This is a genomic window from Pseudomonas sp. CVAP#3 (genome assembly GCF_018986375.1).
GTDB classification, from domain to species: domain Bacteria; phylum Pseudomonadota; class Gammaproteobacteria; order Pseudomonadales; family Pseudomonadaceae; genus Aquipseudomonas; species Aquipseudomonas helvetica.
Genome location: NZ_JAHMSC010000006.1, coordinates 168,811 through 283,914 on the forward strand (window position 1 = coordinate 168,811; position 115,104 = coordinate 283,914).

Sequence of the window (115,104 nt, forward strand, 5' to 3'; positions counted from 1 at the left end):
CATGCTATTGTTTTTTATATCTTTATAGCTCTTCTCCCCAATGAGCTCTGACATTTCCTCTCGGTAGGCAATAATTTTAGCGATTTGTTCTGGAGTCAGTTCTTCAGAGGCGACTCTACTTTCCAAGTCAGAAACTAGTTCGTCCGGGATTTCAAGGTTGAGTGCGTTATCTGTCTCTTTTGGTGGTTCTTCAAGAATATAAATTTTCCCAACAAAGTGGCGAAGCATTCGCCCACCTCGGCCTATAATGTTTTTATAGGTGAAGTCGGTTATTCGCGCTCTGCCTTTTCCACTTAAGTTGCTCCATAGTATTACGTTTTGGGCGGATGTATTAACTCCTTCTATAATTGATGAGGTGGAAATTATGGTTTGAAGTGCATCCGGCTCTTCAAAAAGCTTTATCTGGATTTGGCTTAGGGATCTGTGTAGCTGGCCATTGTGAATTCCAGTTCCCCGCAAAACCATGTTGGTGAGTCCCCAGTTAGGGTCATAATTCTTAGCAAGCCATTTACTGAAATTACTAAGTAGCTTGGTGTTTTGTTTGTTTCGATTGCTTAATATGAGAGTGGATAATTTTTCAATATTTGTATAGGTGCCCGCGTAGATTAAAGTTTTGCCAGTAGTGGAGTCCAATATTCGTAGGAGCTCCTGGCTTTTTTTGGTTTCGTCTTTTCCTATTTCTTTGTATAAATCTTGTTTTTCTAAGAAACGGTATTGAAATCAAGGCTGCAAAACTCCATACCCTTTGTAAAGATATTGTCTTTCAACTTGTTTATGTTGGGGGCTAAAAAATATCGCTGCGTTGCCTTGTCGCCGAGCTTCAAAATAGCCTTTAGCAGGGATGGAGACCTTTCTTTATCAAAAACAGAACTTGCTTTATAAAATTCATCAATAACAAGCATATCCAACACATCAATTTTATCTACGTAAGATATTGATCTTTCTTGAGGGAATATGAAAATGTTTTGATCGGAAAGCTCTTGGTCTGATGTGGTAATTATTTTATAGTCAAGTCCGAACTTTTTTTGTAGTCTACGCCTTGTTTCATCGGTTAGGGCAATTGTTGGAACGATTATCGCAATATTTCTAGGCTTTTTTATTGAAATAAAAGAGTCAATTACAAAACTCTTTCCGAAACTTGTTGGTGCGCTTACCGCTACACTTTTTCCCGAGAGTAATTTGCTAAGAAGTAATGACTGCTCACGGTGCAAGGTGACTAGCTCTGGTGCTCCTGTGTCTACCTTAAAAGATTCGTGCACATACCTATCTTGCCAAATTGAGCTGCCAAGTTCTAGGTATGGGTACAGACCAGTTTGTCTAATCAAGTTGTTTAGAAGTGGAGTGTATTCTAGCTTCTGGCGTTGGAAGTAATCGAGTAGTTTTATAAGTTCATTGCGTGCTGAAAATTCATTACCCTCGGTGATCAGGTTGTTTATTCTTCCACATTCTTCAAAGATTTCCATTTCTTAGTCCTGCTTTTTTTTCGGTTTTTTATAATGTTCTGCGTCGCTTACGAATGCCTCTATTATGGGCTCCTTCTCAGGTACAGGAAAAAGAATTATGTGGAATTTTATTTTTTCGTAGAAGTGTATATTGGCCAGGCTTTTTATTTGTTTCTTGAAATAAGAGTTTGCTCGCTCTGAGTGGAATGCGATTATTTTTTCTTTGTAGTCGTCAGAGATCTCTGTTGACGCACTTGTGATGCCGCACTCGTGTAGCAGTAGTATGGGTATGTTGATCTTCGGTTTTAATGTGTCAATTGAGGCTTGATGTGATAGCGAGTCTTTTATTTTTTTCTTCAGCTGATCATTTATTTCTAAGAGATCAATATCAGCGATATTGGTGATTATGCTGTTTTCTTTCTTTAGTTTATCTGTTTTTAATGAGTTCCCTACGGAGGTAATAATACTTGGTAATCTTGAATCCTCAATACTGTTGAAAAATTTAGCTTCCCCGAACCATAAAGAAAAATCGTCGTCCCCTTCCAGAACAATATGGACGCTATCCGCTCCCTTGGCATTGTCTTGAGCATTTTGTTTGTAGAATATTTTTGGAACAACAGGTAGGGCATTGTATTTATGCTTCATGATGGCATATAGGACAATTTCTGCTAGCTCACTACCCTTGCTTATATCTTGTTCCTTATCTGTAAGTCTTAGGTTCTCTGCCGCACGCTTTAGGGTTGACTGTGATTTGTGTTCAAGATTTTTACGTTCTTGATGAGATAGCGCGGTTTGTGCGATGTTGTCCCAAATGAAATTACTAAATTTTTCGTAACGCCAATCACCGTCTTCAAAGTCATTTATTATGCTAAGTACATGTTTGTTTTCTATTGGGATTAGTTTAGGGTCTATATTTAAATTAATAAAACTGCTGTCAATTAGAACTTCAAAATCCATTTCTCAATCCCTGTTAGCGAACTACTTTCGTCGCTACTTACGCGAGCTGCGGTAGCTCTTGGTGATGTCGTATGGCCATGGTGCGATTTTTTCGTGCTGCCGTCGAGCTTTGTATTCGACATGGGTAGACGAGTCTTAACCCTCCGAGGTATCTGCTCTCCTTGAGATACCTAGGCTTGGGTTATCCAACCGCCAGGGTCTACCCATACGCATCACGATGTACCTGCTTGTTAGATAGTAAGAGTAAACAGTTGCGGCTTTCCGATTTCGAAGGTAACTGTTCAAGAACCATTTCAGATGCTTTTCTTTCCACTTCCATGGATTCTCTAGCTGCCAACGTTCCAGAATTGCTGCTTGGATATTTTTTGCCTGATGAAAGTGCCTTGCTCGTGTTGTCGAGGAGCCATGAACGATCCCGGAAATCAAGAGTTCCATGCTGAATGGTTTACTCATATCCGACCGCCGATGTACGCCGATACCACGTCGATTCGACCGTGTCCCAGCTCATAACTGATTTGTAAACGTGCCTCTCGATCAAGGCGTGGATCGAGGCGTCTGCACCTGCCACCGTTGATGGGCGCTAGGTGATGGGTGATCTGCTCATAGCGTTCGCACGCATAAGCCGCGCGCAGTTCGTGGAAGCCTTTGAGGTTGTGCGTATGGAGGATATCTCGGGCGGGGCGGACGATTTCCCGTTGGAAATCGAGGTAGCTCTCGTTCGGTGCCAGCAGGTTGCGGCTACCGTCGGGAGAGACCTGTTCGGCGTACCTGAGCGCTTCGTGAATATGGTCATCCACCGTGATCCAACGAGGCGCGGTTGCGCCGCCGCGGCCACCTTTGGTGCCGTCCTGGATGTTGATCTTGTCGTAGTGTTCGGCCTCTCTTCGCAGGCGCGGAAGGTCGGCCAAGATGGCCTCGCGCAAGCGCATGCCGGTGGCTCGCGCCAACTGGGTGATGGCCGCCGCGCGCGGCATTTGGTGTTCGCAGAGCTCGTCGACGATCCGCTTCACGTGTTCACGGTATTGGCCTTGCGGCACCGATTGACGAACACTGGTGCGCCGCATTCCCAACGCCTTGCTTGGACTCGGCACTTTCACATACTGATCACCGCGAAGCGCCGCCATGGTCCGGTTCACGCTAGACAATCGGTTTTGCGCGGTGGCGATGCCTATAGCGCTTTGTTCAACTTGCTGACGCAGATATCCGGCGTATTCCAGCAAGGTCTGCCGATCAATTTGCCGTGCATCGTTAAATCCTGGTCCATCCTCCGAGCGACACCACCGAACAAACGCCTGCCAGCGATCACTGTGCGCTTTGACCGTGCCGTAATGTCCGCCGCCAAACAGATCGCGCAATGCCTGCGGCCCGGCATAGCTCAACTGCCGACCATAGCCAAAATTGCGCCCATCTCGTTTACCGACCAACGCCATGATCAAACTCCTCTCGAAGCCAAAATCTTTCAAACCTTCCCCACGTCATCCCGCCTAGGATGTTGAGTGTTATCAGGGATCAAGGCCCCTGCGACCTGTGAGGGTTGTCCACTCACGCGGGACTGGCGGCTCTTTACGACCGGGAGCTTGGGCATCTCATGATCTGGCCTCCTGAACACTTCCGAAGAAGTGGGCGGGTAGAGGCTGCATTGGCTGACGAGACCAATGCCACGAGATCCTGAGTCGGGTGAAGGCAGTGATGCGATGACAGGGGCATGCCTGACTGTCAGTCAGGTGCAGTCCATTCCCTGGTCTGCGGCACCATCATCTGCATCGCTGTTGCTGGTGACTTCGGTGTTTGTCACGCCGATTGTCACGAGGGGGAATGCCGCAAAGCCTTGTACGAGTTGGGCTGCAGCAGCGGTAGGAGCGCCCGTCTCTTTCCGGGAGAAAGAGACGGGCGCAGGTTGGCGCACGGGAATGGCCAAGCGGATAGGTTGCTGCAGGGCAGCTGGGGAGGGGGATGTATTTGCCGCAATGGCAAAGATCTGAAGTAGGCATCCATCACTCGGTGAGTGACCGTGCGAGCCGCCGGACGCTAATCGCACTTTGGGAGAACCACCACCGTGTGGCGTAGCCTTAAAGGTTTCTGGCTACCTGGGTTGCTGTCGGCGACAGCGCTTTGCCCGATCTTTTCTACGCCTGTGGATAATTCGGGTCAAGACTCCAATTTTCGGGAGTTCTGCGGCTGTGGATGAAATTATCCACCGGTGGAAATCAGTGGTTTTCCACAGACAGTTGTGTGGGCTTTAGATTTTTTAAGTGAGGTCCATCCAAGCAGGGCGGCTTTGCAGCCCTGTTTGGATGGACCCGCGTGGACAAACGGATCACTGAGATATGAAGACCGAGCGCTTACTCGGTTGCGCCACGTTTTGCTTTTAGGCGAGTGACGTTCGCTCCGGTCTGGTTCGCGAATTCGTGTGGAGTGACATGCTCCTGCTGGTTGGCCTCCAGATACCGGCTCCACCAGTTCATGATCAGCCTGCGTTCCTCGATGAACTCGGCCTTGTGGATGTATGCGGCGCGGACGTTGTTGCGCTCCTTGTGGCTCATCTGCCGTTCAATGGCTGTCTCCGACCACAATCCTGACTCGATCAGTGCGCTGCAGGCCATCGAACGAAACCCATGTCCGCAGATATCAGTTTTGGTGTCGTATCCCATCGTCCGTAGCGCGTTGTTCACGGTATTTTCGGACATGGGCTTCCAGGGTTTGGCGTCACCTGCGAAGACCAATTCGAATTTGCCTGTGAGTGCATGGATTTTTTCGAGTAGCGCCACTGCTTGCGGCGATAAGGGTACTAAATGGATATCCCCTGCCATCTTCGTACCCCTTGTGGAAAAGGGTACTCCCTCCAACGCGGGTCGAGTGTCCGGTATCTCCCAGGTGCCGCGCTTGAGGTCGAACTCGCTCCAGCGTGCAAAACGCAGCTCGCTGGATCTTACAAACACATGCAGCGACAGCATCACCGTCAGACGGGTAAGTGCCCGGCCTTTATAGGTGTCGATCCGCTCTTGCAGTTCCGGCAGTCGCGATAAGGGTAGAGCGGGGCGATGTACCACCCGCGGGGCTTTGATCGAGCCTTCGAGATCGTAAGCAGGGTTTATGGTGATAAGCCGGAGGCGCTTTGCCTCGCGCATGATGCTCTGCAGGTAGTTTTGTACCCTTAAAGCAACGTCTATCGTTCCGCGCTTCTTGATCGCTTCCAAGGGCTGCATAAGGTCATGGGTGTCGAGATCAACAATGGCGCTTGCGCCGATCAGCGGGAATACGTGGGTTTTGAGGCGGCTCATCACTGTCTTGGAATGGCCTGGTGCCCACTTGGCCGACATTTCCGTATGCCAGTCGAGCGCAACGCTTTCAAAGGTTCTGCCTTTGATTACGGCTTCCGCCTTAGCTTGGTGCTTGGTCTCTATAGGATCAACGCCATCTGCCAGCATTCGCTTGACCTCCAAGCGCTTGCGGCGCGCGTCGGCGAGGCCAATGACGGGGTAGTTGCCGAACGAGGTCAGTCCTTCCCGTCCGTCAGGTTTGACGTAACGGAGCCGCCAACCTTTGCGGCCATTGGGTTGGACTAGGAGATAGAGGCCATCGCCGTCGAAAAGCTTGTAGGCGCGGTCTGTAGGTTTTGCCAAGCGGCAAGCTGCGTCGGAGAGCGGAGCTGTGGTGCGCGACATAAGGGTACTCCCTTTTATCGAAGTGACCTGTATCCCAAACTCTACCCTTAAAACGGTTGGAATCCACCAGTTTCTGACGGAAACCGATGGAACGCCAAAACGAAAAAACCCGCCAGAAGGCGGGTTTTTCGGGGGTTCCAGAGATTTTGAAAGCCTTCTCTGGAACCTTGTATGGTGCCGGCACCAGGAGTCGAACCCGGGACCTACTGATTACAAGTCAGTTGCTCTACCAACTGAGCTATACCGGCGTGTTGGGCGACGATTATAGCGATTGGCGTGGTTCTGTAAACCCCTGATTACTGACTATTTTTCAGCAGGACTCTGACAAGGTTCGCGCCCTTGTGTGTGCTTGAGCGCTCCGGGGCTGGTTTCGATCAGCCTGTGGTTATCGTGCATTGTAAAAAGTGCTGTCCGCCGGGATGCTTTTGTTGACGAATGACATGGCTCCGATCGTGACGTTGTCACCGATCGAGAGGCTGTCGGCGATGATGCAGCTGTTCGCCCCGACGCTGACGTTGTCGCCAATTACCAGGTCGTACTCGTCCAGGCCCATGGTTTTGATGCCGATCGTTGTGTTTTGGCGAATGAAGAAATTCCGCCCGATTTTGACGTAACCGGTGATGACGACGCCAGGCAGGTGGCCGATGCGAAAACCTTGCCCTATCTCGGCATCAATGCTGATGTCGACCCCGTACTTGAGGTTGATTTTCCTCTCCATGCGCTTGGCATAGAGCCGCGCGAAAGCATTTCCGCTATTCAGGTACTGGGCAAGCCTGAACCAGAATAAATACCTGAGAGTGTTGTTCCTTCTGATTCTTCTGAGGATGTTGCTGATCAGCCCGATGCGGCTTCCGGGCTTTTTCTTGTTCGAGACTTCTGAGCGCCAGTGCAGGATCAAGGTGTCGAGAGTCATTGCGTTGTTTCCGCCCGATGTGAGGTCTGAAGCGTCAGGTGCGAACCAGCACATTCTTGAGTGTCTGAATTGCCCGCCACGAGCGGCTGTTGCGCAGAGTGTGCTGCTCGGCCTCGGTGCGTGGGTTGTTTGTCGCAGCGTGCCAGATGCCGGAGTGTAGCGATCTTCAATCAGAAAGTGTGTGGGCATAGCAGCCAAATACGGGAGGGCGTGGCAGGCCCGTCGAGGGTTCGATGGGTAGCTTTGCGGCACAGGGCCTTCCATGATCGAGCCGTACGCGCCAGAGATTTCTGGCGCCTGGCAACGATAGTTCAGATAGTGGAGGTTGGTTATGACCTTTCGGATTAATGCTTATGCACAGCGGGGAGTGGTTTCGCTGCGTTGACGGCTTATTTTGTGGAGCAGTTCTCAATAAATCGCAACTGGCTGTTTTTTCGCCTGTTTTTCAATGTGAACAAAAAATGACCAAGTGCTTTTGTCACCTAAAAGCCATGGATCCAAAGGCTTTCACCAAATTTCATCAACAGACTTATCCACAGGCTGTTGATCAAGATGGAGGGGGTTATCGACGCTCGGCGAGCAGCATCAGATTGCGCGGTGTCAGTGGGGTTTCGCAGAACAATCCCAGGCGCACCGAGTAACCCTGTTCTTCGAGAAACAGCGCTCGGTCGAGTACCAGCCACAGCTCCAGCGGACGGCGGAACAGGCCGCGCAGCAGCTCCAGATTGCGCACCTGGGCCAGGCGTTCCCAGCCAGCGGCTTCCAGTGCCGACCAATCCTGCGCCGGGACTGTGGATAAGTCTTTCAGCGCCGCGAGGTCGCGGCAGTAATCGGCGAAGGGTTTATCCAGCCAGGCGCTGGGTAACGACGGCGTTGGCAGGTAGTCGTCACAACCGCGCAGTTGCCGTTGCAGCAGGTCGAATGCCAGTCGGCGGGCCATGGACATGTCGCGTTGACGTCGGACGCGGGCGCCGGCGGTGACGGTCTCGCTCAGTGGCAGCGCGAGATCGTCGAGGGACAGCTGTAGGCCGGAGCCTTTAGCTGCGTCGGACAGCGGCTGGTACTGGCGAGCGCTGATGCGGTTATAACAGCAGGGCGCAATGGCCAGTTGTTTGCAGCCGGCCGCGCTGGCCAGCTGCATCAGTCGTACATGCAGATCGCCGCAGGCGTGCAGGGCGACCGGTGTCTGATCGGTGCTCAGACGCGCCGCCGCATTGGCTGCCATCACATCTTGTTGAAGATGATTGACCGCAAGGTGATGGTGTTGACTCAGCGCCTGACCGCTGGCGATCAGCGCCGGGTCATATTCCAGGCAGGTCAGTTGTTGGTCGGCTTGCAGCAGGCGTCGTCCCAAATGACCTTTGCCCGAGCACCAGTCCAGCCAGTGTCGGGGTTTTGCGGCAAATTGCAGGCAACCGGCGAAGGCTTCAATCTGCTGCCATTTGCGCCCGGGCACGTCGACGTTGAGCCGTCGGGTCGCAGGCTCGGTCGAATGAACGGGAAGGTTGCCTACAGCGCTGAGGGCAATGGCCCGCGCGGCCAGTCCTGGAAAAGGTGCGGGCGCCAGAAGGTGCTCAGGATGGTTATGGCTGTTTTCCGCGTCTTCCAGCGAACGCTGGCGTAGCCAATCTGCCAGTTCGGGATAGGCCGTTTCCCACGGCAGTTGCCGATGGGTAAACGGCCGCGGTCGCCAGAGCGCCTGGTGTTCGCTCAGGAACTCGTCCAGCGCTTTGAAGCGGGCGAGCAACTGCTCGCCCGCAAGCACCGGCCGATCAGCGTCCCTGGCAGGCATCGACGCGCAACCAGCGCTCCAGCAGCTTGAAGCCACGCACCAGAATGTAGGCCATCAACAGGTAGAACATGCCAGCCGCGAAGAAGATCTCCACGGGCAGGTAGGTCCGGGCAATGATGGTGCGGGCCATGCCGGTCAGTTCCAGCAAGGTCACGGTGCTGGCCAGGGCGCTGGCCTTGAGCATCAGGATCACTTCGTTGCTGTAGGCCGGCAGGCCGATGCGCGCGGCACGTGGCAGGACGATGTAGAACAGCGCCGTGGGGCGCGACATGCCCAGTGCCCGTGCGGCTTCGATCTCGCCCTTCGGGATGGCCTGAATCGCCCCGCGCAGGATCTCGGCGATGTAGGCCGCAGTGTGCAGGGTCATGGTGGCGGTGGCGCACCAGAACGGGTCGCGCAGGTATGGCCACATCGCGCTCGCGCGGACCGCATCGAACTGCGCCAGGCCGTAATAGACCAGAAACAGCTGCACCAGCAACGGCGTGCCACGGAAGAAGAAAATGTACGCGTAAGGCAGTGCGCGCACGTACCACAGGCGCGACGAGCGGGCGATGCCCAGCGGAATCGCCAGCAGCAAACCGAGGACGACGGCGATGGCCACCAGTTCCAGGGTCAGGGTCGCGCCCTGCGCCAGTTTCGGCAGCCACTTGATGATGACTTCCCAGTTCATTGCGTGCTCCTCGCGAAGCCGCGAGCGGCGCGTTTTTCCAGCAGGTGCATGCCGGTCATGGCCAGAATCGTCAGGCCCAGGTACATAAAGGCCGCGACCATGTAGAAGGTGAACGGCTGCTTGGTCATGGTCACGCCGTTTTGCGCATGACGCATGATTTCTTCCAGACCGATCACCGACACCAGTGCGGTGTCCTTCATCAGGATCATGAACAGGTTGCCCAGGCCCGGCAGGGCGATGCGCCACATCTGCGGCATGATCAGCCTGGTAAAGATCCGGAACTTCGAAAGCCCCAGCGCAACACCGGCTTCACGGTGACCCTTGGGGATCGCCAGAATCGCCCCGCGAAAGACTTCGGTGGCATAGGCGCCGAAGCACAGGCCCAAGGCAATCACGCCAGCGGTAAAGGCATTGAGCGCGAGATCGGGGTTGCCGAAAAACTCGCCCAAGGCACGCATCAGGTTGACCGTGCCAAAGTAGATCAACAGTACCCAGAGCAATTCCGGGATACCGCGAACCAGGGTCGAGTAGGTGCCGCCAAGCCATTGCAACGGCTTGTACGGGGAAGTCTTGGCCAAGGCGCCGAGCAGGCCGAGCACCAGTCCCAGGCATAACGCGCAGAGGGCCAGTTTGACGGTCATCAGCGCACCAGCGGCGAGCGCCGGGCCGAATCCGTAGAGGTCGATAGTCATGGATTTCTATTCAAGTTGCCGCAGGCATTGCCAAGGACCGGCACCGTCAGAAAGCGGCGCCGGTCAGGCCAGTCAGAATCAATAGATGCTGAACGGGAAGTACTTGTCGTTGATCTTTTTGTAGGTGCCGTCAGAGACGATTTCTTTCAATGCGGCATTCAGCTTGTTACGCAGCTCGTCCTGACCCTTGCGCACGGCGATGCCGATTTTGTCGCTGGCTACCACCGGTTCGCCTTTGAACTCGTAGTTTTTGCCTGCGTCGCTTTTCAGCCAATCGTAGTTGGCGTATTTGTCGGCGAGGATCGCATCGACGCGACCGGAGGTCAGGTCCAGGTAGGCGTTTTCCTGAGTGTCATACAGCTTGATGGTGACGTCGTTGCCGTAATTGTCCTCAAGCCAGGTGCCGGCCAGTGTGGCGCGCTGGGTGCCGATGATCTTGCCTTTGAGCGAGTCCTTGTCGGTTTTCAGGTCGACGTTTTTCGGTGCGATGAACTGCAGTTTGTTCGAGTAGTACGGGTCGGTGAAATCAACGGCCTGCTTGCGATCGTCTGTGATCGACAGCGAGGAAATCAGGAAATCGAACTTCTTGGCGTTCAGTGCCGGAATGATGCCGTCCCAGTCAGAGGTAACGACTTCGCATTCGACTCGCATCTTGGCGCACAGGGCGTCGCCGATGTCTTTGTCGAAACCGACCACCTGGCCGCTGGCATCTTTATTGTTGAACGGTGGGTAAGCCGCTTCGATGCCCATCTTCAGTTTTTCGGCAGCCATTGCATTGGCCGAAAACACCAGTGTGGCGGCCGCAGCCAGGAGGAGTTTTTTGTAAGTCTGCATGTAGGTAGCTCCGTTAGCGGTTGCTGGACATGAATTGTTTGCAGCGCGCCGAAAGCGGGTTTTCGAACACCTGCTGGGGCGATCCTTGCTCTTCGATGAGCCCCTGGTGAAGGAACACCACTTCACTGGACACCTGACGGGCGAAGCCCATTTCGTGGGTGACCAACAGCATGGTGCGACCTTCTTCGGCCAGGGCGCGGATCACGTTTAGTACTTCCTGAACCATTTCCGGGTCAAGCGCGGAAGTCGGCTCGTCAAACAGAATGACTTTGGGTTGCATCGCCAACGTGCGGGCGATTGCGGCGCGTTGCTGCTGGCCACCGGAAAGTTCTGCAGGGTAGGCGTGACGTTTGTCGGCGATGCCGACCTTGGCCAGCAAGGCTTCTGCCACTTCGATGGCGTCGCGCTTGCTTTGCCCGAGGACGCGGCGCGGCGCTTCGATGATGTTGTCGAGCACGCTCATATGCGGCCACAGGTTAAAGTTTTGAAATACAAAACCGATTTCGCTGCGCAGTCGATTGATCTGCTTGCCGTCGGCGGCGACCAGTTCGCCGTTTTTCGAAGGCTTGAGCTTGAGCTCCTCGCCAGCCACCAGAATCTGGCCCTGGTGCGGGTTTTCGAGCAGGTTGATGCAGCGCAGGAAAGTGGACTTGCCGGAACCAGAGGAACCCAGGATCGAGATCACATCGCCGTCGCGTGCGGTCAGCGAGACGCCCTTGAGCACCTCAAGCGTCCCGTAGCGTTTGTGCAAGTTGCGGATTTCAAGCGCGGGCGTGGCCTCAGCCATGTGCGGTCCTCATTGAGTTCTGTTGTGCTCCTGCTGTTGGGTGGGCTTTTCTATCGAGGCGCCAAGCTAGCATAGCGGTCGAATGGCGGCCAACAGCCCCACGGGGCGTAGACGGGCAGTGCGTGACCGGTTGTCGCCTCAGCGCAGCTGTCTGTCGCGCCATCAACAACCCATCCCCCGTTTGAAGCCATGTCTGCGCGGGTGTCGCGTAAAAAAAGGCGCGATGGTGCCAGCTTTGGCCGGGTGTTGGAAGCGCTAACCGGACAAACGTTCCTGATCCGCACTTTTATTGTGCGTGAGCCGTTTTTCCGGTGCGTTTCTGGTGCGTGAATTCGTTTGTGAAGTGGGTGGCAGGGTAACGTTCTGGCGAAGTGCCATTAATTTCAATGGCTTGCGATGACTGCTCAGTCGCCGTACAGCCCGCGTAAACCGGTGGAGTGAAACATTTTGGCGCAATTATTGCGTGCAGAATAAGGAACGCCCCGTTGGATTCTTTTTACGAGAAGGAACATCAGACGGACGTGCACGCACGCATTCCTCACAAAGGTAGATTCAATGAGCAGTATGCAAAGCTCTAATGGCCTCGAACAGGGGCTCAAACCGCGCCATGTGACCATGTTGTCGATTGCCGGTGTTATCGGCGCCGGTCTGTTCGTTGGCTCGGGTCACGCCATCGCCGCCGCCGGCCCGGCCGTGCTGTTGGCCTACGCTGCCGCCGGTATGCTGGTAGTGCTGGTCATGCGCATGCTTGGCGAAATGGCCGTTGCTTCTCCGGACACAGGCTCTTTCTCGACCTACGCCGATCGCGCCATCGGTCATTGGGCCGGTTTCACCATCGGCTGGCTTTACTGGTGGTTCTGGGTTCTGGTAATCCCGCTGGAGGCCAACGCCGCCGCGACTATCCTGCATGCCTGGTTCCCTAACGTGGCCATCTGGGCATTTACCCTGATCATCACGTTACTGCTGACAGTGACGAACCTGTTCAGCGTGAAGAACTACGGTGAGTTCGAATTCTGGTTCGCTCTGATCAAAGTCCTGGCGATCATCGGCTTCATTGTCCTCGGTGTTATGGCGATCTTCGGCTTCCTGCCAGGCAGCCAGGTCAGCGGCGTTTCGCACCTGTTCGACACTCAGGGCTTCTTGCCAAACGGCATGGGCGCCGTACTGGGCGCGATCCTGACCACCATGTTTTCCTTCATGGGCACCGAGATCGTGACCATCGCGGCCGCGGAGTCGAAGAACCCTGGCCAGCAAATCTCCAAGGCCACCAATTCGGTGATCTGGCGGATTGGCTTGTTCTACCTCGTATCGATCTTCATCGTTGTGGCGCTGGTGCCATGGAATGACCCGGTTCTGGCCAGCGTCGGTTCCTATCAGACCGTGCTTGAGCGCATGGGCATTCCGAATGCCAAGCTGATCGTCGACCTCGTGGTGCTGGTTGCTGTGACCAGTTGCCTGAACTCGGCGCTGTACACCGCATCCCGCATGATGTTCTCCCTGGGCAAGCGTGGCGATGCACCGGCCGTTTCCCAGCGTACCAACAAGAGCGGCACGCCGTACTGGGCCGTCATGTTGTCTACCTGCGCGGCGTTCCTCGCGGTGTTCGCCAACTACGTGGCCCCGGCTGCGGTGTTCGAATTCCTGCTGGCCAGCTCCGGCGCTATTGCGCTGTTGGTGTACCTGGTGATCGCGATTTCGCAACTGCGCATGCGCAAACAGCGCATGGCACGCGGTGAAAAAATCGCCTTCAGCATGTGGCTGTTCCCGGGCCTGACCTACGCGGTGATCGTATTCATCGTGGCGGCCCTGACCATCATGCTGTTTCAGGATGCCCATCGTGTGGAAATCCTTGCCACGGGGCTGTTGAGCCTTTTGGTGGTGGCTGCCGGCTTGTTTGTGGCTCGCCGTCGCAAACTGGAACAGCGTGGCGCGGTAGCGTTGAGCTGATTTTCCCCGCGTAATGCAAAACGGCCGCTGTCAGGAATGACAAGCGGCCGTTTTTGTTTTCGCAAGCTTCAGGGGCGGGTTATTCGGCTTTTGCCTCAGGCTCTTCCAGCGACTCGCGGTAGCTGTCCAGTGCATTGCCGAAGTCGGTGATGAACTGCGGCTCTGTGAGCCAGGCCTGGGCGGCCTCGCGGTCCACGCCGTCGGTCCACATGCGATAGTCGATCAGCATGTCGGCGGCCAGGTGAGTGGCGGCCATGGCTTCGTTCTCGGCGTTTTCCATGTCCAGCAGCTCTGGATGGTCGCTGATGATCTCGCTGAGGTTCGACAGCAGGGTCAGCAGCATGTCGTTGCGGCTGATGGTCTCGGCCTCACGCATTTTGCTGAACATCGCCAGGGTGTACTCGGGAATCGGCGCGCCGACTTCGCCCAGGTCATCGTCGAGCGCGGCGGGCTTTCTGCCGTGAATATTGATTTGCCTGGCTTTGAGCTTGGCGCGTTTGGCGCGTTTCTGTTGCTTGTTCAGGGATGCCATGGGAACTCAGTTCGGTTTCTGTTGGGGTTGGGCCGCGATGGCGTCGGACGCCGCCACGTAGTCTGCCTGGAAGGCTGGTGATTCGATCCACGCCAGGGCGCCGGCTTCGTCCGTCTCGGTGGACCATTGGCGATACTCGATCAGCGCGGCGAGGATGAAGTCCATCGCGCCTTCCTCGCCTTCCTGTTCGTACACCAGCTCCAGCAACGGGTCTTCCAGGAAGGCCGCGCACATCGCTTGCTGGCTGGTTTTTTCGGCGTCGATCATTTTTTTGAACAGTTCGGTCAGGTCCACCGATTCGAAGTCGATGCGATCGTCGTTCGGGTCCAGCTCGACCGGCGCGGCGGCCCGTTGAGTGCGGTTCTGCTTGGCTTTCGCTTTAGCGCGGGTAGCGCGTTTGTGCTGTTTGTTCGCGGATGCCATGGGCGTCGTTCCGTGTTTCGTTGAGAGGGCAGGCCACTCAGCTGCGTGGCACTCGCCGCCCGGGGGTGTCGGGTGTCAGCTCGCCGTTTTGCAGCCATGACAATGCAATGGGCCATAGTGTGGCTTGGTATGGGCTGCGAAAAAAGGCGAAATGTCCGACTTCTTCTTCGCCGATGTCTTGTGGGGCGATTCGCAGGTGGGTGTTTGTACTGCTGGTGAAGTAGCCGAGCAGGCGTTCGATGGCAGCAATTGTGCCGTAGGGATCGTCGCTGAGGCTGATGGCCAGGGTTTGTGCGGTGACGCTGGCGAAGGGCAGTCGGCCGTTTCTGGCGTGGATGGCGCGACCGCTGGGGCGCTTCTCGTAGCGGGCGGTGGGCGTGCTCCAGTCGCGAACCACGCCGGCGGGTGTGTCTTCCAGCCAGCCGAGGCGCTTGCCGGGGAAGTAACCGAAGACCCGCGTCACCAGCGGCATCAGCAGGTGCCACTTGCCGAACATCCGCCAGCGATGGGCTGGCGCATAGTCGCGCCAGTAGGCGAACTGCGCGCCGACGGTCACCAGACGGCGGATCATGTGCCCTGAAGCGCCCAACCCCGCTGCACAGCCGCCGAAGCTGTGGCCGACCACGTCGATGGGTTGGCCGGGAAACTCCCGCTGGGCGCGTTTGAGGATCGCTTCGAAATCCAGCGCGCCCCAGTCGGTCCATGAAGCCTGAAGTCCTTTCAGCGATGCCGGACGAGACTCGCCGATGCCGCGGTAGTCATAGGTGATGACGTCGAAGCCATTGGCGAACAGGTAATCGGCGAAGCGCGAGTATTGCCGGCAGCGGACTGAGGTGGCGGCGTTGATGATGACGACCGGGCGCATTGCGTCTATGAGGGTGTGTTGCCAGGTGAAGCCGCCAAGGATGAAGCCGTCGGCGGCGGGTTCCTTGAAGGGCTCGCTTTGCGCTTCTGCGGCTGACGATTCTGGCCTGAGCGTGGTAGGTACGCTTTGTTGGTTCATGGGGCTGAGCCCTGACGATGACGAGCCCAAGAATGAACTTCAACGTTAGCGTTGTGCAACGTTTTGGAGTCGACGGTCACGCGCGATGCCGTACGTCACGTACGGAGAATCTGATTCGGGTGTACTGAGTGTTTGGTCCGTTTTGCACTGAGCTCAAGTCCGAATCGATCTAAAACCCTGATCCTCGGTCGGTAATCAAAAAAGGTGTAACAGATAGGGTTCTGTGGAGCCCGGGAGTCGTCATCATGAGGTACGTTCATTCACTTATGCTGCCCCTTGCGGCTGCCGGCTTGCTGATGCTTCCCGTCATGTTGCGGGCCGCCAGTGTCGAGCCGATCGATAGTTCAGCCGTGCAAGTCCAGCAGCAACAGCAAAACGGGATCACCTACCTGTCCGGTGGTATCGGCGAGGATGAGTCAAAAGCCATTCAGCAAACCAAGGGCTACAACCTGCACATGACCTTCTCCACCGGGGCGGAGAATAAATATGTTCCCGACGTAGATCTGGTCATTCAGAGCGCCCCAGGGAAAACCGTGCTGACCCTGACTCAGGCCGGCCCTCTGGTTTACGTTCAGCTACCCGCTGGCAAGTACACCGTAGTCGCGACACGAAATGGTGAAGTGCTACGTGATACCGCCGACGTCGGCAACGGTGCTGCACGCAATCTGGTCTTCCACTGGAAGGGCAATAGTAATAGTTAGGGATGACGTCTTTTGCGCGGCGCCATTAAATTGCGGGCATAAAAAAACCCTGAATCTTGCGATTCAGGGTTTTCGGTATTTGGTGCCCAGAGACGGAATCGAACCGCCGACACGGGGATTTTCAATCCCCTGCTCTACCGACTGAGCTATCTGGGCAACGGGGCGCATTAAACGGGTTTTTCAGGGGGGCGTCAAGCAAGTTTTCAAAAAATATTTAATTATTACCGTCGCTTACGATCCAACCCCCGTTTTTACGGGATTACTCGGCAGGCGGAACGTAGCCTTCGGCCTTGGCGTATTCCTCGCCGGAGAAGTACTTGTCCATCTCGCCCTGAAGATATTTGCGGTCTTCGGCGTTCATCATGTTCAGGCGTTTTTCGTTGATCAGCAGGGTCTGGTGTTTTTGCCAGTCGGCCCAGGCCTTGGCCGAGACGTGGTCAAAAATGTCCTGACCTTTGGCGCCCGGGAACGGGGCGCGCTCCAGGCCTGGCAATTGTTCTTTGTACTTGCGGCACATGATGGTGCGGGTCATGACGACTCTCCTGCGTTCAATACATCGGCCGCGCGCTTCAGCAGTTTTTTCACCGGGGCGGCAAGGCCCAGGCGCGGCGGGGTGGCGAGGTTATACCAGAGCCAGTCGGCCTCGGCCACGTGATGGCCGGCCTCCTGGACCTGGACCAGCCAGGGTTCGATAGCCAGTTGGAAATGGCTGAAGGTGTGGACCAGGCTCGGCAGTTCAACGTGCTTGCCCAGTTCCAGCGAATGTTGCAGTGCCAGATGTTCCAGATCGCCGAGGTCGTCGAGTTCCGGCAGGCTCCACAAACCGCCCCACAAGCCCGTGGAAGGGCGCCGGTAAAGCAGAATGGCGCCATCGCGGTTGGCGAGCATCGGCATCAGCGTGCGCTTCTGTGGCACGGTTTTACGCGGTTTGGGGATCGGGTAGCGGGTCTCCAGGCCGAGCATGTGCGCTTCGCAGCCCTTTTCCAGTGGACACAGCAGGCAACTTGGCTTGCTGCGGGTGCAGAGCGTAGCGCCCAGGTCCATCATCGCCTGGGTGTAGGCGTTGACTCGATCATAAGGTGTGAAGCGCTCAGCGTTGGCCCACAGCTGCTTGGCAACCTTCGGTTCGCCGGGGTAGCCCTCTTGCGCGGTAAAGCGCGCCAGCACCCGTTTGACGTTGCCGTCGAGGATCGGCGCGCGCAGGCCCATGCTCAGGCTGGCGATGGCGCCCGCGGTGGACAGGCCGATGCCCGGCAAGTCAGTGAGTTTTTCGACATCCCGGGGAAACTCGCCGCCGTACTCGGCAACGATGATCTTCGCGGTTTTTTGCAGGTTGCGCGCACGGGTGTAGTAACCCAGTCCGGTCCACAGGTGCAGCACTTCATCTTCCGGCGCGGCGGCCAGGGCTTCGACCGTTGGCAGCGACGCCATGAACCGGTCGAAGTAGTTCAGCACCGTGCTGACCTGGGTCTGCTGCAGCATGATTTCGGAGACCCACACCCGATACGGGGTGATGCCCTGCTGCCAGGGCAGGTCGTGGCGGCCGTGGCGGTCATACCAGTCCAGCACTGCGGTTGAGAACTGCTCGGCTTTCATCGCTTGAACAACCCCTTGAGGGCGTTTTTCAGTTCCGGACTGACTTTGTCGCCGAGTTTCTCATCGATTTTTTCGCCGAGCTTGTCGCCCGCCAGCTTGCCCGCGACCTGTCCGAGACGCTCACTGTCGAGGCGGCAGGCTTTGGCACCGAGTTCCAGCGGGCCACGGCAGCGCAACGGCCACTCGATACTGGCATAGCGTTCGTTGACCTGGCAGGCCGGGTCCGGCATGTCGCTCTTGTCGCCTTCGACGATGATGCCAATGCGGTAATCCATGCCCAGCACACGCAGGTCGACGTCACCGTTGCCGTTGACGGTCATGCCCGGGATGCGCACTTTCAGGTCCGGATTGCTGGCCACGCCATTGCGCAACGTCAGGTTGCCCTTGAGTTCCTGAAAGGGGGTGTCCTTGCCATGCGGTTCGCCGCTGAGGGTTTTGTGGTTCAGCGTGGCGATGCCTTTGCACAGTTGTTGCTCAAGGTTGGCGTTGAGCAGCACGCCGTTATTGAGCACGAAACTGGCCGTGCCGTTGAGGCTGTCGATCAGGGCTTTCTGGCTGTTGCCGCTGGCGGTCAGGTTGCTGTTGAGCGTGACCAGGCCTTTGACTGGCGGTTTTTTCCCTTGGCTTTCGAGAATGTTCTCCACCGGGACTTTGCTGATCTGCGTTTGCATGCTCAGCAACGGCACGGGCTGACGAACATCGAGCGTGCCCTTGGCAGCGAAGTTGCCGTTGTAGAGGTCGCCACGCAGGTTTTCCAGGGTCAGCAGGCCGCCCTGGCCAGTGGCTTTCAGCGCGGCGTTCTGGATCGACAGCTTGTCGAGGGTCAGTTGGCCGAAGGTCAGGTCGGCGTCCAAATCAAGCTTGCTCAGGCGTTCCGACGGAATCAGTTTGTCGCTGCTCCAGGCGCCTTTGGTCGGGGCGTTCGGCAATGGTGTGCTGCCAGCGCCGGCCAGTGCGTTGGTCTCGGTGCTGCTGACTTCCGACTGACGAGCCACTGCAGCACTGTTGGCTTCGGCGGATTTTGGCGGCAGGTAGCGATCAGCGTTGAAGGTGTCGCCCTTGAGTTGCACGCGCAGTGATTGCTTGGCGAAATCCTCGACGGCGATGCGCCCGCTGAAGCTGCTGTCGTCGACTTTCAGGTTGATATCGTCCAGCACCACGCTGCTCGGGGTGCCCGCGAGACGACTGACCAGTTCGACTTTGCTCAGGCTACCCTCGGCCATGGCCGGGAGTTTCTGGCCGATGCTGTCGACAAACTTCGCCAGGTCGAATTGCGCAATCGACACTCCGCCGCTGATTTGCGGGGTTTTGTCCAGGTTGTTGACTTTCAGCTCGCCAAGCGCACGCAACTGGTTGGCAGAGATCTTTATGCCGGTCCATTCGGCGACGTTCGCTGCTCTATCCAGCAACAGTTGGCCTTGAGCGGCATAGGTCACGATCTTGCCTTGCAGCGGTTCGCCGGAGATTTCACCCGCAAGTTTCATGTCTTCGAACTGGTAGCGCTGGAGGGCGCGTTCGAAACGCAGCTCGCCATTGAGCTCGGTGCGCACCCGCACGTCCGGCTGGTTACTGGCCAGGAATGCCGTCAGCTTGACCTGAATGTTGGTCGCGTCGTGCACCGGGCCGGTGCTCAGCTGGATGCTTTCGGCGCTGAACTGCTTGCCGGTTTGCTCGTCGTTGTATTCAACCCGAGCGTTGTTCACGGTCAGGCTGTCGATGTCGAGACGAATCGGTTGGGTCGGTTTTTCCGTGGTGGCGGGTATTTCGCCGGCTGGTTCGCTGGTGCTGCCGGTCGCCGATGCATCCGCCTTGGCGGCAACGGGCGGGACCTTGCCGATGTCTTCCCAGTTACCGTGGCCATTTTTGTCACGGTTGAGGCGCAGGTTCAGGCCCTCGACGCGGACATCGCTCATTTGCACTTCACGGCGCAGCAACGGCAGCACCCGCACGGACAGGCCAAGCATTTGCAGGTCGGCAAACGGCTGGGTCGGGTTGGCCAGGGTCGCGACGCCGGCGTCGTGCAGTTCAAGGCCGAGCCAGGGGAACAGGCTCCAGCCGATATCGCCATTGAGCGTCAGCTCGATGTGGGCCTTGTCGCGGGCAATTTGGCGGATCTCGTCTTTGTAGTCGTTGGGATCGAAGAAGTGGGTCAGGGCAAAGCCCAGCGCCACAATGATCAGCAACAGCCCGAGAAGTACCAGACCCAGGATTTTGCCGAACGCTTTCATGGGCGAGTCCTTGTAGTTAGTCGAATTCAAATTTAGCCCGGGAGTATAGCCTCCCGAAACCGACGACTGGTCAGTGATCGCTCTAGAGCTGGTCCAGCGGCAGTTTGAGCTTGGCAGCCAGTGCCTGGGCTTCGAGGTGCCCGGCCGGGGCCTGCAAGTGCAATTTGGCCCCCGCGAGCTCGGCCATTTTTTGCGCTTCGCTGACCAGGCGTTCAGCCACGCCACGGCGACGGGTGATTTTTCGCACGCACAAATGGGATAGCTGCCAGATGTCCTGCTGTCGGTGCAGGCGTGCTGCGCCAAGCAGTCGGTCATTGAAGCGTCCAGCGATCAGCGAGCCGTCGCGCAGGCTGTGTTCAATCAATTGCAGTTCATCGTTGAACGGAGCAATCAGCCAGCGCGGAGCATCGTGGTAGATCTTCTGCAGATCCTGCTGATCCTGATAGCTGGGTTCGTTCAGCGATTCGACGACGATGGGCATAAGGTTTCCTGTGAAAGGGTTGTCCAGGCGTTACCCGTCAGCGGGTGAAACGGTTTTTTAGTGCGTGATCGGAACAGATGTCACATAAAAGGTGATATCAGTTTGGTTTTTCTGTCACGGGCAAATGGTAATCTTCGCCCGTTCGTCGGTCCTTCTGCGACCTGTCGTCGCGCCCGAACGGAGCTCTACTCGATAAAACGGTCATGCCGGCGTGCAACAAGGCCGAGAGTGAAGAGTGTCTGGCGAACCATACTAATAATTGGGGGAAACACAAATGAGCACGAGTACCGAGGCGGGGATTATTCCCGCCCAGTCAGCGTTCCTGTCCAAGGAGCGGATTATCGCCAAGCCCGGTTTCAACCGTTGGCTGGTTCCACCGGCCGCGTTGGCCATTCACCTGTGCATCGGCATGGCCTATGGTTTTTCGGTGTTTTGGCTGCCGTTGTCCAAAGCCCTCGGCGTGACCGCGCCGGTGGCCTGCGCGCCAGGCATGAGTTTCATTGCACAGATTTTCTCGTCCCAGTGTGATTGGCCGATCTCGATGCTCGGCTGGATCTACACCTTGTTCTTCATCTTCCTCGGCTGCTCGGCAGCGATCTGGGGTGGCTGGCTGGAACATGCCGGACCACGCAAGGCTGGTGTCGTGTCGGCGCTGTGCTGGTGCGGCGGTCTGCTGATTTCCGCGTTGGGGGTGTATACCCACCAGATCTGGCTGATGTGGATCGGCTCCGGCGTCATCGGGGGGATAGGCCTGGGGCTGGGTTATATCTCGCCGGTTTCGACCTTGATCAAGTGGTTCCCGGACAAGCGTGGCATGGCGACTGGCATGGCGATCATGGGCTTCGGTGGCGGTGCGATGGTTGGTGCTCCGCTGGCGGCTGCGCTGATGGGCCATTTCGCTTCGCCGGCTGGCGTCGGCGTGTGGCAGAGCTTTCTGGTGATGGCTGCGATCTACTTTGTGTTCATGATCGGCGGTGCGCTGTCGTACCGCGTTCCGCCGACTGGCTGGAAGCCTGAGGGCTGGACCGCCCCGGCGAAAAAAGCCGCGAACGCGATGATCACTCACCGTCATGTGCACGTTAACGTTGCGTGGCAAACCCCGCAGTTCCGTCTGGTATGGCTGGTGCTGTGCCTGAATGTGTCGGCGGGTATCGGTATCCTCGGCATGGCGTCGCCGCTCTTGCAGGAAGTATTCGCCGGTAAATTACTCGGCAACGATCTGACCTTTGGTCAGCTGGACGCTTCGCAATTGGCATCGATCGCGGCAATCGCTGCCGGTTTCACTGGCTTGCTGAGTCTGTTCAATATCGGTGGGCGGTTCTTCTGGGCGTCGTTCTCCGACTACCTGGGCCGCAAAAACACCTACTTCGTGTTCTTCGCCCTGGGGTTTGCCCTGTACGCGTTGATCCCAAACCTCGGCCATCTGGGCAACATCGCGCTGTTCGTGGCGGCGTTCTGCATCATTCTGTCGATGTACGGCGGTGGTTTTGCGACGGTTCCGGCGTACCTGGCGGACCTGTTCGGTACGCAGATGGTTGGTGCGATCCACGGTCGCCTGCTGACTGCCTGGGCTGCTGCCGGCGTGCTTGGTCCGGTGTTGGTGAACTACCTGCGTGAGTATCAGTTGAGCATCGGCGTCGAGCGCGCGGCTGCGTATGACATCACCCTGTACATCCTGGCGGGCCTGCTGGTGTTGGGTTTCCTCTGCAACCTGCTGGTGCGCCCGGTGGCGGACAAGTACTTCATGACCGATGCCGAGCTGGCCGCCGAGCAGGCGCTGGGTCACGACAAAGGCGCGAACAGCACCACCGTGCTGGAGTGGAAAGCTTCCTCGGGCAGCGTGCCGTTGGCCGTTGCTGCATGGCTGGTGGTGGGTATACCGCTGGCGTGGGGTGTTTGGGTGACGTTGCAGAAAACAGCGGTTTTGTTCCACTAAACACATGGCTCCCCTTGTAGGAGCAGAGCTTGCTCGCGATGAACGATAACGCGGTGTGCCAGACATACCGCCATCGCGGGCAAGCCTTGCTCCTACATGTCATGACAGGTATGTCCCCGGCGGCATTGGGTTCAGCCCGTCAGGGATATCACCTCGCGTGTTTCTGTTTGGCGTCCGCGCCCCTATAATGGTTGCCTTTTTCGCCCAATGATTTTGCGGAGCTGGTGATGGCCGAACGTAAGGCGTCAGTCGAGCGCGACACTCTGGAAACCCAGATCAAAGCCTCGATCAACCTGGATGGCACCGGAAAGGCCCGATTTGATATCGGTGTTCCCTTCCTTGAGCACATGCTGGACCAGATCGCCCGTCACGGGCTGATCGACCTGGATATCGAGTGCAAGGGTGACCTGCATATCGACGACCACCACACGGTGGAAGACGTCGGTATCACGCTGGGTCAGGCCTTCACCAAAGCCATCGGCGACAAAAAAGGCATCCGTCGTTACGGTCACGCCTATGTGCCGCTCGATGAAGCGCTGTCGCGCGTGGTGATCGACTTCTCCGGCCGTCCTGGCCTGCAGATGCACGTGCCGTATACCCGCGCCACTGTCGGCGGCTTCGATGTCGACCTGTTCCAGGAATTTTTCCAGGGCTTCGTCAATCACGCCAACGTCAGCTTGCACATCGACAATCTGCGTGGGCACAACACCCACCACCAGATCGAAACCGTGTTCAAGGCTTTCGGTCGCGCATTGCGCATGGCCGTCGAGCTGGATGAGCGCATGGCCGGGCAAATGCCGTCGACCAAGGGCGTTCTGTAATGCAGACGGTCGCGGTTATCGATTATGGCATGGGCAACCTGCACTCGGTGGCCAAGGCCCTCGAGCACGTCGGTGCCGGCAAGGTGCTGATCACCAGCGATGCCAACGTGATTCGCGAAGCCGACCGGGTGGTTTTCCCCGGCGTGGGCGCGATTCGCGATTGCATGGCGGAGATCCGTCGCCTGGGCTTCGATTCGCTGGTGCGTGAAGTCAGCCAGGACCGTCCGTTCCTCGGCATCTGCGTGGGCATGCAAGCCTTGCTCGAGCGCAGTGAAGAAAACGATGGCGTCGACTGCATCGGCCTGTTTCCCGGCCAGGTGAAGTTCTTCGGCAAAGGTCTGCATGAAGACGGCGAACACCTGAAAGTCCCGCATATGGGCTGGAACGAAGTGAAACAGACGGTGAGTCATCCGTTGTGGCACAACATTCCGGACCTGGCGCGTTTCTACTTCGTGCACAGCTACTACATCGCCGCCGGTAACCCGCGGCAGGTGGTGGGCGGTGGTCACTACGGTGTCGATTTCGCTGCGGCGCTGGCTGATGGCTCGCGCTTCGCTGTGCAGTTCCACCCGGAGAAGAGCCATACCCATGGCCTGCAATTGCTGCAGAACTTCGCTGCGTGGGACGGTCGCTGGTAATGGCCGTCAAGAAAAAGCCGCCGATCCTCACGCTCACACCCGAGCAAGAGAACGAGGCCAACAGCAAGATCAAGCGTTTCATGGAAGACCGCTTCGAACTCGACCTTGGCTCGTTCGAGGCGGCTGAAATTCTTGAGTTGTTTACCCGCGAAATTGCTCCGCACTATTACAACAGGGCGATTTTCGATGTGCAGACGCACCTCAAGGAGAGGTTCGAAAGCATCGAAAGCGACTTGTGGGCGCTCGAGAAAAACTGATTTCCGAGCAACGCTGAAAAATCGAATTTAAAGGTTTGCCAGATGCTGATTATTCCCGCTATCGATCTCAAAGACGGTGCCTGTGTACGTCTGCGCCAGGGCCGCATGGAAGATTCCACAGTGTTCTCCGATGACCCGGTGAGCATGGCTGCCAAGTGGGTGGAGGGCGGTTGCCGTCGTCTGCATCTGGTCGACCTGAACGGCGCCTTCGAAGGCCAGCCAGTCAATGGCGAAGTGGTCACTGCGATCGCCAAGCGCTACCCGAACCTGCCGATTCAGATCGGTGGCGGTATCCGTTCTCTGGAAACCATTGAACACTACGTGAAAGCGGGTGTGAGCTACGTGATCATCGGCACCAAAGCCGTGAAAGATCCGGCCTTCGTCGCTGAGGCTTGCCGCGCCTTCCCAGGCAAGGTGATCGTCGGCCTGGACGCCAAAGACGGCTTCGTTGCCACCGATGGCTGGGCTGAAATCAGCACTGTGCAGGTCATCGACCTAGCGAAGCAGTTTGAAGCCGACGGCGTGTCTGCGATCGTTTATACCGACATCGCCAAAGACGGCATGATGCAGGGCTGCAACGTGTCGTACACCGCAGCACTGGCCGCCGCCACGCGGATTCCGGTGATTGCGTCCGGCGGTATTCACAACCTGGGTGACATCAAGTCGCTGCTCGACGCCAAGGCGCCGGGGATCATCGGCGCCATCACCGGCCGGGCGATTTACGAAGGCACCCTCGACGTCGCTGAAGCGCAAGCTTTCTGCGATTCGTACAAAGGCTGAGGACTTACCATGGCGCTGGCCAAACGCATCATTCCTTGCCTGGACGTGGATAACGGCCGGGTCGTCAAAGGTGTGAAGTTCGAGAACATCCGAGACGCCGGTGATCCGGTGGAAATCGCCCGTCGCTACGACGAACAGGGTGCCGACGAGATTACCTTTCTCGACATCACCGCCAGCGTCGATGGCCGCGATACCACGTTGCATACCGTCGAGCGCATGGCCAGCCAGGTGTTCATCCCGCTGACCGTTGGCGGTGGCGTGCGCACCGTGCAAGACATCCGCAACCTGCTCAATGCCGGTGCCGACAAGGTCTCGATCAACACTGCGGCGGTGTTCAATCCAGAGTTTGTCGGCGAAGCGGCGCAGCATTTCGGCTCGCAATGCATCGTCGTTGCCATCGACGCCAAGAAGGTTTCCTTGCCGGGCGAAACCCCGCGCTGGGAGATCTTCACCCACGGCGGTCGCAAACCTACCGGGCTGGATGCAGTGGAGTGGGCGAAGAAGATGGAAGGTCTGGGAGCCGGCGAAATCCTGCTGACCAGCATGGACCAGGATGGCATGAAAAACGGCTTTGACCTGGGCGTCACGCGTGCCATCAGTGATGCGCTGGGGATCCCGGTGATCGCCTCTGGCGGCGTCGGCAATTTACAGCATCTGGCTGACGGCATTCTTGAAGGCCACGCGAGTGCGGTGCTGGCAGCGAGTATTTTCCACTTCGGCGAATACACCGTGCCGGAAGCCAAGGCCTACATGGCGCAACGCGGTATCTGCGTTCGATAAAGGCCAGTGGACAGTATGGCGGGCTCAGGGCAAGCTTGGGCACGCCATGGATTCCGGTAAACCGTCATGCTCAAACGTCTTCTCCTGGTACTCGCCGGCACCTCGTTATTACTGGCTGGCGCTGCGCATGCTGCAGAAAAAAACGGCACCGATCTGGTGCTGCTGACGGAAAACTTCCCGCCTTACAACATGGCGAAGAACGGCAAGAACTTCGCTCAGGAAGACAACATCGATGGCATCGCCGTGGACATCGTCCGCGAGATGTTCAAGCGCGCCGAAATCACCTACAGCCTGACCCTGCGTTTTCCTTGGGAGCGGATCTACAAACTCGCCCTGGAGAAACCCGGGTATGGCGTGTTCGTCATGGCGCGACTGCCGGACCGCGAGAAACTCTTCAAATGGGTCGGCCCGATTGGTCCGGACGACTGGATCATGCTGGCCAAGGCTGACAGCAAGATCACCCTCGAGTCGCTAGCGCAGGCGCGCAAATACAAGATCGGGGCCTACAAAGGTGATGCGATCGCCGAAACGTTGGCCAAGCAGGGTCTGAAACCGATCGTGGTGCTGCGCGATCAGGACAACGCGAAGAAGCTGGTCAATGGCCAGATCGACCTTTGGGCGACGGGAGATCCTGCTGGCCGTTACCTCGCTCGGCAGGATGGCGTGACTGGCCTCAAGACCGTGCTGCGTTTCAACAGTGCCCAGCTTTATCTGGCGCTGAACAAAGACGTGTCCGACGAAATCGTCGCCAGGCTTCAGGCCGCCCTGGATCAGTTGCGCAAGGAAGGCGTGGTGGACGACATCATGGCGCGGTATCTGTAAGGTCCTGTGGCGAGGGGGCTTGCCCCCGTTGGGGCGCAAAGCGGCCCTAAAACCAAGCACCGCAGTGATTCAGACAGAACGAGTGGGTATCTTTTACGACTGCTTCGCCCGAGCGCGGACCGGCCGACGGGGGCAAGCCCCCTCGCCACAAGAGCGAATCCTTTTCAGCGGTAAACCCCATCCTTCCCGTGCCCAACCATCGCCTTGTTGCTGCGCACGCTGATCATCAACTTGATATCGATCCAGTCGATGCCCTGGGCCTTGAGCTTGGGCAGTTCGCGTTCAAGCACCGCCAGGGTTTGTGGATAAGGGTGGCCGATCATCACCGCAGAGCCTTGCTTGTGGGCCAGGCTGATGGCGGTCTGTAGCTGAGTGAAGATTGCGCCCTCGGTGCGCTCGTCATCGAGAAACACATCTCGCGAAACGCTCGCCAAACCGATCTTCTGCGCCTCCGCGGCAGCGACTGTCTGAGCGCTGGTACGGCTGTCGACAAAGAACTTGTGCCGACGTTGCAGCTCGGCCATCAGCCACGTCATGGCGGGTTGCTGGGCGGTCATGCGACTGCCCATGTGGTTGTTGATGCCGCTGGTATAGGGCACGGCGTTGAACGCCGCATTCAGGCGTTTTTCCAGCTCTTCGATGGGGAGTTCGGGGTGCCAGGCGAACGGGCCGGTAGCCGGATCCATGGGCATGTGCAGCATGACAATCTTGCCGGCGCGGTGGGCCTCGCGGGCAAATTCGGCAGCGTGGGGAGTGTCGGGCATGATTGCCGTGGTCACCGGCCCGGGCAGTGCCAGCACGCGGCGGTCGCGTGGCAGGTTCTGCCCGAGGTCATCGATGATCAGGCTCAGGTAGGCCTTGTGTGGCGCCGCCGTCTCGGCAGGCGCCGCATGAGCAGCGCCTGCCAGACAGCACATCAGGCTGAGGATGACCCGCAAACGCATCTCAGTGGCCGCGGGTGATGCTCAGGCCCTTGAGCAGGCTCAGGGCCTGGGCCAATTGGTAATCGTCGTCCTGTGGCATCGGTTTAGCTTTGCCGCTGGACTTGGTTGGCTTGTCGGCGCCACCGTTGCCATTGCCCAGGTGACCTTGCAGGTCGGCTTCCTTGAAGTATTCGCCGTCCTGCTCATTGGTGATCTTGGCCTTGCGCACTTCGATGTCCGGAACGATGCCCTGGGCCTGGATCGAGCGCCCGTTCGGCGTGAAGTACAACGCGGTGGTGATCTTCAGCGCACGGTCGTTGTTCAGTGGCAGCACGGTTTGCACCGAGCCTTTACCGAAGCTGGTGGTGCCCATGACCACTGCGCGTTTTTGATCTTGCAGGGCACCGGCGACAATTTCCGAAGCCGAGGCGCTACCGCCGTTGATCAGCACGACCATTGGCACCGCTTCGCTTTCGTCCTTGCCGGTGGCAGAGAAGCGCAGTTCGGAGTTGGCGATGCGGCCCTTGGTGTAAACGATCAGGCCTTTGGTGATGAAGTGGTCGACCACTTCGACCGCTGCTTGCAGCACGCCGCCCGGGTTGTTACGCAGGTCAAGCACGATGCCGCTGAGCTTCTTGCCGTTGTCCTTGCGCAACTTGGCCAGCGCCTTGGAGACCTCTTCGCCGGTCTTGACCTGGAACTGGGTGATGCGGATGTAGGCGTAGCCCGAATCCAGCAACTGGCTCTTCACGCTCTTGACCTGGATGGTCGCGCGGGTCAGCGTCACGTCGAACGGCGCACCGCCGTCGCGCACCAGAGTCAGAGTGATCTTCTCGCCGATCTTGCCGCGCATCTTGTCCACGGCTTCGGTCATGCTCTGGCCGCGGGTTGGCTGGCCGTTGATCTTGACGATGAAGTCGCCCGCCTGGATGCCGGCCTTGGAGGCAGGGGTGTCATCGATCGGCGAAACGACTTTGATGAAACCGTCTTCGGCGCCGACTTCGATGCCCAGGCCGCCGAATTCGCCGCTGGTGCTTTCCTGCAACTCGGCAAAGTCTTCCGGGCCGAGGTAGGCGGAGTGCGGGTCAAGGTTGCTGAGCATGCCCTTGATGGCATTCTCCAGCAGGGTCTTGTCGTCAACCGGTTCGACATAGGCAGCCTTGATCCGGTCCATGACCTCGGCAAAGGTGCGCAGCTCTTCCAGCGGCAATGGCGCCTTGGTGGTCGCAGCAGTGCCCGCAGGCGCAACCGCCGGGGCCGGTTGAGCGGCAAACGCCAACGGCGCACCGATCACCAGAGCGATCGTCAGGGCCAGCGAATTGAGGCGGGACAAATGCAGCATGTCGAACGAACTCCTAATGTAGGTGACTCAACGCCTATCCTTGCGCGCGGCACCATTGTGCTGGATCACTCGGGTGACCCTGCTGACGAATAGCGAAATACAGTCCAGGTGTGTCCTGGCCACCACTGTTACCGACAGTGGAGATGGATTCACCGGCCTTGACCACGTCACCGGCCGCTTTAAGCAGCGTCTGGTTGTGGCCGTACAAACTCAAAAAACCATTGCCGTGGTCGAGGATCACCAACAAACCTGCACCGCGCAACCAGTCGGCAAACACCACGCGACCGCCGTGTACGGCATGCACCTGGCTGCCTGCAGAGGCGCTGATCATCACGCCGTCCCACTTGGTTCGGGCATCGTCACCGCGGGTTTCACCAAAACGCGCAAGCAATCGACCATCGACAGGCCACGGAAGTTTTCCGCGGGCTGAAGCAAAGGGCCCGCCGAAGGACTCGCCGGCACTTGAAACCAGTGCGCCGGGTGTCGACTTGACGGGCTTGCGTGGGGCATCAGTAGGGGTCTCAGCCCGGGCCTGAGCCTCACGTAAACGCTTTTTTTCGGCTTCCTGCTGGGCGATCAGCGCTTTTTGTCGCGCTTCTTCTGCCTCACGGGCCTGGCGGGCCAGGGTTTCCTCGATGGTTTTGAGTACTTTAGACAGATCGGCCTGATCCTGCTCGCGGGCTTGCAGCTTCTGGTCGCGGGCTTTCACGTCGTCGTTGAGCTTGGCCAGGACTTGCTGACGCTCCTTGCGGACTTTCTCGAGTTCGTCGCGCTGGCTGTCGAGGCTGCTTTTCTGCACCAGCAACTGGGCTTGTTGCAGGGCGATATCCTGCTCGACGTTGGCCAGCTGGCGCAGGGTTTCGTTGAAATTCTTCAACTGCTCCAGGCGTGCCTGGCTCAGGTAGTCGTAATAGGTGAGGGTGCGAGCGAATTTTTCCGGGTTCTGCTGGTTGAGCAGCAGCTTCAGGTACTCCTGGCGGCCGTTCTGATAGGCCGCGCGGGCCTGAATGGCGATCAGTCGTTGCTGTTCAATGCGCGCGCTCTGGAGTTTTTTTTTCTCACCATCGAGTCGCTGTATCTCGGATTCGCTTTTCTTCAGCTCTTTTTGCAGTGCGTCGACCTGCTTTTCGAGCTTGCCCATCTCGGTCTCGGTGCCTTTGAGGTCCTTTTGCACGCCGGATTTTTCTTCCTGCAACTTGCCCAGCAGCTTTTTGAGCTCGGCAATATCCTGACGCGTGGCGTCCAACTGTTGCTGGGTTTGCGCGCGTTCATCGGCAAACGCCGGATGGAGCAGGCAGGTCAGGGCAAGGGCAATCAGGGCGCGAAGCATAAAGGCGGGCGACACCAGGGGAAAAAGGACAGCCTAGTATGCCCGGCCAAGGCTGTAAAAAAAACGTCCAATTCGGGCTGTGTGATAACTGGACTGAAAAACACCGAAAACCAATGTGGGAGCAGCCGGGCGACGTTCGTTTGCTCGCGATGGCGCCTTAACATTCAACTGTGAAGTTGGTGTCAGATTGCTATCGCGACCAGGCGAACGTCGCCCGGCAGCTCCCACAGGGTTTAGCAGCGTTTGAAAGCCTTGATCACACCAGAATCGACGTCCCCGTCATCTCGGCAGGCTTCGCAAGGCCCAGCAGCATGAGCATGGTCGGTGCCACATCCGCCAGTACACCGCCTTCGCGAACCTTGAGGTTGCGTTTACCGACGTAGATGAACGGTACTGGTTCTGTGGTGTGAGCGGTGTGCGCCTGGCCGGTGGATTCGTCGGACATTTGCTCGACATTGCCATGGTCGGCGGTAATCAGTGCTTCGCCGCCAACCTTTTCCAGGGCATCGACGATGCGGCCGACGCACAGGTCCAGGCACTCGACGGCTTTCACCGCGGCATCGAACACGCCGCTGTGGCCGACCATGTCGCCGTTGGCGTAGTTGACCACGATCACGTCGTAGCGCTGGTTTTCGATCGCGTCGACGATCCTGTCGGTGACTTCCGGTGCGCTCATTTCTGGCTGCAAATCATAGGTGGCGACTTTCGGCGACGGGATCAGGATGCGTTCTTCGCCCGGGAACGGCTCTTCGCGACCACCGGAGAAAAAGAAGGTTACGTGAGCGTATTTTTCGGTTTCGGCGATGCGCAGCTGGGTTTTGCCGTTTTTAGCCAAATAGTCGCCCAGCACGTTTTCCAGGCTGCCCGGCGCAAAGGCCGACGGTGCAGGAATGCTGGCGGCGTATTGGGTCAGCATGACGAAGCCGGCCAGTTTCGGCTGGCGCGCGCGCTCGAAATCCTTGAAATCGTCTTCGACGAATACCCGGGTCAGCTCGCGGGCGCGGTCGGCACGGAAGTTCATGAATACCACGGCGTCGCCGTCTTCAACCTTGACTGGCTCGCCAATGGTGGTGGCTTTGACGAATTCGTCGCTCTCGCCACGTTCGTATGCGGCTTGCAGACCCTGTTGGGCGGTGGTGGCGTTGAATTCGCCGTTACCGTCAACGATCAGGTTGTAGGCCTGAGACACGCGATCCCAGCGGTTGTCGCGGTCCATGGCGAAGTAACGGCCAATGATGCTGGCGATCCGGCCTTTGCCCAGCGTCTTGAAGGCTTCATCCAGCAGTTCGATCGACGACTGTGCGCTTTTTGGCGGCGTGTCGCGGCCGTCGAGGAAGGCGTGCAGGTAGATCTTCTCGGCGCCGCGCTTGAAGGCCAGTTCGGCCATGGCGATCAGGTGATCCTGGTGGCTGTGCACGCCGCCTTCGGACAACAGGCCCATGAAGTGCACGGCTTTGCCGGCAGCAACGGCTTTATCTACGGCGGCGCAGATGGTCGGGTTTTCGAAGAACTCGCCATCGCGGATCGCTTTGGTCACGCGGGTGAAGTCCTGATACACCACGCGGCCTGCGCCAAGGTTCATGTGGCCGACTTCCGAGTTGCCCATTTGCCCGTCCGGCAGGCCGACGTCCATGCCCGAACCCGAGATCAGGCCGTTCGGTACGGTGGCGTACAAACGGTCGAGGACCGGCTTTTTGGCCGCGAACACGGCGTTGGATTCCTGGCTTTCACTGTGACCGAAGCCGTCGAGAATAATCAGGACCAAAGGTTTAGGCGTGGTAGTCATGGATTCCACTCTGGCTTAAGTTAAAGGTGCGATGGAAAAAGGGAGTGGCAGTTTAAAGCGAAGTTCAGACCGCGTCACCGCCGGACGGGGTTTGGCCCACCATAGTGGCTGTGTATACTGGCCGACATTTTAACGCCCTGGAACCTCCTTGATGGTTGCTCACCTGATTGAATTTGCCACTAACCACTATCTGCTCGTCGGTATCTTCGTCGTACTGCTGGCGTTGTTGATCGCTCGCGAGATGAGCCGTGGCGGCCGTAGCCTCAGCACCGCTGAGCTGACTGCGCTGGTCAACAAGGACCAGGGCGTTGTTGTCGATATCCGTACCACCAAGGATTTCGCCGCCGGTCACATTGTTGGCGCGCTGAACATTCCGCAGGACAAACTGACCGCTCGCGTTGGCGAACTGGAAAAACACAAGGCCAAGACCATCATTCTGGTCGATGCCCTGGGCCAGCACTCCGGTACTCACGCTCGCGAGCTATTGAAGTCCGGTTTTACCGCAGCCAAGCTGTCCGGCGGGATCTCCAGCTGGAAAGCCGACAATCTGCCGCTGGTGAAGTGATATGAAAAACGTCGTCGTCTATTCCAGCGATTACTGCCCCTACTGCTCCCGAGCCAAGTACCTGCTCGAGAACAAGGGCGTAGCCTTCGAAGAGATCAAGGTCGATGGCAAGCCGCAGGTGCGTGCCGAGATGGCCCAGAAAGCCGGACGTACGTCCGTGCCGCAGATCTGGATCGGCAGCACCCACGTTGGTGGTTGTGATGATTTGTTTGCCCTGGACCGCGCCGGCAAGCTCGACGCGATGCTCACGGCCTGACTGAACCCTTAAGATCAGCAAACCCTACAAGACCCCAAGATCAGAAAGGATCTGAGATGACTGACCAACAGAACACTGCTGCTACTGAAGAAGAAACTGCACCGCAATTCTCCTTGCAGCGCATTTATGTGCGTGACCTGTCCTTTGAAGCTCCGAAAAGCCCGGCGATTTTCCGCCAGCAGTGGGAGCCGAGCGTTGGTCTGGACCTGAACACCCGTCAGAAAGCGCTGGAAGCCGACTTCCACGAAGTGGTGCTGACCCTGTCGGTTACCGTGAAAAACGGTGACGAAGTGGCGTTCATCGCTGAAGTCCAGCAGGCTGGTATCTTCCTGATCAAGAACCTCGACGAAGCCTCGATGAGCCACACCCTCGGTGCTTTCTGCCCGAACATCCTGTTCCCGTACGCTCGCGAAGCCCTGGACAGCCTGGTGACCCGCGGTTCGTTCCCGGCCCTGATGCTGGCTCCGGTGAACTTCGACGCCCTGTACGCGCAAGAAATGCAACGCATGCAGCAAGATGGCGTACAGACCGTTCAGTAAGCGTTCGAAGCCACAACGAAAAAAAGCGCCGTAACAGGCGCTTTTTTTATGGTTGTCGAGTATTGATCGTTCCCACGCTCTGCGTGGGAATGCCTCAAGAGACGCTCTGCGTCCAGTGACGCGGAGCGTCACGGCTGCATTCCCACGCGGGAGCGTGGGAACGATCATGTACGGGGGCTCGAGGGTTATTTGAAGCCGAGCTGGCGCCAGCCTTCATATACGGCCACCGCCACGGTGTTGGACAGATTCAGGCTGCGGCACCCTTCGCGCATCGGCAGGCGCAGGCGCTGTTCGGCAGGCAGGGCGTCCAGCACCTCGGCTGGCAGGCCACGGCTTTCCGGTCCGAACAGAAAGGCATCACCCTCGGCGAAGCTGGCGTCGTGGAACGGCCGCGAGCCCTTGGTGGTGAAGGCGAACACGCGCGGATGGCCGAGGCTTTCCAGGCAGCTTGGGAGATCAGCATGGCGCTGCAAAGTGGCATACTCGTGGTAATCGAGGCCGGCCCGGCGCAGGCGCTTGTCGTCCATCTCGAAGCCCAGCGGTTCGATCAAATGCAGGTGGCAGCCACTGTTGGCGCACAGCCTGATAACGTTGCCGGTATTCGGCGGAATTTCTGGTTGAAAAAGGATGACGTGAAACATGCACGGCTCCGAAGGTAAAGATGGACAGCATTCTACGCCGGAAGTGGACCCGCGACCGAAGCTATTCCCTCGGGTGATGGCCTCATTGGCGATCGTCGGCGTCATGGTCGGGATGATGATCGGTCGCCTGACCGAGCCCGACCCTACAGTACTGCAACAGGTTGAGGTCGAACCCGATGGCTTGGTGGTGTGGTTCAACAATGAACCGAAGACCCACGGCGAGTTCATCGACGGTAGCGTCGCGTTGCTGTTCGAGGCTGAGGGCAAGGCGCAAAACGGCCAGTTGAAGCTCAACGGCAAGGACGTGAACTGGCGGGTGCGATTGAGTGATAAGGGCTTGTTGCTGACGCTGGTGGCGGCCCGCCCCTTGAAGGGGGAGTGGGCTGGTAGCGAGGTCAATGACCGCTGGCGGTTGGAGGTCCATCTCCAGGAGCAATAAAAGAGGGAATCCCCGGCCTGCCTGTACCAAGGTTCCCCAAAACGGGAGGGGGTTCGTCGCGGTCTGCGTGATGAACCCCGGGTGTAAAGAGGGGAATCCCCGGCCTGCCTGTACCAAGGCCCCCGAAACTGGGTAGTGAATCGAATCGCTGATTGGGCTATTGCAGGGGGCGTGCCAGGTTTAGAGATGTTGCAGAAAATAGCTTGTATGCAGCGCTGAAAGCCCCGTTATTCGGGGCTTCTGCGTTTTTGTTGAGTGGTTTTTCGTATGGGCAGAGGCGGGATTTTGCTTCCCGTGGAATGCGCGATTGCGGTTCACGGTGCATTGAGGCGGTGCACGAGTCGTTAGGATCGTTCCTACGCTCTGCGTGGGAATGCCTCAATGGACGCTCTGCGTCCGCTGTTGGGACGCGGAGCGTCCCGGGCTGCATTCCCACGCGGGAGCGTGGGAACGATCAGGCTTCTGCTTAACCCTCATCCCCTTCATCGTCATCGCCGCTATCGACCTTCATCCCCAGCTCCTTGATCTTGCGGGTCAAGGTGTTGCGGCCCCAGCCGAGTAATACGGCGGCGTCGCGACGGCGTCCGGCGGTGTGTTTGAGGGCGGTTTCGATCATGATCCGCTCGAAGCTCGGTACGGCGCTGTCGAGCAGGCTCGACTGACCACGCGCCAACGCCTGATCGGCCCACTGACGCAGCGCTTGCTCCCAGTTGGTCACCGGTGCCGAATCCTGCGGCAAGCTCAGCAGCTCTGGCGGCAGGTCACTGATGTGCACTTCGCGACCCGACGCCATCACGGTGATCCAGCGGCAGGTGTTTTCCAGCTGCCGTACGTTGCCTGGCCACGGCAGGTTCTTCAGGTATTCCTCGGTTTCGCTTTTCAGTAGCTTCGGCTCCACCGCCAGTTCTTGTGCGGCGCGGGCGAGGAAATGCTTGGCCAGGGTCGGAATGTCTTCGCGACGGTCTGACAGGCGCGGAATGTGGATACGGATCACGTTCAGGCGGTGGAACAGGTCTTCACGGAATTTCCCGGCGTGCACCAGGGTTTCCAGATTCTGGTGAGTCGCAGCAATGATGCGCACATCGACCTTGACTGGCACATGACCGCCGACGCGATAGAACTCGCCATCGGCCAGTACCCGCAACAAGCGCGTCTGGGTGTCGGCCGGCATGTCGCCGATTTCATCGAGGAACAGTGTGCCGCCATCCGCTTGTTCAAACCGTCCGCGCCGCAGGTTGGCTGCGCCGGTGAACGCGCCTTTTTCGTGACCAAACAGCTCGGACTCCATCAGGTCCTTGGGGATTGCCGCCATGTTCAGCGCAATAAACGGCGACGCCGCGCGCGGGCTGTGGCGGTGCAGGGCGTGGGCCACCAGTTCTTTACCGGTACCGGATTCGCCGTTGATCAGCACGGTGATGTTGGAGTGGCTCAAACGCCCGATGGCGCGAAACACTTCCTGCATCGCCGGCGCTTCACCGATGATTTCCGGGGTGCGGGCCAGGATTGGCGCCACTTCCAGGCCTTGCTGTTCCTGGGCATGCTGGTTGGCACGCTTGACCAGCGACACCGCTTCATCGACGTCGAACGGCTTTGGCAGGTACTCGAACGCACCGCCCTGATAGGACGCGACAGCGCTGTCCAGGTCGGAGTGCGCGGTCATGATGATCACTGGCAGCCTTGGGTGTTGCTCGCGAATCCGTGCCAGCAGGTCCAGGCCGCTGGTGCCGGGCATGCGGATGTCGGAGATGATCACGTCCGGTTGTTGGCGCGCCAGGCGGCTCATCACGCCATCGGCGCTGTCGAAGCTTTGTGTGGTCATGCCTTCCTGTTGCAAGGCTTTTTCCAGGACCCAACGGATAGAACGGTCGTCATCGACGATCCACACGGTTTCACTACGGCTCATGTCGATGTGGCTCCTTGTTCCAGTGGCAGAAAGATCGAGAATGTGGTGTGGCCTGGATGGCTGTCACATTCGATCAGGCCCTGGTGCTGGCTGATGATGTTCTGGGTAATGGCCAGGCCGAGCCCGGTACCGTCCGGGCGGCCGCTGACCATGGGGAAGAAGATGGTTTCCTGCAGGTCTGCTGGAATCCCCGGGCCGTTGTCGATGATTTCGAGCTTGGTCACCAGGCGATGGCGCACGTGGCCGATGGTGAACTGGCGCATGGCACGCGAACGCAGGGTGATGCGGCCCAGACGCAACTCGTTCTGGGTGCTGATGGCCTGCATCGCATTGCGCACGATATTCAGCACGGCCTGAATCATTTGCTCGCGGTCGATCAACACGTCCGGAATGCTCGGGTCGTAGTCGCGCACCAAAGTGATGCAACCTTGGCTTTCGGCTTCCACCAGATGACAGACGCGCTCCAGCACTTCGTGGACGTTGCACAGGGCAAGCGACGGCAGTTTGTTCGAGCCGAGCATGCGATCAACCAGATTACGCAGGCGATCCGCTTCCTCGATGATGACGTTGGTATAGTCCTTGAGGCTTTCTTCCGGCAGCTCGCGGGCCAGCAATTGAGCGGCGCCGCGAATCCCGCCGAGCGGGTTCTTGATCTCGTGAGCGAGGCCGCGCACCAGCATCTTGCTGGTTTCCTGCTTGGAGAGCTGCGCTTCTTCTTTAGTGATGCGCAGCAAGCGATCACGCGGGTGGACTTCGAGCAGCAGCAGCGTGTCGCCGTTGCTAAGGATCGGCGTCACCGCATAGTCGACGGTCAGGGTCTGGCCGGTCAGCGCGGTGAGCATCGCTTCGCGCTTGGTAAACGGGTGCGCTTGTTCGACCGCTTGGCGCAGGGAGTTAAGGGCTTCGGTCGACTCGGTGAACAGCTCGCTGATGAATTGCCCATGGCTGCGTTGGCCGCTGATGGCCAGGAGCATTTCCGCCGCGGGGTTCATGTACTCAAGGCGCAGTTCGGCGTTGAGCAGAATGGTGGCGGTCGTCAGGTTGTCGAGTAGTAAGCGGTGCAGTGCGTCGCTGATGGTCATTAGGACCTCTTTTGGAGCGTGGCGGCTCAGAGACTGGTCTGAATCGCGCGCGTGAACTGGGCGCTGATACGAGGAAAATGCAAAAACCAAACCAAGGCTCCGAAAAGAAGCGTTCAGGCCCTGAAACAGGCGTTTTAAGCGCGATTGCGTGGCGTTCTGCCGGCCTTTGCGGGTATTTTCGAACCAAAATGGGTTGAAATATGGGTAGGGTGCAGCCAGTTGCACCAATATAGTGCGCAAACCTGAACAAGGTTCAGAAGAAAGAAAAAATCCCGACTTTTTCTTCTTCGGGCTTATCCGCGAGCGGACATTCCGGGCGTTGGCCGTAATCGGTCAGGGTGCAGGGCTTGATCTGGCGCTTCTGCGCCAGGGAGATACGCAGCATGTGGAATGGCTGATTGGCTGTGCGTTCGACAATCCGCCCGTGTTCGTCGAGGATTTCCACTGCCAGTTGATGGGTGCCGCGATCAATATTGCTTAAGGTGAACACCGGGCTGGGGCCGGGATCGGCAGTCGGTTGGCCGTCCAGTAACAATCGATAGCGATGGCCGCGTTGCAAGGTGGGTTCGTTGGTGACACTGACGATCACTTCCCCCGCGCTGCTGCGCACCGAAGCGTCCGGTTCCGGTACGAGTACGCGAAGCATGTCGTAGTGAAACAGTGGTTTTTCCTCAGGCTTCTTTGGGGCTGCTTGCGATATTGCCCCGCCGGGATTGGCCGACATACGATTACCTGGCGCCAGTGTGACTCGCTTGGCGTTTCCGGGGCGGGGTTGATCGGTGAAGACCCGATTGCCTTGGGCGTCGATGTAGGTGTAGACCTCGGCCTGCGCCGGCAGAGCGATCAGCCACAGGCACATGGTGATTATCCAGCACCTCACGGGAGGTGTACCCGCTGCACGGTGAAGGTGAGGGTCGGGCTTTGCTGCACCAGGCTTTCTCCGGCGAGCACCTGCACCGCGAGATGGTGTTCGCCGCGATCGATGTTCACCAGTTGCAAGCGCGGCACATTGCTCGGCTGGCCGTAGGGTTGACCGTCCAGCAGCAATCTAAATACATGTGATCCTTGCAGTCGTGGCTGAATCTGCACGCCGACGGTGAAGGTGCCGTTATTGGCGCGCAGGGCTTCATCGCTGGGCAGGCCGGTCAGTTCCAGCACTGAATACACGGCGTTTTTGTCTGCGTGCGGGGTTGGTTGTTCGGGCGTCATCGGTGGTTGGTGTTCGATGCTGTTGAGTGGCGGCAACTCGACGGCCTGGCTCTTCACGCCATCGGGCGGCTGATTGCTGTAGGCGGTATTGCCGCTGGCGTCGGTGTAGCGGTAGATCTGCGCGGAGGCGGGCAGGGCAATCAGCAAGAAGATGAACAGAAAACCACGACCCATAAAAAACGCCCAATAATCGAAAACGTTGGTTTGCAGCATAGGCCAGGGTTAAGTGTTGGCCCACGTCACTAACACCCTGACACGAAAGATCAATAAATCTCGCTCAAATGCGGCTCCTACGGATGGGCGCTGCACAATTCGGCAGTGGCGCGTACGAGTGCAAGCTCACGCAGCGGCACTTGGGTCGCGGCTTTATTGGCTTTGGCCAGCCATGACGGGCAGTGTGGGTCATTGCGATACGGGGTGAAATCGGCCAGTTGTTGCAGCAGGCGCGTTTGTAACAGATCGAGTTGCGGGCGGATCAGGCCAACGAGGTCGGGGCGAGGGTCGTTGGGCGCTTTGCCTTGTGCATACCAGTCGGACAAATGTGCGTACTGCACTAACTTGTTGGCTTCGATCTGCGCCGAGAAGAACTGCTCAACGGCCTCATTGCTCAATTTATAGTAGGGCGCCTCGGCGAGGGCGTCGGCAATGACTTCATGTTCACGCTGACGATCCTCGACAGGCTTGCCACTGTCCCACTTGCTTAGTGCGACCTTGTCAGCAATCACCAGTCGCTCTTGAATGGTGCTGAGCAGCGGGGCGAGGACCGCGGGTGCGAGGGTTGGAGCTGGAGCATGAGTGGCAGTGGTGGCCGCGCAGGCAGTGTTGGCGAGCAGGGCGGTGAACAGTGCAAGGCTCAAACGTAGGTACATGGGACGTCTCTTCTTCATTCCGTGGAAGGGCATGATGCCTATAACAGTAGGCCCGATAATAAGGGTTCGCCCACAAAAAAGGCCTCCCGAAGGAGGCCTTTTCACATTACGCCGCTTGCGCGAGCGTTACTGGATCAGCAGCTGTAGTACAGCTCGTATTCCAGTGGGTGTACGAAGGTACGTACTTTGATTTCTTCTTCGCTTTTCAGGGCGATGTAAGCGTCGATGAAGTCGTCGCTGAAAACGCCGCCTTTGGTCAGGAACGCACGACCTTTGTCCAGCTCTTCCAGGGCTTCTTTCAGGCTGCCGCAAACTTGTGGGATCTCTTTCGCCTCTTCAGGCGGCAGGTCGTACAGGTTTTTGTCAGCCGCATCGCCTGGGTGGATCTTGTTCTGGATGCCGTCCAGGCCAGCCATCAACAGTGCAGCGAAGCCCAGGTACGGGTTGGCTGCCGGATCCGGGAAGCGAGCTTCGATACGGCGAGCGCGAGGGCTCGACACGTAAGGAATACGGATCGAAGCGGAACGGTTGCGAGCCGAGTAGGCCAGCATCACTGGAGCTTCGAAACCTGGGACCAGACGCTTGTAGGAGTTGGTCGACGGGTTGGTGAAGCCGTTCAGGGCCTTACCGTGCTTGATGATGCCGCCGATGAAGTACAGGGCGGTATCGGACAGGCCGGCATAACCTTCGCCAGCGAAGGTGTTCTTGCCATCTTTGGCGATGGACAGGTGAACGTGCATACCCGAACCGTTGTCGCCGTACAGTGGCTTAGGCATGAAGGTCGCGGTGCGGCCGTATGCATCGGCAACGTTGTGTACGCAGTACTTCAGGGTCTGAACTTCGTCAGCCTTGGCGACCAGGGTGTTGAACTTCACACCGATTTCGTTCTGGCCGGCAGTCGCCACTTCGTGGTGGTGAACTTCGATGACCAGGCCCATTTCTTCCATGGCGTTGCACATGGAGGTACGGATTTCGTGGTCGTGGTCGAATGGCGGAACCGGGAAGTAGCCGCCTTTGACGCCTGGACGGTGGCCTTTGTTGCCGCCTTCCACGTCCTGGTCGGACATCCACGAACCTTGTTCGGAGTAGATCTTGAACATCGAGCCGGAGATGTCGGACTTGAACTTCACTTCGTCGAAGATGAAGAACTCAGGCTCTGGACCGACGAAAACGGTGTCGCCGATACCGGTGGACTTCAGGTATTCCTCGGCGCGCTTGGCGATGGCACGTGGGTCACGGTCATAGCCTTGCATGGTCGAAGGCTCGATCACGTCGCAAACCAGGATCAGGGTCGGCTCTTCGGTGAACGGGTCCAGAACGGCAGTGGTGTCGTCCGGCATCAGGATCATGTCGGAAGCTTCGATGCCTTTCCAGCCAGCAATGGAGGAACCGTCGAACATTTTGCCTTCTTCGAAGAAAGCTTCATCCAGCGCATCGCGAGCCGGCATGGTCACGTGGTGCTGAGTGCCTTTTGTGTCCGTGAAGCGCAGATCAATCCACTTGACGTCATGATCTTTGATGAGTTGAACCGACTTCGACATAGTGTCCTCCGGGTGGCTTCGGGCTTAGTAATGGATGCCCTTAGAATGTGGGTGATGCCGGCGCGAATACTCTGCCTTGGCAACCTGCCTCACAAGGGAGCAAATTGCATGCCAGTGCCCCGACTTGGATTTATTGCCCCAATATCACGCTTATAAAGGTGCAAGGCGCTTTAAAATAGAAAATATCGCCCTTTAATGTAGCGCTAAATTTCATAAATGACCTGTTTTGGTGCATTGAAAACCTTCTGCACATTAACTGGTTAAACCTTGAGCAATTTCCGCTATAATCCGCGCCCCCCTTTTTCGGCTGGCCCTGCGCGCGCTGTTTTCATGAAACTAATCGTAAAAGTCTTCCCCGAGATCACCATCAAGAGCCGCCCGGTACGGATGCGTTTCATCCGTCAATTGGCCAAAAACATCCGTGCCGTGCTCCGCGATCTGGACCCGGCCGTGGTGGTGAACGGCGTGTGGGACAACCTCGAGCTGGAAACCCGCATCAGCGACCCCAAGGCCCTGAAGGACATGACCGAGCGCCTGAGCTGCATGCCGGGCATCGCGCATTTCCTGCAGGTCGACGAGTACCCGCTGGGCGACTTCGACGACATCGTCGCCAAGTGCAAGCAGCACTTCGGTGATTCGCTGGCCGGGAAGATCTTTTCGGTGCGCTGCAAACGTGCCGGCAAGCACGAATTCAGCTCGATGGACGTCGAGAAATACGTCGGCAGCCAGCTGCGTCGTCAGTGCGGCGCCGCCGGGATTTCGCTTAAAGAGCCTGAAATCGAAGTTCGCATCGAAATTCGCGACAAACGGTTGTTCGTGATTCACAGCCAGCACAACAGCATCGGCGGCTACCCGCTCGGCGCGCTGGAACAGACCCTGGTGCTGATGTCCGGCGGTTTCGATTCCACCGTCGCGGCTTACCAGATCATGCGCCGCGGGCTGATGGCCCACTTCTGCTTCTTCAATCTCGGCGGGCGCGCCCACGAATTGGGCGTAATGGAGGTCGCGCATTTCATCTGGAAGAAGTACGGCAGCTCCCAGCGCGTGTTATTTGTCAGTGTGCCGTTCGAGGAAGTGCTGGGAGAAATTCTCGGCAAAGTCGATAACAGTCATATGGGCGTAGTATTGAAGCGTATGATGTTGCGCGCTGCGTCCCGGATCGCTGATCGACTGGACATCGAGGCGCTGGTCACCGGCGAAGCGATTTCCCAGGTTTCCAGCCAGACGCTGCCGAACCTGTCCGTGATCGACTGCGTGACCGACAAGCTGGTGTTGCGTCCGCTGATCGCCAGTCACAAGCAGGACATCATTGACCTGGCCAACGAAATCGGCACCGCCGATTTCGCCAAGCACATGCCGGAGTATTGCGGGGTCATTTCGGTGAACCCCAAGACCCACGCCAAGCGTCCGCGTGTGGAGCATGAAGAGAAAGAATTCGATATGGCAGTGCTCGAGCGTGCGCTCGAGAACGCCAAGCTGGTGCCGATCGATCGGGTGATCGACGAATTGGGCCAGGATGTGCAGGTTGAAGAAGTCAGTGAAGCGCTGGCCGGTCAGATCATCATCGACATCCGTCACCCGGATGCCGCCGAAGACGAACCGCTGGAGCTTGCTGGTATCGAGGTACAAGCGATGCCGTTTTATGCCCTGAACGCTCGTTTCAAGGAACTGGACCCTACTCGCCAGTACCTGCTGTATTGCGACAAAGGCGTGATGAGTCGCCTGCATGCTCACCATTTGCTCAGTGAGGGGCATGCCAATGTGCGCGTTTATCGACCGAGCTAAGAGCCCGGGGCTGTTTGCCTGTGGCCTGCGTCACCGGCCCCCCGACGCCGCCGTCAAGCTGTAACGGCAAGGCCTGACTCTACTGTAAATCGCTGCCAAGACTTGTCAGCACACCGAATCCTCTGATCGAGATACACAAGTGATCGAAAATCTACGCAACATCGCCATCATTGCTCACGTTGACCATGGTAAGACCACCCTGGTAGACAAGCTCTTGCGTCAATCCGGCACCCTGGAGCGCAACGAGCTCAACGACGAGCGCGTGATGGACTCCAACGACCAGGAGAAAGAGCGCGGTATTACCATTCTGGCGAAAAACACCGCCATCAACTGGAACGGCTACCACATCAACATCGTGGACACCCCGGGCCACGCCGACTTCGGCGGCGAAGTTGAACGCGTAATGTCGATGGTTGACTCCGTTCTGCTGCTGGTTGACGCTCAAGACGGCCCTATGCCGCAAACCCGTTTCGTGACCAAGAAGGCTTTCGAAGCCGGCCTGCGTCCGATCGTGTGCATCAACAAGGTTGACCGTCCAGGCGCGCGTCCGGACTGGGTTCTGGACCAGATTTTCGACCTGTTCGACAACCTGGGCGCCACCGAAGAACAGCTGGACTTCAAAGTGGTCTACGCCTCGGCCCTGAACGGTATTGCCGGTCTGGACCACTCCGACATGGCTGAAGACATGACCCCGCTGTACCAGTCGATCGTCGACAACGTACCTGCGCCGAAAGTCGACCGTGACGGTCCGTTCCAGATGCAGATCTCCGCACTGGACTACAACAGCTTCCTGGGTGTTATCGGTGTTGGCCGTATCGCTCGTGGTCGCGTCAAGCCGAACACTCCGGTCGTGGCTATCGGCGCCGACGGCAAGAAGCGTAACGGTCGTATCCTGAAGCTGATGGGTCACCACGGTCTGCACCGTATTGACGTTGAAGAAGCTGCTGCAGGCGACATCGTGTGCATCAGTGGTATGGACTCGCTGTTCATCTCCGACACCCTGTGCCACCCGGACGCGGTCGAAGCGATGAAGCCTCTGACCGTTGACGAGCCAACCGTTTCCATGACCTTCCAGGTAAACGACTCGCCTTTCTGCGGTAAAGAAGGCAAGTTCGTGACTTCCCGTAACATCAAGGAACGTCTGGACAAAGAGCTGCTGTACAACGTTGCACTGCGCGTTGAAGAAGGCGACTCGGCTGACAAGTTCAAGGTTTCCGGCCGTGGTGAGCTGCACCTCTCGGTACTGATCGAAACCATGCGTCGCGAAGGCTTCGAAATGGGCGTTGGTCGTCCGGAAGTGATCATCCGTCAGGTTGACGGCGTGAAGCAGGAACCGTTCGAAAACGTCACCATCGACACCCCTGAAGAATCCCAGGGCAAGGTCATGGAAGAGATGGGCCTGCGTAAAGGCGACCTGACCAACATGGTGCCGGATGGCAAAGGCCGTGTTCGTCTGGAATACAACATCCCTGCTCGCGGTCTGATCGGTTTCCGTAACCAGTTCCTGACCCTGACCAACGGTGCTGGCATCCTGACCTCGATCTTCGATCGCTACGACACCATGAAGTCCGGCGACATGTCCGGCCGTCAGAACGGTGTTCTGGTATCGGTAGAAACCGGCAAGGCGCTGACCTACTCCCTGGAAACCCTGCAGGCGCGTGGCAAGCTGTTCGTTGAACACGGTCAAGAGATCTACAACGGTCAGATCGTTGGTCTGAACAGCCGTGACAACGACATGGGCGTCAACCCAACCAAAGGCAAGAAGCTCGACAACATGCGTGCTTCGGGTAAAGACGAAACCATCGCCCTGGTTCCACCTGTTCGCTTCACCCTGGAACAGGCCCTGGAATTCATCCAGGACGATGAATTGTGCGAAGTGACTCCGAAGTCCATTCGTCTTCGTAAAAAGATTCTTGACGAAGGCGAGCGCACCCGCGCTGCCAAGAAAGCCAAGAACTGAGTTAACTCAGGCTGAATGAAAAACGCCCCCGACCGCAAGGTCGGGGGCGTTTTTGTTTGTCTGGGGAAAAAATCAAAAGATCAGAACTTGTCGAGGGTCCGAGGATTGCTCTCGCGCACGACTTCTTTCGGCTTGTACGCGCAATACCCAGGCCGTGGGCCGATTTTCGGGTGATTACGGCAAGTATCCGGGCGCTTTTCATAAATAGTGCACAAACGGCTCTTACGATCCAGATACAGGCAATCGTTGTTGCTCATGCGTTGGAGCGTGAAGATCTCGGACTTCTGGTTGTAGCGCTCGACAATCCCTTCCTTCTGCAAGCGCTTGGCGATGTTCTTGGGTGGATCGCCCAGTTCGAATTCGTCGACGATGCCGATGCGGATCAGGTCTTTGATCTTGACCTCGACCGGCAGCGTGCAGCAGCTGGACACGCACGAGCCGCACATCGGGGCGGAGTACTTGGCCCAGGTATCGAGACGGTCGATCTCCGCGGCGGCGATCAGGTTCGGCTTCATCATGTGGAATTACCAGCGTGCATCAGGGCGCGCGATCATACCGGGACTGGTGATTTTTTGAACGACCATTTGCCGGTTTTTTTATGGCTACACTGAATTTTTCGAGCGATCGGCATGGCATCTGCATCTTTTCAACGTGTATCGGCAAGGGGATAGGCTCGATTCAGGCGATTGAAAAAAACGCCGAACCAGTGCATTTATCTCATGTCAGACCGACTAGGCTCAGTCAATTTCATGCTCGTCCGAGGTCCTATCGATGACTCAAGAACCACTAGTTCGCGAAGCTGAAGTGGCCGCATTTCGCGACGCCGTATTGACCAAACTTACTTATGCAGTGGGCAAGGATCCGGATCACGCTTTTGACCATGACTGGTTTGAAGCCATTGCCCTGGCCGCACGTGATCACATGGTCGAGCACTGGATGGACCACACGCGGCAGATCTACCGCAAAGGCCAGAAGCGCGTTTACTACCTCTCGCTGGAATTCCTCATCGGCCGCCTGCTCTACGACAGCCTGAGCAACCTTGGCCTGCTCGATGTGGCTCGTGAAGCACTGACCGAGTTGGGCGTCGACCTCGAACGCATTCGCCTGCTGGAGCCGGACGCCGCACTGGGTAACGGTGGCCTCGGCCGTCTGGCGGCGTGCTTCATGGAAAGCATGTCGACGCTCGGCATCGCCGGCCATGGCTACGGTATTCGTTATGAACACGGGTTGTTCCGTCAGGCGGTTGTCGATGGCTGGCAGCAGGAACAGACCGAAAACTGGCTGGATTTCGGCAACCCATGGGAATTCGAGCGGCCGGAAGTGGCTTACCCGATCGGCTTTGGTGGCAGCGTTGAAACCGTGACCGATGAGACTGGCCGGTCCAAACAAGTCTGGTCGCCGGCGGAAACCGTTCGCGCAATTGCTTACGACACGCCAGTCGTCGGCTGGCGTGGCGCTAGCGTCAACACCTTGCGCCTCTGGCGTGCACGAGCCATGGAGGATTTGCACCTGGAGCGCTTCAACGCCGGCGACCACTTGGGTGCGGTGGCCGAAGTGGCCCGCGCGGAAAGCATCTCCCGCGTGCTCTATCCCGCCGACAGCACCGAGGCCGGTCAGGAACTGCGGCTGCGTCAGGAGTACTTCTTCGTCGCGGCGTCCTTGCAGGACCTGCTGCGCCGTCACCGCAATATGCACACCTCGGTGCTGACCCTGGGCGATCATGCGGCGATCCAGCTCAATGACACGCACCCCTCGATCGCCGTGGCCGAATTGATGCGGCAACTGGTCGATGTGTACGACGTGGCGTGGGACGCGGCCTGGCAGATCACGGTCGATACGCTTTCCTACACCAACCACACACTCTTGCCCGAAGCGCTGGAAACCTGGCCAGTCGGTTTGATGGAGCGGATGCTGCCACGGCACATGCAGATCATTTATTTGATCAACGCCCATCACATTGACTCGCTGCGCGCCAAAGGTATGCATGACTTTGACGTATTGCGCGCGGTATCGCTGATCGAGGAAGACAACGGTCGCCGGGTGCGCATGGGTAACCTGGCGTTTCTGGGTTCGCACAGTGTCAACGGTGTGTCCGGCCTGCACACCCAATTGATGCGCAGCACGGTGTTTTCCGAGTTGCACAAGCTGTATCCGGAGCGAATCAACAACAAGACCAACGGCATTACATTCCGCCGCTGGCTCTATCAGGCCAACCCGGAACTGACCTCGATGATGGTCGATGCACTGGGCCCGGATCTGTTGGATAACCCGGAACAGAAACTGATCGGCCTGGAGCCGTTTGCCGAGAAAGCGGCATTCCGCAACAAGTTCGCCGAGCAGCGCCTGCACAGTAAAAAAGCTTTGGCCTATCTGATTCATGAGCGGTTGGGGATCGCGGTCAATCCAGCGGCAATGTTCGACGTGCAGGTCAAACGGATTCACGAGTACAAGCGCCAGTTGCTCAACCTGATGCACACCGTGGCGCTGTATCAGGCGATCCGCGCCGAGCCGGAAGTCGATTGGGTGCCGCGGGTGAAGATCTTTGCCGGCAAAGCTGCCGCGAGTTATCACCAGGCCAAGCTGATCATCAAACTGACCAACGACATCGCCCGGGTGGTCAACAATGACCCGACGGTGCGCGGCTTGCTGAAAGTGGTGTTCTTGCCCAACTACAACGTCAGCCTGGCGGAAAGTATCATTCCGGCGGCCGACCTGTCGGAGCAGATATCCACGGCCGGTTTTGAGGCTTCCGGTACCAGTAACATGAAGTTCGGGCTCAACGGCGCGCTGACCATCGGCACCCTGGACGGTGCCAACGTGGAAATGAGCGAGCGCATTGGCGTCGAGCACATGTTCATCTTCGGTCTGACCGCGCAGCAGGTTGAGGCGCGCAAGCAGAATCACGAGTTCCATGCCGCACCGGACATCGCCGCCTCCCATCGCCTGGGTGACGTGCTGCAAGCAATTCGCGGCGGTGTGTTCTCGCCTGATGAGCCGTCGCGTTACACCGGGCTGATCGATTCGTTGATCGAATATGACCGCTTCCTGGTCTGCGCCGATTTCGATTCCTACTGGAATGCCCAGGTGCGGGTTGAAGAGCACTGGCACGACTCGAAGGAATGGTGGCGCTCGGCGGTGCTCAATAGTGCGCGCATGGGCTGGTTCTCGTCCGACCGGACCATTCGCGAGTACGCCACGGATATCTGGAAAGCGCTGGAGTAACTTTTAGCAATAATTGCGAGCAAGGCCCAACGGTTGTGGGGCCGGATCGATATACTAGGCAGCAGTTTTGCAGGGCCGCAGTGTCAAAGGGCTCAGTCAAATGTGGACGCACAGGCAATCCAGTGTGGGAGCGAGCTTGCTCCCACAAGGTTTGTGCTGTTTCACACTAGACTGAACCAGACGCTGTTGTGCCCGGACTCGCCCGGCAATGGGCCGCTTAGGGATATCGACCATGCAATGGATGTTCATGCTGATAGGGATGGTGCTGGGCTGGGTGCTCGATGAGTCATTCAGCGATGCGCTGATTGGCGCGTTGATCGGCCTGGGTGCGGGGCAGGCGATTGTGCTCAGGCGCCTGAATTCACAAGCGGACGAACAGCGTCGTCAACTGGAGCAGGCGCAGGTCGCCCTCGGCGCGGTCGAGCAACGGCTGGCGCTACTCGAAACCCGTGGCGTCCAGGCAACTCCGGCCCCTGAGTCGACAACGGCCAGCGAGCCGACTATTTCTCCTGATATCGTCTTCGACCAAGCGCCTGAGCCTGGCCCGGCGCCGTTGTCTGCCGCGCAGGAACTGGTTTGGGAATTGCCGCCCGAATTCGAGCCGGTACACGCGAGCATCACACCTGAGCCTGCCGATCTCTGGGCCCCGCAACCCAGCGAACCACCACAACCGGCCGAACCCCGAGGCCCGAATCTGTTCGAGCGCGGTATTACCGCCGCACGCAATTGGCTGTTCGGTGGCAACACCGTACTGCGGGTCGGCGTGGTGCTGTTGTTCTTCGGTCTGGCGTTCCTGCTGCGCTACGCCACCGAAGGCATGGTGGTGCCGATTGAATTGCGTTACGCCGGGGTCGCTGCGGCCGCGTTGGCTTTGCTGGGTCTGGGTTGGTGGTTGCGACTGCGCAACACCAACTACGCGTTGATCCTGCAGGGCACCGGCATTGCCGTGCTGTACCTGACGGTATTCGCCGCCATGCGCTTGCACCCGTTGCTCGACCCGTCGGCGGCGTTGGGCTTGCTGGTGGCGGTGACGATCTTCTCGGCGATTCTGGCGATCACCCAGGACTCGCTCGCGCTGGCCTGCGCGGCGGCATTGGGCGGGTTCGCCGCGCCGATCCTGACCTCCACCGGCGCCGGTAACCATGTCGCGCTGTTCAGCTACTTCGCCTTGCTCAACACCGGCATCCTTGCCATTGCCTGGTTCAAGGCCTGGCGGCCGCTGAACCTGATCGGCTTCGCCGGCACCTTCGGCATTGGCTTTGCCTGGGGCGTGCGTTCCTATACGCCGGAACTGCTGTGGAGCACCGAGCCGTTTCTGATTCTGTTCTTCCTCATGTACCTGGCGATCGGTTTGTTGTTCGCCCGCCGCAAACTGCTCGAGATGACAGACGCGCCGGAGGATGACAGCCGTGAGGCGCTGCTGCGCTGGTCGGCGCGCAAGGGCGACTACGTCGACGGTACGATGCTGTTCGGTCCGCCACTGGTGGGCTTTGGCATGCAGTTCGCGCTGATTCATCATTATGAGTTTGCTGCCGCGTTCAGCGCGCTGGCGTTGGGCATCGTGTACATGGGCCTGGCGCGTTTTCTCAGCGGCGGTCGAGCCCTGCTGCTGGCGGAAACCTGCCTGGCGCTGGGGGTGATTTTCGCCAGCCTGGCGATCCCGCTGGGTCTGGATGCGCGCTGGACGGCGGCCGCCTGGGCGGTGGAGGGCGCGGGAATCTTCTGGCTTGGCTTGCGTCAGCATCGGCCGTTGGCGCGGGCCTTTGCCTTGCTGCTGCAACTGGGTTCGGCGCTGGCATTCCTCAGCAAACTGAGCCAGGGCGACAGCAGCCTGCTCGATGGCTCACCGCTCGGTGCGCTGATGCTCGGCGTGGCGTTGCTGTTCAGTTTCTATCACTTGCGCAATGCGTCCCCTGAGCAAACCTCGGCCTGGGAACGCAAGGGCTTGCCGGTGTTGGCCTGTGCGGGGCTGACGTTCCTCTATCTGCTGGCACCGTTGTTCTTCTTCACTCACGGCATCGCAATCAGTTGGGCGCTGGCCGGTTTGGTGACGTTGTTTGTCGGCTTGCGCCTGCAATCGCGAACCTTCCTGTTTACGGCGTTCGCGGTGCAACTGCTGGGCGGTGTGTTGTTCCTGCTGCGGCTGCAAGGCGCCAGCGGTGAGGAGGCGGCGGTGTTCAGTGCTGGCTGGAGCGGTTTGCTCACCGCATCGTTGATTGGCCTGGCGTTGATCGGCGGAATGCTGTTCGCCGCTCGCGACGACATGGTGCGCAGTGACGCACGATTGCTGCGTGGGCTGTCGGTGGTGTTGCTGGCCGGGTTGGTGCTGATCAATCTGGCGGTGCTGTTCGTCTTGCCGTGGCAAACGGCGAGCGCGGTGTGGGCGGCCAGCGGTCTGTTGATCATCTGGCTGAGCCTGTACTTGCAGCAGCGGGTGAGTTTTGTCTTTGGCTTGTTGTTGCAGGTGATCGGCGGTGCGGCGTTCCTGATCGCTGGCCCCGAACTGCTCGGGCCGCTCGCCAGCGAAGGTCTGCGGCCACTGGGCCACAGCGGTTTCTGGACGCCGATGGTGCTCGGGTTGGCGGCGATGGTCGGTGCCTGGCGCTTGCAGCTTGGCAATCATGCCAGTGCGTTCGATGCCTTGAGCTTGCAGCGCTTGTCCGAGTTGCTGCTGGTGTGGGGCGCGGCTTGGTGGGCACTGGCGCTGATCAGCGAAGTGCTGCGGTTTGCACCACTGAACCTGCAAGCCACGCTGTTGCTGGGCCTTGCAGCGCTGAGCGTCGCGGTGTGGACGTTGTCGTCCCGACGACTGCAATGGCCGGCACTGGGCGTGCTCTGCACCTTGCTGATTCCAGCGGCGGCGCTGGTCTTGGTCGCGGCCTGGCATTCGCGTTATCACCCGGCGGCGAATTTCGGCTGGCTGGCGTGGGCGGCGGTGTTCGGGGTGCATTTCGTCTCGCTGCGGCGCTTGGCGCCGATGCTCCCCGCGCGAGTATTGAGCGCTGCTCACGTGGTGGGTTGCTGGCTGTTGATCGGCGTGTTGGCGCTGGAGCTGCGTTACGGCTTGCTGGTGTTGTCCGAGCAATACAACGCCTGGCGCTGGCTGGGTTGGGCCATTTTGCCGAGCCTGTATCTGGTGCTGATGGCCGCACCGCGCGCCTGGCCGTGGCCAGTGTCGGCGTATGCCCGCGAGTACCGCGTGTACGCCGCACTGCCGCTGGCGCTGTTGATGCTCGGCTGGTTCTGGCTGGCGAACATTGCCAGCGACGGTACCGCCGAACCGCTGCCTTATCTGCCGTTGCTCAACCCGTTGGACATCGGCCTGCTGTTTGCCTTGTTCGGCGTTTATATGTGGTCGCGCAGTGCGGTCAGCCAATTGGCGATTCGTGCCGATTACGCCGAGGGTGCCACGCAAGTCGTGGCCGGAGTCTCGCTGTTTGCCTTCTTCACCGCGCTGGTGATGCGCAGCGCTCACCATTGGGCTGGCGTGCCGTATGAGCTGGATGCGTTGCTGGAGTCGATGTTGGTGCAGGCGGGCTTGTCGATCGTCTGGACCCTGATTGCCCTGAGCCTGATGATCGGCGGGCATTTGCGCCATCGTCGGGAAGTCTGGCTGGTCGGCGCGGCGTTGATTGCGCTGGTGGTTGCCAAACTGGTCTTTGTCGAATTGAGTAACCGCGGTGGGCTGGCGCGGATCGTGTCGTTTATCGGCGTGGGCGTGTTGCTGTTGGTGGTGGGCTATTTCGCACCGCTGCCGCCCAAACGTGCCGAACCAACGCCTGGGCCTGAAAAGCCAGCCAATGAATATGATGGAGTGTCGTCTTGAATCTGAAGTGGTCGCTGGGCGTTGTTGGACTCTGTGTGGCGATGTCGGCCACGGCTCAGGAAGCACCGGCAGACTTCACCACGCAGGTGCCGTTGAGCCTGAGCGGCGAGGGGCCGTGGTATCGCCTCGATTTGCCGCTGGCGGTGCAATTGAATGCGCGCCAGACCGATCTCAGCGACGTGCGGGTATTCAACGCAGCCGGGGAGGTGCAGGCCTATTCGCTGGCGCGGGAGCAGGCGCAGAGCCGCGAAAGCCTGGTGGTGAATGACGTTAAGTGGTTCCCGATTTACGACTCGGCATCTGCCGGCGAGGCGGTGCCGAGCGTGCGCGTGCAGTCGAATGCCAGCGGCACGCTGGTGGAGGTCCAGCCATCGAACCCGCTCAAGGCTGGCGAAGAAGTACTGCGCGGCTGGTTGCTGGATGCCAGTGCGATCAAGGCGCCGTTGCAGCAGTTGATCCTCGACTGGAGCAGCGAGCGCGACGGTTTCCAGCGTTTCAGCATCGAAGCCAGTGACGATTTGCAGCATTGGCAGCCGTGGGGTGAAGGCCAAGTGGCGCGGCTGTCGTTTGCCGACGAGCGGGTCGAGCAGCATGAAGTGAGTTTGCCAGGACAGAGTGCGCGTTATCTGCGCTTGCTGTGGAAAACCCCGCAGGCGGCGCCCGCGCTGACTTCCGCGCAACTGCAAAGCGCCAGTTCCAGCTACCTGCCGCAGCCGTTGGTCTGGTCCGAACCGTTGGCCGGCAGCAGCACCAGGGCCGGCGAATACACCTGGCAATTGCCGATGGGCTTGAGTGTCGAGCGCTTGCAAGTCGAGTTGAGCCAAGCCAACAGCCTTGCGCCGGTGACCCTGTCGGGGCGTCGCGAAAGCAGCTTGCCGTGGCAGGTCTTGAGCAGCGGTTTGCTCTATCGGCTGACGCAAAATGGTCAGGACGTGGTGCAGAACCAATTGCAGCTGCCTGGCCATGTGGTGCAGCAGTTGAAACTGACCGTCGATGAGCGCGGCGGCGGCTTGGGCACACAGGCTCCGACAGTGCGCTATGCCGTGCGCTCGACCCAGGTGGTGTTCCTCGCTCGCGGGGCGGGGCCGTACACACTGGCGCTCGGTAGCGCGACGGTTAAAACGGCGAGCTTGCCGTTGTCGACACTGATTCCCGATTACAGTCCCAAGCGTCTGGCAACGTTGGGCCAGGCCAAGGTCGATGGTGCGGCGGTGATGACTTCGCCGGCTGCGGCAGTGGCGCCGATTGTCCCGGGCACGAACTGGAAGAAGATCGGCCTGTGGGCAGTGCTCTTGCTAGGGGTAGCGGGGTTGGCGGGGATGGCGTTCAGTTTGCTGCGCAAACCACCCGTCAAGAACTGAAGCTGGCGCAGTTTTCTCTTTTGTGGCGAGGGAGCTTGCTCCCGCCGGCCGGTCCGCGTTCGGGCGTAGCAGTCGTAAACCTACGGATGCGATCTATTTGAAGCACCGCGCTGCATGGTTTTGGGGCCGCTTCGCGCCCCAGCGGGAGCAAGCTCCCTCGCCACAGTTATGTGCATTTGCAGCTACGCTCAACCTCGCGCATGAACTCTATTCAGTGAATCTCGTCTGATAAGAGGAATTGCGCACCGACTCGCGTTAAACTGCGCGGGTTTTTAGCCCCCATTCCTTCGGAGCCTTCCATGTCCCGCGTTACCTTGAGTCGCTATCTGATTGAGCAGACCCGTAGCAACAACACTCCTGCCGATCTGCGCTTTCTGATCGAAGTAGTGGCGCGTGCTTGCAAGGAAATCAGCCACGCCGTTTCCAAAGGCGCCCTGGGCGGTGTTCTGGGCAGCATGGGCACTGAAAACGTGCAAGGCGAAGTCCAGAAGAAACTCGACGTGATCTCCAACGAGATCCTGCTCGAAGCCAACGAATGGGGTGGTCACCTGGCCGGCATGGCGTCCGAAGAAATGGACAATGCCTACCAGATCCCGGGCAAATACCCGAAAGGCGCGTACCTGCTGGTATTCGACCCACTGGACGGTTCGTCGAACATCGATATCAACGCGCCGGTCGGTACTATCTTCTCGGTGCTGCGTTGCCCGAACGAATACCTGAGCCAGAACGAACCCTTGAACGAAAAGGCGTTCCTGCAGCCAGGCACCCAACAGGTAGCCGCCGGTTACGCCATCTACGGCCCGCAAACCATGCTGGTGCTGACTCTGGGTGATGGCGTGAAAGGCTTCACCCTGGACCGAGAAATGGGCAGCTTCGTGCTGACCCATGAAGACATCAAGATCCCGTCCTCCACTCAGGAATTCGCGATCAACATGTCCAACCAGCGTCACTGGGAAGCGCCGGTACAACGCTACGTCGGCGAACTGCTGGCTGGCGAAGAAGGCCCGCTGAAAAAGAACTACAACATGCGCTGGGTCGCCGCGATGGTGGCCGACGTGCACCGCATCCTGACCCGTGGTGGCCTGTTCATGTACCCACGCGACAGCCGCGAGCCCTCCAAGCCGGGCAAGCTGCGCTTGATGTACGAAGCCAACCCGATGTCGTTCCTGGTTGAACAGGCCGGCGGCGCGTCCACCGACGGTCACCAGCGCATTCTCGACATCAAGCCCGAAGGTCTGCACCAGCGTGTAGCGGTGTTCCTGGGCTCGAAAGAAGAAGTCGAACGCGCCACGGCTTACCACAAGGAATAAACCATGACCGCGCCCTGGCAGCCGTTGCTCGAATGGTGGTTCGGTTCAGCCGAAGCACCTGATGACGTAGCGGCTGACAAGGGCAAGTTGTGGTTCGGTAAGCGTGACAGCCAGGACCTCGAAGCGCGCACGCGTTTCGGGGATCTGGTGGAGCAGGCACTGGCCGGCGGATTGACCGAGTGGACGCAACGTCCCGAAGGTTGGCTGGCCCTGGTGTTGTTACTCGATCAGTTACCGCGGATGATCTTTCGCGAAACCCCCAAATCCTTTGCAGGCGACTTGAGAGCCCAGGCTCTGGTAGCGCAAGGCATTGCCGCAGATCTCGATCGGCAACTGCGGCCTATCCAGCGGGTGTTCATCTACCTGGTGTTCGAGCATTGCGAGCATCTGGCGGTGCAAAACGAAGCCATCTCACGCTTTGCCGACTTGCTGGCTGAGCAACCCGAGGCGGATCGTGCGGTATTTGCCGATAACCTCGATTACGCCGAACGGCATCAGAAAATCATCGCCCGGTTTGGACGCTTTCCCCATCGCAATGCGATTCTTGGGCGGGAGAGTACGTCTGAAGAGTTGGCGTTTTTGCGTGGGCCGGGGTCGCGGTTTTAGCGCGTATGTGGGCAGTCTGAAGATCCGCCCCTCACCCTAACCCTCTCCCCAAAGGGGCGAGGGGACTGACCGAGTGGTTTGGTCGAGTTACTGCGACCTGAGAAACCGAGTTGAACTCAGGTTTTGATAACAACAGAGATCGGCTCCCTTTCCCCCTCTCCCCCGTGGGGAGAGGGTTGGGGTGAGGGGTGGATCTGCGCCACAACACAAATCCATCGCCCAACTTTTAAATCCTGAAACTCCCCACCAACTGCTTCAACCGCGCCGCTTGCTGCTCAAGATCGGCACACGCGCGCAAGGTCGATTGCAGGTTCTCTACGCCTTCCTGGTTCAGGGTGTTGATCTCGGTGATGTCGACGTTGATCGACTCAACCACGGCGGTTTGCTCTTCGGTGGCAGTGGCCACCGACTGGTTCATGCCGTCGATTTCGCCGATGCGCTGGGTCACGCTGCCCAGGCGCTCGCCGGCCTGGTTGGCGATGCCGACGCTGCTTTCGCTCTGGCGCTGACTGTCGGTCATGATGGCGACCGCCTCACGGGCGCCGACTTGCAGCTCTTCAATCATCTTCTGCACTTGCTGCGCCGAGTCCTGGGTGCGATGCGCGAGGTTGCGCACTTCGTCGGCAACCACGGCGAAACCACGTCCGGCCTCACCCGCGCGCGCCGCTTCGATCGCGGCGTTGAGAGCCAGCAGGTTGGTCTGCTGCGAGATGCTGGTGATGACTTCGAGAATCTGCCCGATATTCACCGTGTTGCTGTTCAGCGTTTCGATGTTGCCGCACGAGTCGCTGATTTTGGCCGACAGTTGCTGCATCGCCGCGATGGTTTTATCCACCACTTGCTGACCCTCTTCAGCCAGGCTGCGGGCGTCGCTGGAATGTTGCGAGGCGAGGGCGGCGTTCTGGGCGATTTCCTGGGCGGCGGCGCCCAGCTGGTTGATCGCCGCGGCCACACTGCTGGTGCGCGAGGCTTGCTGGTCGGAATTGAACATCGACGAGTTGGAAGCACTGACTACACGCAGGGCGACTTCGTTGACTTGGCCGGTGGCCGACGAGACTTCGCGGATCGAGGTGTGAATGCGCTCGACGAAGCGGTTGAACGAGGTGCCCAGCGCCCCGAACTCGTCTTGGCCATGAATGGTCAGGCGTTTGGTCAGGTCGCCTTCGCCTTCGGCGATGTCATGCATGGCGCGGCCCATGGTCAGCAGCGGCTGCATCAGGACGCGGATCAGCATGCCGAGCAACGCGATGATGATCACCACGGCAATCACCATGGCGATGATCGCCGAGGTGCGGAACTCGCTGAGCATTGAGTATGCGGTGTCCTGGTCGAGCACCAGGGCCACGTACCAGTCAGCCGACGGCACGCCGTTGACGTGGGTGAACGAGATGAACTGGGTCTTGCCGTCCACCTCGACTTCCTTCATGCCGGGGCTGACCTTCGGCGCACCCGCGGGATAAGCCTCGGTGAGGCTTTTGAGCACCAGTTTGCTGTCCGGGTGAATGAGGATCTTGCCCTCGCTGCTGACGATGAATGCGTGGCCGTGGCCGCCAAAGTTCAGCGAGTTGATGATGGTGCTGATGCTGCTCAGGTCGATGTCCGCACCGGCCACGCCGATCATCTGGTTCTGATGCTGTACCGGAGTCGCAACGGTGATCACCAGCTTGCCTGAGGACGCAGCGATGTAGGGTTCGGTGACGATGGTCTGCTGTGCACTGTTGGCGGCTTTGTACCAGCCACGGGCACGTGGGTCGTAGTCCGCCGCGCGATTACCGGCCGGCACCGAGAACATCACGCCGTCGGCACCGCCGAAGTAGCTCAACTGAAAGTTGCTGGTGTACGCCGGTAGGCCGACCGCGCGTTTCAGGTTGTCCAGCGCCGGACCGTCGACGGCCACTTGCTGGGCCAGCGATTGCAGCAACTGGATGCGGCTTTCCAGCCAGGTCTGGATGTTGCTGGTGGTCAGGCTGCCGAGTTCCTGCATCGAGGACTCGGTGCTGTTGCGCAGGGTTTGGCGCTGACGGTAGTCGTTGAACAGAATGAAACAGGCGAACGCTACCGCCACCACAAGGGCAGCAGCGAGCAGGATCTTGTGGCTGAACTTCATGTTTCTGGTCATTAAAGGCGCTACCGCGGGAGGGCTGATCAACGAGGCGCGTCAAATTGCCACAGGGCAGGCTTGGCGCTGCTTCTATGTCGACAGGGAAGCGCCAAAGATTAGGCGGGTTTTACGAAAACCGACGAAATACCGATCAGCGCAAAAAAATGCCTGATTTTGGTGCGAAATGTTGATTTCACCCTTCAAGAAATACCCGGTGCCGGTGGGAACCAGAAGGAGGTTTTCTCTTCTAAGCTTCTGGTTGGCAGCCATGCCTCCCCCTCTTTACCAGGAGTTACACCATGTCGCTGCGATCTATCGCCTTGTTGTCGTTTTGCGTGCTGTTGGCTGCGTGCAGCAAGATCAACCAGGAAAACTATTCGAAACTGTCGACGGGCATGCCCAAGGCCGAGGTTGAAACCTTGCTGGGTAAACCTGCCGATTGTTCAGGCGCGTTGGGCATGTCCAGCTGTACCTGGGGCGACAAGAACAGCTTTATCAGCGTGCAGTACGCCGGTGACAAAGTGCTGATGTTTTCCGGGCAAGGCCTGAAGTAAACCGGGGCCAAACGCCCACGGGAGAAAAATAATGATGCGGTTAGTAATAGCTCTTTTGGCCGGTCTGTTGTTGGCCGGCTGCGCCACTTCTGGCGATGATGCGTTGGCGCCGAAAACGGTCAATAGCGTCAACCTCAAGCGTTACCAGGGTAAATGGTACGAGTTGGCGCGCATGCCGATGTACTTCCAGCGTAACTGCGCGCAATCCGAAGCCCATTACACCCTCAAGACCGACGGCGACATGGAAGTGTTGAATCGTTGCCTGACCCCAGAGTGGAAATGGGAAGAAGCCAAGGGCTCGGCAACGCCGCAGATTCCCGGCAAGAACGACAAGCTGTGGGTGAATTTCGATAACTGGTTTACCCGGTTGTTGCCAGGCATGAGCAAGGGTAATTACTGGGTGCTGTATGTCAGCGATGACTACCAGACCGCGATTGTCGGTAGCCCCAATCGGCGCAACCTGTGGCTGCTGTCACGCAAGCCGGAAGTCAACGCCGATACTCGTGAGGAGCTGCTGAGCAGGGCGCGTCAGCAGGGTTACGACACCACACGCCTGATCTGGCGGGTGTCGGACACCAAAATGGCCCAGACCTCGAAGTAACCGGCGTGCGGTTGGACTCCGTGGCGAGGGAGCTTGCTCCCGCTCGGCTGCGCAGCAGTCGTCACTCAGCTGATGAGATCTTTCTGAAAGAGCTCAATTGCTGATTTGGGGTCGCTTCGCAACCCAGCGGGAGCAAGCTCCCTCGCCACAGAAGCGGTGATCAGCCCAACAGCTCGCGCAGTACTTGGGTGAACGCCCGGTTACTGTCTTCTTCGCCAGCGTGATGCCCGTCGCGTACCACCCACTTGCCGTTTACCAGCACATCGCGGACCTGACGGTCGCCACCGGCAAACAACCAGCGGTTCAGAATCCCGTCGCCGCTGGCGGTTGCCAGGTAAGGGTCGTTGCCGTCGAGCACCAGCCAGTCAGCGCGTTTGCCGACTTCCAATGCGCCAATCGGCTGGCCCAGCGCCTGTGCGCCACCGTCGAGTGCGGCGTCGTACAGGGTGCGCCCGACCATCGGCTGATCGGCGCCATACAAGCGGTTACGTCGCTGATCGCGCAGGCGCTGGCCATATTCCAGCCAGCGCAGTTCTTCCACCACACTCAGCGACACATGGCTGTCCGAGCCAATGCCCATGCGCCCGCCTTGGGCGAGGAAGTCCACGGCCGGGAAAATCCCGTCGCCCAGGTTAGCTTCCGTGGTCAGGCACAGGCCGGCGATGGCGCGACTCTTGGCCATCAGGCTGACTTCTTCCGGGTTGGCGTGGGTCGCGTGGACCAGGCACCAGCGCTGATCGACGTCGGTATTTTCATACAGCCATTGCAGCGGACGGCGACCACTCCAGGTCAGGCAGTCGTCGACTTCCTTTTGTTGCTCGGCGATGTGGATGTGCACCGGGCAGTGTTTGTCGCTGGCTGCCAGCACTTCGCTGATTTGCTGCGGGGTCACGGCACGCAACGAGTGGAAGCACAGGCCCAGTTGCTGCGCCGGTTGCTGCGCCAGCAGCGGCTGCAGGCGGGCTTGTAGCTTCAGGTAGTTTTCAGTGCTGTTGATGAAGCGTCGCTGGCCTTCATTGGGCGCCAGGCCACCGAAACCGGAGTGGCTGTAGAGCACGGGCAGCAAGGTCAGGCCGATGCCGGAGGCGCTGGCGGCCTGACTGATTTGCAACGACAGTTCGGCCGGGTCCGCGTACGGATGGCCGTTGTGATCGTGGTGCACGTAATGGAATTCGGCGACCGAGGTGTAACCGGCCTTGAGCATTTCGATATAGAGCTGACGGGCGATGATCCCGAGTTGTTCCGGGCTGATTTTTCCGACGAGGCGATACATCAAATCGCGCCAGGTCCAGAAACTGTCGTTCGGATTACCCGCTACTTCGGCCAGTCCGGCCATCGCCCGCTGGAAGGCGTGGGAGTGCAGATTCGGCATGCCCGGCAGCAGCGGACCGCTCAGCCGTTCGGCGCCTTCAGCGCTGGCATCGGCCTGGATGTGGGTCAGCAGGCCATCGGCACTGACCTCAAGACGTACATTGTTGGCCCATCCACTAGGCAAAAGCGCGCGTTCGGCAAAGAAGGCGGACATGGTTCAGTACCCCATCGTGTGTTATTTGTATATACATATACAGACGTTTGCCTGCTCGGTAAACTCCGGCAAGCTAGTGACTTTCATCAACGAACAAGGATTTCCTGTGCCGACTCCGCCTGTAGTTTCACCGCTGAGTGCCAATCTGGGCGACAGTCCGGCGCCCTTGTACGCTCGCGTCAAACAGATGATCACCCAGCAAATCGACAGTGGAAACTGGCCGCCGCATTACCGCGTGCCGTCGGAAAGCGAGCTGGTCAGTCAGTTGGGTTTCAGCCGCATGACCATCAATCGCGCCCTGCGCGAGATGACGGCTGACGGCCTGTTGGTGCGCATGCAGGGCGTCGGCACCTTTGTCGCCGAACCCAAGAGCCAGTCCGCGTTGTTCGAAGTGCATAACATTGCCGACGAAATCGCCTCCCGTGGCCATCGCCACACGTGCAAGGTGATCACCCTGGAAGAAGAGGCCGCCGGTTCCGAGCGCGCCCTGGCACTGGACATGCGTGAAGGCCAGAAGGTCTTCCACTCGCTGATCGTGCATTTCGAGAACGATATTCCCGTGCAAATCGAGGACCGTTTCGTCAATGCCCTGGTCGCGCCGGAATACCTCAAGCAAGACTTCACCCTGCAAACGCCTTATGCCTATCTGAATCAGGTCGCACCATTGACCGAAGGCGAGCACGTGGTCGAGGCGATTCTTGCCGAGCCTACCGAGTGCAAATTGCTGCAGATCGAAAAAGGCGAGCCATGCCTGCTGATCCGTCGTCGGACCTGGTCCGGACGTCAGCCAGTGACCGCCGCTCGTCTGATTCATCCCGGTTCCCGCCATCGTCTGGAAGGGCGGTTCCACAAATAAAAAGCCACAAATAAAGAGCCATAAATAATAAGAGGCCTAAATGAGTCAGTTGAACGTTTTGCGCGCGACGAATTATCCGCGCATGCCGTGGAAAAACGGCGGCGGTAGCACCGAAGAAATCACCCGCGATGCAGGCACCGGCCTGGATGGCTTTGGCTGGCGCCTGTCGATTGCCGATATCGGTGAGTCGGGCGGGTTCTCGACCTTTGCAGGTTATGAGCGGGTCATCACCGTGCTGCAGGGTGAAGGCATGACCTTGACGGTCGACGGCCAGAACACGCGGCCCCTGTTACCACTGGACCCGTTTGCGTTCAGCGGCGAAAGCCATGTTTCCTGCACCCTGCTTGGCGGTGCGATCCGCGACTTCAACCTGATTTATGCGTCGAATCGCTACCAGGCGCGGTTGCAGTGGCTGAAGGGCGAGCAACGGTTTTTCAGTTCGACCGGAACGCTGCTGGTTTTCAGCGCGGCCGACGCACTTGAAGTTCGGATCGATGGCAGCGCGGCCCATGCTCTGGGTCGTCATGATTGCCTGCAACTGAGCGGTAACACCGGGCTGCTGGATGTTTTCGTCAGCGGCCAGTGCTGTGTGATTGAACTGACAGCAAACAGTTAACTGTGGCGAGGGAGCTTGCTCCCGTCGGCCGGTCCGCGCTCGGGCGCAGCAGTCGTAAAGCCGGCAAACACGTTTTATTTGATGCACCACTTGCTCTGGCTTCGGGTCTGCTTCGCAGACCAGCGGGAGCAAGCTCCCTCGCCACAAAAACCAATCTCCACCGTTTCCCTGTGCGCACCAGTTTGTTACCGAACGCCCCAGCGTGGCGCAAAATCGCGCTCAGGTAACATCTGTCACTCCTCGAAAAAATCCTTCCCCAAAAAATATCGACCGCCGCAAAACCCTTGTCCCAAGGGCTTTTAAGCCAGATTCAGCACTTTGTTGAAGCGCCATCCAGAAAGTTGGCCGCTTGATTGCATATGCTTGTATGTACAAGTAAAGACGTATGTGTATGAGTCACGAAGACTCGACCATCGTCCACTGATTCGCCGATGTGCACCATCTGCACATCGGCTTGCTCGCCCACTGCCTGGGCTGGTTTGGATTGATTGCTGAGGAGTTTTTTTCGTGACTGACAATACCCAGAAACCGACCCCCGTTACTTTTACTAAGCACCGTGACGTTGAAATCCGTGCTGCCCGCGGCAACAAGCTGACCGCCAAGAGCTGGCTGACCGAAGCGCCGCTGCGCATGTTGATGAACAACCTCGACCCGGAAGTTGCCGAGAACCCTAAAGAACTGGTGGTTTACGGTGGTATCGGTCGCGCGGCGCGTAACTGGGAATGCTACGACAAGATCGTCGAGAGCCTGACCAACCTGAATGACGACGAAACCCTGCTGGTGCAATCCGGCAAGCCAGTCGGCGTCTTCAAGACCCACAGCAACGCCCCGCGCGTGCTGATCGCCAACTCCAACCTGGTGCCACACTGGGCGAGCTGGGAACACTTCAACGAACTGGACGCCAAAGGCCTGGCCATGTACGGCCAGATGACTGCCGGCAGCTGGATCTACATCGGCAGCCAGGGCATCGTTCAAGGCACCTACGAAACCTTCGTTGAAGCCGGTCGCCAACACTACAACGACAACCTCACCGGTCGCTGGGTCCTGACCGCCGGTCTGGGCGGCATGGGCGGCGCTCAACCACTGGCCGCTACCCTGGCCGGCGCGTGCTCGCTGAACATCGAATGCCAACAAGTGAGCATCGATTTCCGTCTGAAAAGCCGTTATGTCGACGAGCAGGCCAAAGACCTCGACGACGCGCTGGCGCGCATCGCCAAATACACCAAAGAAGGCAAAGCGATTTCCATCGCCCTGCTGGGTAACGCGGCAGAAATCCTGCCGGAATTGGTCCGTCGCGGTGTGCGTCCGGACATGGTCACCGACCAGACCAGCGCCCACGATCCGCTGAACGGTTACCTGCCAGCCGGTTGGACCTGGGAAGAGTACCGCGCTCGCGCCAAGACCGAGCCGGCTGCTGTGATCAAAGCCGCCAAGCAATCGATGGCCGTGCACGTCAAAGCGATGCTCGACTTCCAGAAGCAAGGCATCCCGACTTTCGACTACGGCAACAACATCCGTCAGATGGCGCAAGAAGAAGGCGTCGAGAACGCATTCGACTTCCCGGGCTTCGTACCGGCCTACATCCGTCCGCTGTTCTGCCGCGGTATCGGTCCGTTCCGTTGGGCTGCACTGTCGGGCAACGCTGAAGACATCTACAAAACCGACGCCAAGGTCAAAGAGCTGATCCCGGACGACGCCCACCTGCACAACTGGCTGGACATGGCGCGCGAGCGCATCAGCTTCCAGGGTCTGCCAGCACGTATCTGCTGGGTGGGTCTGGGTCTGCGCGCCAAGCTGGGTCTGGCGTTCAACGAAATGGTCCGCAGCGGCGAGCTGTCGGCACCGATCGTGATCGGCCGCGACCACCTGGACTCCGGTTCGGTGTCGAGCCCTAACCGCGAAACCGAATCCATGCAGGATGGCTCCGACGCCGTGTCCGACTGGCCACTGCTCAACGCTCTGCTGAACACCGCGAGCGGCGCGACCTGGGTTTCCCTGCACCACGGCGGCGGCGTCGGCATGGGCTTCTCCCAGCACTCGGGCATGGTGATTGTCTGCGACGGTACTGACGAAGCGGCCGAGCGTATCGCTCGCGTTCTGCACAACGACCCGGCAACCGGCGTTATGCGTCACGCCGATGCCGGTTACCAGATCGCTATCGACTGTGCCAAGGAGCAGGGCCTGAACCTGCCGATGATCACCGGTAAATAAAAAGCGGGTCATCCTTAACGGATGACCTCATGCAAAACCCGTAGGAAAGCGGCAACCACAATAACAATCCACAGAGGTTGGACAATGGCTAATAGCGATCGTGTACGCAGTAAACCGTTGATCGAGAAACGTTCGATCGACTACATCCCGGAAGCGGAAAGACACGGTCGTCTATTGAGTCAGTTCACCCTGTGGTTGGGTGCCAACCTGCAAATCACCGCGATTGTGACGGGTGCTTTGGCGGTGGTACTGGGTGGGGATGTGTTCTGGTCGTTGATCGGTTTGCTGATTGGCCAATTGCTCGGCGGTGGCGTCATGGCGCTGCACGCAGCGCAAGGTCCGCAACTCGGCTTGCCACAAATGATCTCCAGCCGCGTGCAGTTTGGCGTGTATGGGGCGGTGATTCCGTTGGTGCTGGTGTGCCTGATGTACATCGGCTTCTCGGCCAGCGGATCCTTGCTGGCGGGGCAGGCGGTAGCGCAGTTGCTGCACGTCGAAGACTGGGTCGGTATCACGCTGTTCGCCGGCTCGATCATGGTCTTCACCATCTTCGGCTATCGGGTGATCCACGGCATCGGCCGGGTCGCCAGTGTGCTGGGCGTGGTGGCGTTCATCTACCTGTTCTACAAACTGCTGGCCGGTAACGACATCGGCGCACTGCTGGGCAACAAGCACTTCTCTCTGGCGAGTTTCCTGTTGGCGGTGTCGCTGTCGGCGTCCTGGCAGATCGCGTTCGGCCCTTATGTGGCGGACTACTCGCGTTACCTGCCGCGCAGCACCTCGGCGTCGAAAACCTTCTGGGCCGTCGGCCTGGGTTCGGTGATCGGTGCACAGGCGTCGATGGTCTTCGGCGTGTTCGCCGCAGCCCTGGCCGGTTCGCAGTTCGCTCACCACGAGGTGTCGTTCATCGTCAGCCTGGGCGGTACCGGGATTGTCGCGGCGCTGCTGTACTTCGCCGTGGCTTTCGGCAAAGTCACCGTGACCACGTTGAACGCCTACGGCAGCTTCATGTCGATCGCGACGATCATCAGTGGCTTCCGTGGCAGCCGCCACATTGGAAGCGGTGTGCGCCTGCTGTACATCTTCATCATGGTGTCGCTTGCCGCGGCTCTGGCATTGCTTGGCAAGGACTCGTTCCTCAAGGAATTCTCCGCGTTCATCCTGTTCCTGCTGGCGTTCTTCACGCCGTGGAGCGCGATCAACCTGGTGGACTTCTACTGCATCACCAAAGAACGCTATGACATTCCGGCACTGTCCAACCCCGAGGGTCGCTACGGTCGCTGGAACATCATGGGCATCAGCATTTACGTGTTCGGCGTGTTGATTCAAATGCCGTTCATTTCCACCCACTTCTACACTGGCCCTCTGGTCGCAAGCCTCGGTGATACCGACATCTCGTGGATCATCGGTCTGGTGGTTCCGGCTGCGATGTACTACTTCGCAGCCAAGAAGTGGCATAGCGCAGTACCTGATCGGCTGATACTGCCGGTAGAGCAGGACGAGGCTGTAAAAGTGAAAACAAGCGGGGCGGATCGCGTTGCAGCAATCTGACTGGACGAAACTGGCGAAGATCTTCGTGAAGGCACATCCTGAGATCTGGCAGTTGCGGGTCACTACCGACACTGCCAGGAAAATCAACGCGGAACTGTAGGCAGATACCTCCCGGCTAACCGAGAGGCTGGCCGGGACGTTCGCTACATCCACTTGATTGAGAGTCTCTTATGTTTCCCGAAAGCTTCACCTTTTCCATCGCCGACCGGGTCAACGTTTGGGTTGATTCGCTGGTCGTCAACTACGGGGATGTGTTCCGCCACATCTCCGACACCTTGCTCTGGGCCATCGTCAACCTCGAAGGCCTGCTGCGCGCGGCGCCGTGGTGGTTGATGCTGGTGATTGTTGCCGGCATCGCCTGGCACGCGACCCGCAAGCTGGTGACGACGACGGTGATCGTTGGTTTGCTGTTCCTGGTGGGCGCTGTCGGCCTCTGGGACAAGCTCATGCAAACGCTGGCATTGATGCTGGTGGCGACGGTTATTTCGGTGCTGATCGGCATTCCGTTGGGCATTCTGTCGGCGCGCAGCAATCGCCTGCGTTCAGTGCTGATGCCGCTGCTCGACATCATGCAAACCATGCCCAGCTTCGTGTACTTGATTCCGGTGCTGATGCTGTTCGGTCTGGGCAAGGTCCCGGCGATTTTCGCCACCGTGATCTACGCCGTACCGCCGCTGATTCGCTTGACCGATCTGGGTATTCGCCAGGTCGATCGCGAAGTGATGGAAGCGATCAATGCCTTTGGTGCAAACCGCTGGCAGCAACTGTTCGGCGTGCAACTGCCGCTGGCGCTGCCGAGCATCATGGCCGGGATCAACCAGACCACCATGATGGCCCTGTCGATGGTGGTGATCGCCTCGATGATCGGTGCGCGTGGCCTGGGTGAAGACGTGCTGGTGGGGATCCAGACCCTCAACGTCGGACGTGGTCTTGAAGCCGGTCTGGCGATCGTGATTCTGGCAGTGGTCATTGACCGCATTACCCAGGCCTACGGTCGTCCACGGCATGAGGTGAGCCAATGAGCAATGCCACCAAGATCGAAGTCAAAAACGTTTTCAAGATTTTCGGTGACCGTTCGGCCGACGCGCTGGACATGATCCGACAGAACAAGAGCAAGGATCAGGTACTGGCCGAGACCGGCTGCGTGATTGGCGTGAATGATCTGTCACTGAGCATCGCTACCGGCGAGATATTCGTGATCATGGGCCTGTCGGGTTCCGGCAAGTCGACACTGGTACGCCACATCAACCGCCTGATCGACCCGACCAGCGGCGTGATCCTGGTGGACGGCGTGGACATCCTGCAATACGACATGGAAGCCCTGCGCGAATTTCGTCGGCACAAGATCAGCATGGTGTTCCAGAGCTTCGGCCTGTTGCCCCACAAGAACGTACTGGACAACGTCGCCTACGGTTTGAAAGTGCGAGGTGAAAGCAAGCAAGTGTGCGCCGAGCGCGCGCAGCACTGGATCAACACCGTGGGCCTTCAAGGCTACGAAAACAAATACCCGCATCAGCTGTCTGGCGGTATGCGTCAGCGTGTGGGCCTGGCCCGCGCCCTGGCGGCGGACACTGACATCATCCTGATGGATGAAGCCTTCAGTGCCCTCGATCCGTTGATCCGCGCCGAGATGCAGGACCAGTTGCTCGAACTGCAACAAACCTTGCACAAGACCATCGTGTTCATCACCCATGACCTCGATGAAGCCGTGCGCATTGGCAACCGGATTGCGATTCTCAAGGATGGGCAGTTGATCCAGGTCGGCACGCCGAAAGAGATCCTTCACTCGCCGGCCGATGAATACGTCGACCGGTTTGTCCAGCGGCGTGCGGCGGTGGTTTAGGAGAGTTGCCATGTTCCAGGCTGAATTGATTTTGAAAGACCCGATACTGCTGTAAACCGTGTTACCCAAGCTGTACTGATTTCTACAAAAGCCAGCGTGCCAAGGCGCCACCCCCCTCAAAAAAGCGGGAAGCGACGGACAACGGAATCATCCGGAGCGACTGGTTAGTTAACGCTCTTAATATAAAGAGCATAAAAACTCTCAAAAGGAGACTGATTATGACTGCCCTGAACCTTATCCCTGGCCAACTGAGCCTTGCCCAACTGCGTGCTGTTTATCAGCAACCGGTCAACGTCCGTCTCGACGACAGCGCGTCGGCACAGATCGAAGCCAGTGTTGCCTGCGTGGAACAGATCCTCGTGGAAAACCGTACCGCGTACGGCATCAACACCGGTTTCGGCCTGCTGGCTTCGACCCGCATTGCCAGCGAAGACCTGGAAAACCTCCAGCGCTCGCTGGTGTTGTCCCACGCTGCCGGTGTTGGCGAGCCAATCAGCGACGCTTTGGTGCGTCTGATCATGGTGCTCAAGGTCAACAGCCTGAGCCGTGGTTTCTCCGGCATTCGCCGGGTGGTGATCGACGCGCTGATCGCCCTGATCAACGCTGAGGTTTACCCACACATTCCATTGAAAGGTTCGGTCGGTGCTTCCGGTGACCTGGCGCCTCTGGCCCACATGTCGCTGGTGCTGCTGGGCGAAGGCAAGGCCCGCTACAAAGGTGAATGGCTGCCAGCAACTGAAGCGCTGAAAGTCGCAGGCCTGCAACCGCTGACCCTGGCGGCCAAAGAAGGTCTGGCGCTGCTTAACGGCACTCAGGTGTCCACCGCTTACGCACTGCGTGGCCTGTTCGAAGGCGAAGACCTGTTCGCGGGTGCCCTGGCCCTTGGCGGCCTGACCGTTGAAGCCGTGCTGGGCTCGCGCTCGCCGTTCGATGCGCGTATTCACGCTGCTCGTGGTCAAAAAGGCCAGATCGACGCCGCCGCCGCTTACCGCGACCTGCTGGGCGAGCGTAGTGAAGTCTCCGATTCGCACCAGAACTGCGAAAAGGTTCAGGACCCGTACTCGCTGCGCTGCCAGCCACAAGTCATGGGCGCCTGCCTGACTCAGTTCCGTCAGGCCGCTGAAGTGTTGGCGATCGAAGCCAACGCCGTGTCGGATAACCCGTTGGTCTTCGCAGCTGAAGGTGACGTGATCTCCGGCGGTAACTTCCACGCCGAACCGGTTGCCATGGCTGCCGACAACATGGCCCTGGCCATCGCTGAAATCGGTTCCCTGAGCGAGCGTCGCATCTCGCTGATGATGGACAAGCACATGTCGCAACTGCCGCCGTTCCTGGTGGCCAATGGTGGCGTGAACTCCGGCTTCATGATCGCCCAGGTGACTGCGGCTGCTCTGGCCAGCGAAAACAAGGCACTGTCGCACCCGCATTCGGTGGACAGCCTGCCGACTTCCGCCAACCAGGAAGACCACGTTTCCATGGCTCCGGCCGCTGGTAAGCGTCTGTGGGAAATGGCCGAAAACACTCGCGGCGTTCTGGCTGTCGAGTGGCTGGCTGCCTGCCAGGGTCTGGACCTGCGTGACGGTCTGAAGACTTCGTCGAAACTGGAAAAAGCTCGCAGCACCCTGCGCGCCAAAGTACCGTTCTACGAGAAGGACCGTTTCTTTGCACCGGACATCAACGCCGCGAGCGAGCTGCTGGCTTCGCGCTGCCTGAATGAGCTGGTGATGGCGAAGTTGCTGCCTAGCCTGTAATGGCTTGAGGGGGGGGCAGGGCTGAGATTTCTTCGCCCTCCAAAACCACCCCTCACCCCAGCCCTCCCGAAACGTCGGACCGCCCCAAAGGGGAGAGGGGGAAGGGAGCCGATCTTCGTGGTGTTCGGAGCCTGAGTTCGACTCATAATCTCAGGTCGCAGTACCTCGAAAGCAACCCGCAGTCAGTCCCCTCGCCCCTTTGGGGAGAGGGTTAGGGTGAGGGGGGATCTTGAGGCAAGTACAAATGCCGAATCTGTTCAAGGCCCTTCGTCCCTCATCAATCTTCTCCGACAAGAACAACTAAGGACGAGAAATGCAAAAGCCAGCAAACGGCTTGAAACGCGGGCTATCGGCCCGACATATTCGCTTCATGGCACTGGGGTCGGCGATCGGCACCGGGCTGTTTTACGGTTCTGCCTCGGCCATCCAGATGGCCGGTCCTGCGGTGCTGCTTGCCTACCTGATTGGTGGCGCAGCGGTGTTCATGGTCATGCGCGCCCTCGGCGAGATGGCTGTGCACAACCCGGTCGCAGGTTCTTTCGGTCAATACGCCAGCACTTACCTGGGACCGATGGCAGGCTTCATCCTCGGTTGGACGTACGCATTCGAAATGGTCATCGTCGGCATGGCCGACGTCACTGCGTTCGGTATTTACATGGGCTTCTGGTTCCCGGAGGTCTCTCGCTGGATTTGGGTGTTGGGCGTCGTTTCCATCGTCGGCGGCTTGAACCTGTGCAACGTCAAAGTCTTCGGTGAAATGGAGTTCTGGCTGTCGCTGCTCAAGGTCGCCGCCATCGTTGCGATGATCCTCGGGGGCTTCGGCATCATGCTGTTCGGTATCAGCACGGCCCCTGACCAGGTGACCGACATCAGCAACCTCTGGACCCAAGGCGGCTTCATGCCCAATGGCATAGGCGGTCTGATCGCTTCGTTCGCGGTGGTGATGTTTGCGTTTGGCGGTATTGAAATCATTGGCGTCACCGCCGGTGAGGCCAAAGACCCGCAGCACGTGCTGCCTCGTGCAATCAACGCCGTACCGTTGCGGATTCTGCTGTTCTACGTGCTGACGATGCTGGTGCTGATGTCGATCTTTCCTTGGCAGCAGATCGGTAGCCAGGGCAGCCCGTTCGTGCAGATTTTCGATAAGCTGGGGATCAGCTCGGCGGCCACCATCCTTAATATTGTGGTGATTACGGCGGCGATTTCGGCGATCAACAGTGACATCTTCGGCGCTGGCCGCATGATGTTCGGTCTGGCCCAGCAAGGGCACGCACCGAAGGGCTTCGCCCACCTGTCGCGAAATGGCGTGCCATGGATGACCGTGGTGGTGATGAGTGTCGCGCTGCTGCTGGGCGTGTTGCTGAACTACCTGATCCCGGAAAACGTGTTTCTGCTGATCGCGTCCATTGCGACCTTTGCTACCGTCTGGGTCTGGCTGATGATTCTGTTCACTCAGGTGGCGATGCGTCGCTCCATGACTGCCGAACAAGTGGCGCAGCTGAAATTCCCGGTACCGTTCTGGCCGTATGCGCCGATGGCGGCGATTGCCTTCATGCTGTTTGTCTTCGGCGTGCTGGGCTATTTCCCGGATACCCAGGCGGCGCTGATCGTCGGCGTGGTCTGGATCGTGTTGCTGGTGCTGGCCTACCTGACATGGGTCAAACCGGCGGCAGGGCGGGCCGCCCTGGTCGCGCGTGATCCTTCTTTTTCTAATCGATAACTAACGGAGGCCTCGGATGAAAACTCTCTGGCAACACTGCCACGTTGCAAGCATGGCGCAGGGCACTTACTCGATCATCGAGGATGCCGCCATCGTGACGTCAGGAGCGCACATTGAGTGGATCGGCCCACGTAGCGAGCTGCCGTCCGGCGAGTACCCCGAGGTCCATGACCTCGCGGGGGCCTGGGTCACCCCGGGCCTGATCGACTGCCACACCCACACGGTGTTCGGCGGCAATCGCAGCGGCGAGTTCGAGCAACGCCTGCAAGGCGTGAGCTACGCAGAAATCGCCGCGGCCGGTGGCGGCATCGCCAGCACCGTGCGCGCCACGCGTGCGGCGACCGAGGACGAGCTGTTCGCCAGTGCGAAGAAACGCCTGAAAAGCCTGCTGCGTGACGGTGTGACCAGCATCGAGATGAAATCCGGTTATGGCCTCGACCTGGTCAGCGAACGGAAAATCCTGCGGGTGATCCGTCGCCTCGGCGCCGAACTGCCGGTCAGTGTGCGCAGCACCTGCCTGGCTGCTCACGCCTTGCCGCCAGAGTACGCCGACCGCGCCGATGACTACATCGACCATATCTGCAGCGAAATGCTGCCGGCGCTGGCCGCCGAAGGCCTGGTGGATGCGGTGGATGCGTTCTGCGAATACCTGGCGTTTTCGCCAGCGCAGGTCGAACGGGTGTTCGTCGCGGCGCAGAAGCTCGGTTTGCCGGTGAAGCTGCATGCCGAGCAACTGTCGTCCTTGCACGGCTCCAGCCTGGCGGCGCGTTATCACGCGCTGTCGGCCGACCATCTGGAGTTCATGACTGAAGACGACGCCATTGCCATGGCCGCCTCCGGCACTGTTGCCGTGTTGCTGCCGGGAGCGTTCTACTTCCTGCGTGAAACCCAATTGCCGCCGATGGATGCCTTGCGCAAGCACGGGGTGAAAATCGCCATCGCCAGTGACCTCAACCCCGGCACCTCGCCGGCGCTGTCGGTGCGGTTGATGTTGAACATGGCCTGCACCTGTTTCCGCATGACGCCGGAAGAGGCCCTGGCCGGCGCGACCATTCACGCCGCCAAGGCATTGGGCATGGAGCGTACCCACGGTTCGCTTGAAGTCGGCAAAGTCGCCGACTTCGTGGCCTGGCAAATCGATCGTCCAGCCGACCTGTCGTACTGGTTGGGCGGTGACCTGGAAAAACGCGTCGTGCGTCACGGCGTTGAAGTCGAGTTATAGGAGAACGGTTGTGGATAAGGTTCTGAACTTCAAACAAGGCCGGGTGCCGCTGCTGATCAGCATGCCTCACGCTGGCGTGCGTCTGACGCCTGCGGTTGAAGCCGGTTTGATTCCCGAGGCACAAAGCCTGCCGGACACCGACTGGCATATTCCCACGCTCTACGAGTTCGCCACCGAGCTGGGTGCCAGCACCCTGGCCGCCGAGTATTCGCGGTTCGTCATCGACCTCAACCGGCCGTCCGACGACAAGCCGATGTATGTCGGTGCGACGACGGGCCTGTACCCGGCGACATTGTTCGACGGCGTGCCGTTGTTCTGCGAAGGGCTGGAGCCGTCGGCTGAGGAACGTGCGAGCTACCTGGAAAAGGTCTGGACGCCGTACCACAGCACCCTGCAGCAAGAACTGGCGCGGCTGAAAGCCGAGTTCGGTTATGCGTTGTTGTTCGATGCGCATTCGATCCGTTCGGTGATCCCGCACCTGTTCGACGGCAAGCTGCCGGACTTCAACCTCGGCACGTTCAACGGTGCCAGTTGCGATCCACAGCTGGCCAGCCAGCTCGAAGCCATCTGCGCCCGGCACACGGATTACAGCCATGTGCTTAACGGGCGCTTCAAGGGCGGCCACATCACCCGTCATTACGGCAACCCGGCCGAAAACATCCACGCGGTGCAGCTGGAGCTGGGGCAGTGCACTTACATGGAAGAGGTCGAACCGTTCCGCTATCGGCCTGACCTGGCGGCACCGACGCAAGTGGTGCTCAAGGAACTACTGCAAGGGTTGTTGGCCTGGGGGCAGAAACACTACGCCTGACACTATCTTGTGGCGAGGGAGCTTGCTCCCGCTCAACTGCGCAGCAGTTGCAAAGCCTGCCAGTCGGATCTTGCAGATACTGAGAGGTGGCTGTTTTCAGGGCCGCTTCGCGGCCCAGCGGGAGCAAGCTCCCTCGCCACAACGATCGGTTGCTGTCGCCACCGTGCAAGACTCGGTCGCCTCAGGGCGTTTTTGTCGCTCAGACGCTGGGTAACGTTGTGGGCACGGTGCACGAAGACACCGGGCCCACAATAACCAGCTGCCGAGCGAGCCTTCCCGATGAAACGACTGTTCAACCGCTGTCTGTTAATCCTTACCGGCACCGCACTTCTGAGCGCCAACACCTTTGCCAGCGAACCGGCGTCCTGCCAGTCCGTGCGCATGGGCGTGGTCAACTGGACCGATGTGATCGCCACCAGTGGCATGGCCGATGTCTTGCTCAATGGGCTTGGCTACGAAAGCAAGCAAACCAGCGCCGTGCAGCAAATCATCTTTGCCGGCATCCGCGACAAACGCCTGGATATCTTCCTCGGCTACTGGAAGCCGGCGATGGACAAGAACATCGCGCCGTTCATCGCCGCCAATCAACTCAAAGTCATGGACAAACCCAGCCTGTCTGACGCCCAGGCTACCCTCGCAGTGCCTGACTATGTCGCGGCAGCGGGCCTGAAAACCTTCGGCGATATCGCCAGATTCAAAGACCAGTTGGGTGCCAAGATCTACGGCATCGAGCCGGGCAGCGGCGCCAATACCACCATCAAAACCATGATCGAGACCAATCACTTTGGCCTCAAGGACTTCAAGCTGATCGAATCCGGCGAGGCCGGCATGCTTGCCGCCGTGCAGCGGGCGGTCAATCGCAAGGAGTTCGTGGTGTTCGTCGGCTGGACCCCGCATCCAATGAACATCAACATGAAGATCAACTACCTGACCGGCAGCGACGATGTCTACGGCCCTAACGAAGGTGCGGCGACGGTCTCGACCGTGACCGCGCCGGATTATGCCCAGCGATGCCCGAATGTGAACCGTCTGTTGGAAAACCTGACGTTCACCGCCGCTCAGGAAAGCCAGTTAATGGTGCCGATCATGGAGCGCAAGACCGCGCAGGAAGTTGCCCGGCAATGGCTGCGTGACCATCCCGAGGATCTTCAGCGTTGGTTGGCGGGTGTCAACAGTTTCGATGGCAAGGACGGTGTGAAGGCGGTACAGGCCAGCCTGAAATAGGCCTGAAGGCCAACACAAGAACCTGTGGCGAGGGAGCTTGCTCCCGCTCGGCCGCGAAGCGGTCGTAATCCGGCAATCGCGTGCTCTCTGGATGCTCGCGGTGGTTGATTTAGGGTCGCTTCGCAACCCAGCGGGAGCAAGCTCCCTCGCCACAGGGTTTGTCCAGACCCTGAGTGGTCTGACTCCGTTGCTACCCAGGTCTTTCCTGCATGTCCGATTACCCGCTTTCACCGCAGCTCTCGGCATTTGTCGAGAGAACCCTCAGCTTCAACAGCCCCGACAGCAGCCTGGACGGGCTGCGTCAGGCTTACAGTCAAATGTGCCGGGCATTTACCCCGGCTCGCCCGGACGGGCTGGAGGTCACCGACTTTACGCTGGAAGGCGTTCGTGTCCGGTCTTACCAGCCAGCGGTGGCACCGCCTGATTCGGGTTGGCCGTGCATTCTTTATCTGCACGGCGGTGGCTGGGTGGTGGGGGATCTGGACTCGCACGACTTCATCTGCACCGAGTTGTCGGCGGTTTTGGGCGTGCTGGTGATTGCCGTCGATTACCGACTGGCACCGGAGCATCCCTTTCCGGCGGCGTTCGATGACTGCCTGAGCGTCTGGCAAGCGTTGTGCGCGGGAGCGAGCCCGTTTGCATTGAACGCTGAGCGGATGCTGGTGGCGGGTGACAGCGCTGGCGGCAATCTTGCCGCCGCGTTGTGCCTGGCATTGCGCGACCGGGGCGAGCGCTTGCCCTGCGCACAAGTCTTGATTTACCCAGGACTGGGCGGTGACGCCAGGCTTCCATCGCGCAGCGAATGTGCCGACGCGCCGCTACTCAGCAGCAGCGACCTGGACTGCTATCACGCGTTGTACTTGCGCGGTACGCGGCACCCGTCGGCCTACGCCATGCCATTGCTCGCCGATAATCTCAGCGGTTTGCCAGCGACGATGATCGCCGTCGCGCAGTTCGACCCGCTACGCGATGACGGTGTCAGTTATGCCCAGCGACTTGAAGCCGCCGGGGGCGAGGTCAGTCTGTATTCGGGCAAAGGGCTGATTCACGGGTGTTTGCGGGGCAGGGGCGAGGTTGCGGAAGTGGATCTGCTCTATGAAAACCTGTTGGCGTATTTGCATCGGTTTCTTGTAAGCGAAGTCTGATTTTTTGCGGGCATGCTCATTCAGGTAATTCGGGTTTATGATGCCGGACGGCAGAATAATTGAAGTCCCCCCAGGGATGACCTCGACCCCTTACGGAGCGCGCAATGCAGACTTTGTACCCGCAGATCAAACCCCACGCCCGGCACGATCTGGCCGTCGATGCAATACACACGCTGTACGTCGACGAAAGCGGTTCACCGGAAGGTTTGCCGGTGGTGTTTATTCACGGCGGTCCGGGGGCCGGTTGTGATGCGCAGAGTCGGCGTTACTTCGATCCGAACCTGTATCGCATCGTTACGTTCGATCAGCGCGGCTGCGGTCGTTCCACCCCCCACGCCAACCTCGAAAACAACACCACCTGGGATCTGGTCGCCGACCTTGAGCGGATTCGCCAGCACTTGGGAATAGAGAAATGGGTGTTGTTCGGCGGCTCCTGGGGTTCGACCCTGGCCCTGGCCTACGCACAAACCCACCCGGAGCGTGTGCACGGTCTGATCCTGCGCGGGATCTTTCTCTGCCGCCCGCAGGAAATCGAATGGTTCTACCAGGCTGGCGCCAGCCGTCTGTTCCCGGATTACTGGCAGGACTACATTGCGCCGATCCCGCTGGATGAGCGCGACGACCTGCTCAGCGCATTCCACAAACGCCTGATCGGCAACGATCAGATTGCCCAGATGCACGCGGCCAAGGCCTGGTCGACCTGGGAAGGCCGCACGGCTACCTTGCGGCCGAACCCGATGGTGGTCGACCGCTTCTCCGAGCCGCAGCGCGCGCTGTCGATTGCCCGGATCGAATGCCACTACTTCACCAACAACGCGTTCCTCGAGCCGAACCAGCTGATTCGCGACATGGGCAAGATCGCCCATTTGCCAGGCGTCATCGTCCACGGCCGTTACGATGTGATCTGCCCGTTGGATAATGCCTGGGAACTGCATCAGGCCTGGCCGAACAGCGAACTGCAGGTGATCCGCGATGCTGGACACGCAGCGTCCGAGCCGGGTATCACTGATGCATTGGTGCGTGCGGCCAGCCAGATGGCCCGGCGTTTGCTTGATCTACCGCCTGAAGAAGCATGAAGGGCCTGTTGCAACGCGTGCGAAATGCACGCGTCGAAGTGGCGGGGGAGGTTGTTGGCGCTGTAGACCAGGGTTTGCTGGTGCTGGTGGCGGTTGAGCCGGAAGACACACGGGCCAGCGCCGACAAACTACTGCATAAGCTGCTTAACTATCGGGTATTCAGTGACGCCGAGGGCAAGATGAATCTGTCCCTGGCCGATGTCGGCGGTGGTTTGCTGTTGGTCTCGCAGTTCACCCTGGCCGCCGATACCAAAAATGGTTTGCGTCCGAGCTTTTCTACCGCGGCCCCACCGGCACTCGGAGAAGAGCTTTTTGGCTATATATTGACCAAAGCGCAGCAGTTACATGGCAAAGTGGCATCAGGTAGATTTGGCGCAGACATGCAGGTGCATCTGGTCAATGATGGCCCGGTAACCTTCCTGTTACAGACCTGAAGACGCTTGAAACATCTTTTCAGGCGTGTTTTGGTCGAAAACAGGGGTTTTTCGCGATAAATACTTTGTTACCCCTGATGCGTTGTAACGCGGCCTACTAGATAATCCCGCGCTACGGGGATCAGCGTTCGTTGGCCCATTTTTGACTTAGGTAGAGACTTGTCCGCAACCGTTTGGGGAATCATTTAGCCCCATCGGAGTCGGAACAATGCTCGCCAACCTGGCATATAGATAGCTGGCCGTTGGTTTTTTGATCTGTTTTCGGCGAGGGTTGCTCGTGATTGTTAGTCCCTGTAATGCACCAAAATTGTCTGCCAAACGGTTACGAAACGCACTGGTGACGGGCTCTGCTTTGCTTTGCCTGCTCAGCGCTGGCCAGCTTTGGGCATTCAATCTGGATGATGTGTCGGCCAAGGCAAAAGAGCTGGCCGGGCAGAAATACGAAGCTCCGCGCAGCAATCTGCCGAACGAATTCCGTGAAATGAAATTCGCGGATTATCAGAAAATTCGTTTCCTGACCGAAAAAGCCGAATGGGCCGACCAGAAAACCCCGTTCAAGCTGTCGTTCTATCACCAGGGCATGCACTTCGACACGCCGGTGAAGATCAACGAAATCACCGCCAACAACGTTGACGAGATCAAGTACGACCCAAGTCGTTTCGATTTCGGCGATGTGAAGTTCGATCCTAAATCCACCGAAAAGCTGGGTTATGCCGGCTTCCGTGTGCTGTACCCGATCAACAAGGCCGACAAGCAAGACGAAATCATGACCATGCTCGGCGCGAGTTACTTCCGCGTCGTCGGCAAAGGCCACACCTATGGCCTGTCTGCCCGTGGCCTGGCGATCGACACTGCGTTGCCGTCCGGTGAAGAGTTCCCGCGCTTTACCGAGTTCTGGATCGAGCAACCCAAGCCGACCGACAAGCACCTGGTGATCTACGCCCTGCTGGACTCGCCGCGTGCCACCGGCGCCTACCGCCTGACCCTGCGTCCGGGCAGCGACACGATTGTCGACGTCAAGGCGCAGATGTTCCTGCGTGACAAGGTCAGCAAATTGGGCATCGCGCCACTGACCAGCATGTTCCTGTTCGGCGCCAACCAGCCGTCGAAAGTGCTCAACTACCGTCGCGAACTGCACGACTCCAGCGGTCTGTCGATTCATGCCGGCAATGGTGAGTGGATCTGGCGCCCGTTGAACAACCCGAAACACCTGGCTGTCAGCAACTTTTCGGTCGAGAACCCGCGTGGTTTCGGCCTGCTGCAACGTGGTCGTGACTTCAGCCACTACGAAGACCTCGATGACCGCTACGACAAGCGTCCAAGCGCCTGGATCGAGCCACAGGGCGACTGGGGTAAAGGTACTGTCGACCTCGTAGAGATTCCGACTGCCGACGAAACCAACGACAACATCGTTGCTTTCTGGAGCCCGGAAAAACTGCCTGAGCCTGGTCAGCCGCTGGACTTCGCCTACCGTCTGCACTGGACCATCGACGAAGCAGCCCTGCATTCGGCAGACAGCGCCTGGGTTCAACAGACCCTGCGTTCCACCGGTGATGTGAAACAGTCCAACCTGATCCGTCAGCCAGATGGCAGTGTTGCCTACCTGGTGGACTTCACTGGCCCGTCCCTCAAGGCTCTGCCGGAAGATGCACCGGTTCGCAGCCAGGTCAGCGTTGGCGACAACGCCGAAGTGGTCGAGAACAGCGTGCGCTACAACCCTGAGACCCAGGGCTGGCGTTTGACCCTGCGCATGAAGATCAAGGACCCGGGCAAATCCACCGAAATGCGTGCTGCACTGGTCAAGGAAATCGCAGCCCCTGAACCGGCCAAGGTCTCACTGCCGAACGCCAATTCTTCCATTGCCAAGGCCGACAAGATCGCCGCCAAGCAACTCGAGAAGAAAGAAAAGGAATCCAAGGAAGCGAAAGACAAAGACGCCAAGCAGCCTGCCGCTGCCGAAGCAGCCCCTGCCACACCTCCTGCCCCGGATGCAGCCAAGACTGAACAAGTGCTGACCGAGACCTGGAGCTACCAGTTGCCAGCCGATGAGTAATTCCCAAGTACAGCCAGAAACGCTCAACGAGTATCTGGCGCACCTGCCAATGACCGATGAGCAGCGCGCGGAACTTGCGGGCTGCACATCTTTCAGCGAACTGCATGAGCGCCTGTCGTCGCCGACCTTCGACGCACCGGGCGAAGCGAACCAGGCTTCGGTCGGTCGCCGGCTGACCCTCAACTCCGCCGAGGAGCTGGAAGAAGCCGAGATGTTGGCGCTCGACGCCGCCGGTCGGGTGTGCCTGAAGGCAACCCCGCCGATTCGTCGGACCAAGGTCGTGCCCGAGCCATGGCGTACCAATATCCTGGTACGTGGCTGGCGTCGCTTGACTGGTCGCACCAATCCTCCGGCACCGCCGAAGGATGAGCGCGTGCTGCCGGCGGCTCGCTGGCGCACCGTCGGTTCGATCCGCCGCTACATTCTGCTGGTGTTGATGCTGGGCCAGACCATCGTCGCGGGCTGGTACATGAAAGGCATCATGCCGTACCAGGGCTGGTCGTTCGTCGACCTCAACGAAGTCCTGCACCAACCGCTGCTCCAGACGGCTACGCAAGTGCTGCCCTATGCCTTGCAAACCAGCATCCTGATTCTGTTCGGGATTCTGTTCTGCTGGGTGTCGGCCGGTTTCTGGACCGCACTGATGGGCTTCCTCGAGTTGCTCACCGGGCACGACAAGTACCGCATTTCCGGCGCCAGCGCCGGCAACGAGCCGATTCCCAAGGACGCTCGCACCGCATTGGTGATGCCGATTTGCAACGAAGACGTACCGCGGGTATTCGCCGGTTTGCGCGCGACCTTCGAGTCGGTCGCCGCCACCGGTGACCTGGACCGCTTCGACTTCTTTGTCCTCAGTGACAGTAACGACACCGATATCTGCGTTGCCGAGCAGCAAGCCTGGCTGGACGTCTGCCGCGAAGCCAAGGGCTTTGGCAGGATCTTCTATCGCCGCCGTCGCCGTCGCGTGAAACGCAAGAGCGGCAACCTCGACGACTTCTGTCGTCGTTGGGGCGGTGATTACAAATACATGGTCGTACTCGACGCCGACAGCGTGATGAGCGGCGAATGCCTGACCAGTCTGGTGCGCTTGATGGAAGCCACGCCGGATGCCGGGATCATTCAGACCGCGCCACGTGCCTCGGGCATGGACACGCTGTATGCACGCATGCAGCAGTTCGCCACGCGCGTCTACGGTCCGCTGTTCACCGCCGGCCTGCACTTCTGGCAGTTGGGAGAATCCCACTACTGGGGCCACAACGCGATCATCCGCATGAAGCCGTTCATCGAGCACTGCGCCCTGGCGCCGTTGCCTGGTAAAGGCGCGTTTGCGGGGGCGATCCTGTCCCACGACTTCGTTGAAGCGGCGCTGATGCGCCGTGCCGGCTGGGGCGTGTGGATTGCTTACGACCTGCCGGGCAGCTACGAAGAGTTGCCGCCGAACCTGCTCGACGAACTCAAGCGTGACCGTCGCTGGTGCCACGGCAACCTGATGAACTTCCGGCTGTTCCTGGTCAAGGGCATGCACCCGGTGCACCGCGCGGTGTTCCTGACCGGCGTGATGTCTTACCTGTCGGCACCGCTGTGGTTCTTCTTCCTGGTGTTGTCGACGGCGCTGTTGGCGGTCAACACGCTGATGGAACCGCAGTACTTCATGGAGCCGCGACAGTTGTATCCGCTGTGGCCACAATGGCACCCGGACAAGGCCGTTGCGTTGTTCTCGACGACCATCGTGCTGTTGTTCCTGCCGAAGTTGCTGAGCATCATCCTGATCTGGGCCAAGGGCGCGAAAGAGTTCGGCGGCAAGTTCAAGGTGACCCTGTCGATGCTGCTGGAGATGCTGTTCTCCATGCTGCTGGCGCCGGTGCGGATGATCTTCCACACCCGTTTCGTACTCGCCGCGTTCCTTGGCTGGGCGGCGACCTGGAACTCGCCTCAACGTGACGACGACTCGACACCGTGGAGCGAAGCGGTACGCCGCCATGGTCCGCAAACCTTGCTGGGCTTTTTCTGGGCCTTGCTGGTGGTCTGGCTGAACCCGAGTTTCCTCTGGTGGCTGGTACCGATCGTCGGTTCGTTGATGCTGTCGATCCCGGTGTCGGTGATCTCCAGTCGCGTGAAGCTAGGCCTCAAGTCCCGCGACGAGAGCCTGTTCCTGATCCCTGAGGAATACGCACCGCCGCAGGCCTTGCTGGCAACCGATCAGTACACCCACGAAAACCGTTGGCACGCACTGAACGACGGCTTCATCCGCGCCGTGGTCGATCCGCAGCAGAATGCCCTGGCGTGCGCGCTGGCGACGTCGCGTCACGGTCAGGCCGAGCCAATCGAATGGCTGCGTATCGAACGGGTTCGCCATGCACTGAAAGCCGGCCCTGCCGGGTTGAACAACCATGAGCGTCTGCAACTGCTGAGCGACCCGGTGGCACTGGGTCGCCTGCATGAGCAGGTCTGGAGCGAAAGTCACGCGCAGTGGCTGGATGCCTGGCGAGCGTCGGTGAAAGCCGATCCTCACGCACCGCTGTTGCCGCTCAAACCACTGAGCACACAGGCACAACCGGCCTGATGAAAAAGCCCCGCTTCTGAAAAGATGCGGGGCTTTTTCTTGGCCCATTGATCGTTCCAACGCTCTGCGTGGGAACGATCATCGGTAAAACAACAAATCCCCTTCTGCCCCCTTGTGCAAACGGACGAGTGCGTTAGCATCGCTCCCCTCTTTGGTGCGCCTGGACAACTTTCTGTCCGTAACTGTCGGTTTTAAAAAGAAAATCGGCTTTTTGCGCGCCTGACAACACAAAGGGTTAGGGGAGTTGATGATGAAGAAGTATCTCTCGAGGCTGCTGCTCGGTGTCACGGCACTGGTTGCCGTCAACGCGGCGCACGCCGGCGCCATCGACGACGCAGTCAAGCGTGGCACGCTGAAAGTCGGCATGGACCCGACCTACATGCCGTTTGAAATGACCAACAAGCGCGGCGAGATTATCGGCTTCGAAGTCGACATCCTCAAAGCCATGGCCAAGGCTATGGGCGTCAAGCTGGAGATGGTCTCCACCGGCTACGACGGGATCATCCCGGCCCTGATGACCGACAAGTTCGACATGATCGGCAGTGGCATGACCCTGACCCAGGAACGCAACCTGCGCCTGAACTTCAGTGAACCGTTCATCGTGGTCGGCCAGACATTGCTGATCCGCAAGGAGCTGGAAGGCACCATCACTTCCTATAAAGACCTGAACACCGCGGACTACCGCATCACCTCCAAGCTCGGCACCACCGGCGAAATGGTCGCGAAGAAGCTGATCTCCAAAGCCAAGTACCACGGCTACGACAACGAGCAGGAAGCCGTGCTCGATGTAGTCAACGGCAAGGCTGACGCCTTCATCTACGACGCGCCTTACAACGTCGTGGCGGTGAACAAGGTCGGCAACGGCAAACTGGTGTTCCTCGACAAGCCGTTCACCTACGAACCGCTGGCCTTCGGTCTGAAGAAGGGTGACTACGACAGCATCAACTTCATCAACAACTTCCTGCACCAGATCCACGAAGACGGCACCTACGATCGCATCCATGACAAGTGGTTCAAAGACTCCGCCTGGCTCAAGGACATGGAATAACGCCTGACCTTTGTGGCGAGGGAGCTTGCTCCCGCCGGCCGGTCCGCGCTCGGGCGCAGCAGCCGTAAACCGGTTTACACGTTTTACCCGAAGATGCGCGGTGGCTGATTTCAGGGCTGCTTCGCACCCCAACGGGAGCAAGCTCCCTCGCCACAGGGGGAGCGCGCGCCCTGATCGTTATGGATTTGCTGACAAATGAAACAGAAAAAAGCCCAATGGCCCTGGCACGTGTTGACCGTGCTGGTGCTGATCGGCATGGCTGGCGCGTTGTATTACGCTACCTCGCTGATGTCTTACGAATGGCGCTGGAACCGCGTGCCGCAGTATTTCGCCTATCAGGCCGAAGAAACCCAGCGTGCTGCCGACATTTCCACCGTCAGCGAGCTGGTGCGTACTGGCGGCAAGGCCGAAGTGACCCTGCGCAATGACGCCGGGGTCGAACAGCTGCTGAGCGTTGATGACAACAGCCTGCAAGTGGCCCGTGGCGACGACGTTGCGGAAGGCGATGTGGTTGGCGTGACCCGGCATTGGTCGGCAGGACCGCTGTTGTGGGGCCTGTGGACAACGTTGTGGCTGTCGCTGGTGTCGGGCGTGCTCGGGCTGTTGATCGGCCTGGCGACCGGCCTCTGCCGGCTGTCGAACAACCCGACCCTGCGCGACCTGTCGACCGTCTACATCGAGCTGGTGCGCGGTACGCCGCTGCTGGTGCAGATATTTATCTTCTACTTCTTCATTGGTACGGTGCTGAACCTGTCCCGCGAATTTGCCGGGATTGCCGCACTGTCGCTGTTCACCGGTGCCTATGTGGCCGAGATCATTCGTTCTGGCGTGCAATCGATTGCCCGTGGGCAGAACGAAGCCGCCCGTTCGCTGGGTTTGAGCGCTGGCCAGTCGATGCGCCACGTGGTGTTGCCGCAAGCGTTCAAGCGCGTGCTGCCACCGTTGGCCGGGCAATTCATCAGTCTGGTCAAGGACACGTCGCTGGTGTCGGTGATCGCCATCACCGAGCTGCTCAAAAGCGGCCGCGAAGTCATCACCACCTCGTTCTCGCCGTTCGAAATCCTGTTCTGCGTGGCGGGCCTGTACCTGTTGATCAACCTGCCGCTGTCGAAAATCGCCAGCCGGCTTGAGCGGAGGCTCGCGCAAAGTGATTGAAGTCCGCGATCTGGTAAAAGTCTTCGACACGCGCGGCCAGGTGGTCCGTGCGGTGGATAACGTCACTACCCAAGTGGCCAAGGGCGAAGTGCTGGTGGTGATTGGCCCGTCGGGTTCCGGCAAGTCGACCTTTCTGCGCTGCTTGAATGGCCTGGAAGCATTCGACTCGGGCTCGGTGAGCATCGACGGTCTGCAACTGGCGGACCCGAAAACCGACGTCAACGCTTACCGCCGTGAAGTCGGCATGGTGTTCCAGCACTTCAACCTGTTCCCGCACATGACCGTGCTGGAGAATCTCTGCCTGGCGCAGAAAGTCGTGCGCAAGCGCGGCAAGCAGGAGCGTGAGGCCAAGGCCCTGGCATTGCTGGAAAAAGTTGGCATCGCGCAGAAGGCCAACGAGTTTCCGTCACGGCTCTCTGGCGGTCAGCAACAGCGCGTAGCGATTGCCCGGGCGCTGGCCATGGAGCCTAAGGTGATGTTGTTCGATGAGCCGACGTCGGCGCTGGACCCGGAAATGGTCGGCGAAGTGCTGGATGTGATGAAGACCCTGGCCGTGGAAGGCATGACCATGGTCTGCGTGACCCACGAAATGGGCTTTGCGCGGGAAGTTGCGGATCGGGTGCTGTTCTTCGATCACGGCAAATTGCTCGAAGACGCCTCGCCGGCCGAATTCTTCGATGCCCCGAAAGACCCGCGAGCACAGGCGTTTTTGCGGCAGGTTCTGTAACCTCGTAACTGATCGTTCCCACGCTCTGCGTGGGAATGCCGCCCGGGACGCTCCGCGTCCCTTCGCAGGCGTGACGCAGAGCGTCACAGGATGCATTCCCACGCGGGAGCGTGGGAACGATCCTCAATCTGCATCACCTCAAACCTTGAACTTACCCACCAGCATCTGCAAATGCGTCCCCAACCGCGCCAGTTCGACGCTGGAGGCCGCGGTCTCTTCGCTGGCGGCCGAGGTCTGGTCGGAAACGTCACGCACGTTCAGCACGCTGCGGTTGATTTCCTCGGCCACGGCGCTCTGTTGTTCGGCGGCTGCGGCGATCTGCTGGTTCATCGCCTGAATTGCCGAGACAGTGCGAGTGATATTGGACAGCGAACCGCCAGCGCGGCGAGTCAGTTCAACACTGCTGTCGGTCAGGCTGCGGCTGTTGTCCATGATGCTGGCGACCTGCTGTGTACCGCTTTGCAGGCCGACAATCAGCTCTTCGATCTCTTCGGTGGACTTCTGGGTGCGTTGCGCCAGGCTGCGCACTTCGTCGGCAACCACGGCAAAACCGCGTCCGGCCTCACCAGCCCGTGCCGCCTCGATGGCCGCGTTGAGGGCCAGCAGGTTGGTTTGTTGGGCCACGGACTTGATCACATCCAGCACGCTGCCGATCTTGTCGCTCTCACGCTTGAGATGCCCCATGGCTTCAGTGGAATTGCCGACTTCGGTGGCCAGGCGTTCGATCTGGGCGATGGCTTCGCCGACCACCTTGTCGCCTTCACGGGCCTGCTGGTCAGCGGCGACGGCGGCTTCCGATGCTTCCTCGGCGTTGCGTGCGACTTCCTGCACGGTGGCGGCCATTTCGTTCATGGCGGTGGCCACCTGGTCGGTTTCAATTTTCTGGTTGTTGACCCCGGCGCTGGTCTGCTCGGTCACGGCTGAAAGTTCTTCAGCGGCGCTGGCGATCTGTGTCACACCTTCACTGATGCCGCCGATCAGTTCGCGCAGGCCGACGGTCATGCTCTGCATCGCGCGTTGCAACTGGCCGAGTTCATCGCGACGCTGGGAAACGAGGTTGTGAGTCAAGTCACCGGCAGCCACCCGTTCAGCAACTTTAAGAGTCTGGTTCAGCGGGATGATGATCTGCCGGGTGATGGCCCAGGCAGCGAGCAGACCGAATGCCAGCGCCAGCGCGGTCACCAGCAGCAGGGTGTTTTTGGCTGCGGTGGCATCGCTATCACGCACGACGGTTTGGGCGGTGGTGAGTTTCTTGCTCAGCTCGAACAGCAGGTCGCCTTGCTGGGCCATGTCCTTGAGGGCGGTGGCGCTGGCCACCTGGGAATCGCGGTATTGGCTGACGGCCGCGCGGTAGGCGATCAGCGAGTCGGTGGCTGTTTGCAGGTTGGCGGTGTGCTGTTCCGGGAGTTTTTCCGGCAGGGCCTTGAGGTACTTCAAGGCGTTGTCGATGGCATCCAGCGCCGGTTGTTCAGCCTCGACCTTGCCGCTGTAGGTGTAGCCGCGCACCTGGAAGCGTGCTTGCTGGATCAACTTGCTCAGCTCGATGACGCTGTTGAACTGGGCGACGCTGTCACCTTGCAGCAGGGCTTTTTCGACTTCCGCAACGCGGGCTACGGCGTTGTCGGCGGTGGCACCGAGTTTGGCACGGGCGGCCTCGCGGTTGGCGGTAGCCTGGGTCATGTCGGTAAAGGCGTGCTTGTACTTGCTGACGGCTTCAATCTGCTGATTGAGCATCGCCACATCGGCTGGCTGCTCGATCATCTTGAGGGCGCCTTGCAGGCCTGAATCGAGCTTGTCCAGCAACTCGCTGACAGCGGCGGGGCCTTGTTCGCCGCGACGCATTTCATAGTCCAGGCGAGCAATGCGCAGGTCTTTGGTCAGCTCATTGAGGCTGGAAATGTACCCGAGCTTGTCACCGCGACTGATGATGCCGCTCATGCCCGTCCAGCCATCCACAGTGATCAGCAGGGTCAGGAGCAACACCAGGCCAAAGCCGATGCCAAGCTTGCGATTGACGCTCACATTCCCAAGGTGTTCGGCTAACCATCGGTACATGCTGCGGACTCCCTACGACCACGTTAATTGGATTTATAGAGAGACTATCGGCCGACAGATGGAGATCTGAAGGCCGCCGCAATGTCTGGACCGGTAGTCACTTGTGGCGAGGGAGCTTGCTCCCGTTCGGCTGCAAAGCAGTCGTAAAGTCGGTGGATGCGTTCTTGCTCGAAAAAAGCGATGGCCGCTTCGCGCCCAAGCGGGAGCAAGCTCCCTCGCCACAGGGCTGTGTTAGAACAGGCGCGAAAGCAGGGCCGTGACAGCGGTTTCGACCCGCAGGATGCGCTCGCCGAGCTGTACCGGTTGCAGGCCGGCCTTGGTCAGCAGGTCGACTTCGTAGGGGATCCAGCCGCCTTCCGGGCCGATGGCCAGGGTTACCGGTTCATCCAGCCCGCGGGGGCAGGGCGGGTACTGGCCGGGGTGGCCGATCAGCCCAAGGGTGCCGTCGGCGATGGCCGGCAGGCGGTCTTCGACGAAGGGCTTGAAGCGTTTCTCGATAACGATCTCGGGCAGCACGCTGTCGCGAGCCTGTTCGAGACCGAGGATCAGTTGCTCACGGATGGCCTCGGGTTCGAGGAACGGCGTCTGCCAGAAGCTCTTCTCGACCCGATAGCTGTTCACCAGCACGATTCGCGGCACACCCATGGCGGCCACCGTCTGGAACACTCGACGCAGCATCTTCGGTCGTGGCAGGGCCAGCAGCAGGGTCAGCGGCAGCTTGGCCGGTGGCGGTTGGTCGAGGGTGACGCGCAGTTCGGCTTCGGTGGCTTCCAGGCGCAGCACTTCGGCTGAGCCCATCAAGCCGCCAATCCGCCCGACCCGCATGCTGTCGCCGACTTCACAGCGGTGGACTTCCTGCATGTGAGTGAGTCGACGATCGCGCAGGATCACTCGGTCGGCCGCAATGAAATCGGCATCGATGAGGAGCAGCAGGTTCACGGTTGAGTCGCTGGCGGCTGGTCGTTGTGATCGTCAGCCGGCTGGTCATCCGCCGGCTTTTCGCGTTTGCTGACCAGGCTGCCAAACACTATGCCGATCTCGAACAACAGCCACATCGGCACGGCCAGCAGGGTCTGCGAGAAAATGTCCGGCGGGGTCAGGATCATGCCGACCACGAAGCAGCCGATGACCACGTACGGGCGGATCTTCTTCAGGTATTTGACGTCGACCACGCCGATCCACACCAGCAACACCACGGCCACCGGGATCTCGAACGCCACGCCGAAGGCGAAGAACAGCGTCATGACGAAATCCAGGTAACTGGTGATGTCGGTCATCATTTCCACGCCCGCCGGAGTGGCCGAGGCGAAGAACTTGAAGATCAGCGGGAACACCAGGAAGTAGGCGAACGCCATGCCGGTGTAGAACAACAGGATGCTGGAGACCAGCAGCGGCACCGCGATGCGCTTTTCATGCTTGTACAGGCCCGGCGCGATGAAGCCCCAGATCTGATGCAGGATCACCGGGATCGCCAGGAACAGCGAGACCATCATGGTCAGCTTCAACGGCGTCAGGAACGGCGAGGACACGTCGGTGGCAATCATCGTCGCGCCTGCCGGCAAGTACTGGCGTAGCGGTATCGAGACGAAGGTGTAGATCTGCTGGGTGAAGGCGAACAACCCGGCGAAGATCAGGAAAATCGCCGCGACGCAGCGCAGCAGGCGAGTGCGCAACTCGGTGAGGTGCGAAACCAGCGGCATGTGCTGGTCGGATTCCGGAATATCGCTCATGGGGCTCGCGGCGGCAGTGTTGGGTCGTGGGGAGCCGGCGCAGTGGTTGCCGCCGCAGGAGTAACAGGTGCTGTCGGTGGTGCGGCAACGACTGCTGGAGGCGGCTCGACCGGTGTTGCGACAGCAGCAGTTTCGGCAGCAGGCGCAGGCGCCTGAACCGTCTGCTCGGCTACCGTCTCGACTGGCGTCGGCTGCTGGGCTGGATTGAGGATTTTGCGCGCCTCTTGTTCCAGCGACAGAATGTGCTCGTTGTGCAGTTGCCGGCGAATCTCGTCGGCACCGATTTCACGTTCAACTTCCTGTTTGATCGCGTTAAAGCTGCGCTTCAGGCGTCCGATCCACAGGCCGGCGGTGCGCGCAGCGCCCGGCAGACGCTCGGGGCCCAGCACCAGCAGGGCAACGAGGCCGACAAGCAGCAGTTCAGAGAAGCTGATACCGAACATTAGTCTGCGCTCACGAGTCTTTGCGGGTCGGCTCTTCGACTTTATGGGCCTGCACGTCGATGGTGTGCGGCTCGTTCAGTGTCGTGGCCTGTGGCTGCACCGGCGACGCTGGCTGCGCGGCGGTCGGCGGAACTGTCGGCTCGGCAGGCTTTTCTTCGTCGTTCATGGCTTTGCGAAAGCCCTTGATCGTCTCGCCGACGTCAGTGCCGAGGTTTTTCAGTTTCTTGGTGCCGAATACCAGTACCACAACCACCAGGATGACGATCCAGTGTTTCCAGTCAAAAATGCCCATGTTGCTGCTCCTCTCTAATAGTTATTCAGGCGGACGGGCGCGAGGCTTTCTCGACGTGACCGGACAGGCCGAAGCGGCGGTCCAGTTCATCGAGCACTGCCTGCGGATGCTGCCCCAGTTGGGCGAGCATGACCATACTATGGAACCACAGGTCAGCGGTTTCGTAGATTACATCACTGCAATCTCCGCTGATGGCGGCGTCTTTGGCGGCAATGATCGTTTCGACTGATTCTTCGCCGACTTTTTCCAGAATCTTGTTCAAGCCCTTGTGGTAAAGGCTGGCGACATAGGAGCTGTCGGCGGCAGCGCCTTTACGCTCTTCCAGCACTTGGGCCAGACGGGTCAGGGTGTCAGTCATGTTTGTGGTCCGAATAGATGGCGTGCGGGTCCTTGAGCACCGGGTCGACGGTTTTCCAGTCGCCGTTTTCATAGACGCGGTAGAAGCAGCTTTGGCGGCCGGTGTGACAGGCGATGTCGCCGATCTGCTCGACCATCAGAATGATCACGTCGGCGTCACAGTCCAGGCGCATCTCATGCAGTGTTTGCACATGCCCGGACTCTTCGCCCTTGCGCCACAGCTTGCCACGCGAACGTGACCAGTAGATGGCGCGATTCTCAGCGGCGGTCAGTTCCAGCGCTTCGCGGTTCATCCAGGCCATCATCAGCACGCGCCCGGTTTTATGATCCTGGGCGATCGCCGGCACCAGGCCGTCGCTGTCCCATTTGATCTCGTCCAGCCAATCTTTCATCTTCGACTCCGACAGCGGGCTCGACACTTCAGTAGTGGAACCCTGGCGTTGAAACAGTGTGCCAGTGCGCGGCCCAACTGGCTATCGTCGAACGATCAGATACAAGCCCACGGCCACCATGATCGCGCCGGGCCAATGGCCGAGTCCGTCCAGTGGGCCGCCGGCCAGCAGGATCGCGCCACCCGCCAGATGCGCGGTGCCGAGCAGGCGCAGGAACCAGTCGTCCGAGCGGCGATGCCAGGCCGGTGGCGAGTTGACGACGTGCGGCTGCGACATGCGCTCGAGCAGGTCACGGGTCATGTTGGCCAGGTGTGGCAGTTGCTCGACCTGGTTGTGCAGGTTGCCGAGCAAGTTTTTCGGGCTGACGCGCTCGCGCATCCAGCGTTCGAGGAACGGCTGAGCGGTGTTCCACAGGTCCAGTTCCGGGTACAGCTGACGGCCCAGGCCTTCGATGTTGAGCAGGGTTTTCTGCAAAAGCACCAGTTGCGGCTGCACTTCCATATTGAAGCGTCGCGCCGTCTGGAACAGGCGCATCAGCACCTGGCCGAAGGAAATGTCTTTCAACGGTTTTTCGAAGATCGGTTCGCAGACTGTGCGGATTGCCGCTTCGAATTCGTTGAGTTTGGTTTCCGCCGGCACCCAGCCCGAATCGATGTGCAATTGGGCAACGCGGCGATAGTCGCGCTTGAAGAAGGCGAACAGGTTGCGTGCCAGATAGTCCTGGTCTTCAGGCGTCAGGCTGCCGACGATCCCGCAGTCGATCGCAATGTACTGCGGGCTCCACGGCTGCACGGTGCTGACGAAGATGTTGCCGGGGTGCATGTCGGCGTGGAAGAAGCTGTCGCGGAACACTTGGGTGAAGAAGATTTCCACACCACGCTCAGCGAGCATTTTCATGTCGGTGCGCTGGTCGGCGAGGGTCGCGAGGTCCGTGACCTGAATCCCGTAGATGCGCTCCATCACCAACACTTTTGGTCGGCACCAGTCCCAGTAGACCTGCGGCACGTACAGTAACGGCGAGCCGTCGAAGTTGCGCCTCAGCTGGCTGGCATTAGCCGCTTCGCGCAACAGGTCGAGTTCGTCGAAGATGGTCTTTTCGTAGTCGCTGACCACCTCCACCGGGTGCAGCAGGCGGGCGTCGGCGGAGAGTTTTTCCGCTGCGCGGGCGAGGATGAACAGCCAGGCCAGGTCTTGCGCGATCACGGGTTTGAGGCCCGGGCGTATGACCTTGACCACCACTTCTTCGCCGCTTTTCAACTGCGCCGCATGAACTTGCGCCACCGAAGCCGAAGCCAGTGGCTCGATGTCGAATCGGCTGAACACATCGCTGATTTTCTTGCCCAGCTGTTCTTCGATCAGCTTGACCGCTACCTGCGAGTCAAACGGCGGCACACGGTCCTGCAGCAGCATCAGCTCATCGGCGATGTCTTCGGGCAGCAGGTCGCGGCGGGTCGAAAGAATCTGTCCGAACTTGATGAAAATCGGCCCCAGGTCCTGCAAGGCCAGCCGCAGGCGCGCGCCCCGGCTCAGGTCCAGGGTTTTACGCGGAAACCAGCGCCACGGCAGCGCATAACGCAGCCCCAGCAGGAACCACGGCAGTGGCAGGGCGAACAGCAGGTCATCGAGGCGGTAGCGGATCACGACGCGCTGGATGCGCAACAAACGGCGGACGGCAAGCAGCTTCATGCGTTATCGCTTGAATCAAGGGATCGGGAAAGACGCTCGAAGCGCGCCTCAAGACGTTCCAGATCAAGTTTGATCTGGTCCAGTTCACTAAACCGCGCTTCGGCTTCGCGCTGGCCGACGAGGGCGCGCGATTCTTCGGCGAGGTAGTCGGCAAGATTCTGGTTCAGGCTGGCGAAACCTTGCTGATACCAGCGTGCGCGGCTGCGCAAGTGACCGCCCAGCAGTTGCGTGGCGACCGGGCCGAGCCAGCGCGAGAGTTCGTATTCCCAGTCCAGCTCCAGGTCCTGAAGGACTGCCGCGAGTTCCAGCAGCACGCCGCTGTCGCCGTCGAGTTCAACTTCAGGAGCATGCAGGACCGCCGTCTTGTCCTTGCTCAGGGCCAGCTTGAGCAGGCTTGCCGCCGGTGCGCGCAAGGTGCAGTCGGCGTCCGCGGCCCAGTGTGCTGCCAGCATCAGGCCTTCGTCGCTGGGCACAATGAACATCTGCAACGCCGGGCTGCGGCAATCGACGGCAATCACCTTGCCGCTCAAATGCGCCAGGCGCGGCAGCGCCGTACTGTCGAGCCGCAACACCCGGTTGAGGCCGAGTTCGACGCTGGCGAGCAGGCCGGCGAGCAACATCAGGGTTTGATGCCGCGGTGCAGGGCGACGATGCCTGCGGTCATGTTGTGGTAGGTCACGCGGTCGAAACCGGCTTCAACCATCATCGACTTCAGGGTTTCCTGATTCGGGTGCATGCGGATCGATTCAGCCAGGTAGCGATAGCTTTCCGAGTCATTGGTGATCAGCTTGCCCATCAACGGCATGAAGGCGAACGAGTAGGCGTCGTAGGCTTTGGACATCAGTGCGTTGGTCGGTTTGGAGAACTCCAGCACCAGCAAGCGCCCGCCCGGTTTGAGCACCCGCAGCATCGAGCGCAGGGCGTCTTCCTTGTGGGTGACGTTGCGCAGGCCGAACGCGATGGTCACGCAGTCGAAGTGGTTGTCCGGGAACGGCAGCTTTTCAGCGTCGGCCTGAACGAACTCGACGTTGCCGGCCACGCCCAGATCCAGCAGGCGGTCACGACCGACCTTGAGCATGGATTCGTTGATGTCGGCGAGCACGACCTGGCCGGTCGGACCGACAAGGTGCGAGAACTTTCTGGTCAGGTCGCCGGTGCCGCCAGCGATGTCCAGCACGCGGTTGCCGGTGCGAACGCCCGACAGTTCGATCGCGAAACGCTTCCATAGACGGTGCATGCCGCCCGACAGGAGGTCGTTCATCAGGTCGTATTTGGCGGCTACCGAGTGAAAAACCTCAGCGACTTTTTCCGCTTTCTGGCTTTCCGGAACGTTTTTGAAGCCGAAGTGAGTGGTGGGTTCGGCATCGCTGCCTTTGCGCTGATCAGTCATATCGCTGTCACCAAAAGAGAATGCGCGACATTCTAATCCCGCAGGCATGCTTTGTCTTGGCAAGGCTGAAGGTAAGATAGGCAACCGCCCGGACGTTTTGACGCAGCAGGGGTCAGAACGGTTGAGGCAAGTCCCGATAAAGCAGGAGTCATTCAGTGGCCCATATTAGTGTTGAGCGTGCCCATGGCCTGGGTAAGGAAGCAGCCCGCGAGAAGGCTGACAAACTGGCGGAAAAACTGGCTGCGCAATATGGCCTGGAACCTCAGTGGTCGGGCGACACCCTGAACCTCAAGCGTTCCGGGGTAAAAGGCGCCGTGTATGTGGGCGATACCTCGATCAGGATCGATGTCGAACTCGGCCTGTTGATGTCAGCCATGAGCGGCACCATCAAGTCGGAAATCGAAAGAGCCCTCGATAAGGCATTGGTCTGATTTGCGCAATATCTGACACATGCACAACCCGTGGCGAGGGGGCTTGTCGGAACGCCGCACCGCCCCGTTCGGCTACGCAGCAGTCGCAAGAACCGTCAATGTGGTTTCCCGGGCGAAATGTAATTGCAGGTTTTGGGGCTGCTTCGCGACCCAACGGGGGCAAGCCCCCTCGCCACAATTGCGCGCCGACTCAAGCACACCGATTTGTGTCAGTTGTTAGGGTGCCGTTTCTAATTTTTCTCACTACGTTGTGCCTGAGCCCGACGCTTGACGGGCAGTTCCTCAAACCTTCTGCGCGTGAGGTGCACCATGGCCAAAGTTACTTTGAAGAAAAAAACTGACATTCAGCCGACTGCGTTGAACGAAGTGAAATCCTATGCCCGCAAGATCTGGCTGGCAGGCCTGGGTGCCTACACCAAGGTCGGTCAGGAAGGCAGCGAGTACTTTCAGGAGTTGATCAAGGCTGGTCAAACTCTTGAAAAGAAAGGCAAAAAAGTCGTTGCCGAGAAGCTTGAAGCGGCCAACGCCGAGATTGATGAAGCCAAGAGTGAAGTCAGTACCTTCAAAGGCAAAGTCGAAGTTCAGCTCGACAAAGTCGAGAAGGCTTTCGACACGCGTGTCGCAAGTGCCTTGAATCGTATCGGCATTCCGTCTAAACATGACGTTGAGACACTCTCTGCTAAGCTCGATGAGCTGACGGCATTGCTCGAACGCGTCGCGCGTAAACATTAAGGAGAACGGGATGGCTGGCAAAAAGAACACCGAGAAAGAAGGCAGCTCGTGGATTGGGAAAGTCGAAGACTACTCCCGCAAAATCTGGCTTGCTGGTTTAGGCGTGTACTCGAAGATCGACACTGACGGCAGCAAACTCTTCGAGTCATTGGTCAAAGATGGCGAGAAAGCCGAGAAGCTCACGAAGAGCGCTGTCGGCAAAACTGTTGACGCTGCCAAAGACTCCGCTCAATCGGCCAAGTCGCGAATCAGTGGTGTCAAAGATCGTGCGCTGGGCAAGTGGGACGAACTGGAAGGGGCTTTCGACAAGCGTCTGAACAGCGCCATTTCGCGTCTTGGCGTGCCAAGCCGCAATGAAGTCAAAGCGCTGCACAGCAAGGTCGATACCCTGACCAAGCAAATCGAAAAACTCACCGGCGCCAAAGTTGCGCCTGTTGCCGCTAAAACGGCAGCAGCCAAACCCGCCGCTAAAACTGCCGCCAAACCCCTGGTCAAAGCTGCCGCAAAACCGGCTGCCAAACCAGCGGCTAAAGCGCCAGCCAAGCCAGCAGCTAAAACCGCGGCAGCCAAACCTGCAGCGGCCAAGCCAGCAGCCAAACCGGCTGCTGCGAAGAAGCCGGTCGCCAAGAAGCCAGCAGCCCCGAAAGCGGCTGCACCGAAACCAGCAGTGGCCGCCGCCAAACCGGCAGCACCGGTCAGCCCGGCGAACTCCGCCGCGGCGCCAACCCCTGCTGTGACCCCGACTGTAGCGTCAACTCCATCGGCGCCAACCAGTCAGTCCTGATTAACCCAGGACACGCAAAAACGCCCGGCCTGCGAAGGTCGGGCGTTTTTGTTTGTACATACATTTTTCATACGGTCGTTCCCACGCTCTGCGTGGGAATGCCTCACCGGACGCTCCGCGTCCATTGCGGCAGTGACGCAGAGCGTCACTGGCTGCCTTCCCACGCAGAGCATGGGAACGATCAACGTCTCAGGCACCTTCGATCAAGCCGAACCTATTCGTGCTCTTCCAGATACTGCAACGCCAACTGCTCGGTTGCGAGTTTCGCCGACGGTGGCAAGTGCGGCGCCACCAGCATCATGATCTGGTAGACCACCACTCGCACTTCGCCTTCGCGATCGAGAATCCGCTGATAGTCCAGGGAAAACAGCAAGGTCATGGTGATCTGTTCCACCAGTTGCCCCAGCGCCTGGGTATCGCTGACCAGTTGCCCCTGAGCCTTTAGCTGCGCCAGTAACGAGGCCAGTGTGCGCTTGAGGGCATTGAGCAGATTACGGATGCCCTTGGCCAGTTTCGGCAAACGTCCGGCCAGGTTCGACAGGTCCTGGAACAGGAAGCGGTAGTGCGCCAGGCGTTCGACGATCAGGTGCAGGAACAGCCAGTAATCCTCCGGTGCCAGTTGCACGTCCGACGGCGGATCGAGCAGCGGCGTCAATTCGCCCTGAAAGCGCTCGAACAACCCGAGAATCAGCGGCTCCTTGCCGTGAAAATGGTAGTAGAGGTTACCAGGGCTGATCCCCAGCTCATTGGCAACTTCCATGGTAGAGACATTCGGCTCGCCCTTTTGGTTGAACAGCAGCAGGGCACATTCAAGAATCCGGTCGCGGGTTTTCATCCAGTCTTCTTAGTGATTCGTCAGGCCACGGCCGACACTTCAGGCCGTGGCGCGGGGAGAGTTCAGCGTACGCGCACGTAGGTGCCTGGCGCCGCCTCCATCGGTGGATAGTTCTGGTTACCCAGCGCCATCAGCGTTTCGCGCTGAGTGCCGGAACGTTCCTGAATCCAGCCCAGCCACTGGTTCCACCAACTGCCGTCGACGTGTTTGGCGTCGTAGTACCAGGCCCGTGGATCGCTGCTCAGTTTCGGGCTCTCGACGTAGTTGGCCTTGGGGTTGCTCGGTGGGTTGAGAATGCTCTGCACGTGGCCGCTGTTGGACAGCACGAAGCGTCGTTCACCGCCCAGCAGCAGTGTCGAGCGGTACACCGCATCCCAAGGCGTGATGTGGTCGTTGATCCCGGCGACGCTGAAGCTGTCGACGTTGACCTTCTGCAAGTCGATCGGCGTGCCGCAGACCTCCAGTCCGCCAGGATGGGTCAACGGGTTGTGCTTGAAGAAGTCCAGCAGGTCGCCATGAAAAGCGGCCGGCAGGCGAGTGTTGTCGTTGTTCCAATAGAGAATGTCGAAGGCTGGCGGCTCTTTGCCCAGCAGGTAGTTGTTGACCCAGTAGTTCCAGATCAGGTCGTTGGGGCGCATCCAGGCGAATACCTTGGCCATGTCGCGACCTTCGAGTACGCCTTTCTGGTAGGAGCGACGCTTGGCCGCTTCGAGGGTTTGTTCGTCGGCAAACAGGGTCGCCGGGCTTTCCAGTTCACTGTCGAGCAGGCTCACCAGATAGGTCGCGCTCGAGACCCGACGCAACTGCCGCTTGGCTTGCAGATGTCCTTGCAGGGCCGCGATGGTCAGGCCGCCGGCGCAGGCGCCCATCAGGTTGACCTCGCGGCTGCCGCTGATCGCCCGGCAGACGTTCAGCGCTTCTTCCAGGGCCTCGACGTAACTCGACAGACCCCATTCGCGATGACGGACATCCGGGTTGCGCCAGCTGACCATGAACACCTGCAGGCCGTTCTTCAGCGCGAACTGGACGAAGCTGTTGTGCGGGCTCAAGTCGAAAATGTAGTACTTGTTGATCTGTGGCGGCACCACGAGTAGCGGCCTCGCGTACTGCTTTTCGCTCATCGGCTTGTACTGCATCAGCTCCAGCAGTTCGTTGCGAAACACCACGGCACCGGTGGTGGTGGCTACCGTTTTGCCGACTTCGAAGGCGTGCTTGGTCACCTGGCTGGGCAGGCCATTGTTGTGCATCAGGTCGTCGAGCAGATGGCTGAGACCGCGCACCAGACTTTGGCCGCCGGAGTTGAACAGCTCCTTGACCGCCAGCGGGTTAAGCAAGGTGTTGGACGGCGAGACAGCGTCGTTGAGCAGGGTAAAGGCAAAGTGCGCGCGTGCTCGGTCATCGGCGGGCATGCCGCTTTCATCGATCCATTTTTTGATCTGCTTCTGCCAGCTCAGGTAAGCCTGAAGGCCGCGTCGGTAAAACGGATTGAGGGCCCAGCTCGGGTCGGCGAAGCGGCTGTCCGAAGGGTTGGGCTGATGCAGGGTCTCGCCCAGTAGTACCCGGCCCAGCTGGCCACCCAACGCCAGTGCGTGTTTGGCACTCTGTACCGGGTGACGCAAGCCGTGAGCGGCGACACTGCGCAGAGTCGAGAACAGATCCCGGCCGCGCAGACCGGTGATCGCACTCTGGGCATTGATGAATGCGGCGGGTGGAGGAAAGGCGCCCGGCGCTTTTTTGTCTCGCATGAGTCAACACTCCTTCGTCAAGCCATCAACAAGTACGTCAATTGCGAATAGACACCATAGTCGCTTCGGACCTCCCTTGCGGCTTTCGACACGCCTGTCGACATGCGCAGTACGTTATGTGCCGCCGAACGACCCCGGGTGCGGATGCATCACCGCCCGTTGGCGTTCTTCCTGGAGAAATTTCATGATGATCGGAGCGACGGCTTCAGCCCGAGTGATCAGGAATAAATGGCCGTCGTCGATTATGTGTAGCTGGGCATTGGGAATACGCCAGGCGAGTACCCGCATATTGATCAGCGGAATGAGCGGGTCATCGTCACCGGCCAGCACCAGGGTCGGCTGATTGATTTTGTGCAGCCAGTGAATACTGGTCCAGCCCAGGCCCGCGAACAGCTGCCAGTAGTAACCGAGTTTGCCAGCCGAACGGACTTTGCTGGCGTGCTCCGCCGCGAGGTTCGGATCACGGCGGAACGAACCACCGTAAATCAGCGGCGCAATGCGAATCACGTGGGATGGCTGGATGTAGCGTCTGGGGCTGGCCATCATCCACAGCACTTTCGGTTTGCCCGGCACCATCACCATGCCCGCCGCCGTCGCTGCCAGCACCAGTTTCTTGCAGCGCTCGGGGTAGTCGAAAGCGAACTGTTGGGCGAGTGCCCCGCCCCACGAAACACCGACCACGTTGACTTGCCCGTAATCGAGGTAGTCGAGCATCCGTGCGGTCAGCCTGGCCAGCCCGGGAAAGCGGTAAGGGTGGGTAGGCGTCGATGAACCGCCGACACCGGGGACATCGAAGGCGATTACTTCCAGGTCCGGGTCGAGCGCCTGGACGAACGGAAACACCAGCTCCAGGTTGGCGCCGATGCCGTTGAAAATCAGCAAGGGCGTCAAGTGAGGCTTGCCGGGGCGTACCGCGGTGCGGATGGTTTGACCATCCAGGTCGACAGTACGAAATATGAACGGTTGCGGCATGCTTCAAGCCCTGTGGGTCGATCGTTATCCCTGTAGGAGCACGGCTTGCCGGCGATGGCGTCCTTGAGGTCGCCATCGCGAGCAGGCTCGGCTCCTGCAGGTTTGTGGTCAGTTAACGTTCATGCACATAAGTCCCCGGTGATGCCTCACCTGCCGCATAGGTCTTGTTGCCGAGCACGGTCGGGGCTTTTTTCAGCTTGCCCGAACGCTCGGCCTGCCAGGCCTGCCAGTGCAGCCACCAGGAGTCAGTGTGCTTGGTTGAGTTTTCCAGCCAGTCGTTGGCATGGACCGGCATGTCGGAGCTGGTCATGTAACGGGATTTCGGGTTGCCCGGCGGGTTCAGAATGCTCTGGATATGGCCGCTGCTGGACAACACGAATTCGACTTTGCCACCGAACAGCTGCGCCGATTTGTAGCACGACTTCCACGGTGTGATGTGGTCGTTGGTGCCCGCCAGGGAGTAGACGTCTGCTGTGACCTGCTTGAGGTCGATCGGCGTACCGCACACTTCCAGTGCATCAGGACGGATCAGTGGGTTGTTTTTGAACAGTTCGATCAGGTCGCCGTGGAACGCCGCAGGCAGGCGGGTGGTGTCGTTGTTCCAGAACAGAATGTCGAAGACCGGCGGCTCGTTGCCCAGCAGGTAGTTGTTGACCCAGTAGTTCCAGATCAGGTCGTTGGGGCGCATCCAGGCGAAGACCTTGGCCATGTCGCGACCTTCAAGCACACCGGCCTGATAGGAATGACGCTTGGCGGCTTCCAGGGTTTGTTCGTCGACGAACAGCGCGACCTGGGAATCAAGGGTGGTGTCGAGCACGCTGACCAGCAGCGTCAGGGCGTTGACCTTCTTCTCGCCAATCGCCGCGTAGTGGCCCAGCAGCGCGGTGCAGGTGATGCCGCCGGAGCAGGCGCCGAGCATGTTCACGTCTTTGCTGCCGGTGATCGCGGTAACCACGTCGACCGCTTCCTTGAGCGCTTCGATGTAGGTCGACAGGCCCCATTCGCGTTGGGCCTTGGTCGGGTTGCGCCAGCTGACGATGAAAGTCTGCACATTGTTGCGCAGGCAGAAGCGCGCCAGGCTTTTGTCCGGGCTCAGGTCGAAAACGTAGAACTTGTTGATCTGTGGTGGGACCACCAGCAGTGGGCGTTCGTGCACTTGTTCAGTGATTGGCCGGTACTGGATCAGTTCCAGTACATCGTTGCGGAAAACCACCGCGCCTTCGGTGGTGCCCAGGCTCTTGCCGACTTCGAAGGCGCCCATGTTGACCTGGCTCGGCATGCCGCCGTTGTGCACCAGATCCTTGGCCAGGTGCGAGAGGCCATCGAGCAGGCTTTTGCCGCCGGTTTCGAAGAAGCGTTTGACGGCAGCAGGGTTGGCCGCGCTGTTGGTCGGGGCCATGGCCTCGGTCATCAGGTTGATCACGAAGTGTGCGCGGCTGATGTCCTGGGCGGACAGACTGCTTTCGCCGATCCAGTCGTGGAGTTCCTTGCGCCACGCCAGGTAGGTTTGCAGATAACGTCTGTAGAGCGGGTTCTGACTCCACGCCGGATCGTTGAAACGACGGTCATCGCTTTCCGGTTGCAGCTCGGATCTACCGAGCATCACGTTCTTGAGCTCAATGCCAAAATGCGCGACATGCTTGACGCTGTGGATGGGTTGTTTGATGGCCTGGGTCAGCACCATGCGGGCAGAGGTAAGCAGATCCTTTCGACGCAAGCCGATGACCGGATTAAGCCCCAGGGTATTTTCCGAGGCTTGATATTTCAGGTCATCGTTATTCTTGTTACTCATCTACGACGCTCCATTGTCCTGAGGCGAGTACCTGAGTCCTGCTGTGTAGTCACACAGCAAATGCCGGGTACACGCTCGGGTGACCGTTAGTTGTACATCGCTGACTTTTTCATTCAGGAGGCGCGCTGCACAGAACTTGCCAGATCCATTGGTTACCCGAGTTTAATTTTTTTCGCAAGCAGGCCGATCCTCGGCACCGCAGCCCAGCATTCAAACAGATGAAATTAGAAAATGCCCTCTAAAGAGCGCGGGCCTTGAGCTAGAGCATCAGCTTGACGACAGACTCGTTTGGATCGCGGGTCTTTCCGGCGGCTTTGAGCTCGGCAAGATAATCGTCCCAGAGTGCGTCATATCGTCGCGCCAACTGATAGAGATATTCCCAGGTGAACAGGCCGCTGTCGTGGCCGTCATCGAAGGTCAATTTCAGTGCGTACTGACCGGCCGGTTCTACCTTGTTCAGGCCTACGCCGATCTTGCCAAATTGAAGGATGGGTTTGCCGTGGCCCTGGACCTCGGCGGAAGGAGAGTGCACGCGCAAGAATTCTGCGCTCAGGTGATAGACCTCATCGGGCGCGTATTGCAGCTCCAGGGTTTTCGAGGCTTTGTGCAGTTTGATGGCGGTGGGGAGTGGAGTCGTCATGGGGCCGGTCGTCCGTCTATATGAAGGCCCTGTGTCGGCGGGTGATCCTGTGGCGAGGGAGCTTGCTCCCGCTCGGCCGGTCCGCGCTCGGGCGCAGCAGTCGTAAACCGGCGAATGGGGTCTGCCTGACAGACCGCATTCGCTGATTTTGGGGTCGCTTCGCGACCCAGCGGGAGCAAGCTCCCTCGCCACAGGGGCCCGCTCACACAGAATGTGACCTACAGGATATAACGGGACAGGTCTTCGTTCTGCGCCAATTCGCCGAGGTGGCTGTTGACGTAGTCAGCGTCGATGCGGATCGGCTCTTCGCTGTGGGTGCTGGCCAGATCGCTGGCGCTGAACGACACCTCTTCGAGCAGACGCTCAAGCAGGGTGTGCAGGCGACGGGCGCCGATGTTCTCGGTCTTCTCGTTGACCTGCCAGGCGATCTCCGCCACGCGTTTGATGCCGTCTGGCTGGAACTCGATCGTCACGCCTTCGGTTTTCAGTAGGGCGCAATATTGTTCGGTGAGCGAGGCATGTGGCTCGCTGAGGATGCGCTCGAAGTCTTCCGGCGTGAGGGCCTTGAGTTCGACGCGGATCGGCAGGCGGCCTTGCAGCTCGGGCACCAGATCGCTTGGCTTGCTCAGGTGGAACGCACCGGAAGCGATGAACAGGATGTGGTCGGTCTTGACCATGCCCAGTTTGGTGTTGACCGTGCAGCCTTCGATCAGCGGCAGCAAGTCACGCTGTACGCCTTCGCGGGATACGTCGACGCCGCCGGAATTGCCGCGCTTGGCGACCTTGTCGATTTCGTCGATGAACACGATGCCGTGCTGCTCGACCGCTTCCAGCGCCTTGGCCTTGAGCTCTTCGTCATTGACCAGGCGGCTGGCTTCTTCGTCGCGCACCAGTCTCAGCGCTTCCTTGACCTTGAGCTTGCGGTTCTTGCGCGTGCCCTTGCCCATATTGGCAAACAGGCTTTGCAACTGGTTGGTCATTTCTTCCATGCCCGGTGGCGCGGAGATATCGACGCCGGACACTTCGGCGACTTCGATCTCAATCTCCTTGTCATCCAGCTGACCTTCGCGCAGGCGCTTGCGGAACAGTTGGCGGGTGTTGGAATCCTGGGCCGGCGCGGAGTCTTCGTTGCTGAAACCCATGCGTGCCGGTGGCAGCAGTGCATCGAGGATGCGCTCTTCGGCGGCATCTTCGGCGCGATGGCGAACCTTGGTCATTTCCTGTTCGCGCAGCAACTTGATCGCTGCATCGGCGAGGTCACGAATGATCGACTCGACGTCACGGCCGACATAGCCGACCTCGGTGAACTTGGTCGCTTCAACCTTGATGAATGGCGCATTGGCGAGTTTGGCCAGGCGACGGGCGATTTCGGTTTTACCGACACCGGTCGGGCCGATCATCAAAATGTTCTTGGGTGTTACTTCAACGCGCAGCTCTTCAGGCAGTTGCATCCGGCGCCAGCGGTTACGCAGGGCGATGGCGACGGCGCGCTTGGCATCGTCCTGGCCGATGATATGGCGACTGAGTTCATGGACGATTTCGCGGGGAGTCATTGGCATGGTTATGGGTGGTCCTCAAGCAAAAATGAATGCCGTGGCGTGATGGCCGAAACAGGCTTATTCGCTGAGATCCTGCTCCTCAATGGTGAAGGTGTGGTTGGTGAATACACAAATGTCGCCGGCGATGCCGAGCGCGGTTTCGACGATTTCACGGGCCGACAGATCGGTTTTCTTCAGCAGGGCGCTGGCTGCGGCCTGAGCGTAACCGCCGCCGGAACCCATGGCGATCAGGCCTTCTTCGGGTTCGACCACATCGCCGTTACCGGTGATGATCAGAGAGGCGTCTTTGTTGGCGACTGCAAGCATCGCTTCGAGGCGGCTGAGGGAGCGGTCGGTGCGCCATTCTTTGGCGAGTTCGACGGCGGCGCGAACCAGGTGGCCCTGGTGCTTTTCAAGCTGGCCTTCGAAACGTTCGAAAAGGGTAAAGGCGTCAGCGGTGGCGCCAGCAAACCCGGCGATGACCTGACCGTGGTACAGGCGGCGAACTTTCTTCGCGTTGCCTTTCATCACGGTATTGCCAAGAGAAACCTGGCCGTCGCCGCCCATGACGACTTTGCCGTGGCGGCGAACTGAAACGATGGTGGTCAAGGGAAGAGTCTCCACGCAGCGGGGCGAAAATGCCTTATCCCAACTCATATGGGGGTGGTGAGGCGTTTTTCAACTGCGGGAAGTGGCGGGGGACGAGCGGTCTGTGGCGAGGGGGCTTGCCCCCGTTGGGGTGCGAAGCGCCCCTGAAAACAGGCGCCGCGTTTTTTCAGATAGAGCCAGGACAATGTTTTGCGGCCGCTGCGCGACCGAACGGGGGCTAGCCCCCTCGCCACAAAAGCAGATTGCTCCCGCAAACTGGGGAGCAATCAATTGTGATCAGCGGCTCTGGCGTTGTTGTAACAACAGGTTGCTGAAGCCGCTGCCAGCCAGTTGTTTCTGGGCGGTGGTCAGCTGTTCGCGGTTGCTGAACGGGCCGACCAGCACGCGGTACCAGGTCTCGTCCTTCACCGTGCCGGACTCCACCGAAACCGCCTGGCCGAGCAGAATGATCTGCGCACGAACCTTGTCGGCATCAGCTTGCTTGCGGAACGAGCCAGCCTGCAGGAAGAACTTGGTCACCGGCGCCGCTTTCGCTACGGGTGGCGCTGGCGGCGGGGTAACGCCGCTCAGGGCTGCCTGCGCACGCGCGGTGTCGATCTTCGCCGCTTCTGCCGGGGTTACCGGTGCAACGGGTGCAGTCTGCGGCGTCGGCAGGGTTTTCTCCGGCACGGCATCCGGCGGCACGATGACCTCCGATTCCGGCAGCAAGGTGTAGAAGTCGTATTTCGGCTTCACCGGCTGCGTCGGGCTCGGCGGGGTCTTGTTGGCCTCGGCGATCTTGCTGGCTTTCTGTTGCTCGACTTTCTCGCGCTTGACGCTTTCGCTGCCTTTACCCGGCTCCAGCTTCATCAGGAACACGATGAAGGCGCCCACGGTCAGGCCGATGGCCATCCACAGCCATCCCGGAATCGGCTTTTTTGCAGGAGCTTGGTAACGGCTGGCGCCACGCTTTGGTGCTGGTTTTTTCTTGGCAGCCAACTTACATACGCTCCAGAGTTTCCAGACCCAAGAGTTCCAGGCCTTGCTTGAGGGTGCGACCGGTCAATGCGGCGAGGCGCAAGCGGCTTTGCATTTGTGCCGGGGTTTGTGCGCTGAGGATCGGGCAGTTCTCGTAGAAGCTGGAGAACAGACCGGCAACATCGTACAGGTAGGTGCAGAGGATGTGCGGCGTGCCTTTTTCGGCGACGTTGTTCAGCACTTCACCGAACTGCGCCAGCTTGGCGGCCAGTTCGTGTTCGTGAGTGGCCTCGAGGACGATCTGCCCTTCGACTTCGCTGAAGTCCTTGCCGAGTTTGCGGAACACGCCGGCCACGCGAGTGTAGGCGTACAGCAGGTACGGCGCGGTGTTGCCTTCGAAGTTCAGCATCAGGTCGAAGTTGAAGCTGTAGTCGCTGGTGCGGTGCTTGGACAGGTCGGCGTATTTCACCGCGCCAATGCCCACGACTTTGGCGATGTTGCGCAGATCGGCTTCGGCAAGCTCAGGGTTCTTTTCCTTCACCAGCGTGTAGGCGCGTTCCTTGGCTTCGTTCAGCAGGTCGATCAGCTTCACGGTGCCGCCATCACGGGTCTTGAACGGACGGCCATCGGCGCCGTTCATGGTGCCGAAGCCCATGTGCTCCATGTCCATTGGATGGGTCACGAAACCGGCCAGGCGAGCCACTTCGAATACCTGCTGGAAGTGCAGGGCCTGACGTTGGTCGACGAAGTACAGCACTCGATCGGCTTTCAGCACGCCGTTACGGTAGCGCACGGCCGCCAGGTCAGTGGTGGCGTAGAGGTAGCCGCCGTCAGCCTTGACGATGATTACCGGCAGCGGGTCGCCGTCGGCATTCTTGAATTCGTCGAGGAACACGCACTGGGCGCCGTTGCTCTCGACCAGCATGCCTTTGGCCTTGAGGTCGTTGACCACGTTGATCAGGTCGTCGTTGTAGGCACTTTCGCCCATCACGTCGGCCATGGTCAGTTTGACGTTCAGCTGTTCGTAGATTTTCTGGCAGTGGGACAGGGAAATGTCTTTGAACTTGGTCCACAGCGCCAGGCAGTCCGGGTCACCGGCTTGCAGCTTGACCACCAGGCCGCGGGCGCGGTCAGCGAATTCTTCGGATTCGTCGAAGCGCTGCTTGGCGGCGCGGTAGAAATTTTCCAGGTCCGACAGCTCGTCGCTGGTAATTGGGTTTTCTTGCAGGTACGCCATCAGCATGCCGAACTGGGTGCCCCAGTCGCCGACGTGGTTCTGACGGATCACCGTGTCGCCGAGGAACTCCAGTACGCGCGCCACGCCGTCGCCGATGATGGTCGAACGCAAGTGACCGACGTGCATCTCTTTGGCCAGGTTCGGTGCCGACAGGTCGACCACGGTGCGCTGCACGGGACCTGCCTTGCGCACGCCGATTTGGGCGTCAGCCAGGGCGGCGTCCAGGCGCGAGGCCAGGGCCTGGGTGTTCTGGAAGAAGTTGAGGAAGCCCGGGCCGGCGATTTCGGTTTTGCTGACGTTTTCGTCAACCGGCAGCGCAGCGATGATTTTTTCCGCCAGATCGCGCGGTTTCATGCCGGCCGGTTTAGCCAGCATCATGGCGATGTTGCTGGCGAAGTCGCCGTGAGTCTTGTCACGGGAGTTCTCCACCTGAATCGCCGGCGTCAGGCCTTCAGGCAACACACCGTCGGTAACGAGTTGGGTGAGGGCTTGCTGGATCAACTGGCGAATGGTGTCTTTCATGGTCTTCTCTTTCAACCGCAGAGCGGCGGCGCATCAATGCGCAGGTGGAAAAACTGGGCATTATCCGTTGCGAAGTCGGGCTTGCCAACCATTGTAGGTTCATTGCGGACTTACGGTGATTGATTACCTTGTGGCGAGGGAGCTTGCTCCCGCTGGGGCGCGGAGCGGCCCGGAAATCGGGTGCTGCATTCTGTCTGCCGGGGCGGGGTTGACTTGTTTGCGGCTGTTGCACAGCCGAGCGGGAGCAAGCTCCCTCGCCACATAGTTGACTCAATACAAATCGACCGGATCAACATCCAAAGACCAACGCACCGCCCGCCCGCTCGGCATCTGTTCCAGCGCCAGCAACCAGGCGCTCAGCAGTCGATGCAGCGGCGCCCGTGCCGTGGCTTGCAACAATAATTGCGCACGATAGCGTCCAGCCCGACGCTCCATCGGCGCCGGTACCGGGCCGAGCAATTCGATGCCGGTCAGGGTGTGTTCGGCCAATAATCGCTCCGCCTCGCTGCAGGCTTCATCGAGGAAACTTTCGGCTTGCCCCGGCTTATGCGCTTCGGCCCGCAACAGCGCCAGGTGCGCGAAGGGCGGCAGCCCGGCGGAACGACGTTCGCTCAAGGCCTGCTCGGCAAAGGCGAAATAGCCTTGTTCGGTCAGTTGCACCAACAGCGGGTGGTCGGCCAGGTGAGTCTGGATGATCACTTTGCCCGGCTCTTCGGCGCGCCCGGCACGCCCTGCCACCTGCACGATCAACTGAGCCATGCGCTCGCTGGCGCGGAAGTCACCGGAGAACAGTCCGCCGTCGGCATCGAGAATCGACACCAGCGTCACCCGTGGAAAGTGATGCCCTTTGGCGAGCATCTGCGTGCCGACCAGAATGCACGGCTGACCTTTCTGAATGGTCGCGAATAGCTGATTCATCGCGTCTTTACGCGAGGTGCTGTCGCGGTCGACCCGCAACACCGGGTAGTCCGGGAACAGAATGCCCAAACGCTCTTCGGCGCGTTCGGTGCCGGCACCCACGGGGCGCAAATCGACTTTGCCGCATTTCGGGCAGTGCCGAGGGACACGCTCGACGTAGCCGCAATGGTGGCAACGCAGCTCGCCGGAACGCTGGTGTACGGTCATTCGCGCATCGCAGCGCTGGCACTCGGACATCCAGCCGCAATCGTGGCAGAGCAGGGTGGGCGCAAAGCCGCGACGGTTGAGGAATACCAATACTTGCTGGCCGGCGGCGAGGGTCTGGCCGATCGCCTGCTGCATCGGCCCGGAAATGCCGCTGTCCAGCGGGCGACTTTTGACGTCCAGCCGCAGGAAACGTGGTTGTTTCGCCCCGCCGGCGCGCTCGTTCAGGCGCAGCAGTCCGTAACGACCGGTGTAGGCGTTGTGCAGGCTTTCCAGTGACGGCGTCGCCGAGCCGAGGACAATCGGGATGTTTTCCTGTCGTGCTCGGACCAATGCCAGATCGCGGGCGTGATAGCGCAAACCTTCCTGCTGTTTATAAGAGCCGTCGTGCTCTTCATCGATGATGATCAGCCCGGGGTTTTTCATCGGCGTAAACAGCGCCGAGCGGGTGCCGATTATAATGTCGGCCTCGCCATCCCGGGCTGCCAGCCAGGATTCCAGCCGTTCTCGGTCATTGACCGCCGAATGCACCAGGGCAATACGCGCATTGAAGCGCTGTTCGAAGCGCGCCAGGGTTTGCGGCCCGAGGTTGATTTCGGGGATCAGCACCAGCGCCTGCTTGCCGGCCTCAAGGGTTTCGCGGATCAGCTGCAAATAGACTTCGGTCTTGCCGCTGCCGGTGACCCCGGCCAGCAGGAACGCATGGAAACTGTCGAAGCCTGCGCGGATCGCTTCATACGCGGCGCGCTGTTCCGGGTTTAGCGGCAACTCTGGTTGCGCCAGCCAGTGTTCGTGACGTTCGCCGGGTGCGTGTTTGCGGATCTCCACTTGTACCAGTTCTTTGGCCAGCAGCAGGTCGAGGCTGTCCTTGCTCAACATCAACTTGCTCAGCAGTTGATGGGCGACGCCATGCGGATGCTGGGCCAGCGTGGCCAACGCTTCACGCTGACGCGGAGCGCGGGCGATGCGCGGATCATCCAGTTTCGCGCCCGGGGCGATCGACCAGAAGCGCTCCTGGCGTGCTTCGGCCATTTCACCTTGGCGCAACAGCACCGGCAGCGCCCAGCTCAAGGTGTCGCCGAGGCTGTGCTGGTAATACTGGGAAGTCCACAGGCACAACTTGAACAGTGCCGCCGGTAGCGGTGGCGTGGCATCGAGCAGGGCCAGTGCCGGTTTGAGTTTGTCGGCCGGGACTTCGCTGTGGTCGGTGACTTCCACCAGGATCCCGATCATCTCGCGGCGACCGAACGGCACCCGCAGCCGCATGCCCGGATGCAAGTGCGCGTGCAGGACTCCCGCCGGGGCACGGTAGTCGAACAGGCGGCGCAGGGGCGAAGGCAGGGCGAGGCGCAAAATGGCATCGGGCACGCGGGGGGATCTCATTGGGCGGGCGGTAAAGAAGGACCGGAGCCTAGCAGACGGTCGGTTTCAGTGACAGCTTGCGTGATCGCAAAGGTCTGGTAGAATTCGCGGCCTAATTACGTGCGGTATTCAACAATAGTGTTGGGTGGCGGCACGCTAGCCTGAGGAAGACACCATGAAAGCCGATATCCATCCAGATTACCCAGTCATTGCTGTTACCTGCAGCTGTGGCAACAAGTTCGAAACCCGTTCGACCTTCGGCAAAGCCCTGCCGATCGACGTATGCAACGAGTGCCACCCGTTCTACACCGGTAAGCAGAAGACTCTGGATACCGGCGGCCGCGTTCAGAAGTTCGCCGATCGTTTCGGTGCTTTCGGCAAAAAAGCCTAAGGCTGATCATGTTGGAGAGTCGTTTCGGCTTCTCCAGACTGATGAAAAAGGCGCCCTTCGCGGGCGCCTTTTTTATGTCCGCGATTTGGCTCTCCAGCGCCCACGCGCTCTGTCCTGCACCTACCAGTAAGCTGGAAGCTGTCAGCGTGCAACGCGTGGTGGATGGCGACACGGTGCGCCTGAGCGATGGCCGCAGTGTGCGCATGATCGGTTTGAATACCCCGGAACTGGGCAAGAAAGGTCGCGCCGACGAACCTTTCGCCGTGGCTGCACGCAAGCGTCTGGAAGCGTTGGTGGCGGCAAGCGACGGACGGTTGGGTTTGCTGGCGGGGCAAGAGGGCAAGGATCGTTACGGTCGCACCCTGGCCCATCTCTACAGCGCCAACGGTGACAATCTCGAAGCGCAGATGCTTGCCGAGGGGCTTGGTTACCTGGTTGCGGTGGCACCGAACGTCGATTTTGTCAGTTGCCAGCAGGCCGCCGAACGCACTGCGCGGCAGGCCCGGCTGGGGTTATGGCGGCAGTCACCTGTGCTGAAAGCGGAGCAGATCAGTACTTCGGGTTTTGCTGTGCTTAGTGGGCGTGTGGGCAAGGTTCAGCGCAATCGTGGCGGAATTTGGATCGAGTTGCAGGATTCGGTTGTATTGCGCGTTGCACCCAATCTGCTCGGTCATTTCGATCTGGCGGCTCTGGAACGGCTCAACGGCAAGCAGATCGAGGCGCGTGGCTGGGTGCTCGATCGCTCACGGCGCGGTGGTCTGGATTCCGGTGAGGCGCGTTGGTTGTTGCCATTGACCCATCCGGCCATGCTGCAAGCAGTGCCGTAAAAAGAAATTGTCGACATTTTTTAAGTCGATTGTGAACAGTTGAGCCCTTGTGTTCCGTGGCTCTTGGCCCAAAGTCGTAGGGTAGGGCGCTTGACAGGGGTGACCGGTCAGTCTTGTGGGGACTTTGCGACGCGAGTATCCTCGGCGGTCCGTCGTTCAACAGTAAAAGCGGAATGCCCACATGTCTGATTTGAAAACTGCCGCTCTCGAATATCACGCCCATCCTCGTCCAGGTAAGCTGAGTGTCGAGCTCACCAAGGCCACCGCTACCGCCCGCGATCTGTCGCTGGCCTACAGCCCCGGCGTAGCCGAACCAGTACGCGAAATCGCCCGCGATCCTGAACTGGCCTACAAATACACCGGCAAGGGCAACCTGGTTGCAGTCATTTCCGATGGCACCGCGATTCTCGGCCTGGGTAACCTTGGCCCATTGGCTTCCAAGCCGGTGATGGAAGGTAAAGGCGTGCTGTTCAAGCGCTTCGCCGGTATCGACGTGTTCGACATCGAAGTCGACTCCGAAAGCCCGCAAGCCTTCATCGACACCGTCAAGCGTATCTCCATCACCTTCGGTGGCATCAACCTGGAAGACATCAAGGCACCTGAGTGCTTTGAGATCGAACGCGCGCTGATCGAACAGTGCGACATTCCGGTGTTCCACGATGACCAGCACGGCACCGCGATCGTGACCGCTGCCGGCATGATCAACGCCTTGGAAATCGCTGGCAAAACCCTGCCAGAAGCCAAGATCGTCTGCCTGGGCGCTGGTGCTGCCGCTATCTCCTGCATGAAGTTGCTGGTGAGCATGGGCGCCAAGATCGAAAACATTTTCATGGTTGACCGTACCGGCGTGATCCACTCCGAGCGTGACGACCTGAACCAGTACAAGGCTGTCTTCGCTCACGCGACCGACAAGCGCACGCTGACTGACGCCCTGAAAGGCGCAGACGTGTTCGTTGGCCTGTCCGGTCCGAACCTGCTGAGCGCTGAAAACCTGATGCTGATGGCGGCCAACCCGATCGTGTTCGCGTGCTCGAACCCTGATCCGGAAATCGCCCCGGAACTGGCTCACGCCACCCGTAACGACGTGATCATGGCGACCGGCCGTTCGGACTATCCGAACCAGGTGAACAACGTACTGGGCTTCCCGTTCATTTTCCGTGGTGCTCTGGACGTTCGCGCCAAGCGCATCAACGAAGAGATGAAAGTGGCTGCGGCCAACGCTCTGCGTGAATTGGCCAAGCTGCCAGTGCCTCAGGAAGTGTGTGACGCTTACGGTGGCATCAAGTTGGAGTTCGGTCGTGAGTACATCATTCCGAAACCAATGGATGCGCGTTTGATCACTGTGATCTCGGATGCTGTGGCCAAGGCTGCGATTGAGACGGGTGTGGCGACTCTGCCGTATCCGAAGAACTACCCGCTGAAAAGCGTGGATGACGTGTTCAACGGCTAAGCCGTTGTAGCGCTTCAACAGAAAGCCCCGGCTCTTGTGAGTCGGGGCTTTTTTGTATCTGTCTTTCGCAGATGTGCGCCAACCAAAACTGTAGGAGCCGAGCTTGCTCGCGAAGGCGGCCTGACAGCCGGCCAATCTCCTGCAGATGTACCCCAACCAAACCTGTAGGAGCTGAGCTTGCTCGCGAAGGCGGCCTGACAGCCGACCAATCTCTCGCAGGTGTACACCAATCCATTGTGGGAGCCGGGCTTGCCCGCGATAGCGGCCTGACAGCCGACCAGTCTCTCGCAGGTGTGCATATCCATTCCTGCGGTAACGGCCACTTAGGGTTTCGCCCTGACGGCGACTCCCTTTGGCAAACGCCCCAAAGGAAGCAAAGGTCTTCGCCCCAAGCGTACGGCACCTCGCCTAGGCTCGGCGTCCCCTCGCTCCGGTGTCCATCAGGGGGCATCGCCTACGGTCTGCTTCGCGACGACCTCCTCTCGATGTGTCCGGCTGCGCCGTACGGCGCTGCGCGCCCACCCCCTGATGAACACCTGCGCTCGGCCTCCCGACGGGGCGGGTGGATCAAGATCAACAGCAACAGCACGGCGGCCTACCGGCCGGCCTGAGTGGTTGGAACGTGTGGGGTTTGAGATCGTTCCCACGCTCTGCGTGGGAATGCCGCCAGGGACGCTCCGCGTTCCGCTTCACGAGCTGAGGTGGAGCGTGGGAATGATCATTTGTGTAATGCCCGTAGGATGAAGTCGGAACTTGATGACAGCATCACGGGCAACGCAGAAATCTCCGACATGTCTTTAAGGTTGCCCCTCGGAAGCGTGGCCTCTAGCCTTTGATCGTCGCTGCCAATTCAGCGACCGGATTTGACCGTCCGTGTAAATCAAGGCGCACCAGTGCCCAAGACCTGTTTCAGGCGATTTTTTCGTCTGGGGTATCGTGTCATGGCGGCTGTGCGTGGGACACCTTCGGGTGTGCCGGGTCCCTTGATTCCCGGTCTGTCAATCCGCGTACAGCTGCCACCTCCAGAAACTAAAAAGCCCCGCCTTCAAACGAAGAGCGGGGCTTTTTGTTGGTGCTGCGCGATCAGAACAGGTCGATCGGTGCCGCTTCGTCCGCTGGCAGTGGGCTGCCCGGTGCATTGCCGTTGCCCAGTTCGTTGATCGATGGCGGCGTGTCTTCGGACTTGAACAGCTCGAAGTAGGCGCCTGGAGTGCTTGGGGTGGCTGCGCGGCCGCTGACCGGGTCGACCCGCAGGCTGAGGATGCCTTCCGGTTCGGCCTGGGTGTGCGGTGGTTTGCCTTTGAGCGCGGCGCTCATGTAGTTCATCCAGATCGGCAGCGCCACGGTGCCGCCGAACTCGCGCTTGCCAAGGCTTTCCGGTTGGTCGAAACCGGTCCAGACCGTGGTCACGTAATCGGCGTTATAGCCCGAGAACCAGGCGTCCTTGGATTCGTTGGTGGTCCCGGTCTTGCCCGCGATGTCGCTGCGGCCCATGGACAGTGCGCGACGCCCGGTACCGAGCTTGATCACGTCTTCAAGCATGCTGTTGAGGATGAAGGTGGTGCGCCCGTCGATGATCCGTTCTGCGACGGCCGGTGCTTGTACGGTGGTTTGCGCCGCCGGGGCTTCGCCTGGCGTCGGGTTGACCGTGAAGGTGTTGCTCACCGGTGCTGCAATCCCGTTGCTGGCGATATCACCTTTCGGCACGCTTGGCGGGTTGGCGACGAACAGCGTGTCGCCGTTGCGGCTTTCGATCTTGTCGATGATGTACGGGGTGATCTTGTAGCCGCCGTTGGCAAAGGTGCTCCAGCCGGTGGCGATTTCCATCGGCGTCAGCGTTGCGGTGCCCAGGGCCAGCGACAGGTTGCGCGGCAGGTCCTGCTTGTTGAAGCCGAATTTGCTGATGTAGTCGATGGTGCGATCGACGCCCAGCGCCTGGAGCAGACGGATCGACACCAGGTTGCGCGACTTGTAGAGCGCTTCACGCATGCGGATCGGGCCGAGGAAGGTGTTGGTGTCGTTCTTCGGGCGCCAGACCTTGTCCAGGTACTCGTCGACGAACACGATCGGTGCGTCGTTCACCAGCGTTGCCGGGGTGTAGCCGTTATCCAGCGCAGCGCTGTAGACGAATGGCTTGAAGCTCGATCCCGGTTGGCGCTTGGCCTGCATGGCGCGGTTGTAGTTGCTCTGCTCGAACGCGAAGCCGCCAACCAATGCACGGATGGCGCCGTTTTGCGGGTCCAGCGAAACCAGCGCGCTTTGGGCGACTGGAATCTGGCTGAACTTCAGGGCGTTGTCCGCTTGGCGCTGTACGCGAATCAGGTCACCGACCTGGGCGACATCCGATGGTTGCTTCGGTACCGGGCCCATGCTGTTGGTGTTCAGGTACGGGCGTGCCCATTTCATGCTGTCCCAGCTGACATGTTCTTCGCCGTTACGGGTCAGGACCTGCACGCCGTTTTTCTCGATCAGGGTGACGATGGCCGGTTCCAGGCCGCTGATGGTGCGCTGTTTGGTCAGTTCCGTGGCCCAGGCAGCAGGCGTCTTGCCCGGCAGACGGGATTCAGGGCCGCGATAGCCGTGACGCTGGTCGTAGGTGATCAAGCCTTCATGGACGGCGGTGTTGGCCATTTCCTGGAGGTTGCTCGGCACGGTGGTGGTGACGCGGAAGCCTTCGGTGTAGGCATCGCTGCCATAACGACCGACCATTTCGGCCCGGGCCATTTCAGCGATGTACGGCGCGTTCACTTCCGGCGTCGGTACGTGATAACTGGCGTTCAATGGCTCGTTGATCGCGGTCTGATACGCCGCTTCGTCGATTTTCCCGAGCTTGTACATACGCCCCAGGATCCAGTCGCGACGTTCTTTGCTGCGCGCCGGGTTGGCCAGCGGGTTGAAGCGCGAAGGGGCTTTCGGCAGGCCGGCGATCATCGCCATCTGCGCCAGGCTGACGTCGCGGATCGACTTGCCGTAATACACCTGTGCCGCCGCCTCGATGCCGTAGGCGCGGTTGCCCAGGTAGATCTTGTTCACGTAAAGCTCAAGGATCTCGTCCTTGGTCAGCTGACGCTCGATTTGCAGGGCCAGGAGGATTTCCGTGGTCTTGCGCGAGAAGCTACGCTCACTGGTGAGGAAGAAGTTCTTCGCCACCTGCATGGTGATGGTGCTGCCGCCGGATTGAATGTGTCCGCTTTTGACCAGTTGGCTCGCGGCACGCATCAGGCTGCTGGGGTCGACGCCATAGTGATTGGCGAAGTTGTCGTCTTCGGCACTGAGTAACGCATTGATGAAATTGGGTGGGATGTCGGCGAAGCGGATCGGCGTGCGGCGCATTTCGCCAAACTCGGCGATCAATTTGCCGTCGCTGCTGTAGACCCGCAAAGGAATCTGCAACTGAATGCTTCTCAGCGCCTCCACGGATGGCAAACCCGGACTAAGGTAAAGAAAAGCGCCGCTCAGACCGAGGAGCAGTCCGCAGAAAACGGCGACGATGGACCACCCGAAAAATTTCAGCAGACGAATCAAGGCTTTTGGACATCCAGGGTAAAGAATGAATTAGGCGTCAGGGCATTCAAGGTAAGCAAGGGTCGACCCGCGCTTGAGAAAGCGGAAAAAACGCTGGCCATTATAAGCATTTTTCCGCCAAAAGCGCATTTGGCGCCTCTGTCAAGACGCAGCTATTGAACGCAACGAATCATAAAGAGTCCGTAACTCACGGATAGTCATAGGGAATTGCAAGTGCTGGGACTCTTCAATAAAAAAAGCCGCACGCTTTTGGGGATCGATATCAGCTCCACTTCGGTGAAGCTTCTCGAGCTAAGCCGTGCAGGTAATCGATACCGGGTCGAAGCCTACGCGGTAGAACCGCTGCCGACCAACGCCGTGGTCGAGAAAAATATCGCCGAACTCGAAGGTGTCGGGCAGGCGTTGTCCCGGGTGTTGCTCAAGGCCAAAACCAGCGTCAAGAGTGTCGCGGTGGCGGTTGCCGGATCGGCGGTCATCACCAAGATCATCGAAATGGACGCCGGGCTTTCCCCCGATGAAATGGAAAATCAGCTGAAGATTGAAGCTGACCAGTACATTCCCTATCCCCTCGAAGAAGTCGCCATCGATTTTGAAGTGCAGGGCGCCTCCCGGCGTAATCCCGAGCGGGTCGACGTATTGCTGGCGGCCTGTCGCAAGGAAAACGTCGAAGTTCGCGAAGCCGCGCTGGCCCTTGCCGGCTTGACCGCGCGGGTCGTCGATGTCGAGGCGTACGCGCTGGAGCGTTCATTCGGCTTGCTGACGGCACAGTTGGCCGGCGTGACCGAGCGTTCGACGGTAGCCGTGGTCGACATCGGCGCCACCATGACCACCTTGAGCGTGCTGTCCAACGGCCGAATCATCTACACCCGCGAGCAGTTGTTCGGCGGTCGTCAGTTGACGGAGGAAATCCAGCGCCGTTATGGCATGACGGTTGAACAGGCCGGTCTTGGAAAAAAACAGGGTGGCTTGCCTGAAGACTACGTCAGCGAAGTCCTGCAACCGTTCCGCGAGGCGCTGGTGCAGCAGGTTTCGCGATCGTTGCAGTTTTTTTTCGCCTCGGGCCAGTACAACGCGATCGACTACATCCTGCTGGCCGGTGGCACAGCCTCGGTCACCGGGCTGGATCGACTGATCGAGCAGCGCCTGGGCACGCCGACGCAGGTGGCCAATCCGTTTGCGGACATGACATTGAGCAGCAAGGTCAACGCCAGTGCCCTGGCCAGTGATGCGCCGGCGCTGATGATTGCCTGCGGCCTGGCGCTGAGGAGTTTCGACTGATGGCGCGGATCAATCTTCTCCCTTGGCGCGA

Annotated in this window: 103 protein-coding genes and 2 tRNA genes (2 of these 105 cut by a window edge); 49 read left to right on the forward strand and 56 right to left on the reverse strand. The window is 59.3% G+C overall.

Features of this window, described 5'->3' with window-relative positions; genetic code table 11:
* The 12 genes from KRR23_RS13040 to KRR23_RS13095 all read right to left on the reverse strand — a co-directional run.
* Window positions 1-633 carry the 5' portion of a hypothetical protein gene (locus KRR23_RS13040; RefSeq protein ID WP_216742829.1) on the reverse strand. Its footprint begins 654 nt before the window's first position, so only the first 633 of its 1,287 coding nucleotides appear in the window; its start codon is at window positions 631-633; its stop codon lies beyond the left edge, outside the window.
* Window positions 634-701: 68 nt separating this feature from the next.
* Entirely contained in the window at window positions 702-1,463 is a 762-nt protein-coding gene (locus KRR23_RS13045) for a DEAD/DEAH box helicase (protein ID WP_216742830.1), read from the reverse strand.
* A gap of 3 nt (window positions 1,464-1,466) precedes the next feature.
* Entirely contained in the window at window positions 1,467-2,399 is a 933-nt protein-coding gene (locus KRR23_RS13050; RefSeq protein ID WP_043047350.1) for a DUF1837 domain-containing protein, read from the reverse strand.
* A gap of 449 nt (window positions 2,400-2,848) precedes the next feature.
* Window positions 2,849-3,829, reverse strand: coding sequence for an integrase domain-containing protein (locus KRR23_RS13055; RefSeq protein WP_043047349.1), 981 nt, complete (start codon window positions 3,827-3,829; stop codon window positions 2,849-2,851).
* Window positions 3,830-4,741: 912 nt separating this feature from the next.
* A complete protein-coding gene (locus KRR23_RS13060; protein ID WP_216742831.1) occupies window positions 4,742-6,064 on the reverse strand; it encodes an integrase arm-type DNA-binding domain-containing protein in 1,323 nt (440 codons plus the stop codon).
* A gap of 172 nt (window positions 6,065-6,236) precedes the next feature.
* Window positions 6,237-6,312: transfer RNA gene (locus tag KRR23_RS13065), tRNA-Thr, on the reverse strand.
* Window positions 6,313-6,449: 137 nt separating this feature from the next.
* Window positions 6,450-6,977, reverse strand: coding sequence for a serine acetyltransferase (locus KRR23_RS13070; protein WP_216742832.1), 528 nt, complete (start codon window positions 6,975-6,977; stop codon window positions 6,450-6,452).
* Between the two features lie 562 nt (window positions 6,978-7,539).
* Window positions 7,540-8,769 (reverse strand): methyltransferase, encoded by a 1,230-nt coding sequence (locus KRR23_RS13075; protein WP_216742833.1) that lies wholly within the window; start codon window positions 8,767-8,769, stop codon window positions 7,540-7,542.
* Window positions 8,750-9,439, reverse strand: a complete 690-nt coding sequence (locus KRR23_RS13080; RefSeq protein WP_054595141.1) for an ABC transporter permease — start codon at window positions 9,437-9,439, stop codon at window positions 8,750-8,752. Before KRR23_RS13080 ends, KRR23_RS13075 begins: the two co-directional genes overlap by 20 nt.
* Entirely contained in the window at window positions 9,436-10,131 is a 696-nt protein-coding gene (locus KRR23_RS13085) for an ABC transporter permease (RefSeq protein ID WP_216742834.1), read from the reverse strand. Before KRR23_RS13085 ends, KRR23_RS13080 begins: the two co-directional genes overlap by 4 nt.
* Before the next feature lie 78 nt (window positions 10,132-10,209).
* Complete coding sequence (locus tag KRR23_RS13090; protein ID WP_103319702.1) at window positions 10,210-10,965, reverse strand: ABC transporter substrate-binding protein; 756 nt, start codon at window positions 10,963-10,965, stop codon at window positions 10,210-10,212.
* Window positions 10,966-10,978: 13 nt separating this feature from the next.
* Window positions 10,979-11,752, reverse strand: a complete 774-nt coding sequence (locus KRR23_RS13095) for an ABC transporter ATP-binding protein (RefSeq protein ID WP_216742835.1) — start codon at window positions 11,750-11,752, stop codon at window positions 10,979-10,981.
* Window positions 11,753-12,307: 555 nt separating this feature from the next.
* Here KRR23_RS13095 and gabP point away from each other — a divergent pair.
* Window positions 12,308-13,699 (forward strand): GABA permease, encoded by a 1,392-nt coding sequence (gabP, locus tag KRR23_RS13100; protein WP_216742836.1) that lies wholly within the window; start codon window positions 12,308-12,310, stop codon window positions 13,697-13,699.
* Window positions 13,700-13,778: 79 nt separating this feature from the next.
* On the opposite strand, the gene KRR23_RS13105 is transcribed toward gabP, so the two are convergent.
* From KRR23_RS13105 to KRR23_RS13115, 3 genes are read right to left on the reverse strand one after another with little or no spacing between them, the layout of a single operon-like run.
* Window positions 13,779-14,231 carry a hypothetical protein gene (locus KRR23_RS13105; protein ID WP_216742837.1) on the reverse strand — a complete coding sequence of 151 codons (453 nt, stop codon included), beginning with the start codon at window positions 14,229-14,231 and terminating at the stop codon, window positions 13,779-13,781.
* A 6-nt stretch (window positions 14,232-14,237) separates the two neighbouring features.
* Entirely contained in the window at window positions 14,238-14,654 is a 417-nt protein-coding gene (locus KRR23_RS13110) for a hypothetical protein (protein WP_216742838.1), read from the reverse strand.
* A gap of 37 nt (window positions 14,655-14,691) precedes the next feature.
* Window positions 14,692-15,657, reverse strand: a complete 966-nt coding sequence (locus KRR23_RS13115) for an alpha/beta fold hydrolase (protein ID WP_216742839.1) — start codon at window positions 15,655-15,657, stop codon at window positions 14,692-14,694.
* 245 nt (window positions 15,658-15,902) lie between these two features.
* On the opposite strand from KRR23_RS13115, the gene KRR23_RS13120 reads away from it, so the two are divergent.
* Complete coding sequence (locus KRR23_RS13120) at window positions 15,903-16,358, forward strand: carboxypeptidase regulatory-like domain-containing protein (protein WP_216742840.1); 456 nt, start codon at window positions 15,903-15,905, stop codon at window positions 16,356-16,358.
* Window positions 16,359-16,438: 80 nt separating this feature from the next.
* Here the strand turns inward: KRR23_RS13120 and KRR23_RS13125 are convergent.
* From KRR23_RS13125 to KRR23_RS13145, 5 genes are all read right to left on the reverse strand, one after another.
* Window positions 16,439-16,514, reverse strand: a tRNA-Phe gene (locus KRR23_RS13125).
* Window positions 16,515-16,617: 103 nt separating this feature from the next.
* Window positions 16,618-16,890: an oxidative damage protection protein gene (locus KRR23_RS13130; protein ID WP_019691289.1), complete on the reverse strand. Its 273-nt coding sequence runs from the start codon at window positions 16,888-16,890 to the stop codon at window positions 16,618-16,620.
* On the reverse strand, window positions 16,887-17,954 hold the full coding sequence (gene mutY, locus KRR23_RS13135; protein ID WP_216742841.1) for an A/G-specific adenine glycosylase: 1,068 nt from the start codon (window positions 17,952-17,954) through the stop codon (window positions 16,887-16,889). Before mutY ends, KRR23_RS13130 begins: the two co-directional genes overlap by 4 nt.
* Entirely contained in the window at window positions 17,951-20,182 is a 2,232-nt protein-coding gene (locus KRR23_RS13140; RefSeq protein ID WP_216742842.1) for an AsmA family protein, read from the reverse strand. Before KRR23_RS13140 ends, mutY begins: the two co-directional genes overlap by 4 nt.
* 82 nt (window positions 20,183-20,264) lie before the next feature.
* Complete coding sequence (locus KRR23_RS13145; RefSeq protein ID WP_054595154.1) at window positions 20,265-20,663, reverse strand: acetyl-CoA sensor PanZ family protein; 399 nt, start codon at window positions 20,661-20,663, stop codon at window positions 20,265-20,267.
* Between the two features lie 274 nt (window positions 20,664-20,937).
* Here KRR23_RS13145 and KRR23_RS13150 point away from each other — a divergent pair, with 274 nt between their 5' ends.
* The 7 genes from KRR23_RS13150 (at window position 20,938) to KRR23_RS13180 (ending at window position 26,697) form a co-directional block, all read left to right on the forward strand.
* On the forward strand, window positions 20,938-22,599 hold the full coding sequence (locus KRR23_RS13150) for an OFA family MFS transporter (protein ID WP_216742843.1): 1,662 nt from the start codon (window positions 20,938-20,940) through the stop codon (window positions 22,597-22,599).
* A gap of 227 nt (window positions 22,600-22,826) precedes the next feature.
* Complete coding sequence (hisB, locus tag KRR23_RS13155) at window positions 22,827-23,420, forward strand: imidazoleglycerol-phosphate dehydratase HisB (RefSeq protein WP_071552374.1); 594 nt, start codon at window positions 22,827-22,829, stop codon at window positions 23,418-23,420.
* Complete coding sequence (hisH, locus tag KRR23_RS13160; RefSeq protein WP_216742844.1) at window positions 23,420-24,058, forward strand: imidazole glycerol phosphate synthase subunit HisH; 639 nt, start codon at window positions 23,420-23,422, stop codon at window positions 24,056-24,058. Before hisB ends, hisH begins: the two co-directional genes overlap by 1 nt.
* Complete coding sequence (locus KRR23_RS13165) at window positions 24,058-24,315, forward strand: DUF2164 domain-containing protein (RefSeq protein WP_071552372.1); 258 nt, start codon at window positions 24,058-24,060, stop codon at window positions 24,313-24,315. The genes hisH and KRR23_RS13165 overlap by 1 nt, the downstream gene beginning before the upstream one ends.
* Before the next feature lie 42 nt (window positions 24,316-24,357).
* A complete protein-coding gene (gene hisA / locus KRR23_RS13170; RefSeq protein WP_054595157.1) occupies window positions 24,358-25,095 on the forward strand; it encodes a 1-(5-phosphoribosyl)-5-[(5-phosphoribosylamino)methylideneamino]imidazole-4-carboxamide isomerase in 738 nt (245 codons plus the stop codon).
* Between the two features lie 9 nt (window positions 25,096-25,104).
* Window positions 25,105-25,875, forward strand: coding sequence for an imidazole glycerol phosphate synthase subunit HisF (gene hisF, locus KRR23_RS13175; RefSeq protein ID WP_054595158.1), 771 nt, complete (start codon window positions 25,105-25,107; stop codon window positions 25,873-25,875).
* A 66-nt stretch (window positions 25,876-25,941) separates the two neighbouring features.
* The gene (locus KRR23_RS13180) at window positions 25,942-26,697 is read left to right on the forward strand and encodes an ABC transporter substrate-binding protein (protein ID WP_216742845.1); all 756 of its coding nucleotides are present in this window, start codon (window positions 25,942-25,944) and stop codon (window positions 26,695-26,697) included.
* A 164-nt stretch (window positions 26,698-26,861) separates the two neighbouring features.
* Here KRR23_RS13180 and KRR23_RS13185 read toward each other — a convergent pair whose 3' ends face one another.
* The 4 genes from KRR23_RS13185 to gpmI all read right to left on the reverse strand — a co-directional run bounded on the left by KRR23_RS13185 (window position 26,862) and on the right by gpmI (window position 32,078).
* Window positions 26,862-27,641: a divergent polysaccharide deacetylase family protein gene (locus KRR23_RS13185; RefSeq protein WP_216742846.1), complete on the reverse strand. Its 780-nt coding sequence runs from the start codon at window positions 27,639-27,641 to the stop codon at window positions 26,862-26,864.
* Between the two features lies 1 nt (window position 27,642).
* Window positions 27,643-28,962 (reverse strand): S41 family peptidase, encoded by a 1,320-nt coding sequence (locus KRR23_RS13190; RefSeq protein WP_123582053.1) that lies wholly within the window; start codon window positions 28,960-28,962, stop codon window positions 27,643-27,645.
* Window positions 28,963-28,996: 34 nt separating this feature from the next.
* Window positions 28,997-30,292, reverse strand: a complete 1,296-nt coding sequence (locus KRR23_RS13195; protein ID WP_216742847.1) for a murein hydrolase activator EnvC — start codon at window positions 30,290-30,292, stop codon at window positions 28,997-28,999.
* 256 nt (window positions 30,293-30,548) lie between these two features.
* Window positions 30,549-32,078, reverse strand: coding sequence for a 2,3-bisphosphoglycerate-independent phosphoglycerate mutase (gene gpmI / locus KRR23_RS13200; protein ID WP_216742848.1), 1,530 nt, complete (start codon window positions 32,076-32,078; stop codon window positions 30,549-30,551).
* A 151-nt stretch (window positions 32,079-32,229) separates the two neighbouring features.
* Between gpmI and KRR23_RS13205 the strand changes: the two genes are divergently transcribed.
* From KRR23_RS13205 to secB, 3 genes are read left to right on the forward strand one after another with little or no spacing between them, the layout of a single operon-like run.
* Window positions 32,230-32,643 (forward strand): rhodanese-like domain-containing protein, encoded by a 414-nt coding sequence (locus KRR23_RS13205; RefSeq protein WP_054595164.1) that lies wholly within the window; start codon window positions 32,230-32,232, stop codon window positions 32,641-32,643.
* 1 nt (window position 32,644) lies between these two features.
* Window positions 32,645-32,899, forward strand: coding sequence for a glutaredoxin 3 (gene grxC, locus KRR23_RS13210; RefSeq protein WP_216742849.1), 255 nt, complete (start codon window positions 32,645-32,647; stop codon window positions 32,897-32,899).
* 56 nt (window positions 32,900-32,955) lie between these two features.
* The gene (secB, locus tag KRR23_RS13215) at window positions 32,956-33,438 is read left to right on the forward strand and encodes a protein-export chaperone SecB (RefSeq protein ID WP_103320397.1); all 483 of its coding nucleotides are present in this window, start codon (window positions 32,956-32,958) and stop codon (window positions 33,436-33,438) included.
* Window positions 33,439-33,623: 185 nt separating this feature from the next.
* On the opposite strand, the gene KRR23_RS13220 is transcribed toward secB, so the two are convergent.
* Complete coding sequence (locus KRR23_RS13220; RefSeq protein ID WP_145016683.1) at window positions 33,624-34,079, reverse strand: tRNA (cytidine(34)-2'-O)-methyltransferase; 456 nt, start codon at window positions 34,077-34,079, stop codon at window positions 33,624-33,626.
* On the opposite strand from KRR23_RS13220, the gene KRR23_RS13225 reads away from it, so the two are divergent.
* A complete protein-coding gene (locus tag KRR23_RS13225; protein ID WP_216742850.1) occupies window positions 34,078-34,518 on the forward strand; it encodes a hypothetical protein in 441 nt (146 codons plus the stop codon). The two genes, KRR23_RS13220 and KRR23_RS13225, sit on opposite strands and share 2 nt — an antisense overlap.
* Window positions 34,519-34,984: 466 nt before the next feature.
* Here KRR23_RS13225 and ntrC read toward each other — a convergent pair whose 3' ends face one another.
* The 6 genes from ntrC to glnA all read right to left on the reverse strand — a co-directional run bounded on the left by ntrC (window position 34,985) and on the right by glnA (window position 41,122).
* The gene (ntrC, locus tag KRR23_RS13230) at window positions 34,985-36,421 is read right to left on the reverse strand and encodes a nitrogen regulation protein NR(I) (protein ID WP_054595168.1); all 1,437 of its coding nucleotides are present in this window, start codon (window positions 36,419-36,421) and stop codon (window positions 34,985-34,987) included.
* Entirely contained in the window at window positions 36,418-37,503 is a 1,086-nt protein-coding gene (glnL, locus tag KRR23_RS13235) for a nitrogen regulation protein NR(II) (RefSeq protein ID WP_123582046.1), read from the reverse strand. The genes ntrC and glnL overlap by 4 nt, the downstream gene beginning before the upstream one ends.
* Window positions 37,504-37,756: 253 nt before the next feature.
* Window positions 37,757-38,383 (reverse strand): DUF4124 domain-containing protein, encoded by a 627-nt coding sequence (locus tag KRR23_RS13240; RefSeq protein WP_216742851.1) that lies wholly within the window; start codon window positions 38,381-38,383, stop codon window positions 37,757-37,759.
* Window positions 38,380-38,886 (reverse strand): DUF4124 domain-containing protein, encoded by a 507-nt coding sequence (locus KRR23_RS13245; RefSeq protein ID WP_216742852.1) that lies wholly within the window; start codon window positions 38,884-38,886, stop codon window positions 38,380-38,382. The genes KRR23_RS13240 and KRR23_RS13245 overlap by 4 nt, the downstream gene beginning before the upstream one ends.
* Before the next feature lie 116 nt (window positions 38,887-39,002).
* Window positions 39,003-39,581, reverse strand: coding sequence for a chorismate mutase (locus KRR23_RS13250; protein WP_216742853.1), 579 nt, complete (start codon window positions 39,579-39,581; stop codon window positions 39,003-39,005).
* A 134-nt stretch (window positions 39,582-39,715) separates the two neighbouring features.
* Window positions 39,716-41,122, reverse strand: coding sequence for a glutamate--ammonia ligase (gene glnA / locus KRR23_RS13255; RefSeq protein ID WP_019691316.1), 1,407 nt, complete (start codon window positions 41,120-41,122; stop codon window positions 39,716-39,718).
* Window positions 41,123-41,452: 330 nt separating this feature from the next.
* On the opposite strand from glnA, the gene thiI reads away from it, so the two are divergent.
* Together thiI and typA are read left to right on the forward strand one after the other, a co-directional pair.
* Entirely contained in the window at window positions 41,453-42,907 is a 1,455-nt protein-coding gene (thiI, locus tag KRR23_RS13260; protein WP_216742854.1) for a tRNA uracil 4-sulfurtransferase ThiI, read from the forward strand.
* 139 nt (window positions 42,908-43,046) lie between these two features.
* Window positions 43,047-44,867 (forward strand): translational GTPase TypA, encoded by a 1,821-nt coding sequence (typA, locus tag KRR23_RS13265; protein ID WP_123582040.1) that lies wholly within the window; start codon window positions 43,047-43,049, stop codon window positions 44,865-44,867.
* A gap of 80 nt (window positions 44,868-44,947) precedes the next feature.
* On the opposite strand, the gene KRR23_RS13270 is transcribed toward typA, so the two are convergent.
* A complete protein-coding gene (locus KRR23_RS13270) occupies window positions 44,948-45,385 on the reverse strand; it encodes a YkgJ family cysteine cluster protein (RefSeq protein WP_019691319.1) in 438 nt (145 codons plus the stop codon).
* A 253-nt stretch (window positions 45,386-45,638) separates the two neighbouring features.
* Here KRR23_RS13270 and KRR23_RS13275 point away from each other — a divergent pair, with 253 nt between their 5' ends.
* The 5 genes from KRR23_RS13275 (at window position 45,639) to KRR23_RS13295 (ending at window position 55,192) form a co-directional block, all read left to right on the forward strand.
* Entirely contained in the window at window positions 45,639-48,089 is a 2,451-nt protein-coding gene (locus tag KRR23_RS13275; protein ID WP_216742855.1) for a glycogen/starch/alpha-glucan phosphorylase, read from the forward strand.
* 232 nt (window positions 48,090-48,321) lie between these two features.
* On the forward strand, window positions 48,322-51,915 hold the full coding sequence (locus KRR23_RS13280; protein WP_216742856.1) for a DUF2339 domain-containing protein: 3,594 nt from the start codon (window positions 48,322-48,324) through the stop codon (window positions 51,913-51,915).
* 41 nt (window positions 51,916-51,956) lie between these two features.
* Window positions 51,957-53,276 carry a DUF3999 domain-containing protein gene (locus KRR23_RS13285; protein ID WP_216742933.1) on the forward strand — a complete coding sequence of 440 codons (1,320 nt, stop codon included), beginning with the start codon at window positions 51,957-51,959 and terminating at the stop codon, window positions 53,274-53,276.
* 299 nt (window positions 53,277-53,575) lie between these two features.
* Window positions 53,576-54,586 carry a class 1 fructose-bisphosphatase gene (locus KRR23_RS13290; protein WP_216742857.1) on the forward strand — a complete coding sequence of 337 codons (1,011 nt, stop codon included), beginning with the start codon at window positions 53,576-53,578 and terminating at the stop codon, window positions 54,584-54,586.
* 3 nt (window positions 54,587-54,589) lie between these two features.
* Window positions 54,590-55,192, forward strand: coding sequence for a DUF924 family protein (locus tag KRR23_RS13295; protein ID WP_216742858.1), 603 nt, complete (start codon window positions 54,590-54,592; stop codon window positions 55,190-55,192).
* Window positions 55,193-55,418: 226 nt separating this feature from the next.
* Here KRR23_RS13295 and KRR23_RS13300 read toward each other — a convergent pair whose 3' ends face one another.
* The gene (locus KRR23_RS13300) at window positions 55,419-57,311 is read right to left on the reverse strand and encodes a methyl-accepting chemotaxis protein (RefSeq protein ID WP_216742859.1); all 1,893 of its coding nucleotides are present in this window, start codon (window positions 57,309-57,311) and stop codon (window positions 55,419-55,421) included.
* A 72-nt stretch (window positions 57,312-57,383) separates the two neighbouring features.
* Window positions 57,384-57,563: a hypothetical protein gene (locus KRR23_RS13305; RefSeq protein WP_216742860.1), complete on the reverse strand. Its 180-nt coding sequence runs from the start codon at window positions 57,561-57,563 to the stop codon at window positions 57,384-57,386.
* A 29-nt stretch (window positions 57,564-57,592) separates the two neighbouring features.
* Here KRR23_RS13305 and KRR23_RS13310 point away from each other — a divergent pair, with 29 nt between their 5' ends.
* Window positions 57,593-57,847, forward strand: coding sequence for a hypothetical protein (locus KRR23_RS13310; RefSeq protein ID WP_007933963.1), 255 nt, complete (start codon window positions 57,593-57,595; stop codon window positions 57,845-57,847).
* Window positions 57,848-57,878: 31 nt separating this feature from the next.
* Window positions 57,879-58,448: a lipocalin family protein gene (locus tag KRR23_RS13315; protein WP_216742861.1), complete on the forward strand. Its 570-nt coding sequence runs from the start codon at window positions 57,879-57,881 to the stop codon at window positions 58,446-58,448.
* Window positions 58,449-58,608: 160 nt separating this feature from the next.
* On the opposite strand, the gene KRR23_RS13320 is transcribed toward KRR23_RS13315, so the two are convergent.
* Window positions 58,609-59,973, reverse strand: a complete 1,365-nt coding sequence (locus tag KRR23_RS13320; protein ID WP_216742862.1) for a formimidoylglutamate deiminase — start codon at window positions 59,971-59,973, stop codon at window positions 58,609-58,611.
* Between the two features lie 187 nt (window positions 59,974-60,160).
* Here KRR23_RS13320 and hutC point away from each other — a divergent pair, with 187 nt between their 5' ends.
* The 19 genes from hutC (at window position 60,161) to KRR23_RS13415 (ending at window position 83,979) form a co-directional block, all read left to right on the forward strand.
* Window positions 60,161-60,829: a histidine utilization repressor gene (hutC, locus tag KRR23_RS13325; RefSeq protein WP_253912082.1), complete on the forward strand. Its 669-nt coding sequence runs from the start codon at window positions 60,161-60,163 to the stop codon at window positions 60,827-60,829.
* 40 nt (window positions 60,830-60,869) lie between these two features.
* Window positions 60,870-61,445, forward strand: a complete 576-nt coding sequence (locus tag KRR23_RS13330; RefSeq protein WP_216742864.1) for a HutD family protein — start codon at window positions 60,870-60,872, stop codon at window positions 61,443-61,445.
* 507 nt (window positions 61,446-61,952) lie between these two features.
* On the forward strand, window positions 61,953-63,656 hold the full coding sequence (gene hutU, locus KRR23_RS13335; RefSeq protein ID WP_103317051.1) for a urocanate hydratase: 1,704 nt from the start codon (window positions 61,953-61,955) through the stop codon (window positions 63,654-63,656).
* Window positions 63,657-63,740: 84 nt separating this feature from the next.
* Window positions 63,741-65,207: a cytosine permease gene (locus KRR23_RS13340; protein WP_216742865.1), complete on the forward strand. Its 1,467-nt coding sequence runs from the start codon at window positions 63,741-63,743 to the stop codon at window positions 65,205-65,207.
* A 170-nt stretch (window positions 65,208-65,377) separates the two neighbouring features.
* A complete protein-coding gene (locus KRR23_RS13345) occupies window positions 65,378-66,229 on the forward strand; it encodes a proline/glycine betaine ABC transporter permease (protein WP_216742866.1) in 852 nt (283 codons plus the stop codon).
* Window positions 66,226-67,050 (forward strand): glycine betaine/L-proline ABC transporter ATP-binding protein, encoded by an 825-nt coding sequence (locus KRR23_RS13350; RefSeq protein ID WP_216742867.1) that lies wholly within the window; start codon window positions 66,226-66,228, stop codon window positions 67,048-67,050. The genes KRR23_RS13345 and KRR23_RS13350 overlap by 4 nt, the downstream gene beginning before the upstream one ends.
* 218 nt (window positions 67,051-67,268) lie before the next feature.
* Complete coding sequence (gene hutH, locus KRR23_RS13355; RefSeq protein ID WP_216742868.1) at window positions 67,269-68,801, forward strand: histidine ammonia-lyase; 1,533 nt, start codon at window positions 67,269-67,271, stop codon at window positions 68,799-68,801.
* Between the two features lie 313 nt (window positions 68,802-69,114).
* Window positions 69,115-70,521: an amino acid permease gene (locus tag KRR23_RS13360; RefSeq protein ID WP_216742869.1), complete on the forward strand. Its 1,407-nt coding sequence runs from the start codon at window positions 69,115-69,117 to the stop codon at window positions 70,519-70,521.
* Between the two features lie 16 nt (window positions 70,522-70,537).
* Window positions 70,538-71,743: an imidazolonepropionase gene (gene hutI, locus KRR23_RS13365; RefSeq protein WP_216742870.1), complete on the forward strand. Its 1,206-nt coding sequence runs from the start codon at window positions 70,538-70,540 to the stop codon at window positions 71,741-71,743.
* A gap of 10 nt (window positions 71,744-71,753) precedes the next feature.
* Window positions 71,754-72,554, forward strand: coding sequence for an N-formylglutamate deformylase (gene hutG / locus KRR23_RS13370; RefSeq protein ID WP_216742871.1), 801 nt, complete (start codon window positions 71,754-71,756; stop codon window positions 72,552-72,554).
* A gap of 279 nt (window positions 72,555-72,833) precedes the next feature.
* Entirely contained in the window at window positions 72,834-73,778 is a 945-nt protein-coding gene (locus KRR23_RS13375) for a choline ABC transporter substrate-binding protein (protein WP_216742872.1), read from the forward strand.
* Window positions 73,779-73,987: 209 nt separating this feature from the next.
* The gene (locus KRR23_RS13380) at window positions 73,988-74,923 is read left to right on the forward strand and encodes an alpha/beta hydrolase (protein WP_216742873.1); all 936 of its coding nucleotides are present in this window, start codon (window positions 73,988-73,990) and stop codon (window positions 74,921-74,923) included.
* Window positions 74,924-75,027: 104 nt separating this feature from the next.
* Window positions 75,028-75,999: a prolyl aminopeptidase gene (pip, locus tag KRR23_RS13385; RefSeq protein WP_216742874.1), complete on the forward strand. Its 972-nt coding sequence runs from the start codon at window positions 75,028-75,030 to the stop codon at window positions 75,997-75,999.
* Window positions 75,996-76,433 carry a D-aminoacyl-tRNA deacylase gene (gene dtd / locus KRR23_RS13390; protein WP_216742875.1) on the forward strand — a complete coding sequence of 146 codons (438 nt, stop codon included), beginning with the start codon at window positions 75,996-75,998 and terminating at the stop codon, window positions 76,431-76,433. The genes pip and dtd overlap by 4 nt, the downstream gene beginning before the upstream one ends.
* A 277-nt stretch (window positions 76,434-76,710) precedes the next feature.
* On the forward strand, window positions 76,711-78,486 hold the full coding sequence (locus KRR23_RS13395) for a glucan biosynthesis protein G (protein WP_216742876.1): 1,776 nt from the start codon (window positions 76,711-76,713) through the stop codon (window positions 78,484-78,486).
* A complete protein-coding gene (gene mdoH, locus KRR23_RS13400) occupies window positions 78,479-81,049 on the forward strand; it encodes a glucans biosynthesis glucosyltransferase MdoH (protein WP_216742877.1) in 2,571 nt (856 codons plus the stop codon). Before KRR23_RS13395 ends, mdoH begins: the two co-directional genes overlap by 8 nt.
* Window positions 81,050-81,299: 250 nt before the next feature.
* Complete coding sequence (locus KRR23_RS13405) at window positions 81,300-82,097, forward strand: transporter substrate-binding domain-containing protein (RefSeq protein ID WP_054595199.1); 798 nt, start codon at window positions 81,300-81,302, stop codon at window positions 82,095-82,097.
* A gap of 195 nt (window positions 82,098-82,292) precedes the next feature.
* Complete coding sequence (locus KRR23_RS13410; protein WP_216742878.1) at window positions 82,293-83,252, forward strand: amino acid ABC transporter permease; 960 nt, start codon at window positions 82,293-82,295, stop codon at window positions 83,250-83,252.
* Complete coding sequence (locus KRR23_RS13415) at window positions 83,245-83,979, forward strand: amino acid ABC transporter ATP-binding protein (protein ID WP_123423966.1); 735 nt, start codon at window positions 83,245-83,247, stop codon at window positions 83,977-83,979. The genes KRR23_RS13410 and KRR23_RS13415 overlap by 8 nt, the downstream gene beginning before the upstream one ends.
* 138 nt (window positions 83,980-84,117) lie before the next feature.
* Here KRR23_RS13415 and KRR23_RS13420 read toward each other — a convergent pair whose 3' ends face one another.
* From KRR23_RS13420 to ubiE, 10 genes are all read right to left on the reverse strand, one after another.
* Window positions 84,118-86,034 (reverse strand): methyl-accepting chemotaxis protein, encoded by a 1,917-nt coding sequence (locus KRR23_RS13420; protein ID WP_216742879.1) that lies wholly within the window; start codon window positions 86,032-86,034, stop codon window positions 84,118-84,120.
* Between the two features lie 231 nt (window positions 86,035-86,265).
* Entirely contained in the window at window positions 86,266-86,973 is a 708-nt protein-coding gene (locus KRR23_RS13425) for a 16S rRNA (uracil(1498)-N(3))-methyltransferase (protein ID WP_216742880.1), read from the reverse strand.
* On the reverse strand, window positions 86,970-87,764 hold the full coding sequence (gene tatC / locus KRR23_RS13430) for a twin-arginine translocase subunit TatC (RefSeq protein ID WP_103317084.1): 795 nt from the start codon (window positions 87,762-87,764) through the stop codon (window positions 86,970-86,972). The genes KRR23_RS13425 and tatC overlap by 4 nt, the downstream gene beginning before the upstream one ends.
* Complete coding sequence (tatB, locus tag KRR23_RS13435) at window positions 87,761-88,207, reverse strand: Sec-independent protein translocase protein TatB (protein WP_103317086.1); 447 nt, start codon at window positions 88,205-88,207, stop codon at window positions 87,761-87,763. Before tatB ends, tatC begins: the two co-directional genes overlap by 4 nt.
* Window positions 88,208-88,217: 10 nt before the next feature.
* The gene (locus KRR23_RS13440) at window positions 88,218-88,499 is read right to left on the reverse strand and encodes a twin-arginine translocase TatA/TatE family subunit (protein ID WP_216742881.1); all 282 of its coding nucleotides are present in this window, start codon (window positions 88,497-88,499) and stop codon (window positions 88,218-88,220) included.
* Between the two features lie 25 nt (window positions 88,500-88,524).
* A complete protein-coding gene (locus tag KRR23_RS13445; protein WP_018929162.1) occupies window positions 88,525-88,857 on the reverse strand; it encodes a phosphoribosyl-ATP diphosphatase in 333 nt (110 codons plus the stop codon).
* On the reverse strand, window positions 88,850-89,248 hold the full coding sequence (gene hisI / locus KRR23_RS13450; protein ID WP_054595207.1) for a phosphoribosyl-AMP cyclohydrolase: 399 nt from the start codon (window positions 89,246-89,248) through the stop codon (window positions 88,850-88,852). Before hisI ends, KRR23_RS13445 begins: the two co-directional genes overlap by 8 nt.
* An 81-nt stretch (window positions 89,249-89,329) precedes the next feature.
* Complete coding sequence (ubiB, locus tag KRR23_RS13455) at window positions 89,330-90,934, reverse strand: ubiquinone biosynthesis regulatory protein kinase UbiB (protein WP_216742882.1); 1,605 nt, start codon at window positions 90,932-90,934, stop codon at window positions 89,330-89,332.
* A complete protein-coding gene (locus KRR23_RS13460; RefSeq protein ID WP_216742883.1) occupies window positions 90,931-91,554 on the reverse strand; it encodes an SCP2 domain-containing protein in 624 nt (207 codons plus the stop codon). The genes ubiB and KRR23_RS13460 overlap by 4 nt, the downstream gene beginning before the upstream one ends.
* Window positions 91,554-92,324 (reverse strand): bifunctional demethylmenaquinone methyltransferase/2-methoxy-6-polyprenyl-1,4-benzoquinol methylase UbiE, encoded by a 771-nt coding sequence (gene ubiE, locus KRR23_RS13465; RefSeq protein ID WP_007989286.1) that lies wholly within the window; start codon window positions 92,322-92,324, stop codon window positions 91,554-91,556. Before ubiE ends, KRR23_RS13460 begins: the two co-directional genes overlap by 1 nt.
* A gap of 155 nt (window positions 92,325-92,479) precedes the next feature.
* Here ubiE and KRR23_RS13470 point away from each other — a divergent pair, with 155 nt between their 5' ends.
* From KRR23_RS13470 to KRR23_RS13480, 3 genes are all read left to right on the forward strand, one after another.
* Entirely contained in the window at window positions 92,480-92,755 is a 276-nt protein-coding gene (locus tag KRR23_RS13470; protein ID WP_216742884.1) for a polyhydroxyalkanoic acid system family protein, read from the forward strand.
* Between the two features lie 309 nt (window positions 92,756-93,064).
* Entirely contained in the window at window positions 93,065-93,487 is a 423-nt protein-coding gene (locus KRR23_RS13475; RefSeq protein WP_216742885.1) for a phasin family protein, read from the forward strand.
* Between the two features lie 10 nt (window positions 93,488-93,497).
* Window positions 93,498-94,271 carry a phasin family protein gene (locus KRR23_RS13480; protein ID WP_216742886.1) on the forward strand — a complete coding sequence of 258 codons (774 nt, stop codon included), beginning with the start codon at window positions 93,498-93,500 and terminating at the stop codon, window positions 94,269-94,271.
* Window positions 94,272-94,485: 214 nt separating this feature from the next.
* On the opposite strand, the gene KRR23_RS13485 is transcribed toward KRR23_RS13480, so the two are convergent.
* The 10 genes from KRR23_RS13485 to KRR23_RS13530 all read right to left on the reverse strand — a co-directional run bounded on the left by KRR23_RS13485 (window position 94,486) and on the right by KRR23_RS13530 (window position 107,608).
* On the reverse strand, window positions 94,486-95,106 hold the full coding sequence (locus tag KRR23_RS13485; protein ID WP_216742887.1) for a TetR/AcrR family transcriptional regulator: 621 nt from the start codon (window positions 95,104-95,106) through the stop codon (window positions 94,486-94,488).
* A 62-nt stretch (window positions 95,107-95,168) separates the two neighbouring features.
* Entirely contained in the window at window positions 95,169-96,851 is a 1,683-nt protein-coding gene (phaC, locus tag KRR23_RS13490; RefSeq protein WP_216742888.1) for a class II poly(R)-hydroxyalkanoic acid synthase, read from the reverse strand.
* 114 nt (window positions 96,852-96,965) lie between these two features.
* A complete protein-coding gene (gene phaZ / locus KRR23_RS13495; RefSeq protein WP_216742889.1) occupies window positions 96,966-97,823 on the reverse strand; it encodes a poly(3-hydroxyalkanoate) depolymerase in 858 nt (285 codons plus the stop codon).
* Between the two features lie 112 nt (window positions 97,824-97,935).
* Window positions 97,936-99,615 (reverse strand): class II poly(R)-hydroxyalkanoic acid synthase, encoded by a 1,680-nt coding sequence (gene phaC, locus KRR23_RS13500; RefSeq protein ID WP_216742890.1) that lies wholly within the window; start codon window positions 99,613-99,615, stop codon window positions 97,936-97,938.
* Window positions 99,616-99,874: 259 nt separating this feature from the next.
* Window positions 99,875-100,255, reverse strand: coding sequence for a gamma-butyrobetaine hydroxylase-like domain-containing protein (locus KRR23_RS13505; RefSeq protein WP_216742891.1), 381 nt, complete (start codon window positions 100,253-100,255; stop codon window positions 99,875-99,877).
* 218 nt (window positions 100,256-100,473) lie between these two features.
* Window positions 100,474-101,814 carry an ATP-dependent protease ATPase subunit HslU gene (gene hslU, locus KRR23_RS13510; RefSeq protein ID WP_216742892.1) on the reverse strand — a complete coding sequence of 447 codons (1,341 nt, stop codon included), beginning with the start codon at window positions 101,812-101,814 and terminating at the stop codon, window positions 100,474-100,476.
* Between the two features lie 57 nt (window positions 101,815-101,871).
* On the reverse strand, window positions 101,872-102,402 hold the full coding sequence (gene hslV, locus KRR23_RS13515; RefSeq protein WP_216742893.1) for an ATP-dependent protease subunit HslV: 531 nt from the start codon (window positions 102,400-102,402) through the stop codon (window positions 101,872-101,874).
* 276 nt (window positions 102,403-102,678) lie between these two features.
* The gene (locus KRR23_RS13520; protein ID WP_216742894.1) at window positions 102,679-103,380 is read right to left on the reverse strand and encodes an SPOR domain-containing protein; all 702 of its coding nucleotides are present in this window, start codon (window positions 103,378-103,380) and stop codon (window positions 102,679-102,681) included.
* A 1-nt stretch (window position 103,381) separates the two neighbouring features.
* Entirely contained in the window at window positions 103,382-105,118 is a 1,737-nt protein-coding gene (gene argS / locus KRR23_RS13525) for an arginine--tRNA ligase (protein WP_216742895.1), read from the reverse strand.
* Between the two features lie 270 nt (window positions 105,119-105,388).
* The gene (locus KRR23_RS13530; RefSeq protein ID WP_216742896.1) at window positions 105,389-107,608 is read right to left on the reverse strand and encodes a primosomal protein N'; all 2,220 of its coding nucleotides are present in this window, start codon (window positions 107,606-107,608) and stop codon (window positions 105,389-105,391) included.
* Between the two features lie 169 nt (window positions 107,609-107,777).
* On the opposite strand from KRR23_RS13530, the gene rpmE reads away from it, so the two are divergent.
* From rpmE to KRR23_RS13545, 3 genes are all read left to right on the forward strand, one after another.
* Window positions 107,778-107,993, forward strand: a complete 216-nt coding sequence (gene rpmE / locus KRR23_RS13535; RefSeq protein ID WP_145016632.1) for a 50S ribosomal protein L31 — start codon at window positions 107,778-107,780, stop codon at window positions 107,991-107,993.
* 8 nt (window positions 107,994-108,001) lie between these two features.
* The gene (locus tag KRR23_RS13540) at window positions 108,002-108,820 is read left to right on the forward strand and encodes a thermonuclease family protein (protein ID WP_216742897.1); all 819 of its coding nucleotides are present in this window, start codon (window positions 108,002-108,004) and stop codon (window positions 108,818-108,820) included.
* Between the two features lie 181 nt (window positions 108,821-109,001).
* Complete coding sequence (locus KRR23_RS13545; RefSeq protein ID WP_054595225.1) at window positions 109,002-110,270, forward strand: malic enzyme-like NAD(P)-binding protein; 1,269 nt, start codon at window positions 109,002-109,004, stop codon at window positions 110,268-110,270.
* 1,083 nt (window positions 110,271-111,353) lie between these two features.
* Here the strand turns inward: KRR23_RS13545 and KRR23_RS13550 are convergent.
* Window positions 111,354-113,795 (reverse strand): penicillin-binding protein 1A, encoded by a 2,442-nt coding sequence (locus KRR23_RS13550; protein ID WP_216742898.1) that lies wholly within the window; start codon window positions 113,793-113,795, stop codon window positions 111,354-111,356.
* Window positions 113,796-114,008: 213 nt separating this feature from the next.
* Between KRR23_RS13550 and KRR23_RS13555 the strand changes: the two genes are divergently transcribed.
* On the forward strand, window positions 114,009-115,073 hold the full coding sequence (locus KRR23_RS13555; RefSeq protein ID WP_216742899.1) for a pilus assembly protein PilM: 1,065 nt from the start codon (window positions 114,009-114,011) through the stop codon (window positions 115,071-115,073).
* Window positions 115,073-115,104, forward strand: the 5' end (the start) of a protein-coding gene (locus KRR23_RS13560) for a PilN domain-containing protein (RefSeq protein WP_216742900.1). 535 nt of this gene lie beyond the right edge of the window; only the first 32 of its 567 coding nucleotides appear in the window; its start codon is at window positions 115,073-115,075; the stop codon falls past the right edge of the window. Before KRR23_RS13555 ends, KRR23_RS13560 begins: the two co-directional genes overlap by 1 nt.

Coding starts and splice junctions, on each gene's coding strand:
- KRR23_RS13045 (WP_216742830.1), bottom strand. CDS start 1,463: ATGGAAATCTTTGAAGAATGTGGAAGAATAAACAACCTGATCACCGAG.
- KRR23_RS13050 (WP_043047350.1), bottom strand. CDS start 2,399: ATGGATTTTGAAGTTCTAATTGACAGCAGTTTTATTAATTTAAATATA.
- KRR23_RS13055 (WP_043047349.1), bottom strand. CDS start 3,829: ATGGCGTTGGTCGGTAAACGAGATGGGCGCAATTTTGGCTATGGTCGG.
- KRR23_RS13060 (WP_216742831.1), bottom strand. CDS start 6,064: ATGTCGCGCACCACAGCTCCGCTCTCCGACGCAGCTTGCCGCTTGGCA.
- KRR23_RS13070 (WP_216742832.1), bottom strand. CDS start 6,977: ATGACTCTCGACACCTTGATCCTGCACTGGCGCTCAGAAGTCTCGAAC.
- KRR23_RS13075 (WP_216742833.1), bottom strand. CDS start 8,769: ATGCCTGCCAGGGACGCTGATCGGCCGGTGCTTGCGGGCGAGCAGTTG.
- KRR23_RS13080 (WP_054595141.1), bottom strand. CDS start 9,439: ATGAACTGGGAAGTCATCATCAAGTGGCTGCCGAAACTGGCGCAGGGC.
- KRR23_RS13085 (WP_216742834.1), bottom strand. CDS start 10,131: ATGACTATCGACCTCTACGGATTCGGCCCGGCGCTCGCCGCTGGTGCG.
- KRR23_RS13090 (WP_103319702.1), bottom strand. CDS start 10,965: ATGCAGACTTACAAAAAACTCCTCCTGGCTGCGGCCGCCACACTGGTG.
- KRR23_RS13095 (WP_216742835.1), bottom strand. CDS start 11,752: ATGGCTGAGGCCACGCCCGCGCTTGAAATCCGCAACTTGCACAAACGC.
- gabP (WP_216742836.1), top strand. CDS start 12,308: ATGAGCAGTATGCAAAGCTCTAATGGCCTCGAACAGGGGCTCAAACCG.
- KRR23_RS13105 (WP_216742837.1), bottom strand. CDS start 14,231: ATGGCATCCCTGAACAAGCAACAGAAACGCGCCAAACGCGCCAAGCTC.
- KRR23_RS13110 (WP_216742838.1), bottom strand. CDS start 14,654: ATGGCATCCGCGAACAAACAGCACAAACGCGCTACCCGCGCTAAAGCG.
- KRR23_RS13115 (WP_216742839.1), bottom strand. CDS start 15,657: ATGAACCAACAAAGCGTACCTACCACGCTCAGGCCAGAATCGTCAGCC.
- KRR23_RS13120 (WP_216742840.1), top strand. CDS start 15,903: ATGAGGTACGTTCATTCACTTATGCTGCCCCTTGCGGCTGCCGGCTTG.
- KRR23_RS13130 (WP_019691289.1), bottom strand. CDS start 16,890: ATGACCCGCACCATCATGTGCCGCAAGTACAAAGAACAATTGCCAGGC.
- mutY (WP_216742841.1), bottom strand. CDS start 17,954: ATGAAAGCCGAGCAGTTCTCAACCGCAGTGCTGGACTGGTATGACCGC.
- KRR23_RS13140 (WP_216742842.1), bottom strand. CDS start 20,182: ATGAAAGCGTTCGGCAAAATCCTGGGTCTGGTACTTCTCGGGCTGTTG.
- KRR23_RS13145 (WP_054595154.1), bottom strand. CDS start 20,663: ATGCCCATCGTCGTCGAATCGCTGAACGAACCCAGCTATCAGGATCAG.
- KRR23_RS13150 (WP_216742843.1), top strand. CDS start 20,938: ATGAGCACGAGTACCGAGGCGGGGATTATTCCCGCCCAGTCAGCGTTC.
- hisB (WP_071552374.1), top strand. CDS start 22,827: ATGGCCGAACGTAAGGCGTCAGTCGAGCGCGACACTCTGGAAACCCAG.
- hisH (WP_216742844.1), top strand. CDS start 23,420: ATGCAGACGGTCGCGGTTATCGATTATGGCATGGGCAACCTGCACTCG.
- KRR23_RS13165 (WP_071552372.1), top strand. CDS start 24,058: ATGGCCGTCAAGAAAAAGCCGCCGATCCTCACGCTCACACCCGAGCAA.
- hisA (WP_054595157.1), top strand. CDS start 24,358: ATGCTGATTATTCCCGCTATCGATCTCAAAGACGGTGCCTGTGTACGT.
- hisF (WP_054595158.1), top strand. CDS start 25,105: ATGGCGCTGGCCAAACGCATCATTCCTTGCCTGGACGTGGATAACGGC.
- KRR23_RS13180 (WP_216742845.1), top strand. CDS start 25,942: ATGCTCAAACGTCTTCTCCTGGTACTCGCCGGCACCTCGTTATTACTG.
- KRR23_RS13185 (WP_216742846.1), bottom strand. CDS start 27,641: ATGCGTTTGCGGGTCATCCTCAGCCTGATGTGCTGTCTGGCAGGCGCT.
- KRR23_RS13190 (WP_123582053.1), bottom strand. CDS start 28,962: ATGCTGCATTTGTCCCGCCTCAATTCGCTGGCCCTGACGATCGCTCTG.
- KRR23_RS13195 (WP_216742847.1), bottom strand. CDS start 30,292: ATGCTTCGCGCCCTGATTGCCCTTGCCCTGACCTGCCTGCTCCATCCG.
- gpmI (WP_216742848.1), bottom strand. CDS start 32,078: ATGACTACCACGCCTAAACCTTTGGTCCTGATTATTCTCGACGGCTTC.
- KRR23_RS13205 (WP_054595164.1), top strand. CDS start 32,230: ATGGTTGCTCACCTGATTGAATTTGCCACTAACCACTATCTGCTCGTC.
- grxC (WP_216742849.1), top strand. CDS start 32,645: ATGAAAAACGTCGTCGTCTATTCCAGCGATTACTGCCCCTACTGCTCC.
- secB (WP_103320397.1), top strand. CDS start 32,956: ATGACTGACCAACAGAACACTGCTGCTACTGAAGAAGAAACTGCACCG.
- KRR23_RS13225 (WP_216742850.1), top strand. CDS start 34,078: ATGCACGGCTCCGAAGGTAAAGATGGACAGCATTCTACGCCGGAAGTG.
- KRR23_RS13220 (WP_145016683.1), bottom strand. CDS start 34,079: ATGTTTCACGTCATCCTTTTTCAACCAGAAATTCCGCCGAATACCGGC.
- ntrC (WP_054595168.1), bottom strand. CDS start 36,421: ATGAGCCGTAGTGAAACCGTGTGGATCGTCGATGACGACCGTTCTATC.
- glnL (WP_123582046.1), bottom strand. CDS start 37,503: ATGACCATCAGCGACGCACTGCACCGCTTACTACTCGACAACCTGACG.
- KRR23_RS13245 (WP_216742852.1), bottom strand. CDS start 38,886: ATGGGTCGTGGTTTTCTGTTCATCTTCTTGCTGATTGCCCTGCCCGCC.
- KRR23_RS13250 (WP_216742853.1), bottom strand. CDS start 39,581: ATGTACCTACGTTTGAGCCTTGCACTGTTCACCGCCCTGCTCGCCAAC.
- glnA (WP_019691316.1), bottom strand. CDS start 41,122: ATGTCGAAGTCGGTTCAACTCATCAAAGATCATGACGTCAAGTGGATT.
- thiI (WP_216742854.1), top strand. CDS start 41,453: ATGAAACTAATCGTAAAAGTCTTCCCCGAGATCACCATCAAGAGCCGC.
- KRR23_RS13270 (WP_019691319.1), bottom strand. CDS start 45,385: ATGATGAAGCCGAACCTGATCGCCGCCGCGGAGATCGACCGTCTCGAT.
- KRR23_RS13275 (WP_216742855.1), top strand. CDS start 45,639: ATGACTCAAGAACCACTAGTTCGCGAAGCTGAAGTGGCCGCATTTCGC.
- KRR23_RS13280 (WP_216742856.1), top strand. CDS start 48,322: ATGCAATGGATGTTCATGCTGATAGGGATGGTGCTGGGCTGGGTGCTC.
- KRR23_RS13285 (WP_216742933.1), top strand. CDS start 51,957: ATGTCGGCCACGGCTCAGGAAGCACCGGCAGACTTCACCACGCAGGTG.
- KRR23_RS13290 (WP_216742857.1), top strand. CDS start 53,576: ATGTCCCGCGTTACCTTGAGTCGCTATCTGATTGAGCAGACCCGTAGC.
- KRR23_RS13295 (WP_216742858.1), top strand. CDS start 54,590: ATGACCGCGCCCTGGCAGCCGTTGCTCGAATGGTGGTTCGGTTCAGCC.
- KRR23_RS13300 (WP_216742859.1), bottom strand. CDS start 57,311: ATGACCAGAAACATGAAGTTCAGCCACAAGATCCTGCTCGCTGCTGCC.
- KRR23_RS13305 (WP_216742860.1), bottom strand. CDS start 57,563: ATGGCTGCCAACCAGAAGCTTAGAAGAGAAAACCTCCTTCTGGTTCCC.
- KRR23_RS13310 (WP_007933963.1), top strand. CDS start 57,593: ATGTCGCTGCGATCTATCGCCTTGTTGTCGTTTTGCGTGCTGTTGGCT.
- KRR23_RS13315 (WP_216742861.1), top strand. CDS start 57,879: ATGATGCGGTTAGTAATAGCTCTTTTGGCCGGTCTGTTGTTGGCCGGC.
- KRR23_RS13320 (WP_216742862.1), bottom strand. CDS start 59,973: ATGTCCGCCTTCTTTGCCGAACGCGCGCTTTTGCCTAGTGGATGGGCC.
- hutC (WP_253912082.1), top strand. CDS start 60,161: ATGATCACCCAGCAAATCGACAGTGGAAACTGGCCGCCGCATTACCGC.
- KRR23_RS13330 (WP_216742864.1), top strand. CDS start 60,870: ATGAGTCAGTTGAACGTTTTGCGCGCGACGAATTATCCGCGCATGCCG.
- KRR23_RS13340 (WP_216742865.1), top strand. CDS start 63,741: ATGGCTAATAGCGATCGTGTACGCAGTAAACCGTTGATCGAGAAACGT.
- KRR23_RS13345 (WP_216742866.1), top strand. CDS start 65,378: ATGTTTCCCGAAAGCTTCACCTTTTCCATCGCCGACCGGGTCAACGTT.
- KRR23_RS13350 (WP_216742867.1), top strand. CDS start 66,226: ATGAGCAATGCCACCAAGATCGAAGTCAAAAACGTTTTCAAGATTTTC.
- hutH (WP_216742868.1), top strand. CDS start 67,269: ATGACTGCCCTGAACCTTATCCCTGGCCAACTGAGCCTTGCCCAACTG.
- KRR23_RS13360 (WP_216742869.1), top strand. CDS start 69,115: ATGCAAAAGCCAGCAAACGGCTTGAAACGCGGGCTATCGGCCCGACAT.
- hutI (WP_216742870.1), top strand. CDS start 70,538: ATGAAAACTCTCTGGCAACACTGCCACGTTGCAAGCATGGCGCAGGGC.
- KRR23_RS13375 (WP_216742872.1), top strand. CDS start 72,834: ATGAAACGACTGTTCAACCGCTGTCTGTTAATCCTTACCGGCACCGCA.
- KRR23_RS13380 (WP_216742873.1), top strand. CDS start 73,988: ATGTCCGATTACCCGCTTTCACCGCAGCTCTCGGCATTTGTCGAGAGA.
- pip (WP_216742874.1), top strand. CDS start 75,028: ATGCAGACTTTGTACCCGCAGATCAAACCCCACGCCCGGCACGATCTG.
- dtd (WP_216742875.1), top strand. CDS start 75,996: ATGAAGGGCCTGTTGCAACGCGTGCGAAATGCACGCGTCGAAGTGGCG.
- mdoH (WP_216742877.1), top strand. CDS start 78,479: ATGAGTAATTCCCAAGTACAGCCAGAAACGCTCAACGAGTATCTGGCG.
- KRR23_RS13405 (WP_054595199.1), top strand. CDS start 81,300: ATGAAGAAGTATCTCTCGAGGCTGCTGCTCGGTGTCACGGCACTGGTT.
- KRR23_RS13410 (WP_216742878.1), top strand. CDS start 82,293: ATGAAACAGAAAAAAGCCCAATGGCCCTGGCACGTGTTGACCGTGCTG.
- KRR23_RS13420 (WP_216742879.1), bottom strand. CDS start 86,034: ATGTACCGATGGTTAGCCGAACACCTTGGGAATGTGAGCGTCAATCGC.
- tatC (WP_103317084.1), bottom strand. CDS start 87,764: ATGAGCGATATTCCGGAATCCGACCAGCACATGCCGCTGGTTTCGCAC.
- tatB (WP_103317086.1), bottom strand. CDS start 88,207: ATGTTCGGTATCAGCTTCTCTGAACTGCTGCTTGTCGGCCTCGTTGCC.
- KRR23_RS13440 (WP_216742881.1), bottom strand. CDS start 88,499: ATGGGCATTTTTGACTGGAAACACTGGATCGTCATCCTGGTGGTTGTG.
- KRR23_RS13445 (WP_018929162.1), bottom strand. CDS start 88,857: ATGACTGACACCCTGACCCGTCTGGCCCAAGTGCTGGAAGAGCGTAAA.
- hisI (WP_054595207.1), bottom strand. CDS start 89,248: ATGAAAGATTGGCTGGACGAGATCAAATGGGACAGCGACGGCCTGGTG.
- ubiB (WP_216742882.1), bottom strand. CDS start 90,934: ATGAAGCTGCTTGCCGTCCGCCGTTTGTTGCGCATCCAGCGCGTCGTG.
- KRR23_RS13460 (WP_216742883.1), bottom strand. CDS start 91,554: ATGTTGCTCGCCGGCCTGCTCGCCAGCGTCGAACTCGGCCTCAACCGG.
- ubiE (WP_007989286.1), bottom strand. CDS start 92,324: ATGACTGATCAGCGCAAAGGCAGCGATGCCGAACCCACCACTCACTTC.
- KRR23_RS13475 (WP_216742885.1), top strand. CDS start 93,065: ATGGCCAAAGTTACTTTGAAGAAAAAAACTGACATTCAGCCGACTGCG.
- KRR23_RS13480 (WP_216742886.1), top strand. CDS start 93,498: ATGGCTGGCAAAAAGAACACCGAGAAAGAAGGCAGCTCGTGGATTGGG.
- KRR23_RS13485 (WP_216742887.1), bottom strand. CDS start 95,106: ATGAAAACCCGCGACCGGATTCTTGAATGTGCCCTGCTGCTGTTCAAC.
- phaC (WP_216742888.1), bottom strand. CDS start 96,851: ATGCGAGACAAAAAAGCGCCGGGCGCCTTTCCTCCACCCGCCGCATTC.
- phaZ (WP_216742889.1), bottom strand. CDS start 97,823: ATGCCGCAACCGTTCATATTTCGTACTGTCGACCTGGATGGTCAAACC.
- phaC (WP_216742890.1), bottom strand. CDS start 99,615: ATGAGTAACAAGAATAACGATGACCTGAAATATCAAGCCTCGGAAAAT.
- KRR23_RS13505 (WP_216742891.1), bottom strand. CDS start 100,255: ATGACGACTCCACTCCCCACCGCCATCAAACTGCACAAAGCCTCGAAA.
- hslU (WP_216742892.1), bottom strand. CDS start 101,814: ATGCCAATGACTCCCCGCGAAATCGTCCATGAACTCAGTCGCCATATC.
- argS (WP_216742895.1), bottom strand. CDS start 105,118: ATGAAAGACACCATTCGCCAGTTGATCCAGCAAGCCCTCACCCAACTC.
- rpmE (WP_145016632.1), top strand. CDS start 107,778: ATGAAAGCCGATATCCATCCAGATTACCCAGTCATTGCTGTTACCTGC.
- KRR23_RS13540 (WP_216742897.1), top strand. CDS start 108,002: ATGTTGGAGAGTCGTTTCGGCTTCTCCAGACTGATGAAAAAGGCGCCC.
- KRR23_RS13545 (WP_054595225.1), top strand. CDS start 109,002: ATGTCTGATTTGAAAACTGCCGCTCTCGAATATCACGCCCATCCTCGT.